The sequence below is a fragment of the Streptomyces sp. ME02-8801-2C genome, assembly GCF_033793965.1.
Lineage (GTDB): Bacteria > Actinomycetota > Actinomycetes > Streptomycetales > Streptomycetaceae > Streptomyces.
Window position 1 is genome coordinate 98,980 of sequence record NZ_JARAXP010000013.1, and the last position, 113,929, is coordinate 212,908.

The following is a 113,929-nucleotide window of genomic DNA, read 5'->3' on the forward strand; positions in this document are numbered from 1 at the left end:
GAGCCAGGTCGGGCAGGGCCCGAGGTGGGCCGGGGAAGCTGAACCGGACCGAGCCGGGCGGGGAGGCTGGGCCGGGCTGGGCTGGCCGGGCAGAGCTGGGTTGGGTCGAAACCGGGCGGTTCCGGGCTGGGAAGCTGAACCCGGCGGGGGGGTACCGAGCCGAACCTGGCCGAGCCAGGTAGGGCACGGCCCGAAGTGGGCCGAGGGAAGCTGAACCGGGCCGAGTCGGGCGGGGAGTGCTGGGCTGGGTCGGGCGTGGCTGGGCAGGGCAGAGCTGGGCTGGGTCGAAACCGGGTGGATCCGGGCTGGGCCGAGCCAGGTCGGGCAGGGCCCGAGGTGGGCCGGGGAAGCTGAACCGGACCGAGCCGGGCGGGGAGGCTGGGCCGGGCTGGGCTGGCCGGGCAGAGCTGGGCTGGGTCGAAACCGGGCGGATCCGGGCTGGGAAGCCGAACCCGGCGGGAGGTACCGAGCCGAGCCAGGCCGGGAAGGGCCGGGGAAGCCGAACCTGGCCGAGCCAGGCCGGGCAGGGCCCGAGGTGGGCCGGGGAAGCTGAACCGGGCGGAGTCGGGCTGGTAGTGCTGGGGTGGGTCGGGCCTGGCAGGGGCGGCCTGGGCCGAAATCGGGCGGAGCCGGGCTGGGAAGCAGAGGGGGCCCGAGTCGGGCGGGTTTGTTGAGCTGGGCCGAACCGGGCGTAGCCGGGCTGGGCCAGGCCAGGCTGGGTTGAGCCGGGCAAGGCCAGGGCCAGGGCCAGGGCCACGCAGGGTCGGGCAGGGCAGTGCCGGGCCGGGCCATGCAGGGCCCGGATCGGGTCAGGTCAGGCCCGGCGCGGTGGCGCCCCTTTCGCTCTCGATGTCTCAAATCCTCCCAAACCTTCCTAATCTGGATCAATGGGTGAGGAAAGCCGGCTCCGTGCCGTCGTGACGCTCGCGCAGGGTATGGCCGCCGCGCACAGCCCCCGCGAGTCCTGGCGTGCCGCCGCGCTCGGGGCCTGCCACGCGCTGTCCGGCAACTTCGCCGCGCTGTCGGTCTGGGAGCGGGAGCTGGGGCGGCTGCGGGTTCTCGTCAATGTGGGGGAGCGGGGGGCCGACGAGGAGGAGTTCCCGGAAGGGGAGGCCTATCCCGTGCACCAGTTCCCGGAGATCACCGAGTTCCTGCACGAGCGATGGGCGGGCGGCGGTGAGCCCAACGCCTGGGTCGAGACCGCCGAGGGGCCCGCGCGGGGGCCGTCGGCGGGGCGCGCCGGGTACTGCCAGCAGCGCGTCGCCGCCCTGCGCCGCCGGGGGCGCGGCTGCTGTGTCGTCGCCCCCGTCGTGCTGCACGGCAGGGCCTGGGGCGAGCTGTACGTCGCCAGGCCCGCCGGTGCCCCCGTCTTCGGCCGGGCCGACGCCGACTTCGCCACCGTCCTGGCCGCCGTCGTCGCCGCCGGGATCGCCCAGACCGAGCGACTGGAGGAGGCCCGGCGGCTCGCCTTCACCGACGCCCTCACCGGCCTCGCCAACCGCCGCGCCGTGGACGCCCACCTCGACGAGGCGATCGAACGGCACCGGCGGGACGGCGCGGTGGTCTGTCTGGTCGTCTGCGACCTGAACGGGCTCAAGCGGGTCAACGACACCCTTGGGCACGCGGTCGGTGACCGGCTCCTCGAACGGTTCGGGTCGGTGCTGTCGCTGTGCGGGGCCATGCTGCCCGGGGCTCTCGCGGCCCGCCTCGGAGGTGACGAGTTCTGTCTGCTGGTGGTCGGCGCGCCGGTCGACGACGTGGTGCTGGCGGCGACCGAACTGTGCTGCCGCGCCGCCGAGTTGGAGCTGGGGGAGGGGGTCGCCTGCGGGATCGCCTCGACGGCCGACCCGATCGGTCCGGTCCGGACGGCTCGCCGGTTGTTCCGCCTCGCCGACGCGGCGCAGTACCGGGCGAAGGCCGTGCACGCGGACCGGCCCGTGGTCGCGGGACGCGAGGGGCCCGACGATCCGGTGGTCCAGCTCGCCGACTCCGGGCCCGCAGGGGAAGGCGGCGTGGTCGAGCGACGCCGCTTCCGCGGGCGTCGGCCGTGAGGTGAAGGTGTAAGGGGTGTACCAGGCACCCGGTAGTGACATCTTCGAATTCACTGCGTACGCTCCTGAATATGGATATGCACACTGTGGTGGTGGGGACGTCCGGGACGACGGCGGCCGACGTGCTCGCCGTGGCGCGTGGCGGGGCCCGGATCGAGCTGTCCGGCGAGGCCGTCGCCGCCCTCGCGAAGGCGCGCGGGATCATCGACGCGCTGGCCGCCGAGCCCACGCCCGTCTACGGCGTGAGCACCGGGTTCGGCGCCCTGGCGACCCGGCACATCAGCCCCGACCTGCGCGCACAGCTCCAGCGCAACATCGTCCGCTCGCACGCCGCCGGCATGGGTCCGCGGGTCGAGCGGGAGGTCGTACGGGCGCTGATGTTCCTGCGGCTCAAGACCGTCTGCTCGGGACACACGGGTGTGCGGCCCGAGGTCGCGCAGACCATGGCCGACCTGCTCAACGCCGGGATCACCCCCGTCGTGCACGAGTACGGCTCCCTCGGCTGCTCCGGCGACCTCGCGCCCCTCTCCCACTGCGCCCTCACGCTCATGGGCGAGGGGGATGCCGAAGGGCTCGACGGTGTCGTACGGCCGGCCGGTGAACTCCTCGCCGAGCACGGCATCGCGCCCGTCGAACTGCGCGAGAAGGAGGGCCTCGCCCTCCTCAACGGCACCGACGGCATGCTCGGCATGCTGATCATGGCCCTCGCCGACCTCGACACCCTCTACAAGTCCGCCGACGTCACCGCCGCCCTCTCCCTGGAGGCACTCCTCGGCACCGACAAGGTGCTCGCGCCCGAACTGCACGCCATCCGGCCGCATCCGGGGCAGGGCGCCAGCGCGGCCAACATGCTTGCCGTGCTGGAGGGCTCGGAGCTGACCGGGCACCACCAGGACGGCGCGCCGCGCGTCCAGGACGCCTACTCCGTGCGCTGCGCCCCGCAGGTCGCCGGTGCCGGGCGGGACACCATGGCGCACGCGCGGCTCGTCGCCGAGCGGGAGCTGGCCTCGGCCGTGGACAACCCCGTCGTCCTCCCGGACGGGCGCGTCGAGTCCAACGGCAACTTCCACGGGGCTCCCGTGGCGTACGTCCTCGACTTCCTCGCCATCGCCGTCGCCGACCTGGGGTCGATCGCCGAGCGGCGCACGGACCGGCTCCTCGACAAGAACCGCTCGCACGGGCTGCCGCCGTTCCTCGCGGACGACGCCGGGGTGGACAGCGGGCTGATGATCGCCCAGTACACGCAGGCCGCCCTGGTCAGCGAGCTGAAGCGGCTCGCCGTACCCGCCTCGGCCGACTCCATCCCCTCCTCCGCGATGCAGGAGGACCACGTCTCGATGGGCTGGTCGGCGGCGCGCAAGCTCCGTACGGCCGTCGACAACCTCGCCCGGATCATCGCCGTCGAGCTGTACGCGGCCACGCGCGCCATCGAACTGCGGGAGGGTCTGACGCCCGCGCCCGCGTCACAGGCCGTCATCGACGCCGTACGGGCCGCGGGGGTCGAGGGACCCGGGCCGGACCGGTTCCTGGCGCCCGACCTCGCCGCGGCGGACGTGTTCGTGCGGAGCGGACGGGTGGTCTCGGCGGTCGAGCCGGTGACCGGGCCCTTGCGCTAGGGCTGCCGGGAGGTCAAGTTTTTCCAAAGAACTTGGCCTCCGTCGTCCCGTCAGAGACCCAGGCGCTCCCGGCGCAGCGAATACACCACGAAACCGGCGCCCAGGGCGAGGCAGAACGTGCCGCCCGCGACGTACGGAGTGGTGTCGAAACTGCCGGTGTCCGCGAGGCGGGTGCCGTCGTCGGCGGCCGTGTCCGAGGTCGTCGTGTACGCGGACGTGGCGGTGCTCGTGCCGCTCCCGCTGGTGTCCGTACTCGTGCTCGTCCGCACGCTCCCGCTGGGGCTTGTGTGCGTGTTCGTCATGGAAATCTGGCGCGTGTACTCCGACATCGTGGACATCGAGGTGTCCGCTCTGTGCTGCCGCTCCGCCGACTTCTCTGCCGTCGCGTTGGCGGACGGGACGAACCACAGGGCACCCAGCAGGGTGCCCGCGGCGGTGGCGGTCAACAACGATCGACGTGCGGCTGACACGGAATATCGATCCCCTTGTGGCGCTGGCGAATTGGCCGTGGCCCCGATGCTAATGAAAGGCGCGGGTCGTGGGAAAGTTGCGGGAGCTGTGAGCCGTACGCTCTCCGACCATGAGCACATCAGAGACATCACGTTTTGTACGACTTCGGGTGGAACTGGTCGTCGAGGTCGACGACGTGGACGCCCTGACGAAGGCCGCACTGCAGCGGATCGCCGGTGACAGCGAGATGCCGGCCGAGGAGCGGGTGCACGCCGAGGACGCTGTGACGGAGGACACCGCCGAGGCCCTCGCGTACCTCGTGGACCCGTTCGACCTGATCGGAGAGGTGCCGGGGACCGAACTGGCACAGGCCTCGTGGAGCAGCGAGGAGATCGACTACGACCCGGATTCGCCGGATTGGGATCTGGACGAGGATGATGTGGAAGGCGACGAGGTAATCGGGGGACGGCTCGACGGCTGAGACGGCCGGGGAGAAATTCCTTACCCCGGACGGCAACCGCCGACCGGGGTTTCGTCGTCTCAGGAGAAGCAGTGACCGGCATGGGCACCACGCGACCCGGTGAAGCTCGGGAGGGGCGGACAGCCTCCTGTGACCCGGGCGACGTGGTGTGCCCCACACATCAGGCCAATGTGGAACGGGATGAACCGGTCGTAGCGTTGAAGCTTGTTATGGGGTCTTCGTAGGTTTCCTCACGGGGACTCGCGCGGGTCCCGGCGGTTCGGGGACACGGCAACGATTTCGGCAACGATGGAGAAGCGTGTGATGACGGACAGTAGGCGGCGCAAGGGTCTGATGGCCGCGTCCGCCCTGCTCGGTGGCGTGCTGGTGCTCTCTGCGTGCAGCGGGAGCGACAGCGATGCCGCCTCCAAGGGCGACAGCGGCGGCACCGACACCTCGCAGGCCAAGGCCGACGAGGCGGCGGCCGAGGCGGCGTCCGAGGCCAAGATCAAGATCACGCCCGGGGACGGATCGAACAACGCCTCCATCAACAACGCGGCCCAGGTGGCGGTGACCAAGGGCACTCTCACGTCCGTACAGATGACGACGGCGGACGGTACCGCTGTCGCCGGTGAGATATCGGCCGACAAGACCAGCTGGAAGCCGAGCGCCCAGCTGGAGCGCGCCACCACCTACAAGGTGGCGGCGGAGGCGACGGACGCCAAGGGCCGCGCCGCCCACGAGAACGCCTCGTTCACCACGGTCTCCGCCGCGAACAGCTTCGTCGGCTACTTCACCCCCGAGGACGGCTCGACCGTCGGTGTGGGCATGCCCGTGTCGATCAACTTCGACAAGGCGATCACCGAGAAGGCAGCCGTGCAGAAGGCCGTCACGGTCTCCTCGACCGGTGGGCAGGAGATCGTCTGCCACTGGTTCAACGACACCCGCATGGACTGCCGGCCCGACGACTACTGGCAGGAGAACTCCACCGTCACGCTGAAGCTGGCGCTCGACGGCGTGGAGGGCGCGAGCGGTGTCTTCGGCGTGCAGCAGAAGACGGTCTCCTTCAAGATCGGCCGCAACCAGGTCTCCATCGTCGACGCCAAGACGAAGACGATGAAGGTCATGCAGGACGGCAAGGTCGTCAAGACCATCCCGATCTCGGCTGGTTCGCCCGAGAACAAGACGTACGAGGGCCGGATGGTGATCTCCGAGAAGTTCAAGGAGACCCGGATGAACGGCGCCACGGTCGGCTTCACGGACGACGACGGCAAGGGCGAGTACGACATCCCCGACGTGCCGCACGCCATGCGCCTGACCACCTCCGGCACCTTTGTGCACGGCAACTACTGGAGCTCCGACGGGACCTTCGGCAGCGCCAACGTCAGCCACGGCTGCGTCGGCCTGAACGACACCAAGGGCGCCAACGACCCGAAGTCCGAGGGTGCCTGGTTCTTCAACAACTCGATCATCGGTGACGTCGTCGACGTCCGGAACACCGGCGACAAGACCGTCGACCCGGCCAACGGCCTCAACGGCTGGAACATGAGCTGGGCGGACTGGAAGGCCGGTTCGAAGGTCTGACGCGGAGCGCTCCACGCGCTCTCCGTCGCACCCCGCCCCCGTTGCCCTGCGCCGATGCCGCCGTCCGACCCCCGGGTCCGGACGGCGGCATCGGTGTTCCCCAGGTTTCTGACGCGGTCGCAGCTCTTCTCCCGCAGCTCTTCTCATGCAGCTCTTATGCGGGACTTATCGCGTCATCACGCGGTGTACCTAGCTTGCGGCCATGTTCTTCACCTACCTGAGGCGCGAACTGCGCCGCCGCAGAAAAGCGGCACTCGTCGTCGCCTCCGGGCTCGCGCTGGGCATCGCCCTGGTCATCGTGGCCACCTCCGTGTCCGCGGGCATGTCGAAGGCGCAGGACAAGGTTCTCGAGTCGCTGTACGGCCTCGGCACCGACATGACCGTCACCAAGGCGGCCCCGGCCCAGGCCGGCACCGCTGACACCCAGCGCCGGCGCTTCCAGTTCAACGCGCGGCCCGACGGTGACGACTCGTCCGCCGAGCAGAGCAGCGACCGGGTGTTCGTCCAGGGCTTCGAGACCCTGGCCGCCTCCACGGTCGCCAAGGTCGACACGCAGAAGGGCGTTTCGGACGCCGTCGGCGGACTGAGCCTCCAAGTCATCAAGATCAGCGGCCAGTTCAGGCAGGGCGAGTTCCGCCAGGAGCAGGGCAGCGGCGGCAACGAGGGCGGCGGATTCCGCCGGGGCGGCGAAACGGGCGCTCCGCAGGGGAGAGTCGAGGGCGGCGGCGCCGATTTCGACGTCAACAACTACTCGGTGTACGGCACCGATGTCAGCAAGCCGGAACTCGGCCCGCTGACCTCCTCGAAGATCACCAGCGGCCGTACCTTCACGACCGCCGAGACCGACGCCAAGGTGGTGGTCGTCGACGCCTCCTACGCCAAGGAGAAGAAGCTCAAGGTCGGCAGCACGGTCACCATCAAGGACGTCAAGTACCAGGCCATCGGCATCGCGACCCCCGACAGCGGCGACGCGGCGGCCAACCTCTACATCCCGCTGAAGCAGGCCCAGACCCTCAGCGACTCCAAGGACAAGGTCACCACGATCTACGTCAAGGCGACCGACTCCCAGCAGATCGGCTCGGTCAAGTCGACCATCCAGAAGAACATCTCGGGTACGACGGTCACGACCTCCGCCGACCTCGCGGACACCGTCTCCGGGTCCCTGTCCACCGCCTCCGACCTGGCCTCCAGCGTCGGCAAGTGGCTGTCGATCGCGGTACTCGTCGCCGCCTTCCTGGTCGCGGGCCTGCTCACCTCCTCGGCCGTGTCCCGCCGGGTGCGCGAGTTCGGGACGCTGAAGGCGCTGGGCTGGAAGTCGGGCCGGGTCACCCGACAGGTCGTCGGCGAGGCCGTGGTCAACGGCCTGGTGGGCGGTGCCCTCGGTATCGCGCTGGGCCTCGCGGGCGCGTACGTCGTCACCGCGATCAGCCCCGATCTCCAGGCGGAGCTGGGCCGCTCGGGCGGCAACGCCGGCCCCGGCGGCGGGGGCTTCGGCGGCGGTGGCGGCGGCTTCGGCCGGCAGGCCGCGTCCAAGGCCCTGACGGTCGCGCTGACCGCGCCCGTAGCCCTCTCCACCATCGCTCTCGCGGTAGGCCTGGCAGTCACCGGCGGCCTGATAGCCGGCGCCTTCGGCGGCTGGCGAGCCTCCAGGTTGCGCCCGGCGGACGCGTTGAGGCGAGTCGAGTAAGCGGCCGGGTTCGCTGGACAACTGACGGCGGCTGGACCCACCCAAAGGGGCGCGGGGAACTGCGCGACCAGCCCCCACCGGCCCGCAGCCGACAACCACCAACGCAGGAGCACCGACATGTACGAACTGACAGACGTCACCAAGCGCTACACCCGAGGCAAAGAAACCATCGACGCCCTCGCCGGCATCAACCTCACCATCGCCGACGGCGACCGCCTGGTCATCCAGGGCCCCACCGGCGGCGGAAAATCCACCCTCCTGCAAATGCTCGGCGGACTCGATCGCCCCACCGAGGGCACTATCGACCTCGACGGAACGGATCTCGCCAAACTCTCCGAGAGCCGCCTCACCAAAGTCCGCAGCGAGAACATCGGCTTTGTCTTCCAGAGCTTCAATCTCATTCCGACCCTCTCGGCCCAGGAAAACGTCGAGACCGCTCTCGTACCGCTCGGTGTGAAGGGCAAGGATCGGCGCGAACGAGCCGCCGAGGCACTGAAGTCGGTCGGGCTCGGAGAGCGCCTCGGGCACCTCCCCGGGGAGATGTCGGGCGGCCAGCAGCAGCGCGTCGCCATCGCCCGTGCCCTGGTCAAGCAGCCCAAGGTGCTGCTCGCCGACGAGCCCACCGGTAACCTCGACGAGTCGATGCGCGACGAGATCATGGACGTACTCGAAACCATGTGGAAGGAGCTCGGGCTCACTTTCATCATGGTCACGCACGATTCCGCGATCGCGAAGAAGGCCCCTCGGGTGGCCACCATTCGCAAGGGGAAGATCACCGTGAAGGAGAACGCGGGCGCGTGAAGGAGAACTCGGGCGCGTGAAGCGAAACTCGGGCGCGTAAGGCGAAAGACGGGCGCGTGACGAGAACACGCTGCCCCGTAACGGGCGAATTGTCATCGTTCCGTCTATTGAGCGGCTGATCACCCCTCGGCATACTTCACCGTCGGGGGGTGTACGCGCATGCGTACGCATCTCCCCCAGCCGGGCGACGGGGAATTGCCCGGCACCACAGCCAGCGCTCCAGGGGGAGACTTGCGCGAACAAGTGAAGAGGGTATGCGCGGCAACCGTGGCCACGGCGGCCGCAGTTGCCCTCGCGGCGGGCATGACCGGCCCGGCGTCCGCGAAGACCGACGCGAAGGCGGACGTGAGGGCCGACGCGAAGGCGGAGCCGCAGCGACTGACCGGCGCCGCCCAGAAGCTCCAGCCGACGACGCACCGCATCACACTGATCACCGGTGACCGGGTATCCGTCGACGCCAAGGGCCGCGTCGTCGGCCTGGAGCGGGCGGCCGGCCGCGACAAGATACCCGTGCAGATCCGCAAGGTCGGCGGGCACACCCTCGTCGTCCCGGCCGACGCGGCCCGGCTGCTCTCCGGCGGGAAGCTCGACCAACGGCTGTTCGACATCACGGAGTTGAACAAGGAGACGACCCGCAGGTCCCAGCAGAAGGGGCCGAAGGTCATCGTCGGCTACCAGGGGGCGGCGACCGCCACCAAGGCCGACGTCCGCGACGCGGGCACCCTGCGCCGGACGCTGAAGTCCCTGAACGCGGACGCCGTGCAGGCACCCCGGAACGCCACTCGCGAACTCTGGGACGCGGTGACCAACGGCGACAGGGCCGCCGCCGGGATCGCGCACATCTGGCTCGACGGCACCCGCAGGGCGAGCCTCGACAAGTCCGTACCGCAGATCGGCGCGCCGAAGGCGTGGGCGGCCGGCTACGACGGCAAGGGCGTGAAGATCGCCGTCCTGGACACGGGTGTCGACGCCACCCACCCGGACCTCAGGAACCAGGTGATCGCCGCGAAGAACTTCTCCACGGCCACCACGACCGCCGACAAGGTCGGCCACGGCACACACGTCGCGTCCATCGCGGCGGGCACCGGGGCCAAGTCCGGCGGCAAGTACAAGGGTGTCGCACCCGGCGCCAGGATCATCAGCGGCAAGGTCCTGGACGACACCGGTGCCGGTGACGACTCGGGCATCCTCGCCGGCATGGAGTGGGCGGCCGAACAGGGCGCCCAGATCGTCAACCTGAGCCTCGGCGGCCAGGACACCCCCGAGGTGGACCCGCTGGAGGCGACGGTCAACAAACTGTCCGCCGAGAAGGGCATCCTCTTCGCCATCGCCGCGGGCAACTCCGGTCCCGAGACGGTCGGTTCACCGGGCAGCGCCGACGCGGCCCTCACCGTCGGCGCGGTCGACGACAAGGACCTGCTGGCCGACTTCTCCAGCACCGGACCGCGGGTCGGCGACGGCGCTGTCAAGCCGGACGTGACCGCGCCCGGCGTGGACATCACGGCCGCCTCCGCCAGGGGCAGCATCATCGAGCAGGAGGTCGGCGAGAAGCCGGCCGGGTACCTCACCATCTCGGGTACGTCGATGGCGACACCGCATGTGGCGGGCGCGGCGGCGATCCTCAAGCAGCAGCACCCGAAGTGGACGTACGCCGAGATCAAGGGCGCGCTCACCGGGTCGGCGAAGGGCGGCAAGTACACGCCGTTCCAGCAGGGTGCGGGCCGGATCCAGATCGACAGGGCCATCAAGCAGACCGTGATCGCCGACCCCGCGTCGGTGAGCTTCGGCACGCAGGCATGGCCGCACATCGACGACACCCCGGTCACCAAACCGCTGACGTACCGCAACCTCGGCAGGACCGACGTCACGCTGAAGCTGACGGCGACCGCGACCAACCCGAAGGGCCAGGCCGCTCCGGCCGGCTTCTTCAAGCTGTCCGCGACGACCGTGAGGGTCCCGGCGGGCGGCAGGGCCTCGGTCGGCTACACCGTCGACACCAGGCTGGGCGGCACCCTCGACGGCGCGTACTCCTCGTACGTGACGGCGACGGCCGGCGCGCAGAGCGTCCGTACGGCGGCGGCGGTCAACCGTGAGATCGAGTCGTACGACGTCACGGTCAAGCACATCGACAAGGCCGGGCAGCCGACGGGCGAGTACTACACGATCCTCGCCGGCTACAGCGGCCTGGCCACCGACCGCGGTTACCAGGTCCCGACGAACACCAGCGGCACCACGACCATGCGTCTGCCCAGGGGCACCTACCTGCTGGACGCGTGGATCGCGAAGGACTTCACCAAGCCCGACCTGGGCGGCGAGGGCCTCGACTGGCTGGTCCAGCCGAAGCTGACGGTCACCAGGAACACCTCGGTGACGATCGACGCGCGCACCGCCAAGGCGGCCGACATCACGGTGCCGGACGCCGGCGCCAAGCCGCGGAACGTGATGATCGACTACGTGTACGACGTCCCCGGCCTCGCCGTCCGCGTGGACTTCATGGACTCCTTCGCCAACTTGCGGATGGCCCACATCGGACCCGAGGTCACCGGCCTCTCGCAGACCTGGTTCGGCCAGTTCGGCAAGGGTGCGGGCGCGGAGTACGACGTGATCACCACCGCCAGGGTCAAGAAGATCCAGGGCAACAAGGTCCGCCACTTCAAGGCGAGCGAGCTCGCCACGGTGAAGCACCGTCTCGGTGCCGGATCGCCCGGCAGGACGGGTGTGCTCGGCGTGACCGCCTTCCTGCCCGAGAACTTCGCCTTCGGCACGCCCGTCGAGCAGGCACTGCCGGCCACCCGTACGACGTACCTGAGCACGGGTGAGAAGGTTGAGTGGCTCTTCGACTTCACCCAGTTCAAGGGCAGGAACGCGCAGGGCCTCCCGAACCCCGAGGCCTACTACACGGTCAACGACCTGCAGAAACTGAGCGCGGGCGGCAAGTACACGCGCACGTTCAACACCGCGGTGTTCGGCCCGCGGCTGCTGCCCGAGTACGGCCTCTTCCGTGAGGGCAACCACCTCTACGGACTGGTGCCGCTGTTCGCCGACGGGGCGGGCAACCCCGGCTCGTCCGACTTCACCGCGGTGACGACGACGCTCTACCGCAACGGCAGGAAGGTCGCCACGACCGACGACCCGCTCTTCGCCGAGAAGCCGTTCAGGGTCCCGGCGGGCGACGCCGCGTACAAGCTGACGACGTCGGTCAAACGCAGCGTCAAGGTCGCCCAGGCGTCCACCCGGATCGACGCGAGCTGGACGTTCCGCTCGAAGAAGACGGCCGACCTGGCCCAACTCCCGGCCTCCACGGCCCGCTTCAACGCGGCCGTCGGCCTGGACAACAAGGTCACGGCGGGCAAGAGGGTCACGTTCCCGGTAGTCGTCGAGGGCGCGGCCCGCGGCCGCAACCTGAAGAGGCTGACGGTGTACGCGTCGTACGACTACGGCCAGACCTGGAAGAAACTGACGGTACGGAACGGCAGGATCACCGTCGTGAACCCGAAGAAGGGGGAGGCGATCTCGTTCCACGCGAAGATCACCGACAGGAAGGGCAACAAGTCGACGGTCTCGATCTATAACGCGTACTACGGCAAGTAGGTCGCCGCAGGCGGGTGGACGGACGGCCCGGCGGGGGATACCCCCGGCGGGCCGTCCGTGTTTCGCTCCCAGGTCAGGTGCCGGTAGCGGCCTTCGTCGCGTCCCGGCCCCAGCTTGCCAGCAAGTGCAGTGCCTCCGCCGACGGGGAGCCCGGTTCCGCGTTGTAGATGATCAGGGACTGGTCACTGTCGTCCGGGAATCTGAGGGACTCGTAGTTCAGGGTCAGCTCGCCCACCAGGGGGTGCCGGAACCGTTTCACCCCGTAGCTCTTCTCCTTGACGTCGTGGGTCGCCCACAGCCGTCGGAAATCCTCGCTCTTCACCGACAGCTCACCCACCAGCGCGGCCAGATTCGGGTCCTCCGGGTAGCAGCCGGCGTCCATGCGCAGCACGCAGACGATGTCGATCGCCTTCTGCTCCCAGTCCAGGAACAGGTCGCGGTACTCCGGTCGCAGGAACACCAGCCGCGCCCAGTTCCGGTCCTGCGGCGGCAGGTCGGCCCAGTCCCCGAAGAGGGACGCGGCCATCGCGTTCCACGCCAGGATGTCCGTGCGCCGCCCGCCGATGTACGCCGGTACGCCGTCCAGCGTGTCGAGCAGTTGCCGCAGCGCCCCGCGTACCACCTGCGTCCGTGTCGACGGCTTCTTCTTGTGCTGCTTCGGCTTCGCGAGGTGGGTGAGATGGGCGTGCTCGGCGCCCGTCAGCCGCAGGGCGCGGGCGATGGCGTCGAGGATCTCCGCGGAGACGTTCTGCCCGTTGCCCTGTTCGAGCCGCGTGTAGTAGGCGACGGACACCCCGGCCAGCTGGGCCAGCTCCTCGCGGCGCAGCCCCGGTACCCGGCGGTGCCGGCCGTGGTCGGGCAGCCCCACGTCCTCCGGCTTGAGCCGGGCCCGGCGGGTGCGCAGGAACTCGCTGAGCTCGGCACGCCGGTCCAGGGCACCCCCGGGGTTCCGCCCGCGGCCGGAGGCGTCCGCCGGATACACCGATCCGGCTGTCTCGGCCGTCGCGGCTGATTCGGGATGTTCGTCCATACGGTCCAGTATTCCTGGTCGTACGCATACGAGCCTGACCCCGCCAGTGATAGGACCAGCGGGCGTACGCACAAGCGGGGACTGGGTGAAGACGGAAGTGTCCGGCAGACTGGTCGTCGCACCCGGTCAGAAGGCGGCCGGGCGTGAATCCCCCCAAGGAGAACTCCCGGCATGACCACCACCGTCGCCGCATACGCCGCACCCTCCGCCAAGGCTCCCCTCGAGCGCACCACCATCGAACGTCGCGAGGTCGGCGAGTTCGACGTCCTGATCGACATCAAGTTCGCCGGCATCTGCCACTCGGACATCCACCAGGCCCGTGAGGGCTGGGGCGAGGCCATGTTCCCGATGGTCCCCGGCCACGAGATCGCCGGTGTCGTCGAGGCCGTCGGCCCCGGGGTGACCAAGTTCGCGGTGGGCGACCACGTCGGCGTCGGCTGCATGGTCGACTCCTGCCGCGAGTGCGAGAACTGCGAGGCGGGCCTCGAGCAGTACTGCCTCAAGGGCAACGTCGGCACGTACAACGCCCTCGACAAGAACGGTGAGCCGACGTACGGCGGCTACTCCCAGAAGATCGTCGTGGCCGAGGCGTTCACCGTCCGCATCCCCGACGGCCTCGCCCTCGACGTGGCCGCGCCGCTGCTCTGCGCCGGCATCACCACGTACTCCCCGCTGAAGCACTGGAACGCCGGCCCCGGCAAGAAGGTCGCGATCCTCGGCATGGGCGGCCTCGGCCACATGGGCGTCAAGATCGCGGCCGCGCTCGGCGCCGAGGTCACGGTCCTCTCGCAGACCCTGAGCAAGAAGGAGGACGGCCTGAAGCTGGGCGCCTCCCACTACTACGCGACCAGCGACCAGGCCACCTTCAAGGAGCTGCGCGGCACCTTCGACCTCATCCTGTCCACGGTGTCCGCCCCGCTGAACCTGGACGCCTACCTGTCCCTCCTCAAGACGGACGGCGCGTTCGTGAACGTGGGCGCCCCCGAGGAGCCGGTCGCGCTGAACCTCTTCTCGGTGATCGCGGGCCGCAAGACGCTCGCCGGCTCCGGCATCGGCGGCATCCAGGAGACCCAGGAAATGCTGGACTTCTGCGCCGAGCACGGCCTGGGCTCCGAGATCGAGCTGATCAGCGCCTCGGAGATCAACGAGGCGTACGACCGGGTCGTGGCGAGCGACGTCCGCTACCGCTTCGTGATCGACACGGCGACGATCTGACTCTCCCGGTGAGAGCGACACGCGTGTGAGGTGTGAGGTGAGGGCCCTGGCGGGTGGTGAACGCCGGGGCCCTCGCCGCTCACCCGGTCCCGGCGCCGGTGTCGTCGCCGGTGTCGTCGAACGTCCACACCGCGTGGGCACCCGGGCCGACGGCCAGGGTCGAGTGGCCGATTCGCTCCTCGTGGTGGTACGGCACCGGCCGGTTGAGGGACATCTCGATACGCCGCAGGCCCGTGTGCTCGCCGGCTTCGCGCGTCACGACGTCGTAGCGGATCGTGGTGCCGCCGCCCCGCGCGACGATGCCGCCGTTCGCCACCGACCGTACGGCGAAGCCGCCGGCCCGCAGCAGCGGCACCGTGGCGGCGAGGTCGCGGGCGGTGACCGCGAAGCGGACCGAGGTGACGTCGCGCATCAGGTGCTCGCGGTAGAGGTCGGACAGGTAGCGTTCCCGGCCGACGTCACCGGGGAAGGCGGCAGGTTCGGTGTTGCCGCGCGGGTCGGCGAAGTACTCGGGCCGGTACTCCATCGACCAGGCGTCGTACGCGTCGTACTCGAGGGTCGTGAGGACCGCGTCGAACCACGGCACCGGGACGCCGTCGCCGAAGTCCCGCGTCTGGGGGAACAGGACCGGGTCGGTGACCCCTTCCGCCCGCAACCGTTCGATGACGGTGGCCTGGTCACCGGCGTGCTCGGTCGACAGGCCCGTTCCGGCGGAGCCGAGGAGGCCGTCCTGGCCGGGGACGTCGCCGACGCCGAACAGTTCGAAGTAGGTCTCGCGGCCGTACAGATACCGGCCGGTCCAGCTCTCGCCGCCGGAACCGGTCGTGGTGCGGACCTGGAAGTTGGCGAACTCCCTCAGATAGGCGGAGTCCTCGATGGCGTCGGCGGTCTCCCGGTCGAACACCCCGAAGGCGTGGTTGAAGTAGAGCAACTGCCGTTCTTGCGGCGGTGGTTGGTCGCTCTCGGCGGGCCCCGCGTTCGCGGCACCTCCCTGCACCGCCGCTGCGAGGGCCACAGCGATGACGATGATCATCCGTAACGTTCTTCGAAGCAGCATGTGAGCGATCGTAGGACGGAGGATTTGCGTCCGCTGTGGGTTTTCGGGACCCCCGCATGCCGGGTGACTCAGTGTTCGGCGTCGCCGATGACTACGAACGGGGCGCGATGTTCACTGCCGTCCGGCAGGTGCCAGCCGGCGGTGATCTGTCCCCGGGGCGCGGTCGGCTCGATGGGCGCGGCCTGCGGCTGCGGTGACGTGAGGACACGCGTCACCATCACCCGAAGGGCCAGTGCACTCGACGGATCCTCGCCCGCCACGGTCTTCACCACGACGTCGGTGCCGTCCACGCCATCGGTGACGGCGAGGGACGCGACCTCGGTGGAGACGCCGGCCCCCGTGAAACCACCGGTGACAGACGGGTCGGGAGTGTCGCTCACGCCCTGTGCCTGCGCCTCGGCGCGGTCCTGGACGAGGGCGAGCAACTGCCCTACGACGACCGGGTCATGGGTCCCGTCGTAGATCCAGCGCTTGCCGAGCACCCCGTGCTCAGCCGTACCGACGACTGCCTGTTCGGCTCCGCCGAGCGGCGCGTTCCGGTAGCTGAGGGGCACGAGGTAGGCGACCGGCCGCTCACCGGACGTGTCCGTGACCACCATCACCTCGATGCCCACCTCACCTTCCGGGTCATCGAGCCGAAAACCCCCGGCCTTGGCCAACTCCGGCTCGCCGGCCGCCCCGACGTACCAGGGGCGGGTGGGCAGCCAGGCTGTGAGCAGCTCCAGCTTGGTGGGGGTCAGGGTGGTGTGGTGGATGACGGCCATGCCTCCGGCAACCTCGTCCGCCGGCCGATCATTCCCCCGTACCCGTCTGTGCCCGTCTGTGCCCGTCACGCGGGCTTGGTGGCCTTGACGGCCAGGATGATCGGGGTCGGTGCGGTGCCTTCGGCGAACCGGGTGAGGTGCAGACCGGCGTCGAGGAACGCGTGCAGCAGCTCGGGAAGCGGGCGGTGCGTGGCGCCGACCTTGGCGCGCACGCCGTCATTCGTCCAGGACTCCTTCGTCCAGTACCCGCTGTCGAGGTAGCCGGGGCGGATGACCGCCGCTTCCGGGTCGCTGAAGTCGGCGAATCCGCCGCAGAAGCAGGGATGGACGCCGATGTGCACGAACGTGCCGCCTGGCCGCAGGACCCGCGCGGCCTCACGCAGCACCGCCGGATACCCGGGCATGTCCGTGTGGACCATCATCGCGATCACCGCTGGTACGGACCCGTCCCGCAGGGGCAGCCGCTCGGCGTCGGCCCGGGCGACCGGCAACCGGCCACGGGCGTGCCCCAGCATCCCCCCGGAGAGGTCGACGCCCATCGGCGTCCAGCCCAGTTCGCGAACCAGCGCCGCGTGGACGCCCGTACCGCAGCCGATCTCCAGGCAGGTGCCGCGGCCTTCACCGAGCAGGTCGCGCAGCAGGCCCCCCAGGTTCAGCGGGTCGCCGGCTCCGGCGGCTCTGGCGAGGAACTCCGTCTCGTACCAGTCCGCGATCTCGTCGTATGCCGCCGTCGGCGCCATGCGTTCCTCCGGTACATCGTGGTCGGTTTCGGGTCCAACGGCCTTGTCCGACCGGGTCGGTTGTGGCTTCGACGCCAAGGTCGGCGTCTCACGGGTGGTGGTCGTACGTCGGGAGACTGCCCGCGTTCGCCGCCGCTGCGCCTGATTCCGCCCGGGGCGGAAGTGGTTACTCGTCGGTCAGGATGACCTGCGGGTATGGGGGAGCGGGCGGCTGTCGAGGAACGGGTGGACGAGTGGATGTGCGGGAGGGGGATTGCTGGATAGAGTCGTCTCGTCACACCTGGTTGTGGGGACAGCCACGTGTCTTTCTGGCTGCCAACGTCCTGGGGAGGGCCCGCAGCACATGAGTCGTCGTTCTACTGGTTCCGTCGGCATCTGGGCTGAGATGCAACGGCAGCAGCAGCGCCAGTCGGAAGCCGCGGCCAGACGGCAGCGGCAGGAAGAACAACAGGCGCGGGCCTACCAGAGGCGAGCAGCCCAGAGTCACCGCGAGTACCGCCAGGCCGAGGCGCAGCGCCGTACGGAGGAACTGGACGTGCAGGTCGCGTCCTTGCAGGGTCTCCTCGCCGCCGGTTGCCGGGCGCCGGCCTTCAGCGCCTCGGCGCTCATGAGGCCCGAGGTGGTCCAGCCCTTCTCCGCCGGCTCGTTGGCCTACTCCGTGCCGATGCCGAGCCCGGACCAGTACCAGGCGCAGGGCGGCTGGACGGCGAGCCGTCGCGCGCAGGCCCAGGCCGAAGCGCGGGCCCGTTTCGAACGGGACTGGCAGGCAGCGCAGGCCGCGGAAGCCGAGCGCCTGCGTCAACTGGCCGCGTCACAGCGGGAGTACGACCAGTGGGCCGGTGCTCAGCTGGCGGAGATCCGTCGGCACAACGCGGGCATTCGCCAGGTGACCGAAGGGGTCCGACGCAAGGACCCCGACGCGGTGGTCGAGTACTTCTCCGCCGCGCTCTACGCGTCGGGCACATGGCCGGAGGACTTCCCCCGCCAGATATCGGCGGCCTACGACGCACCAGCCCGACATCTGGTCCTCGACTGGCAGTTGCCCGGTTTCTCGGTGGTCCCGGAAGCGAAGTCCGTGCGGTACGTGTCCTCCCTCGACCAGGACAAGGAGGCCCCCCGCCCGGCGGGCCAGCGCCGAGCCCTGTACCGCGAGGTCGTCGCGCAGTGCGTGCTGCTCGTCCTGCACGAGCTGTTCGCCGCCGATGAGCAGGGCGCGCTCGAATCCGTCTCCCTGAACGGGTTCGTCGACGAACACGACCCGACGACGGGCCAGCGCGGCCACATCTTCCTCGCGACGGCGATGGTTTCGGCGTCGTCGTTCCGTGAACTGCACCTGGCCCAGGTGGACGCGGTCAGTTGCCTGACCGACGGACTGAGAGGGCAGCTCTCGGTACGGCCGGACCAGCTCACCCCCGTACGGCCGAGCCGTCGGCCCCAGGACGTCGGGAACCGCGTCGTCGCGCACGGCGGCGACGGTGAACCGGACCTGTTCGCCATGGACCCGGTCGAGTTCGAGGATCTGGTCGCCGAACTCTTCCGGGCCATGGGGATGCAGGCGGTCACCACCCAGCGTTCGAACGACGGTGGCGTGGATGTCGACGCACACGATCCCACCCCCATTCGCGGCGGCAAGATCGTCGTCCAGGTCAAGCGCTACCGCAACACGGTGCCCCCCACCGCGGTACGCGACCTGTACGGCACGGTCCAGGACGCCGGCGCCAACAAGGGCGTCCTCGTGACGACGTCGGGGTTCGGCCCCGGCTCGCACACGTTCGCCAACGGCAAGCCCCTGGAGCTGATCGCGGGGGCGGAACTCGTCGACCTGCTGCACCGGCATGGGCTGCGCGGACGACTGGGCGACGGCGGTAACCGCCCTGCCCCGGCCGCACCACCGGCCGCTGGATCCGGCCCGCAGTTGCCCGCCGACTACAACATCCTGGGCATGTCATGGACCGGCAGCGTCGCCCTGGACGTGTGCGCCCTCGTCTGTTCCGGCAACCAGGTGCTCAGCGATGATCACTTCGTCTTCTTCAACAACCACCAGACACCCGACGGCGCCGTACGAGCCCTTCCCGCCGCCGCGCCGGACAAGGCCGCGATCTGCGTGGCCTTCGACGGGCTTCCGGAGTCCGCCGACCGGTTCGTGCTCGTGGCCGCCATCGACCCGGAGGTGAATCCGGACGCCGACCTGTCCGGCTTCACCGACGCGTCCATCCGGCTCCTCGACCCGGGCATGGCCGAACTCGGGCGCCTTGAGGTGTCCGACGGGCGCCCCGGCGAGACCGCCCTGGTGCTCGGTTCCTTCCGCCGCAGGTCCAACGGGGACTGGGACTTCGTCCTCGGCGGCAAGGGTTACCGGGGAGGCCTGGAGGAGCTCGTGCGGGACTTCGGCATCGTGGTGGAGTAGCAGCCTGCCCGGACGGTACGTCGCACGCCCCGAGTACGCGGTGGCGTGCCCGTCCGCGTGCCCCGCAGGCCCTCGTCGAGCTGAGAACCGTACGGGGATACTCGCTGCTCGTGGGACGTGACGATCTCCGCCGGGCAGCCACAGCGCCGGTCAAGGACCCCGCGGTCGTCGCGCTCAACTCCCTTGAGATACCCACGACTTGTTCACTTTCTCGTTGTCGTTCTTCACGGCACAGCACGGGGTCCACGCCCCTGGAGCGGTTACCGTGCCCGAAGAATCGAAGCGTTTCGGAAAACGTCTTGGAGACCAGCACGATGAAACTCGCCAAGCGGCTCGTCCTCACCACCACAGCTCTCGCCGCCGTAACGGCCGGCACGCTGCTGAGCGCGACGGTCGGCCAGGCCGCCGCCTCGCAGCCCGCCCGCCACACGGTCGACGCCCCCGCCGCGCTGAAGGTCCCCGACGGCAACAGACTGACCGGCGTCTTCTCCGCCGAAGGCGTCCAGACCTACACCTGCACCGACGGCGCCTGGAAGCTGCTGGAGCCAGCCGCCACCCTCTGGGCCAAGAACGACCACTCCCGCCGTACCCTCGCCCTCCACTCCCGCGGCCCGGTCTGGGTGTCGACGGTGGACGGCAGCGCGGTCAACGCCGCGGCCGTCGCCAACTCCCCCAAGACCGGCACGATCCCCGAGCTCCTCCTGAAGTCCACCGCCACACGCGGCACCGGCACCTTCGCCGACGTCTCCTACATCCAGCGCCTCAACACACGGGGTGGCGTGGCCCCTGCGACCGCTTGCACGGGCACCGACCAAGTGAGCGTTCCGTACGCCGCCACGTATGCGTTCTACAAGCCTGCCAAGTAGTCGACGAGTAGTCATAACTCGTCAACTTCTCTCGTGATGGGCCCCGGTGCCGTTGGGCATCGGGGCCCATCACGTGGGGAGACAGATGGGTCACAGGTCACAGACCTCCTGAGTCACCGCTCTCCTGGGCTTCGAGAAGCTCCTCCGCATGCTCCAGCGCCCAGCGGCCCAGTACCGCCATGGGGCCCTCCACCAGGCTCCGACCCAAGCCGGTCAGGGCGTACTCGACGCGCGGCGGTGCCTCGGCGTGGGCGTGGCGGTCGAGCAGTCCCGCGGTGAGCAGACGGCGCAGGGAGTCGGTGAGCACCTTGTCGCTGATACCGCCGATCGCCGTGCGCAGCTCGCGGCGTCTGCGCGGCCCCATGCGAAGAGCCGCCAGTACGACGGGATCCCACGTGTGGGCGAAGAGATCAGTGGCCGCGCGCAGACGGCAGTCGGCCACGAAATCGAGGCAGTGGGCGTCGTTGTCGAGGCGGTGGTTGTTGTTGTCGACGCGGTGGGTGTCGGCGTGGTCAGTCATCTTGTCGCCCATCATCCCGGGTCGGTCGCGCACCGATCGGTGCGTAACGCCTTGCCTACCGTCGTTGCTGTTCGACCCGTCAACGGCTTGAGAGGCAGCGACTATGCGCATCGGGATTCTGGGAACAGGCACACTCGCGGCGGCCCTGGGCGAGGGCTGGGTTCGGGCAGGGCACGAGGTGGTGATCGGCGGGCGCTCGCAGGTGAAGGCGGAGGCGCTTGCCGAGCGGCTGGGGTCCGGGGTGCTTGCCGCCCCGCCGCGTGAGGTGGTCGCCGGGCGCGACGCGGTGCTGCTGGCCGTGGCCTGGGACGGTGTCGAGGACATGCTGAAACTGGCGGGGGCGGCGGACGGCGTCCTCGGCGGAACGCCTCTGATCGATCCCACGAACGCCGTGACACACGGTGTCGGTACGTTGCTCACCGGACCGGGGGAGTCGATCGCCGAGCGGATCGCGGGACTCGCCCCAGGAGCCCGGGTCGTAAAGGCGTTCCATCTCTTCGCCGCCGACCAGTGGACCAGCCCGCCCGACGACGGCCGGCCCGGCGTGACGGTGGCGATGTGCGGCGACGACTCGGCGGCTCTGCACGTCGTCGGTGAACTGGTCCGGGACGTCGGCGGGATCCCGGCGACCCTGGGGGCGCTGGATCGGGTCCGCCAGTTGGAGGAGGTGGCCGGATTTGTCATCGGCCTGGTATTCGCGGGCTTCGACCCCAACTCCGCCGTCCCTCGGGTCCCCTCGCTGGACAGGCGCGCCGGCAACAGGGACAGCCCCGCTCGCCAGACCCGGTGCCCGGAATCGCCGGGAACCCTCGAGCGTTGAGGGGGGTGGGCCTGGGCCGCCGGTGATGTACGAGCCGGGCGGCCCGTGAGACCGAGCTGATGGAAAGTGGAGGAGCCTCGATGACTGCGCAGACGCAGAGGGCGGTGCTGGCTGGTGGATGCTTCTGGGGGATGGAGGAGCTCATCCGCCGGCAGCCGGGCGTGACGGCGACCCGGGTCGGTTACACCGGCGGGGACGTGCCGAACGCGACGTACCGGAACCACGGCACGCACGCGGAGGCCATCGAGATCCTTTTCGACCCCGCGAGCACCGACTACCGCGCGATCCTGGAGTTCTTCTTCCAGATACACGACCCGAGCACCAAGAACCGCCAGGGCAACGACATCGGCCTCAGCTACCGTTCCGCGATCTACTACGTCGACGACGAGCAGAAGCGGATCGCCGAGGACACGATCGCGGATGTGGACGCCTCCGGTCTGTGGCCGGGCAAGGTCGTCACCGAGGTGGAGCCGGTCGGCCCCTTCTGGGAGGCCGAGCCGGAGCACCAGGACTATCTGCAGCGTTACCCGAACGGCTACACCTGCCACTTCCCGCGCCCGGGATGGCGGCTGCCCACCCGCACGGAGGGCTGACCGAAGGGTTCTTCCGCCTCCGCCCCAGCCCCGCTCACGTCCCGTTCCCCGCCGACACGACCACCTGCGCCGACAGGTTCCGGATGCGGCAGTAGCGTGCCGTCATCCCCTTGCCGTGGTAGCGCCACGGAAGGGCGTTCACGTAGCCGTCGACCAGTCTGAACTGCTCGACGGCTACCTCGTCGCGGTCCTGGAGGGACAGGTAGTACGCCAGAAGGTGGCGTAGTTCCGGCAGGCGCGGGTGGGTCGGGTCGGCCGCGGCGGCGTCGGCGAGGCCCGCGTTCAGGCGGGCGATCATCTCGGGGGTGCGGTCGGTGGCGCTGTCGTCCGAGTCGTCGTGCTCGAAGTGGACGATCAGCGGGAGAACCGTCAGCAGGCCGCCCAGCGGGGCGGACGCCGCCGCCCGCTCGGCGAACTCCGTCGCGAGCCGCCGCGTGCCGCGCCAGTTCTTGCACCAGTACTGCAGCGCCGAGAAATGGGCCTCGTAGTGGTGCGGGTCGCGCGCGGTGAGCTGGGACCAGAGCCTGTCCATCTCGGAGTGCGGGTAGCCGAGCCCGAGTGCGGTCCAGATCTCCGTGACGTACGGGGTCGGGTCGTCGGGGCCGAGCGCCGCGGCTCTGGCTATCTCCTCGCGGGAGCGCTCCAGCAGTCGGTGGAAGCCCGCGAACTGCTCGCCCGTTGTGTTGCGGGCCACTTTGCCGCCCCGGATGTTCCAGGCGAGGATCACCGTGCTCCGGGCTCGGACCAGGGCGGCGTCGGGGGCCTCCGGACCGCCGGGCGCCTCTGCCTCCCAGGCGACCAGCCAGGCGTCGTCCTCGGCTGCGATGTCCGCCAGCAGATACGTGGCGAGGGACCGGCGTTCCCAGTCCCGGCCGATGCCGCGCAGCAGTCCGGCGGCCGCCTGCCAGGCGCCGTCGCCGTCGCGGCGCACCGCGTCGAGCACCGTCTCCCAACCGTCCGGCAGCGGTCCCGCCGACTTGGTGCTCTGGCGCTCGGCGGGCAGCAGCCCGAGCCGCTCCGCCGCCTCCGCGCCGCCCCCGGTATCGCCGGTTTCCTTCGACTGGGCGGCGAACTCCCTGACGAACACCCCGCCGAGCCACTGCACGACGATCAGCGTGGGCACGGCCAGGATGCCGAGGATCCACCGCAGTACGGTCATCGGGAGGTGTCCGTTTCTCGGGGCGAGCGGGGGGCCGGGGGCAGCAGGGCGCGCAGTGGGGCGGTGTCCGGGGCGTCGGCGAGCGCCCTGTCGACGGCGGCGCCGATCGCGGCGTCGAGGCCCGGGGCACCGTCCTGCGGTGTGCTGTCAGGGTCCGGCAGCAGGCGGGCCTTCGCGGGCTGCTCCCAGGAGAACGTCCAGCTCATCCGCGAACGGGAGCTGAACTCCGCCATCACCATGCTGTGCAGCGAGTTGTGCAGGGTCGGGCGTACGAACTCGCGGAACGCGCGCCCCTTCGCCGCGACCGCCTCGTCCGACAGCGGCAATCGGCGTGCCAGCTGCCACAGTTGGCCGTCGTCGATGAGGGCGAGGAGGGTCGGCAGGGTCGGATAGTGCTTCGTGTAGAGGACCATCGCGCGATGCAACGGGGTGTTGAGCGCGGCGAGGTTGGCCGCCATCGCGCCGTCGAGGAGTTCGTGCCAGTCGGCGGTGCGCCGTAACTGCCGTACCTCGTGCGGCAGGACGGCGTCCTCCAATACGGTGAGGGTGCCCTCCTCGTCGGTCAGGAGGGCGATGGCGGCGCCGTGCGCCTCGTCCGCCCGGTCGTCGCCGGGGAGCAGCTCGACACGGCGTACGCGGTCGGCGACGGGCGGGTGGGAGTCGTACGGCGAGATCGGTTCCGTGGGCAACTCGCTGCGCAGAGCCGCCAGTTCGAGCTGGCGGGCGCTCAGCATCCGGCCGAAGCCGCCGAACACCTCACCGCGCGGCGGCAGTAGCGCGGCTTCGGTGCCGAGGGTGGCGTAGCTGCGCACGTAGAACCCGAACGCGCCGTCCAGGACCGGGATTTCGCGCAGTGCCGACGCGGTGGCGTCGCGGCCGGCGATCCGGGCGGCCGAGGCGTCGGCGGCGTACTCCTGGCGGCGGGAGTCGGCGAGCGTGGCGCGGAGGTACAACTCGGCGTACGCGGTGTAGATCCGGGCCAGCACGCGGTACGTGATGCCCGCGCGCTCCGTGTCGATTTCCCGCTGTGCCTTGCCCCTGGCCTCGGCCTTGGCGTTCCTGCGCTCCTGGCGGGCCCGCTCCCGGGCTTCCGCGCCGCCCGCCCGCTCCTCGAAGTTCGCGATGGTGCGCTGGAGTTGGACGCGTCCACGCAGGGTGAGGGCGGCCAGACGGGTGTCGGAGCCGGCGTAGTGGCCGAGTTCGTGGGCGATGACCGCCCGCACCTGGGCCTCGGTCAGGCCCTGCATGAGGGGTACGCCGAGGTAGAGCCGGCGCGGCCCGGGGAGGAGGCCGAGCAGATGGGCGTCCTCGCCGACGGCGGCGTTGACATCTCCGGTGAGGACGATGCGGGACGGGGCGCGGGTGCCGACCCGGTCGGCCAACTCCCGTACGGTTCGCCAGAGTTCCGGTTCCTGCGCCTCGGTCACGGGCAGGCCCGCGGGCTCCTCGCCCTTGGGCGTGCGCAGCATGAACAGGCCGCGGACCAGGGGAATCGCCAGCACTACGGAGACAAGGGCCAGCTTTGCCGCCACGGCGGCCGGGGCGTGTGCGAAGAGCAGGTAGTCGGTGCCGGCGAGCACCGCCAGCAGGAGCACGCCGAGCAGATAGAAGCCGGCGAGCAGTACGAGAGCGCGCAGCGCGCGCAGGGTCGAGCCCATCGGGCCGGGATCCCTCCACGGGAACGGGAACGGGGACGGTAGGAAGGGGAGCGCGGCCGAGCGGTGGGGTCAGGACCGGCGGGTGGGGGAAAGCGGAGTATCGCGTACGGGCCCGGGGGCAGGCAAGGCATGATCATGCCAGTCGGTGATCATGGACCCGGAGCGGTCCGGGCACGCGTAGTCCGGAGCCGTGGGGCCAGGCGTCGTCCGGAGCCGTGGGGGCAGGCGCCGTCCGGCTCCCGGTCCCCGCCCGCTCCACGGCCGCCGTCCCGGCTCTCCCTGTACCTCCTGTACCTCTCCGCGGAGGGACCTGTCCTAGCGCAGGAGTGACGCAGGGCTCCCGCCGTTCGCCTCGTACCCCGCCACCGCCAGCGCCCGGTACACCGCGAACTCCGCCGCCGGGTCGGCGGTGAGGGTCCACGGGAGGGCGCCCACGTGGCCGTCGACGTGCACCAACTGGTTCATGGCCTCCGCCCAGCGCTCGGAGCGCACCAGGAAGAAGATCAGCAGATGGCGTACGTGAGCGAGCATCGGGTCGTCGGGCCGGGCCGCGTGGACCGCGAACAGCGCGCCGTGGATCGACTTCGTGACCACCTCGCTCTGGTAGAAGCCGCTGACCAGGTTCACCTCGGGGAGATGCTCGAAGACCGCGAACAGGGGCATCGCCGCCAGCAGCGAACCCTGCGGTGCTCTGGCCGCCGCCGCTTCCGCGAACGACATCGCCAGCGCGCGTGAGCCGTGCCACTTCTCGCACCAGTAGTGGAGGGCCGCGAGATGCGCCCCCATGTGTTCCGGGGCGCGGTCGAGGATCTTCAGCCAGAGCTGCTCGAACTCCGGCCGGGAGTACGCCAGTCCGCGCGCGACCGACAGCTCGACGATGTACGGGACGGGGTCACCGGGGGAGAGGAGCGCCGCGTCGCCGCACGCCGCCTTCGCCTCCTCCATGATGATCCGGAACTCGTCCGTGCCCGGCGTCGACGTCCGCCACGCCTGCTGGACCAGGAACTCCGCGTGCACCGCCGCGCCGCCCGCGTCCTTGGGCGCCTCGGTCCGCCACACCCGCAGCCACTGCCCGCCAGGCGACTCGCTCACCCCGCCGGGGCGCTGCTGCAGCTCCAGCGAGGCGGCGCCCGCGAAGGCCTGCACGCGCTGCCAGCGCCGCTCGCCGTCCTTCTCCGTGCCGGCGAGCAGCTGGGCCGCCGCTCTGTAGTCCTGGGTGCGCTGTACGACGTCGAGGACGTCCAGCAGGTCCTGGTCGGGGCCGGGCATCCGGATGTCCAGCGCCTCCTGCCGGACGAAGCCGTAGTTCGCCGGGTCCGCGGCGTCCGGGTCACCGGGGGCGACCTGCTGAATACCGGCACTCCTGCGCCGCATGAACGGCAGCACCACGAAGCCGATCATGACCAGTGCCATCAGGACCCAGAGAATCTCCATGCCTCAAGCGAACCAGACGCCTCTGACAATTGGCCAACCGGTCCGCAGAAAAGGCTCCGCGAGGCCTTCCCGAAGCCCCTGAACCCACCCCTCCACAGCCCGCGGACGGCAGCAACCGCGCGAGCGCACTACCCTCGGTCCACATGAGCGACAGGCACATCAGTCAGCACTTCGAGACTCTCGCGATCCACGCGGGCAACACCGCGGATCCCCTCACCGGCGCGGTCGTCCCGCCGATCTACCAGGTCTCGACCTACAAGCAGGACGGCGTCGGCGGGCTGCGCGGCGGTTACGAGTACAGCCGCAGCGCCAATCCGACCCGTACCGCCCTCGAAGAGAACCTCGCGGCCCTCGAAGGCGGTCGCCGCGGTCTCGCGTTCGCGTCCGGACTGGCGGCCGAGGACTGCCTGTTGCGTACGCTGCTCAGCCCCGGTGACCACGTGGTCATCCCCAACGACGCCTACGGCGGCACGTTCCGCCTCTTCGCGAAGGTCGTCGCCCGGTGGGGCGTGGAGTGGTCGGTCGCCGACACCAGCGACCCCGCCGCCGTACGCGCCGCCCTCACCCCGAAGACCAAGGTCGTGTGGGTGGAGACCCCCTCCAACCCCCTCCTCGGCATCACCGACATCGCCGCCGTCGCCCAGATCGCCCGCGAGGCCGGCGCCCGGCTCGTCGTCGACAACACCTTCGCCACGCCCTACCTCCAGCAGCCGCTGGCCCTCGGCGCGGACGTCGTCGTGCACTCCCTGACCAAGTACATGGGCGGCCACTCCGACGTCGTGGGCGGCGCGCTGGTCACCGCCGACCAGGAACTCGGCGAGGAACTGGCGTACCACCAGAACGCGATGGGCGCGGTCGCCGGGCCCTTCGACTCCTGGCTGGTGCTGCGCGGCGCGAAGACGCTCTCCGTACGGATGGACCGGCACAGCGAGAACGCCACCAGGATCGCCGACATGCTCACGCGGCACGCGCGCGTGACGCGCGTTCTCTACCCGGGGCTCCCGGAGCACTCCGGTCACGAAATCGCCGCCAAGCAGATGCGGGCGTTCGGCGGCATGATCTCGTTCCAGGTCCAGGGCGGCGAGGAGGCGGCCGTCGCGGTCTGCAACCGCGCCAAGGTGTTCACGCTCGGCGAGTCCCTCGGCGGCGTGGAGTCCCTGATCGAGCACCCGGGGCGCATGACGCACGCGTCCGTCGCCGGATCGGCCCTGGAGGTGCCGGGCGACCTCGTACGCCTCTCCGTGGGCATCGAGAACGTCGACGATCTCCTGGAGGACCTCCAGCAGGCCCTCGGCTAGAGGGGGTCCACGAGCGGCAGCCGGCCGAGAACCGGTCGTACGGGACCAGGTCGTCCGCGGCCCGGTCTCACCAGCCCGTCACGGGTGGAGTCACCTGCGAGGGCGGCTCCACCCAGGGCTGGACCGTCGTCGCCCACACCGTGAAGGCGACCACCGCGAAGAGCAGCAGCACCCACATCAGCCGCCGCGCCGCCCGCCTGCGCCGCAGCATGCGGCTGCCACGCCGTACGACCTCCGCGTACAGGTCCGGCGGGACCGGAGGGGGCGTGCCCTCCATGGCCTGCCGCGCGGCGGACTCCCGGTCGCGCCGGCTCATGACGGCACCACCTTCCGCCCGGCCACGGCCGGCGCCTTGTCGCGCGGCGGGTGCAGCAGCGTCGCCGTCGCCCGGTCGCAGATCGCGTGCACGCGTTCCGTGGGCAGGCCGAGCAGCGCCGCCGTCTGCTCCTCGCCGACCCCCTCGTACAGCCGCAGGACCAGGATCAGCCGCTGCTGGGGGGTGAGCACCGCCAGGGCGCTGCCGGGATGCGGGCGGGCCCTGCCGAGGCCGCCGTACTGGTGCCAGGCCTCGCGTGCGAAGCGGACGGCGAGGTACTGGCGGGCCCGGGCGTACGGGTCCTCGCCGCGCATCCGGTCCCAGCACGCGTACGTGTGCGCGAAGGCATGGGTGAGCAGACGCCGCGCGCGCGGATTGTCGTGCGGCGCCTCCGCCGTGAGCAGCGTGGCCGTGTGCAGCAGTCGGCCCGCCGCGCCCGCGACGAACGCCTCGAAGTCCCGGGCCGGGCCGGCACCTCGGGATGGCTGCCGTTCTCGCACCGTGCCTCCCGTCGTACGACAAGGACGCGGTCACAAAGGACCCGGTCTCATCTGAGGCCAGATGCCGCCGCCGGTCAAGAGCCAGGGAACAGCAGTCCGTCCGGCGGCGGGCACGCGCGCGTACGCGACGGTTTCGCCACCGACGTCAGGAGGCTGACTCCGCTTCCCCCACGGGGATGCCCTGGGCCGCCTGGCGGGCGGAGAGCGCGGTGTTGAAGCGCGTGAGGAGCGTGCAGAACACCTCGCGCTCCTCCGGGGCCCACTCCTGCGTCAGCTCGGCCATCAACTGACGCCTGGACGAACGGACTTCCTCGAGCCGCGACAGCCCGCGCGGGGACAGCTGCAGGACCACCGCGCGGCCGTCCTCGGGGTGCGAGGTGCGCTTGACGAGCCCTGTGTCGACGAGCGGAGCCACCTGCCGGGTGACCGTCGACGAGTCGATGCCCATGCTCGCGGCGAGCGCCTTGACGCCCATGGGGCCTTCCTTGTCGAGGCGGTTGAGCAGCAGATACGCCGCGCGGTCCATCGAGTTGCGCACCTGCCCGACTCCCCCGAGCCGGGTCTGTTCGGCACGGCGCGCGAAGACCGCGACCTCGTGCTGCAACGTGTCGAGGAGACCGGTGTCACCGACGGTCGTCATGTCCATCGACATTTCAGGTGTTGTGGGCATGGCCGGGGGCTCGCTTCATGAAAGGGGGTGCTGGGTTGGGGGACAGGGTACGCGGCCGGAAGGCGGGCCGTACCGGCGCTGCGAAAACCGGTCTCGGAGCTTGGTCACACCGCGAGTCCGCGCCTGTGAACTGCGAGACTTGGGACATGAGCTACAGCACGGCTGACTCCTTGCACTCCCTGCGGCCCGTCACTCTCGACGATGTGCGCGGTGCCCAGAAGATGCTTACGGGCGTGGCGCGGGTGACGGCCATGGAGGGCAGCCGGCATCTGTCCCAGCTGGTGGGGGCGCCGGTGCACCTCAAGTGCGAGAACCTCCAGCGGACCGGCTCCTTCAAGCTGCGCGGCGCGTACGTCCGGATCGCCGGGCTGCTGCCCGAGGAACGGGCCGCCGGGGTCGTCGCGGCCAGTGCGGGCAACCACGCGCAGGGGGTCGCGCTCGCGTCGTCGCTGCTCGGCGTACGGGCCACGGTGTTCATGCCGCAGGGCGCCCCGCTGCCGAAGATCAGCGCCACGCGCGAGTACGGCGCCGAGGTGAGGCTGCACGGTCAGGTCGTCGACGAGACGCTGGCCGCCGCCCAGGAGCACGCCGAGCGGACGGGCGCGGTGTTCATCCACCCCTTCGACCACGCCGACATCATCGCCGGGCAGGGCACGGTGGGCCTGGAGATCCTGGAGCAGTGCCCCGAGGTGCGCACGATCCTCGTGGGGATCGGCGGTGGCGGCCTGGCCGCCGGGATCGCGGTCGCCGTGAAGTCGGTGCGGCCCGACGTACGGATCGTGGGCGTGCAGGCGGCCGGCGCCGCCGCGTATCCACCCTCCCTGGCGGCCGGGCGGCCCGTGTCGGTCGCCAATCCGGCCACGATGGCCGACGGGATCAAGGTCGGGCGGCCCGGCGACGTGCCGTTCGGGATCATCGGCGATCTGGTGGACGAGGTCCGCACGGTCAGCGAGGACGAGCTGTCGGCCGCGTTGCTGCTCTGCCTGGAGCGCGCCAAGCTCGTCGTGGAACCGGCGGGGGCGAGCCCGGTCGCCGCGCTGCTGAGCGAGCCGCGAGCCTTCGAGGGGCCGGTCGTCGCGGTGCTGTCCGGCGGCAACGTCGACCCGGTGCTGCTGGAGCGCATCCTGCGCCACGGCATGGCCGCACAGGGCCGCTACCTGGCGGTTCGGCTGCGTCTGACGGACCGGCCGGGCGCCCTCGCGACGCTGCTCGGGGCGTTGTCAGTGGTCGACGCCAACGTCCTCGACGTGAGCCATGTCCGGACCGATCCACGGCTCGGGCTCACGGAGGCGGAGGTCGAACTGCACCTTGAGACGAAGGGACCGGCGCACTGCGCCGAGGTCGGCCTGGCGCTGCGCGAGGCCGGCTACACCGTCATCGAGTGAGTCCGTGACCGCCCGGCTCGTTCGACTCACTCGGAGGACTCACTCGGACGGGTGGCTCTGGAAAATTGCATTGAGAGACGCGATACATCGCGTTATGGTGTGTGTCACGCCGCTGTACCCGCCCGCTCGGGTGCTCGCCCATCCTCCTCTTGCCCACCGGGCAGGGCAACGGAGATAAATCCAGGCTTGTCGCGGCAGTCGTAGTCCCCAACGACGTGGAGAACTGATATGCCAGGCGCCATCTACGCCGAAGGTCTGGTGAAGACCTTCGGCGACGTAAAAGCTCTGGACGGCGTCGATCTGGACGTCCCGGAGGGCACGGTCCTCGGCCTGCTCGGGCCGAACGGAGCGGGCAAGACCACCACCGTCCGCTGTCTGACGACCCTGCTGCGGCCCGACAGCGGCTCGGCGGTCGTCGCGGGCATCGACGTCCTGAAACACCCCGACGCGGTCCGCCGCTCCATCGGCCTCTCCGGCCAGTTCGCCGCGGTCGACGAGTATCTGACCGGCCGCGAGAACCTTCAGATGGTCGGTCAGCTCTACCAGATGAAGGCGAAGGCGGCGAAGACCCGCGCGGCCGAACTGCTGGAGCAGTTCCACCTCGAGGACGCCGCCGACCGCCCCACGAAGACCTACTCCGGAGGCATGCGCCGCCGGCTCGACCTCGCGGCGGCCCTGGTCGTCTCACCGCCGGTGATGTTCATGGACGAGCCGACGACCGGCCTCGACCCACGCAACCGCCAGCAGCTGTGGGAGGACATCAAGCAGTTGGTCTCCGGAGGGACGACACTGCTGCTGACCACGCAGTATCTGGAGGAGGCCGACCATCTCGCGCACGACATCGCGGTGGTCGACCAGGGCCGTGTCATCGCCCGAGGCACCTCCGACCAGCTCAAGGCCCGCACCGGCGGCGAGCGCGTCGAGGTCGTCGTGCACGAGCGCGAGCACATAGCGACCGCCTCCGAGGTGCTCAGCGCCTTCGGCAAGGGCCAGGGTGAGGTCACCGTCGAGGACCACATGCGCAAGCTCACCGTCCCCGTCAGCGGCGGCGCGAAGCTCCTCGCCGAGGTCATCCGCGAACTGGACACCCGGGGCATCGAGATCGACGACATCGGCCTGCGCCGCCCGACCCTCGACGACGTCTTCCTCTCCCTGACCGGCCATGTCGCCGAGGTGAAGGACGAGGAGAACGGCGAGAAGAACGAAAAGGAGACGGCCAAGTGAGCGCCGTGAACGATTCGATGATCATCGCGCGCCGGAACCTGATCCGGATGCGCCGCATTCCCGAGATGATCATATTCGGGCTGTTCCAGCCCATCATGTTCGTGGTGCTGTTCACCTATGTGTTCGGCGGCTCGATCCAGGTCGGCTCGTCCGCCTCCCCGCAGGCGTACCGCGAGTTCCTGATGGCCGGCATCTTCGCGCAGACCGTCACCTTCGCAACCGCCGGTGCGGGCGCGGGCATCGCCGACGACATGCACAAGGGCCTCATCGACAGATTCCGGTCGCTGCCCATGACCCGGGGCGCGGTGCTCACCGGCCGCACGGTCGCCGACCTGGTGCAGACGGCGCTCACCCTCGTCGTCCTGGCGGTCGTCGCCCTGATCATCGGCTGGCGTACGCACGAGAACATCGGCAAGGTGCTCGCCGGATTCGCCCTGCTTCTGCTGCTCGGGTACGCGTTCTCCTGGATCGGCGCGCTCATCGGCCTGTCCGTGCGCACTCCCGAAGCGGCGACCTCGGGCGGCCTGATCTGGCTGTTTCCGCTGACGTTCATCTCGAACGCGTTCGTGGACGCGAACCAGATGCCGGACTTCCTGCGGCACATAGCCGAGTGGAACCCCTTCAGCGCCACCGTCCAGGCCGCGCGGGAGCTGTTCGGCAACCTTCCCCCGGGCTTCGAGGCGCCCGACGCCTGGCCCATGCAGCATCCGGTGTGGGCGTCGCTGATCTGGTCCGTCGTGATCATCGTCGTCTTCCGGACGCTCGCGGTCCGCAAGTACCGCCGGGTGGAAAGCTGACATGACGATGCCCCCGGCACCAGGAGGGCGCCGGGGGCTCGCGAGGGCAAAGAGCCGGATCGACAGGTCGGGCCGGATCCAGAGGTCAGGCCTGGTAGGGCACGGCCTTCAGGATCTTCACGGTGGCCAGCTTGCCGTTGGGCAGCTCGTACTGGGCGTCCGCGCCGACCTTCTTGTCGCTCACACCACGGCCCAGCGGGGACTGCGGCGAGTAGGTCTCGATGTCGGCGCTGGCGTACTCGCGCGAGGCGAGCAGGAAGGTCAGCGTGTCGTCCTCGTCGCCGTCGAAGGCGATGGTCACGACCATGCCGGGCGCGACCGCGCCGTTCGCCGCCGGAGCCTCGCCGACCTTCGCGTTCTCCAGGAGCTGGGTCAGCTGGCGCACACGGAGCTCCTGCTTGCCCTGCTCCTCCTTGGCGGCGTGGTACCCGCCGTTCTCGCGCAGGTCGCCCTCCTCACGCGCGGCGGCGATCTTGGCGGCGATCTCCGTGCGCGCAGGACCAGTAAGGTGCTCAAGCTCGTCCTTGAGCTTGTTGTACGCCTCCTGGGTCAGCCAGGTGACGTTCTCGCTGGTCTGGGTCACAGGTGCTCCTCGTAGGTACTGGGATACAAAGCATCGCCCTACCTAGAAGAATGTTCCTCCACGGATGGGCGAAACCACGAGCCTAACAATTCAGCGGCGGCAGGGGGAGGACATAAGCCATCAGAATTACGTCAACGCAGGTCAGCGATTGTGTGATGAGAGTGACCCTGTGGTTTGTCGGCGCTCTCAGTCGGTGTGACAGCCGAGCAGCTCGGCCGTGGTGCCCTGGGACGTCGTGCGCAGGGTGACGAGCCGGTCGATGCGGGTGGCGTCGCCGTCGAAGCGGAAGTCGGCGCGGCCGACCTCGGCGCCGTTCTCGGCCTGGGAACGGACCGTGCAGTAGCCGTTCGTGCCGGAGTCCTTGCGGACCTCCAGATGAACCTTGACCGAGTTCTCGTATGTCTCGAAGGTGATGATCTCGGCGCTGATCTTGTTGCCGACGACGTAGTGGTAGCCGAACCAGCCGAGCACGACGAGCACCACCGTGCCGAGAACGGCGGCGGCGATCTTGAGTTTGCGGTCGGCGCGCTCGTCCGTGGAGCGGCCGTACCGTCCCTCGGGTGGGCGCGTGGTCGCCGTACTCATGATCGTCCTCTCCGCGAGGGCCCTGGAAAGGCGGGCCCCGGAATTATTGGCCGCTCGGTTCGGTCACTATAGAAGCCGCTCATCGCACCCGCGCACACCGGGCGCCGACCTACGAGGATTGAGTCTTGACTGACCAGCTGCGACTGATGGCCGTGCACGCGCACCCCGACGACGAGTCGAGCAAGGGTGCGGCCACCATGGCGAAGTACGTGTCCGAGGGGGTGGACGTGCTCGTCGTGACCTGCACGGGCGGGGAGCGCGGATCCATCCTCAACCCGAAACTGCAGGGCGACAAGTACATCGAGGAGCACATCCACGAGGTACGCAAGAAGGAGATGGACGAGGCCCGCGAGATCCTCGGCATCAAGCAGGAGTGGCTCGGCTTCGTCGACTCGGGCCTGCCCGAGGGCGACCCGCTGCCCCCGCTGCCCGAGGGCTGCTTCGCCCTCGAGGACGTGGACAAGGCGGCCGGGGAACTGGTGAAGCAGATCCGCGCGTTCCGTCCGCAGGTGATCACCACGTACGACGAGAACGGCGGCTACCCGCACCCCGACCACATCATGACTCACAAGATCTCGATGGTCGCCTTCGACGGCGCGGCGGACACCGAGACCTACCCCGAGTCGGAGTTCGGCCCGGCCTACCAGCCGCAGAAGCTGTACTACAACCAGGGCTTCAACCGGCCCCGGACCGAGGCGCTGCACAACGCGCTGCTCGAGCGTGGCATGGAGTCGCCGTACGGGGACTGGCTGAAGCGGTGGTCGGAGTTCGAGCGCACCGAGCGCACCCTGACCACGCACGTCCCGTGCGCCGACTTCTTCGAGATCCGCGACAAGGCGCTGCTCGCGCACGCCACGCAGATCGACCCCGACGGGGGCTGGTTCCGGGTGCCGCTGGATCTTCAGCGGGAGGTCTGGCCGACGGAGGAGTACGAGCTGGCGAAGTCGCTCGTGGGCACTTCCCTCCCCGAGGACGACCTCTTCGCGGGCATCCGCGACAATGCCTGACATGAGCGCAAGCGCAAGCCTGGCAATGACGCACCTCGTCTCCTTCGCGGCGGAGGTCGACGAGGACAAGGTGACCCCCGGTGTCCTCGGCTTCATCGTGTTCGCGGTGATGGCTCTCGCGGTGTGGGGGCTGATGAAGTCCATGAACAAGCAGATGGGCAGGATCCAGTTCAAGGAGACCTCGGACTCCGAGGAGGCGCCCAGCGCGGCCACGGGCTCCGCCCAGAAGCAGTGAGGCCGCACCGGGTGCCCGGCACCCGGTGAGCGCACCTCTACAGATCTGCTGACCTACCGGCGGCCGGCCGCCGCCACCGGCACTCCCATGACCTCCCGGGCGTGCCGGTTCGGGACCGTGCCCAGCCGCCACGCCTGCCAGCCCGACTCCAGCGCCACCCCGCGCTCCAGAAGAAGCTGATAGGCGTCCACGTACTCGTCGAGCTTCTCGTCGCGGGACGGGTGGCGGCCACGGGAGAGCTGGGACAGCTCCTCCTGGGCCACTGCCGTGCCGATGTCGACGCCACCGGGGGCCGCGTAGGGCAGGAGAGTGCAGCGCAGGAAGCGCGCCCAGTCCTCGCCGCGCCGGTCGCCGTACGACGTGAACAGGCCGATCGCCTCGTCGCACAGGGCCAGCGCCTGCTGGGCTCGGGAGTTGCCCGCGTCGACCACCGCCAGCTCCAGGCACGTCCAGGCCTCGCCGTGGGCCACCCCGATGCGTTGGAAGTCGGCGCGGGCGTCCACCAGAAGCTGACGGGCGAACCCCGAGTTGCGCAGCGAACCCGTCTGCACGGCCCGCTGGTCGCGCGTGACGCGGGCCGAGTGATGCCGGGCACAGGCCAGGCCGTAGACGTCCCGGATACGGGAGAACATCGTGCGGGAACGTTCCAGCTCACGGACCGCGAGATCCAGGTTGCCCGTCTCCTCCAGGGACTGGCCCAGGTAGTAGACCGACCACGCCTCGCCGCGCGCGTCCTCGTTGTCCCGGTGGACCGCCGCCGCCCGGCGCAGCCCGTCCACCGCCGCCGACGCGTCCCCGGCGACCAGCCGGGCCCGCGCCAGCTGCGTCAGGGCCCAGGCCTCACCACGGGCGTCGCGCGTACGGCCGTACAGGTCGAGGGCCGTGCGCAGCTCGGACTCGGCGCGCGGTACGTCGCCCATCCTGAGGCCCAGCTGGCCGAGCTGGAAGTGGGCCCACGCCTCGCCGTGGATCGACTCGCCCTCGCGGTGCAGGACCAGCGAACGCTGCAGCAGGTCCCATGCCTCGGCGAGCCGCGAGCGGTCGCGCTCGACGGCGGCGAGGGCGTGCATCGTCCAGGCGCGGTCGGTCGCCAGTTCGGGGGCCTGCTGGAGATCCAGCGCCTCCTGGAGCTTCGCCGCCGCCTCGACCAGGTTGCCCTGGTGGTGCAGCGTGATGCCGAGCGAGCACAGCGCCCGGGCGGCGCCCGCGTCGTGGTTGGCCTCCATGTACAGCTCGACGACCGAGGTGAGCGTCGTACGGGCCTTGTCCAGCTCGCCCAGCTGACGGGCCGCGATACCCGTACGCCACTGCACCGACCGGACCAGCAGACCTTGGTCCACCGACTCCGCGAGCTCACTGATCTCGCCGAGCCGGTAGAGGTCGCCGCGCAGCAGGCAGTAGTCGCACAGGGCGCCCAGCAGGTTGAGCACGGCCGCTTGGTTGACGCCCTCCGCGTGCCGCAGCGTCGCCGTGATGAAGCTCGACTCGTCGTCCAGCCAGCGCAGCGCCTCGTCGAGGGAGGTGAAGCCGTGCGGGCTGAAACGGTCCGATCGGGTCGACATGTTGCCGTCGACCAGACGCAGCACGGAGTCGGCCAGCTCGCCATAGCTCACGATCAGCCGCTCCTGCGCGGCCGTGCGCTCCGCCGGTTCCTCCTCGTCGAGGAGACGGGCTTGCGCGAACGCCCGGACCAGATCGTGCAGGCGGTAACGACTGCCCCGGACATGGTCGACCAGGCCCGCGCGGGCGAGCGCGTCCAGCTGACGGGTCGCCTCCGTCCGGTCAGTGGCCAACAGAGCCGCGGCCGCCGCGGCGCCGAGCGAGGCCCGCCCGGCCAGCGCCAGCCTGCGCAGCAGCCGTCTGGCCGGGTCCGGCAGGTCCGTGTAGCGCAGCCACAGCACTCGCTCGACCGGCTCCACGGGACCGTACGCGCCCAGGTCCGTGGCCAGCCGACGCCGACTGCGCGGGCCGAGCGAGGAGCCCGCGATACGCAACGCCAGCGGCAGGCCGCCGCACAACTCCCGTATCCGGTCGTCGGATTGGGCATCGTACGGATCCGCCCCCGAACCCGGCCTCGATCCCGGCTCGGTCTGCGCGGACGCGTTCAGCAGCTCCTCCGCGCCCGCCGCGTCCAGGGCCTCCACGTGCAGCTGATGAACCCAGAACGGCAGGTCGGACGGAAGGGCGAGGGGCTCCCGGGCGGTGACGACGACCAGGCTGTCGGAGCGCTCCGGGACGAGCGTGCGGACCTGCTCGGGGTCCTTGGCGTCGTCCAGGACGATGGTCACCGGGACACTCGTCAGGTGCTGGTTGTACAGCTCGCTCAGCCTTCTGACCTGCTGGTCCGGTGACGAACGCTCACGGAAGAGCAACTGCTCGCGGGAAGCGCCGAGCCGGTTCAGCAGATGCAGCAGCGCGTCGCGGGTGGGCAGCGGCTCCTCCTCCGGGCTGTCGCCGCGCAGATCCACCACGCACGCCCCCCGGAACTGGTCCCGCAGATCGTGCGCCGCGTGGATCGCGAGCGCGCTGCGCCCACTGCCGGGCGCGCCGTGCAGGACGACCAGTGTCGGCCGGGTCTCCGTACTGGCGCGGGCCGCGTGCACCCACTGCCGGATACGGGCCAGCTCCTCCCGCCGGCCCGCGAACGGCTCGTCGGGATCAGGGAGCTGGGCGAACGACTGCTCCAGCAGGCTGCGGCTGCGGGCCGCCGCGCTCTTGTCGGTGCCGCGCAGTCTCGGCCCGGTCTTCTTCGGCCCGGTGGACGCGCTGAGCACCCGCTGCTGGTCGAGGAAGGGACGGATGCCGCGTACCTCCAGCGCCGTCAGCCACGTCAGCCGCAGCTGCTCGGGTCCGCCGGGCTGGCTCACGGCGCCGGCGCGATGATGGGCGGCCGGCAGATGGGCGGCGGTCACCTTGAGGACGGTCGCGGCGGCACCCACCACACCCACGGTGAGCGCCGCGCCCACGGCGGTGCCCGTGCCGGTGCCGAGCACCAGATCGGCGACACCCGCCGCGAGGGCGGCGACAGCCGCCACCAGCAGGGGAGTTCCGGCGCCCTCCCGGGCGTACCGCTGCCCGAAGGTGAGCTGCCCCGCCTTCGCCTCGTCGAGCGCCCGCGTGTACGCCGCGTACTCCTCGGCGGACGGCTGCGCCATCGCGTCCAGTGCGGAGCGTGCCCGCGTGAGGAGTGCGGTTCCGTCGGTGCGTCCGCCGGATCGTCGTACCTCTTCCTCGACGGCCCGGACCAACAGCCGCTCGGCTTCCGCGCGGTGGCTGTCCCGCATGGTGTGTCCCCCTTCGGCAGCGATCTGACGGCAAGTCGGCAGCAACGCCTTGTCCTCGGTGCTTCCTTGGTCAAGTGTCCTGCGGACGGCGCATCGAGGCGAGGGGGCGTGGGGCCCTGATCGCCGTGCCGGGCACGCCCGTTGACGCGACAGACGGGGCTGAAGCGGCAGATGCGGTTGATGCGGGAGGTTCGCCGCACAGCTATCGTGATCACAGACATCGAACGGGGAGAACAGGACATGAGCAGCGAGAACCCGCCACCGGGCTATCCGCCGCACCCGCAGTGGCACCCGGCGCCCCCCACACCGCCGCAGGCACCGCAGCCGCCGCGCTGGGCCTGGTGGGTCGTCGGCATCGTCATCCCGGTCGTGGGACTGCTCGTCACGGTGCTGGTGAGCCGGCCGAACTCGTCCGACGGCGGCACCGACGGGAACGCGGCACAGGCGCCGACCCCGACTCGGTCGTCCGCGCCGGCGGACGCCGCCGGCCAGGAGCAGCCGGCTCCGGCGCCCCCGAAGGGTGTCGGGGCGGAGAAGGCGCTGTTCGGGCCGGAGACACTCGATGCCGATATGACCAACGCGGGGTCGTACATCGATCTGGACGGGTCCGGACCGGTCGTGTCGGGCACCTCCATCAGGAGCGCGGACATCATCTTCGGGGCGTCCCTCGGTCTGTTCGTGCCGGGGTCCGCGTCCAACCTGGCTCCCCTGCCCGACTCCGGCGCCGCCCCGACGGCCGGTGAGTGTGTCGACGCCGTGCAGGAAGCAGGCAGTTACACGGCGGACGCGAAGCCAGGTAGCCGCTTCTGCCTGATGACCGGCAAGGGCCGCGTCGCCTACCTGAAGGTCGTCACCTCACCGAGCACCGGCATCGGAAAACTGAACGTCACCGTCTGGGAGACGCCTGCGGCCTGACGCGTCGGGTCCTGCGGCAGGATGGACCCCATGCCGAACCGACTGGCCCATGAGACGTCCCCCTATCTCCTCCAGCACGCCGACAATCCGGTCGACTGGTGGCCCTGGTCGGAGGAGGCCTTCGCGGAGGCGCGGCGGAGCGGTAAGCCCGTCCTGCTGAGCGTCGGGTACAGCAGCTGCCACTGGTGCCATGTGATGGCTCACGAGTCCTTCGAGGACCAGCCCACCGCCGACTACCTCAACGCGCACTTCGTCAGCGTCAAGGTCGACCGCGAAGAGCGCCCCGACATCGACGCCGTCTACATGGAGGCCGTCCAGGCGGCGACCGGGCAGGGCGGCTGGCCCATGACCGTGTTCCTCACCCCGGACGCCGAACCCTTCTACTTCGGCACCTACTTCCCGCCCGCCCCCCGCGCCGGCATGCCCTCGTTCCAGCAGGTGCTGGAGGGAGTCCGCGCCGCCTGGACCGACCGGCGGGACGAGGTCGCCGAGGTCGCGCAGAAGATCGTGCGGGACCTCGCCGGACGCGAGATCGAGTACGGCGCGCCCGAGGCGCCCGGCGAGGAGGAGCAGGCGCGGGCGCTGCTCGGGCTGACCCGGGAGTACGACGCCCAGCGCGGCGGATTCGGCGGCGCACCCAAGTTCCCGCCGTCCATGGTCCTGGAGTTCCTGTTGCGGCACGGTGCCCGTACGGGGGCCGAGGGGGCGCTGCAGATGGCCCAGGACACCTGTGAGCGCATGGCCAGGGGCGGGATCTACGACCAGCTCGGCGGCGGGTTCGCCCGGTACTCCGTCGACCGGGAGTGGGTCGTGCCCCACTTCGAGAAGATGCTGTACGACAACGCGCTGCTGTGCCGCGTGTACGCCCACCTCTGGCGTGCCACCGGCTCCGAGCTCGCCCGGCGCGTCGCCCTCGAGACTGCCGACTTCATGGTGCGTGAACTCCGCACGAACGAAGGGGGGTTCGCGTCCGCGCTGGACGCCGACAGTGACGACGGGACCGGCAAGCATGTCGAGGGCGCCTACTACGTCTGGACTCCGGCCCAGCTCGCCGAGGTGCTCGGTGCCGAGGACGCCGAGCTTGCCGCGCACTACTTCGGGGTGACGGCGGAGGGGACCTTCGAGGAGGGGGCCTCCGTCCTCCAGCTTCCGCAGCACGAGGGCGTTTTCGACGCCGAGAAGGTCGAGTCGATCAAGCGGCGGTTGCTCGATGCTCGCGGCGAACGTGCTGCTCCCGGGCGGGACGACAAGGTGGTCGCCGCCTGGAACGGGCTCGTCATCGCCGCGCTCGCCGAGACCGGCGCCTACTTCGAGCGGCCCGACCTCGTGGACGCCGCGCTCGCGGCCGCCGATCTCCTCGTACGGGTTCATCTGGACGACCGGGCCCAGCTCGCCCGTACCAGCAAGGACGGGCAGGTCGGGGCGAACGCGGGCGTACTGGAGGACTACGCCGATGTCGCCGAGGGGTTCCTCGCGCTTGCCTCCGTGACCGGGGAGGGGGTGTGGCTGGAGTTCGCCGGATTCCTGCTCGACCATGTGCTCGTGCGGTTCGTCGACGCGGAGTCGGGGGCGTTGTTCGACACCGCCAACGACGCCGAGCAGCTCATTCGGCGGCCTCAGGATCCGACCGACAACGCGGTGCCCTCCGGGTGGACGGCCGCTGCGGGGGCGTTGCTCGGGTACGCCGCCCAGACCGGGGCCGAGCCGCATCGGGCTGCCGCCGAGCGGGCGTTGGGGGTTGTGAAGGCGCTGGGGCCGCGGGTGCCGCGGTTCATCGGGTGGGGGTTGGCTGTCGCCGAGGCGTTGATTGACGGGCCGCGGGAGGTTGCGGTGGTGGGGGCGGTGGACGGGGATCCGGGGGCGGCTGTGCTGCATCGTGCGGCGCTGCTGGGGACGGCGCCCGGGGCTGTGGTCGCGGCGGGGGTTGTGGGCAGTGAGGAGTTGCCGTTGCTTGCCGGGCGGGTGCTTGTCGGGGGTGAGGCGGCTGCGTATGTGTGCCGGCATTTCACCTGTGATGCGCCGACTACTGATCCGGAGCGGTTGCGGGTTGTGTTGGGGGGTTGATTTCGCCCCCGCCGCCCCTACCCGTCCCATCCCGTCCTGGGGGCTGCGCCCCCAGACCCCCCTACGGCCCTGAACGGGCCTTGTCCTCAAACGCCGGACGGGCTGGAAATGCGGGCCGGCGCTGGAGAGGTGCCGGACGGGCTGGAAATCACAGGCCCGGCAGGCCCCGGTCGAAGACGTTCAGGGTGCGGTCCACCAGGTCTGGCAGGTTGTCTCTGTAGTTGTTCTGGGCCCAGTAGGTGTGGACCTCCGACAGGGCGCCTATCAGGGACATGGCGTAGACGCGGATTTCCAGGTCCGTGGGGTCGCGGTCGGTGCGGTCGGCTATGACCCGGCAGAGTTGGCGGCCCGTTTTGGACATGCTTTCGAGCATGCGGGAGCGGACCGCCGGGACCTCCAGCATCAGTCGGCTGCGCAGCCGTGTCACCTCGGGCTCCTCGTCGCTGCCGGCGCCGACCGCCCTCTTCAGGACGTACCGCAGGGAGTCGAGCCACGGTTCGTCCGCCGGGCGGGCCCGCAGGTCCTCCTCCAGTGAGGCGTCGTACTCGTCGGTGAGCACGATGTCCTCTTTGGTGGGGAAATAGCGGAAGACCGTGGACTGGGACACCTCGGCGCGCTCGGCGATCTGCTCGATCGTCGTGGCGTCGTAGCCATGCCGCTCGATCAGTTCGTACGTCGCGGTACGGATGGCCGTCCGGGTCCTGATCTTCTTCCGCTCGCGCAGGCCCGGCCGGGGACGGTCGGCGAGCGGTGAGGGGTGTGCGGCGGCCGTCATGGGGTCATTCTCCGGCAGAACGGCCGCCCACGGGCTATCCGTGCTGGTACGCCACCATCGAGATGCCGATGTAGTGCGTGACGAACGCCGCGAGGGTGAGGGAGTGGAAGACCTCGTGGAAGCCGAACCAGCGCGGTGACGGGTTGGGGCGCTTGAGCCCGTAGATCACGCCGCCCGCGCTGTAGAGGAGCCCGCCGACGATGACCAGCACCAGGACGGCGATGCCGCCGGCGCGCATGAAGTCCGGCAGGAAGAAAACGGCCGCCCAGCCCATCGCGATGTAGCAGGGCGTGTAGAGCCAGCGCGGGGCGCCGACCCAGAACACGCGGAAGGCGATGCCGGCCAGGGCGGCGCCCCAGATGCCCCACAGGAGCCACTGGCCCTTACTGGCGGGGAGCAGCAGCATCGTCAGCGGGGTGTAGGTGCCCGCGATGATCAGAAAGATGTTCGAATGGTCGAGTCTGCGCAGGACGCCGTCCATGCGCGGACTCCAGGTGCCGCGGTGATAGAGCGCGCTCACGCCGAACAGCAGGCACGCGGTGAGGGTGAAGATCCCGCAGGCGATGCGCGCGCGGCTCGAACTGGCGAGCGCGGTGAGCACCAGACCGGAGATGAGTACGGCCGGAAACATACCGAGATGCAGCCAGCCGCGCAGCTTGGGCTTGATCTCATCGGAATGTGGCAGCGAGAGCGCCACAGGACCGCGGCCGGCGGCCGGTGAGTCCAGGGGCGCGTCGGGGGCGGACGCAGTCATGACGGCCATCGTACCTACGTAACCGTAAGTTACGCGTCAGTTCGGGGGCGGGAGGGGTGCAGAAGTGGCCAGCCTCTCATATGGGTTGGGGCCCGGATGCGCCAGGTGAATACGCGGTGACCCAGAGGAAACGCCTGAGCGGGTGCCGCATGAGTGGCGATGGTCACGTCGCTCAGGTGTGAGGCCCTCTGGACAGATGGGCGCTACGGTCGGATGATCAAATGAGTGCGGTCGGCACCGGATGAGCGCCAAGATCAACACCGTGAAGCATCCGGGTCGCGGCCCCCAAGGGGCAGTCAACAAAAAAACCCTCATTCAAGGAGCAATCGTGGCGCGCGACATCGCGGCTCCCGTTCCCCCTGACACCTTCCTCTCAGGCACCGTCCCGACCAACCACAAGCAACTGGTCTCGTGGGTGAACGAGATCGCAGAACTGACGCAGCCGGACAACGTGGTCTGGTGTGACGGATCCGAGACCGAGTACGAGCGACTGTGCGAAGAGCTCGTCCACAAGGGCACCTTCAGGAAACTGGACCCGATCAAACGCCCCAACTCCTACTACGCGGCCTCCGACCCGACCGACGTCGCGCGCGTCGAGGACCGCACCTTCATCTGCTCCGAGAAGGAGGAGGACGCGGGACCCACGAACCACTGGAAGGATCCCGCCGAGATGCGGGAGATCTTCGCGGGGGAGAAGGGCGTCTTCCGCGGCTCCATGAAGGGCCGGACGATGTACGTCGTCCCGTTCTGCATGGGCCCGCTTGGCTCGCCGCTGTCCGCGATCGGCGTCGAGATCACCGACTCGGCGTACGTCGCCGTGTCCATGCGCACGATGACGCGCATGGGGCAGCCGGTCCTCGACGAGCTCGGCACCGACGGCTTCTTCGTGCGTGCTGTGCACACGCTCGGGGCGCCGCTGGCGGAGGGCGAGGCCGACGTGCCGTGGCCGTGCAGCTCCACGAAGTACATCTCGCACTTCCCCGAGAGTCGCGAGATCTGGTCCTACGGCTCCGGCTACGGCGGCAACGCGCTGCTCGGCAAGAAGTGCTACGCCCTGCGTATCGCCTCCGTGATGGCGCGGGACGAGGGCTGGCTCGCCGAGCACATGCTCATCCTGAAGCTGACCCCGCCGCAGGGCGAGTCCAAGTACGTCGCCGCGGCCTTCCCGTCGGCCTGCGGCAAGACGAACCTGGCGATGCTGGAGCCGACGGTCGGCGGCTGGACCGTCGAGACGATCGGCGACGACATCGCCTGGATGCGCTTCGGTGAGGACGGCCGGCTGTACGCCATCAACCCCGAGGCCGGTTTCTTCGGCGTCGCGCCCGGCACAGGTGAGCACACCAACGCCAACGCGATGAAGACGCTGTGGGGCAACTCCGTCTTCACCAACGTGGCGCTGACCGACGACGGCGACATCTGGTGGGAGGGCATGACGGAGGAGACTCCGGCCCACCTGACGGACTGGAAGGGCAACGACTGGACGCCGGATTCCGGAGTCCCGGCCGCCCACCCCAACGCCCGCTTCACCACCCCCGCCGCGCAGTGCCCGATCATCGCGCCCGAGTGGGAGGACCCGAGGGGCGTGCCGATCTCGGCGATCCTGTTCGGCGGGCGGCGCGCCACCGCCGTACCGCTGGTCACGGAGTCCTTCGACTGGAACCACGGTGTCTTCCTGGGCGCCAACGTGGCCTCCGAGAAGACGGCCGCCGCCGAGGGCAAGGTCGGCGAACTGCGCCGCGACCCGTTCGCCATGCTGCCGTTCTGCGGCTACAACATGGGCGACTACATGGCGCACTGGATCGACGTGGCGAAGGACAAGGACCAGTCCAAGCTGCCGAAGATCTACTACGTCAACTGGTTCCGCAAGAACGACGAGGGCAAGTTCGTGTGGCCCGGCTTCGGTGAGAACAGCCGGGTCCTGAAGTGGATCGTGGACCGGCTGGACGGCAAGGCCGAGGGCGTGGCCACGCCGATCGGTGTGCTCCCGGCCAAGGGCGCGCTCGACACCGACGGTCTCGAACTCTCCGAGTCCGACCTCGACTTCCTGCTCACGGTCGACAAGGACGTGTGGCGCGAGGAGGCGGCGCTGGTTCCCGACCACCTGAACACGTTCGGCGAGCACACCCCGAAGGAGCTGTGGGACGAGTACCGGGCGCTGGTGCAGCGTCTGGGCTGACACCTACGGCCGAAGAACTCCGCGGGCAGGTCAGACTCGCCCTGACCTGTGACGTCGTCAAAACTGGCCGCGTGACAGGATCACGAACCGGGCCGGGGCCCGCACCGTAGAACGGCGTACGGTGCGGGCCCCGGCCCAGTCTTCTATGCGTCGACCATACCCCCATACGTGCCGTAAGTCGGGCGAAAAGCCGTATTTATTGGTCATTCGCCTATAGTGCTGGCATGCGCGGAATTCTGTTGGCCGGAGGCACCGGCTCGCGACTATGGCCGTTGACCCGCTCGGTTTCGAAGCAACTGCTGCCCGTCTTCGACAAACCCATGGTCTATTACCCACTCTCCACACTCGTGATGGCCGGAATCCGAGAAATTCTGATCATCACCACCCCCGATGGCCAGCACCAGTTCCGCCGGTTGCTCGGCGACGGCAGTCAACTGGGCCTGCGGCTGGAATACATGACACAGGAGCGCCCGGAGGGCATTGCTCAAGCAGTCGTACTGGGGGCCGACTTCATCGACGGCGAGTCGGTGGCCCTGATTCTCGGCGACAACATCTTCCACGGGAGCGGCCTTGGCACGCGGCTGGCCTGCCAAGGCGATTTCGAGGGGGGCCGGGTATTCGCCTACCAGGTGGCCAATCCCTCGGCCTACGGCGTGGTGGAGTTCGACGAGTTGGGCCAGGCGCTGTCCATCGAGGAGAAACCGGCCCGGCCCAGGTCCCGGTACGCCGTGCCCGGTCTGTACTTCTACGACAACCAGGTCGTGGACATCGCCCGTGGCCTACGGCCCAGTGCCCGGGGCGAGTTGGAGATCACTGACCTCAACCGCGTCTATCTGGACGCCGGAGCCTTGCGCGTCACGCGGCTCGACCGCGGCACCGCGTGGCTGGACACCGGGACCTTTACCTCCCTGGTTCAGGCTTCGGAGTTCGTGCGGGTGATCGAGGAGCGCCAGGGCTTCAAGATCGGCTGCATCGAGGAGACGGCCTGGCGGGCCGGCCTGATCGACGACGACCGGCTCCGGGAACTGGCCCAGCTTCTGCTCAAAAGCGGATACGGCCATTATCTTCTGGGACTTCTGGAGGACTCCCGATACGTGGTCATGCCCCAGAGGGGCGGCGGTTCGCGTCGCGAAGGGCCGCTGCGAACCGGGCCGGGCATGGGGACTTCAGCCGCGGGACCTGAGTAGGAAATCCCTGTGCGGCGGAAGGGGGGAGGATCCTTGAGACCACTTGGCGTCGAAGGCGCCTCGGCGGACACGCCCAAGGTGTTCGGGGGGAGCCGGGGGCGATTCCCTCAGTAGTTCAAGGATCAAGGGTTCCAGAATTCCATCATCAGGGCTCGGACTTCAGCGGGCCAAGTGCTCTTGCTCCGTTCGTGGCAATCCTCGACCAATTCGCTACGTGTCCGGCCCAGCTGGCCAAGTCAGGTACATCACCTACGTGGGCGGCGCAGTCCTCGCCGTGATGGTCGACATCCGCATCGGCTCACCGAGGTTCGGGAAGTGGGAGGTGGTGCGGCTCGATGGCGCGACGCATGGCTGCGTCTATCTCTCGAAAGGGCTGGGTCCACGTCTCCGTGGCCCACGCTGGAGGGGATCGAGCGACAAACCTCCGCCTTCTTTCGCGGACTGCAGCGTCTACCGCAGAAGCCTGGTGAGCTTTCCATCCGTTACCCGGAAGGAAATCCGGAGATGCCGCCACCCGTATGGCGCCGTTTTTGAGCCCGGCCGGGTGCTCTTTCCTCCAGGATGCCGAATCGGCGCATAATCATTCAATCGCGGCGGGTAGAGAACAGGCCTGTCCGTGGCCGACGCCGTAAGGCGATTCAGTGCACTTGCGGTAGGTCACTCGAGTTTCGCGAGGAAGGTTCTCAGTGAGCCGTAGAACGATTCGCAGTTCACGCGTGAAGACCGTCGGGCTGGCTTCGGTAGGTGCGCTTGGCCTGGTGCTAAGTGTCGCCCCGAGCAGCATGGCCATCGCCGACGCGATCCACCGGTCCGGCGCCAACAGCAGCGTGGCCCTGCCCGGCCCGAACGGCGCCGATAGTGCCGACCACGACGGGGGTGAGGGAAGGGACAAGGAGGGAAGGGACAAGGAGGGAAAGGGTAAGCCCGGTAAGCCCGGTAAGCCGGGGCCGCAGGGGCCGCAGGGTGACACCGGTCCGCAGGGTGACACGGGTCCGCAGGGGTTCCAGGGTGACACGGGTCCGCAGGGTGACACGGGTCCGCAGGGGTTCCAGGGTGACACCGGTCCGCAGGGTGACACGGGTCCGCAGGGGTTCCAGGGTGACACCGGTCCACAGGGTGACACGGGTCCGCAGGGCTTCCAGGGTGACACGGGAGCGCAGGGGTTCCAGGGTGACACCGGTCCGCAGGGCTTCCAGGGTGACACCGGTCCGCAGGGTGACACGGGTCCGCAGGGCTTCCAGGGTGACACGGGAGCGCAGGGGTTCCAGGGTGACACGGGTCCGCAGGGGTTCCAGGGTGACACGGGTCCGCAGGGGTTCCAGGGCTTCCAGGGCGACACCGGCCCGCAGGGCTTCCAGGGGTTCCAGGGCGACACGGGTCCGCAGGGGTTCCAGGGTGACACCGGCCCGCAGGGCTTCCAGGGGTTCCAGGGCGACACGGGTCCGCAGGGGTTCCAGGGTGACACCGGCCCGCAGGGCTTCCAGGGGTTCCAGGGCGACACCGGCCCGCAGGGCTTCCAGGGCTTCCAGGGCGACACCGGCACGACGGCGCTTGACACGTACGTCGTGACCAACAGCGACACCATCACGTCAGTGACGCCGCAGACTACGGCTGTCGACTGCACAGGTGCCGACGTTGCCATCGGTGGCGGATTCAGTTCCACTGGCATCGCCGTGAACGTCACGGAGAGTGCGCCGGTCTTCCCCCTTCCCGACGGCCCGGCCGCTGGGTGGCAGGGCACCGTCACAGCCGCCATCGGTGACACGTTCTCCGTCTACGCGATCTGCCAGGACACGTAATTCCCGCATGAGCGGTGGTGCGGTATCGGCCGTCCGCTTCATCTGGGAAGGAGCGACGGTGCTCCGAGGCTTCGGCCTCGCGGGCACCGTCCGCATTCCGCAAGACCGTCCCGGTGGCGGACGCAGGGCAGGAAGAGCGCCGGAGAACCATGCGTATCCTCGTGACCGGCGGCGCCGGATTCATCGGTTCGGTATACGTCCGGCGACGGCTGGCCTCGGACCCCGCCGCGCGCCTCACCGTCCTCGACGCACTCATTTTTTCCCCGAGCCGACCGGGCGGATCCGCCCGGGACCGAAACCACTGAGCCGGAGCGTCTCACGCGCCAGGCCGTACCACGTGGTCCCGCCGACCGCCGTGCCGTGGTGAACGCCCGCCGGCGCCCGCCCCGCCAGAGCGGCACGGCCGAGAGCAACCAACTGCCGGGCGAGCGCACGGGACCATGTCGGCTGGCCGTGCTGGTCGGCCACCACGTCCAGGTTCTCCCGCCGGGCGGTGAGTTCGCGCGTCGTGGCCGCGAAGTTGCGGCAGTGCTCGCCGTAGAGCCAGGCGGTGCGCACGATGTAGCCGGTGTGCGGCAGTAGTTCGGCAACGGCTCGCTCGCCCGCCAGTTTGCTGGACGAAACGGTAGCCGGGGCGGTCCGCCACGGTCGCCAGGTTGGCCTCGGCTCCTGAGTAAAGTTCCCGCGTCCGGCCGCCCGTCCGGCGTGCGGTGGGCTCGGTCACGGCAACTGGTCCCGGGCCGGCCTCGTACCACTCCCGCAGTGGGACGACCAACTGACCTACGCCCTGGACACGCCCGCCTTCGCCATGCCGGCCGCCGCAGCGCGGACGAGCGGCGGACGGCGCCTCCCGCGTCAGTGCCTGAGCGCTCCGCTGGATACGCGGTGCGTTTGCCGCGGGCCCGGTCGGGACTTGTCGCTCCGCCACTCTCGGCTTCTCCCTCAGAGCATTGAGGGCCTGGGGGACCCCCGTCGCAGCGGAGCCGTAGACGGATACAGCTCCGCGCCCCTCACGATGCGCGGTCGACTTCACCGGGCCGGCTCAGACCAGCAGCGGCCCTCCGCACCGATCGGCACCGTCCTTCATCGCGATCAGGTTGGCGACCACGTAGGAGATGTTGTTCTTGGAGTGCCACTCCGTCGGGAAGTAGGTGATCAGCCGCGACTTCTGGAACCTGGCCTCGATCTCGGGTACGAAGGCGCGGTACTGGTCGTCCGTGTAGTACCAGAACGAGTTCTCGTTGTAGAAGGCGACGTGAGTCGGGTCCTGGTAGGCGCCCCGGCCGTCGGAGCTGGGCGTCATGGTGAGTAGCATGCCGCCGGGTGCCAGCAGCCGGTACAGCTCGTTGATCAGCGGCACCTTGGCGGGTACGTGCTCGAGGAAGTCCACCGCCCGCATCAGGCCGACGGAGTTGTCGGGCAGGTCCAGCTTCCCGGGCAGGGTCGCGACGATGTCGACGCCGTCTCCCGGGTACTGGTCCACGCCCAGGTAGCCCGGAGGCTTCCGGTGGGCCGCGCCGAGGTCCAGCGCGAGCAGCCCCCGCCGGTGGGTCCAGGCGAGCGCGTTGGCCTCGACGTACTTGTCGTACAGGGCGACCGTCTCGCGCTGGATGTGCGCGTTGACGTTCGGATCGCGCTGGGTGTTGGCGGGGTGCATCCGCTGCAGGTACAGGCACTGGTCGATGTGGTGGAAGTCGCCGACGTGGAACAGACGGCACATCAGATCCTGGTCGTCCAGGACCTTACGGGTGGCGTCGTACCCGCCGACCTTCTCGTAGGCCTTCCTGCGGAACGCCCGTACGTGGTTGGGCGCGTACCAGATGTAGGAGACGTTGTGGGGCGTCGGCTTCATGGACTTGGCCTGGAGCAGCTTGCGGCCGTCGACGCGCGCCTCCTCGTACTGCCAGCCGTGTTGCTCGTTGAAACGGGTGTTGTCCCGTTTTCCGTCCTCGGTGATCTGCGCGGTGTTGCTGTAGACGAAGACGACGTCGGGATGCGCGTCGAACGCCTTGCCGAGCTCCGCCAGGCACGCCTTCGCCAGGAGGTCGTCGTGGTCGAGTTCCACCAGGATCTCGCCACGGGCCAGTTCACAGGCCCTGCGCTTCGTCGCTCCGACGCCGTGGATGTCGTCCGCGATCTCCACCCGGACGCGCTCGTCGGGCTGTTCCGGCCGCCACCGGGCGCCGTTGTTGAGCAGGACGATCCACTCCCAGTCCGGGCAGGTCTGTGCCTTCAGTGTCGCCAGGCACTCATCCAGAAAACGGGGCCGATGGCTGGGAGTGAAGACGGAGAATCTGGGTGTTGCCGTCGAGGTCATTCGTTGTCACCTGCTTGGCTCGATTTCGGTGAGGGGTTTACTTCGTTGCGAAACGGCTCCGGTACGTGGGTATACAGCGAGGGATCGGCCGCGACGGCACGATGGAACGCCTCCTTGGCCTCCTCGTCGCGGCCCTTCTTCACAAGGAGCTGTCCGAGTTGCAGATGGGCCGTGGCCGCCTTCGGATCGGCTTCAATGGCGCGATTCAGGAGTCCCATGGCCCGATCGGGCTCGCTCGACTTCAGCAGAACAGCCTTGTTGAACAGCGCCGAGGGGTATTTCGGATCGATCTTCAGTGCCTCGTCGTATGCCGATCGCGCGTCAGTCGTCCTGCCGGCCTGCTGCGCGATGACTCCAAGGTTGTACCAGGCGATCTTGTTGTCAGGGTCCAGTTCCAGCACGCGACGGTAGGTACGGGTCGCCCCTTTTGGATCCTGGTACTGACTCTGCAGCCTGGCGGCCTGCAGGAGAGCGTTCGCCTCCACGGTCCTGCTGGCCTCTGACACGGCCTTGGATTCCGGTGCTGCGGTGTCGTGCGGCTGAATGGCCCAGATGGCCACCCCGGTGGCAACCGCCGCGGTTCCGGCGAGCCCTGCCCACAATGTCCTACGTTTCACTTGGTCACATCTCATGGAGTCGGTGACGAATGGGACGGGTTGGAGTCCAACCATCCTCATTTTCACCAAAGTTGCCAGGATGACTTTATGACGCCGCCCGATGTCAGGGACTTGGGGCAAACAGATCACTCGAATGTACGTATCAAAGGGAAGGGCAGCGGATCCGATGTATCGAATTTCGTGTTGTCATCGGGTTATTGGGTCAGCCACTCGGAAACTCACCTGCTGGTTCGGCCCATCAGCGGCGCGCCTGAGCGTTGGCCGAGTCCCTGTCCCGGAAACTGCTTTGCCGCGACCCCCACTGGATGCGCCCGGGAGAAGGTTCCATGACTGTCACTCTCTCGACCGTCGCCGACTCACCGCTGCTCGCGCTGGTGCAGCCTGTCCGACAGACCCATGTTGTCGATGTGGGCGCCAACCCGATCGACGGAGACCCGCCATACAAGGAGATGCTGCAAGCGGGTCTGTGCTGTGTGACGGGGTTCGAGCCTCAGCCCGACGCCCTGCATGAGCTGCAGCGACGTAAGGGCCCGCAGGAGACCTACCTGCCTGACGCCATCGGTGACGGCGGCACCCACACCCTCCGCATCGCCGCCAGCTCCGGGATGACCAGCCTCCTGAGGCCTGACACGAACAGGCTCAGGCTGTTCAACGGTTTCACCCGATGGGGCCAGATCCGCGAGGAGATTCCGGTCGAGACCCGACGGCTGGATGATGTCGAAGCGGTCGACGTGTTCGACCTGCTGAAAATTGACGTTCAGGGGGCCGAACTCATGGTGTTCCAGGGCGCCCGGCGACATCTGGCCGAGGCTGTGGCGGTCCATACGGAGGTCTCCTTCGTTCCGCTTTACGAGAACCAGCCTCTGTTCGGCGACGTGGACCAGGAACTGCGCGCGCAGGGCTTCATCCCACACGCCTTCGCGGCGATCAAGCGCTGGCCGATCGCACCGGTGGTCTTCGGAGGGGACTTCCGCACGGCCCGGCATCAACTCCTCGAAGCCGACGTCGTGTATGTGCGCGACTTCGGACACTCCGAGGCCATGACCGATGAGCAGCTCAAACAGCTGGCCCTGATCGCCCACCATGTCTACGGCTCGATCGACCTCGCCTACTACTGCCTCAGCACTCTGGCGACGCGGAATGCCGCCGCTTCGGACGCGCCGGCCCGCTACCTCGCGGCGCTGGGCTGAGCCCGACCCATGAGGATGACTGCCGGGTCGAGCCTCTTTGTGTGGTCGTAGGCGTCTGGATACCGTCACGTATCGGTCATTGGTCACCGTGGAAATGGAGGGGACCCGTGAAACCAACGGTCTGTCTGAACATGATCGTCAAGGACGAAGCCTCGGTGATCCGGCGTTGCCTCGAATCCGTACGGCCTTTGATCGACACCTGGGTCATCCTCGACACGGGCTCGACCGACGGCACCCAGGACGTCATCCGCGAAGCCTACGGTGATCTGCCCGGCCGGCTGTACGAACGTCCCTGGAAGGGATATGACGGGAGCCGCACCGAGGCGATCGAACTCGCCCGTTCAAGTGCGGACTACCTGTTCTTCATCGATGCCGATGACGCGATGGAGTTCGAGCCCGGATTTCGTATGCCGGAGCTGACCCTCGACGCCTACCGGGTCGCACTGCGCCACGGACCCGTGATCCACTGGCGCCCCGCCCTGGTCTCGACACGGCTGCCGTGGCGCTATGTCGGTGTTCTGCACGAGTACATCGACTGCGGCTCGCGACCCTCCGTCGGGGCTCTCGAGGGCGCGAGCATCCGCACGCTGGAGGGCGGGGGGCGCCTGACGAAGGAGGGCCAGAGGGAGAAGTACCTGCGCGACGCGGAGATCCTTCAGCAGGGCCTGATCAAGGAGCCCGACAACGCCCGATACGTCTTCTACCTCGCCCAGAGCTGGCGCGATGCCGGAGAGCTGGACAAGGGCCTTGAAGCCTATGACCGCCGGGCAGCGATGGGCGGCTGGGGCGAGGAGGTCTTCTGCGCCCGGCTCAGGGCCGCACGGATCGCTGAGCAACTTCGGCGGCCGGTGGCCGAGGTGATGGACCGCTACCTTCGTGCGCACGAGAGCCGCCCCTCGCGTGCCGAGGCGCTCGGCGACCTCGCGCGCCTGTGCCGCCTCGACGGCGGGCGCTGGCCGCTCGCCAACCTGTTCGCGCGACAGGCGGCTCGGACCCCGCGGCCGAGCGACGTTCTCTTCGTCGAACCCGACTGGTACGAGTGGCGTGCACTCGACGAACTGGCGGTGTCCGCTTACTGGGTCGGTGAGTACGAGGAAGCGAGGGACTGCTGCGAACGCCTGCTTGAAGGCGGCAAGTTGCCCCAACAGCATCGCGAGCGAGTGGTCCAGAACCTCGAGTTCGCGCGGTCCAGGCTTGGCGCCGAGGAAGTCGTGGGCGCCTGACCGTGTGAGTCCGGTCTGCTGTGAGCAGGGTTGGCTGTGAGCCCGGTCCGCTGCCGTCCCGGCTGTTGTAAGCCCGGTACCCGGTCCGTCGGAGCCGTGTGTGGCGCCCGGTCCGCGCGTCGCTGGGTGTACACGCGGACCGGGGCCGCTGGGGAAGCCCGGTGGGGGCTCAGTGGGACGCGAGTTCGCAGGGGTCCAGGGACTCCGCGTGGGCGTCCATGCGTTCGGCGGCGAGGATCGCGGACGCCGTGTCGGCGCGTGAGGCCGCCACCACCAGCGCCCGCCCGGCGAGTGCGTGCGCTCGCCGGTGCAGTGCGCCCAACTCACGTGCGCCACCGGCGACGGCCGAGGCGCGGACCGGGGTATGTCCGCCGCGCAGGCGCGCGACCTGCCCGGCGAGCCGTTCGGCCGCCACGTCCAGGTCGGCGGAGGGTGCCAGCTCGCGCAGCTCGTCGGTCGCGGTGAGGAGTGCGGCGAGGTGTCCGGCCAGCTGGATGTCCAGCTCCTCCTCGCGCGACCTGTGAGGGAAGTCCGAGCGGGTGCCGGCCATCGTGCTGCGGGTGCTGTGGACCGGCTTGGTGCGGATCGGCTCGTACATGGGGAGATGGCCTCCTGTGCGCTGACAGGAAACCATCCTAGCTTAGATTTCGTCTAAAGTTGATCCCGATCGCAGACTGTCGCTGTTGGCTACGGCTGGTGGTAGCCGTCCAGGAAGGTGCCGATCCGGGTCACCGCGTCGCGCAGATCCCCGACCGTCGGCAGCGTCACGACGCGGAAGTGGTCCTGTTCGGGCCAGTTGAAGCCCGTACCGTGCACGACCATGATCTTCTCGCGGCGGAGCAGGTCAAGGACCATTCGCCGGTCGTCCTTGATCTTGAAGACGTTCGGGTCGAGGCGCGGGAAGAGGTAGAGCGCCCCCTTGGGTCGTACGCACGTCACGCCCGGAATCTGCGTCAGCAGTTCATAGGCGACATCCATCTGCTCCTTGAGTCGTCCGCCCGGCAGCACCAGGTCGTTGATGGTCTGGCGCCCGCTGAGCGCGGCGACGACACCGTGCTGGCCCGGCATGTTGGCGCACAGGCGCATGTTCGCCAGAATCGTCAGACCCTCGATGTACGAGTCCGCGTGGGCGCGGGGGCCGGAGATCGCCATCCAGCCGACCCGGTAACCGGCGACACGGTACGCCTTCGACATGCCGTTGAAGGTGAGCGTGAGGAGGTCGGGGGCGATCTTCGCGGTCGAGGTGTGCGTGGTGCCGTCGTAGAGGATCTTGTCGTAGATCTCGTCCGAGCAGACGAGGAGGTTGTGGCGGCGGGCGATGTCCGTCAGCCCCCGGAGCATGGCGTCGTCGTACACCGCGCCCGTCGGGTTGTTCGGGTTGATGATGACGATCGCCTTGGTGCGGTCGGTGACCTTGCGCTCGATGTCCGCGAGGTCCGGCATCCAGTCGGCCTGCTCGTCGCAGCGGTAGTGGACCGCCGTACCGCCGGAGAGGGAGACCGCCGCCGTCCACAGGGGGTAGTCGGGGGCGGGTACGAGCACCTCGTCGCCGTCGTCGAGCAGGGCCTGCATCGCCATCACGATCAGCTCGGAGACGCCGTTGCCGACGAACACGTGCTCGACGTCCGTCTCGATGCCGAGGGTCTGGTTGTGCATGACGACCGCCCGGCGGGCCGCCAGCAGCCCCTTCGCGTCGCCGTACCCGTGGGCCGACGACACGTTGCGGAGGATGTCCTCCAGGATCTCGGGCGGAGCCTCGAAGCCGAAGGCCGCCGGGTTGCCGGTGTTCAGCTTGAGAATGCGGTGCCCTGCCGCCTCGAGCCGCATCGCCTCCTCGAGAACCGGGCCCCGGATCTCGTAACAGACGTTGGCTAGCTTGGTCGACTGGATCAGCTGCATGTCCGTGAGCTTACGGCCGGGTAACGCTTCCCGCGTCGTGTTTTCCACCACTTGAGACGGGGCAAAATAGGGCACTGGTCATGAACAGCGATCGGGTGTTGTCGCCATCGGGGGCGCGATGCAACAGCTCGAGGCCTTGCAGCCACAGCGAATCGGAAGAGTTTTCCAAACCACCGAACCTGTCGACTACCGCTGGGCGATGCGTCGGCTGCGCGGGATGCCGCAGTCGCGTCGGAACGCGGTCCGTCGGCTGATCCGCCTGTTGTACTGGCCGCTCACCGCCAAGGCCAAGATCCGGCTGCTCGGCCTGGCCGGCGCCGTCACGCTGCTGATACTGGCCGGGGTCGGCGGAGTGCTGGGGGCGCCGCCGGAGGCGGACAGACGGTGGGCCCTTAGCTACCTGTTCACCGACCACGCCGAACTGGGCGGCGTGAGCCTGTCTCTGCTCCAGGACCCGGCCGGCCTCGTCGTGCTGGTGGTCGTCTTCGTCACACCGGTCTTCTGCTGCCAGCAGGTGCAGGCCATCGGCGACTTCGTACAGATGAACGTGCGCAACGGAGGCGCGGAGAAGCTGTCCGACGGCCAGGTCTCCCAGCACAACCGGCTGGTCCGACGGACCAACAAGTGGTTGGCCGCACTCGGCCGCCGGGACCTCTCGGCGGCCATCGTGGTGGCCATGGCGACGGCCACCTTCTTCTTGTACGGCCTCGTCAACACCCATGGCCTGATGGAGACCTGGAACCCCACCGAGCTTCCCGACCAGCTCTGGCGCTCCTCGGTCTACGACGGCTGGTGGGCCAATCGGCACACCCACCCCGAACTCGCCGTGGCCCTGTGCGCGGCGGGCACGTACGCCTTCTACTTCCTGACCAAGCAACTGGTCATGGGCGTCGTTTTCACGATCTATCTGTACCGGTCCGAAGCGATCGGCTTCGGGGTGACCCCGAACATGAAGTTCGACAGCGACGGCTTCCGGGGACTGCGCCCCCTGCGCCAGTTCATGCTGTGGACCTACGGCTCCGCGGTGGCCCATCTGATCGGCTTGCTGGTCCTGTTCATGGTCTGGCTGTCGGCGGCGTCATGGATGGTGTTCGTGGTGCTGGTGGTGATGGTGGTGGACATGCTGGTGATCGTCTATCCGTCCTCGATCGGCTACCACTCCGCGTTGGTCGTGAAGCAGGATCACGTCAAAATGCTCTACCAGACCCTTCCTGAGGGCGCGCGCGAGTCGGCGATAACGCAGGTCTGGTCCGTTTCCGTGCTTCCGGTCACGACCCGTAAGGCCATGACCGGGATCACCCTCTATCTGCTGGTCCCGGCGGTACCCGCCCTGATTCCCGTACTGTTCCAGCGGTTCTGAACACACATGAGAACGCACGTCGACGCACGTCGACGCAGTTCGGCGCGGAGTGTCAGTGGCGTGTGGTTCGCTGCCTGGATGACTCAGGATGTGGAGAGCATCGCGTTTGATTCCGCCGAGGACTTCGAGGCATGGCTCGCCGAGAACCACGACACCCCGGCCGGTATCTGGCTCAAGCTGCGCAAGAAGAGCCCCGGTGTCGTGACCCTGGACTACGCCCAGGCGCTCGACGTGGCGCTCTGCTACGGCTGGATCGACGGCCAGAAGGCCCGGCTCGACGACCAGTGGTGGCTCCAGCGGTTCACTCCGCGCAGGCCGCGCAGCAGGTGGTCCAAGGTCAACCGGGACAAGGTGGCCGCCCTGATCGAACAGGGCCGGATGCGTCCACCGGGGCTGGCGGAGATCGACCGCGCCAAGGCGGACGGCCGCTGGGAGGCGGCGTACGACAGCCCGAAGACCGCCGTGGTGCCGGACGACCTGGCGGCGGCCCTGACCGCGACCCCGACCGCGGCGGCGTTCTTCGAGACCCTGGACCGACAGAACCGCTACTCGATCCTCCATCGCGTGCAGGAGGCGAAGAGGGCCGAGACCCGGGCGCGCCGGATCGAGAAGTACGTGGCGATGCTGGCGAAGGGGGAGACGTTGCACCCGTAGGGCGGGTGCGTTACTGATCGTGACACTCCTGGCAGCAGACCTGAGTGTCAGAGGCATCCGGCTGGATGAGCGCGTGACTGTCCATGACGTAGCCCGCCAGCTTCCCGGCCTCGCCGAACTGCGGAACCTGTGCCGCTCACTTGCGATGCTCGAAGCGATCCTGAGCCCGGACTGGGAAAGCCGGTATTACTCCTTCAATGCCGGTTGGACTGCCGGCGAGGAGATGGCCTCAATGCGCAACGGATCTGGAGACGAGTACTCCATCGTGTTTTCGGCAGTCGGAGGTTACGTCCGCGGTTTCGGTCATGAATCGGCGATGAGCCCATATGGCAACGACGGTGAGCCTTGGCCGGGAGTGATCGACGAAGTCCCGGAGGCTTTTCGGCCCTTCGTGGAGGAGCCGGCGTTCACCGATGAGGACGGGGTGCCCGTCGTGACGGCCTGCTTGTGGAGGGGGTGGGCCGACGATCAGTGGCGCCACGGGACGATCGACTTTCCCGTGGGCCGTGCCGATCCTGATGGGACGGCAGGACTCTTCAAGCTCCTGGTCGACCGTTCTCCGGAAGCGTTCCAGCGCTTCGCCGAGGACTACTACGAGGTCCCCGTGGACCTGAGAGCGGTGAGCAAGGTGTATGCCTTGCGACCGCTGGACCAGGAACTCGTATCGTCGCTGAACGCAGAGATCGGGCGTGGGCTCGTCATCGTCGAGGGGCTGTCCGACAAGTGGGGCGTGCGGCCCAGGGAGACCGGTAAGACGGTCTGGGCGCACCTGGCCATCAACCGTCGGGGAGCGGCGTCTTGAGCGCGCGGTTCGCACTGTCCGGCGAACGGGGCACACAGCTCACAGCCTTCGAGGCCGACTGCGTGGCGTACACCGTCAAAGGCCGTTCGCTGCAAAGACTCGGCCACTGCCGCTCCCACTCCGCCTGGCTCGCCATGGTTTGGCCGGTGCAGAGGGTCGGACACATCGCGGACCAACTCGACCAACCCGCCGCCGCCCCGGTGCGGGCTTGGATGTCCGACGGCTGGGAGCACGCGCGGGCCCTGCTGCGGCTCGGTCAGCAGGAGACGTACGCGTACACGATCTGCGACGGCGACGTGCGGTACGTACTGGCCGTCGCCCCGCCCCCGTTGTCCTCGTACACAGCGATGTTGACCAGGGGGAGCCATGCGTCGCAGCCTGATGAATCGCCCCGCGTCCGTCGTTCGGCAGGGCTGGTGGTGCGAGTTCGCCGCGTACCCCATGTCGGACGGCGGTAACGGCGGGGCGGGACTCCACGCGAATGCGGCCGATACTCCGGAACAGGCGCTGGTATGGATGCGCATCGCCGTGCGCGTGCTGCTCTCCGCGTTCGACCCTGAGGACGCGGAACGGGCGTTCCGGTGGCTCGACCATGGCCAGTGGGAAGCGGTCATGCGACTCAGGGCCGGCGAACCGTACGCGTTCGTCGCGTCCTGCGGAGACACACGCGTCGACTGGTCCGCCCGACCTGTGCTGTTCCTGCCCTTGGCTTGCCGCGTTCGCCCTTGTGGTGAATTTGCGTGAGGTGCCCCGGCCGGGAGCGGGCGTGCTGAGGGCGCCAAGTGGTCCTGGCTCTGGGTATGTTGACCTTTCTGATCGCAAGGAGGGGCGGCCGGAGGCATGAAGTTCTCGCTGCTGAACGACGAACCCGTGACCCAGCCGGAGGCCGATTTACTCGGCACTGGGAGGGCCGCGCGGGAACTGGCCAGGCTGCTGCACGACTCCCGGACGTCGACCCCTTTCACGCTCGCCGTCGACGCCGGGTGGGGGATGGGCAAGAGCAGCCTCATGCGGCTCGTCGAAGCCGAGCTGCTGCAGCGCGAGGACGTCGAGATCGTCTGGTACAACGCCTGGACGTCCACCGGCGCCGACGCGCTCGAAGGGCTCATCAAGTCGGTCCTGATGAAGTTCGACCGGCGCCTGCTGCGGCGGATGATCCACGGCGCCTCGGAACACGGGATCCTGCTGCGGGCCCTGCGGGCGACGCTGACCGTGGCGTCGGCGCCGTTCGGTATGGCCGGCCTCGTCGACCAGTTCTGGCGTGACCTGTCGGTCGACCCGAAGGCCCGCAACGACATGCGAGACGCACTGCGCGACCTCGCCACCAAGTGGGCCGACTCGGCGCAGCACGAGCCACGTCGCCTCCTCGTTGTCTTCGTCGACGATCTCGACCGCTGTTCGGAGGAGACGGTCCTCGCTGTCTGCGAGGCGGTGAAGGTCTATCTGGACGTGCCGGGGCTGGCCTTCGTCATCGGCTGTGACCGGGCCGCGCTCGGACCGTCCGGACTGCTTCGGGACCTCGGGCCGGCCGGGTCCGCTTTCATGGAGAAGGTCTTCCAGACGAGCTATCGCCTGCCGGTGGCGGGCGCCCCCGACCTGGAGACGTACGTCCGCCGCTGTGCCGAGCGCACCGGGCTGCGCGAACTGCTCGACGACGACCTCGTACGGCTCGTCGCCGACCGTTCGGCCCGCAACCCGCGCCGGATCAAGCGGCTCATCAACGGCTTCGGACTGGAGTGCGCGCTCAACCCGGTCTGGGCGCGCTTCAAGCCGGAGGCGGTGATCCGCACCCTGCTGCTCCAGCACCTGTACGCGGACTTCTACCGGCTGCTCGTCGCAGGTGATGGCACCTACGCGCACGCGGCCCGCGAGTTCCTGGAGTACCGGACGGCCCGGCGGGTGCTCAGCCAGTGGGCGCAGACGGCTCCGGAAGCCTGGCGGACCACAGTGGACTCCGTGACCGGGCACGGCCTGCCCGAACCGCCGCGGCAGGACACGGAGAGCTGGGAGGCCGTCCTCGCGCGGCTGGAGGAGGAACTGCCCACCGCGTTCCCGGCCCTCGCCCGCGACCAGAACTTCGTGCACCTCGTCGAGGAGTGGATGGCGCTGCCCCAAGTGGACGAGCTGGTGAAGCAGTTGCAGGAGGGCGGGGCGAGGCCGGTCACCGCGATCCGCGCCGGCGACGATCCGGATACCCGTGAGGCAGCCGTGAGCACGGCTGCCTACCGGGGGGTGCTCATCCTGTGGGTCGACGACCATCCGGAGAACAACAGGGCCTACCGCCGCCAGCTGGAGGCCCATGGCGCCAATGTCCTGGTGGCCGAGAACGGGCGGACCGCCGAGCGGATTCTCGGCACCCACCCTGTCGATCTGCTGATCTCCGACGTGGCGCGCGGCACAGACCGGGACGCCGGTTTCACGGACCTCGCGAGCTGGCGTGCGCTACGGCTCTTCGACGGGCCCGCGGTGTTCTTCTCCGGGCGGGTCACGCCCGCCCGCGAGCGGCGATCCGGTGAACTCGGGGCACGCATCGCGGACGGGGGCAACACGCTCTTCGAGTACATCGACGACGCCTGTACGGAAATCCGCCAACGCCAGTCCTGAGACAGGAAGGGCACGTGAGAACAGCCCACCATTTGCCGGGCGGGTCGCCGCGCATGTTTCCGGCGGTAACCGTCCCCAACTGTCTCCGTGAATCATTTCGTCCCTAGAATGCGCGCTCATGTCATGGCAGAACGGGACACAGGGTGCGGACATCGGGATGTACAGCGCGAAAGCCGCGAATGGTGCGGTTGGGGCTGTCGGCGAGTACGACGGTCAGGGTGCCCTCCCGGATTCGGCCGGTTCCCCGCAGCCGCCGAACGTGTACCACCCGCAGGTCGAGCCCGGCCCGGCGCCGACGTACGACGCCTACGCGGACCCGGCTGCCGCCCACGGCTGGCAGAACGCGTACGACGCGACGGCCGAACTGCCGGCGATGAGAGCCATCGGTGCGGAGGGGCAGGCTGCAGGTGTCGCCGCCGGAGTGTCGGCTGGTGGGCATCGCCGGAAGAAGAGTGCGTCGAGCAGACGCGGGGTGGTGGTCGGTGTTGTCGCCGGGGCGGTGGGTGTGGTGTCGGTGATGGCTCTGATCGTGGGCGTCAGTGGCTCGGACGCGCCCTCGGGTGGCGGCTCGGGGGGTGAGGGGAAGCGGTCGCGTCCGACGGCGGGGGCGTCAGTGACGCCCGTGAGGGAACCTGCCGTCATCAACTCCTCGGCCCCCGTCGGCGCCGGGGCCCGCGATGTGGCGTCCGCCTCTCCTGGGGCCGCGCAGAACTCGCCCGGCGGCTCGACGTATCCCACCCCCTCCCGTGCCGCCCCGACGGCCTCCGCCTCCCCCTCCGGCGCGACCTCGCCGACAGCCACCGTGAACGGCGACTCCGGCCCGGGCAACTCGGGGAACAAGTCGGGGCGGGGCAAGGGCGCCATCAAGGGACCTAAATAGGACAGGTTGAGCTGACCTGAATCCCGGTAGGCGCGTAGGGCCCTGTCCGCGCCGTCCTCGATCACCCGCAGATCCCTGAACACCCATCCGCAGTCACCCGCAGATCCCTGTACAGGATCCGCAGCCCGCCGTGCCATCTGCCGGCATGCCACGACGGGCCGTCGCCGTCGTCGCGCACCAGGCCGCAGAGCGGCTGTGGGCGATCGAGAAGCTGATCAAGGCCTCTTGAAGTCGGGTGCGGGGGTGTTGCCTTGCGAAGGGCGGCGCCCCGCGCCACGCCCCTCCGCACCGACGCCCGGTGCACACAATCGCGCCAACCCCCGGCCGGAATCGATTCCTTGCCCCGGTCGCCCCTCCCGGATCACAATGCGCATGACAAAAAACGAGCGACCGGAAAACCTCCGGTCGCTTCTTCGTACGAGGGGACCCCCACATGAACAAGCCTCTCCTTGCCGCGCTCGCAGCCCTGGTGATCACCGGGGCGGGAGCGGTACCCGCGGTCGCCGCGCAGGCCGACACGGCCGCGCCCGTCGCGAAGAGAGCCGTCGCCAAGGCGGCACCGGCAGTACAGGCCGCACCCGCCATCCAGGCCGTCAACTTCGCCGGTACCGTCTCGCTGTCCAACTGCTCCGGCTCGCTCGTCCGCTTCCCCAACTCCGAGGCCGACGACCCGGCGCTGGTCATGTCCAACGGGCATTGCCTGGAGACGGGCTTCCCGGCCGCCGGCCAGGTCATCGTCAACCAGGCGTCCACCCGTACCTTCGGGCTGCTCAACGCCTCGGCCACCCGCGTCGCCACCCTGCGCGCCAGCAAGATCGCGTACGCGACGATGACCGACACCGACGTGTCGATCTACCAGCTCACGACCACCTACGCGGCGATCAAGAGCTCGTACAACATCAACCCGCTCACCCTCAACGACACGCACCCGGTCGCCGGCACCCCGATCACCGTCGTCTCCGGCTACTGGAAGCGGACGTACGCCTGCAACGTGGACGGCTTCGCCTACCGTCTCAAGGAAGGCGCGTGGACCTGGAAGGACTCGGTCCGCTACACCTCCGCGTGCCAGACCATCGGCGGCACCTCGGGCTCGCCGGTGGTCGACAACGCCACGGGCAATGTCGTCGCCGTGAACAACACCGGCAACGAGGACGGGGGGCGTTGCACGGACAACAACCCCTGTGAGGTCGATGCGAACGGCACGGTGACTGTTCGCGAGGGCATCAACTATGCGCAGGAGACTTATCAGATCCCTGCCTGCTTCGGGGTCGACAACAAGTTGGATCTGAGCCGGAGTGGGTGCGTGTTGCCGAAGCCGTAGCGCTCCGTGGGGGGTGGGGCGGTTGTGGCGCGACCTGCTGCGCCGTCGTGGCTGATCGCGCAGTTCCCCGCGCCCCTCAGGGGCGCGGGGGCCGCCTGATCGATCTGCCCGCCAGGACGTCTGTTCTGCGGCCATCCTCGATCACGAAGCGGCCGTTGATCAGTACGTAGGGGATGCCTGTCGGTAGTGTGCGGGGATTTTCGTATGTCGAACCCGCTGCCACCGTCGTCGCGTCGAACAGGACCAGGTCGGCTCGGTAGCCCTCGCGGACCAGGCCCCGGTCGGGGAGGCGGAGACGTGCCGCCGGGCGGGACGTCAGATGTTCCACGCACTCCTCCAGGGAGAGGACCCCCAACTCCCTTACGTATCGCCCGAGATACCGCGGGAACGTGCCGTACGCGCGCGGATGCGGCTTCGTGCCCTGGAGGATGCCGTCCGAGCCGCCCGTGTGGACGCGGTGGCGCATGATCGCGCGGACGTTCTCCTCGTGACCGACGTGCTGGAGGATCGTCGTGCCCAGACGGTCGGCCAGGAGGAGATGGCGGGCCGTTGACCAGGGGGTTTCGCCGCGCGCCCGCGCCGACTCCCGCACCGTACGGCCCACGAGGTCGCCGAGCGCCGGGTCGGTCACCCCCGAGATCTCGACCGTGTCCCACTCGATCGGCACGCCGTGGCAGCCGTCCGCGCCGACGACCTCCAGATCGTGCCGGACACGTTCGGCGGTGTCGGCGTCCGCCAGACGTCGCAGGATCGCCTCCGGGCCGCCCTCGCTCGCCCAACTCGGCAGCAGCGCCACCAGAGTTGTGGAGCCCGGGGTGTAGGGATACGTGTCCAGGGTCAGGTCCGCCCCCGCCGCCAGCGCCTCGTCGAGGAGGGTCAGGAGTTCCGGCGCCCGGCCTTTGTTCTCACCGAAGTTCATGGTGGCGTGGGCCAGATGGAGGGGGCAGCCGGCCTCGCGGGTCAGCCGCACCATCTCGGCGTACGCCTCCAGCGCGCCCGCGCCGTACGAACGGTGGTGGGGGCAGTAGTAGCCGCCGTACCGCGCCACGACCCGGCACAGTTCCGTGAGTTCGGCATCCTTGGCGTACATGCCGGGCGTGTACGTGAGCCCCGACGACATGCCCACCGCGCCCTGCTCCATCCCCTCCGCGACCAACTGCCGCATCCGGTCCAGCTCCTGGGGTTTCGCCTCCCGGTCCTCCCAGCCGACGGCGAGCATCCGTACCGTGCCCTGCGGGATCAAGTAGGCCGCGTTGACGGCGATTCCCTCGCCGTCGAAGCCGTGGTCCAGGCGGTCCAGGTACTCGCCCACGGAACGCCAGTCGAAGTCGATGTCGTCGCCGTGACCGTTCCAGCCGGTGATCGCGCGGCGCACCTCGGCGAGCGTGCGGTCGTCGACCGGGGCGTACGACAGCCCGTCCTGGCCCAGGACTTCGAGGGTCACCCCCTGTGCTGCCTTCGCACTGTGATCGGGGTCGCGGAGCAGGGCCAGGTCGCTGTGGGCGTGCATGTCGATGAACCCGGGGGAGAGGGTCAGGCCCTCCGCGTCCAACTCCCGGCGTGCTTCCGGGCGTTGGCACCCCGCCGCTGCCGCCTCCTGGACGATCGCGACGATCCGGCCCCCGTCCACGACCACATCCGCGCGGTACGACGGACCGCCGGAGCCGTCCACGACATCCGCGTCCCGAATGACCAGCTCATCCACGCCGGGCCTCCTGTGCCTGGAAGAACGTACGGATGCCTAGAAGAACGTACGGATGTATTCGACGACCGTCCCGTCCGCCTCCGCGACCGGGATCAGCTGCCACTTGTCGAACGACGTGCACGGGTGGGACAGGCCCAGACCCAGCCAGTCGCCGACCTCCAGATCCGCGCCGGGGTCGGTGTGCAGCCAGGCGTGCTGGTCGGAGAGCCCGGTGACCGTGACACCGGTGGCCGGCCGCTCCCCGGCGCCCTTCCCGGCCCCCTCCCTCCGTACGACCTGGGCGACGGGCAGGTCCAGGTCGTACGCCGCGTCCCGCTTGCCCGCGTTCACGAAGGCCTGCTCGGGGGAGGGGCGGGAGACGACCTGCGTCCAGAGGCGGAAGGCGGGCTCCAGGGCGCCCTCCTCGGGGACCCGGTTGAACGGGGTGACCTCGCGATAGCGGCCGTCGTCGTGCGACACGTACGCCCCGGAGCGCTGCAACTTCAGTACGGGCAACGACAGTTCGGAGATCTCCACGAACACGTCGGCGACCGCGTCGAACCAGGCGCTGCCGCCCGCGCTCACGATGATCTCCTCCAGGGACGTGCCGTCGAACCGCCCCGCCTTGTCGAAGTCCGCCGCCAATGCCACCAGCCGCCGCAGCCACGCCCGCACCCGCTCCGGATCGGCCTGCGGCACCTCGCCCTCGTACCCCGCCACCCCGACCAGCCGCAGCGTCGGTACGGCGGCCACGGCATCCGCGACCACCGCGCACTCCGCCTCCGTGCGCACGCCGGTCCGGGCGCCCTCGCCGGCGCCGAGTTCGACGACCACGTCCAGCGGACGGGCCCCCGCCCCCACTCCCGTTCCCGCCAGAGCCGCGTCCATCAGTTCCACCCCGCGCACGGAGTCGACGTAACAGACGAACCGGAAGTCGGGGTCTGCGGCCAGCTCCGCCGCGATCCAGCGCAGGGCCGCAGGATCCACCAACTCGTTGGCCAGGAAGACCCGTTGGACACCGAAGGCGCGGGCGACGCGCACCTGGTGGGGGACCGCGAGGGTGATGCCCCAGGCGCCGTGGTGGAGCTGGCGGTGGAAGAGCTGGGGGGCCATGGACGTCTTGCCGTGCGGGGCGAAGGAGAGTCCGTGGCGGGCCGCGTACGTCTCCATCAGTTCCAGGTTGTGCGTGAGGCGCTCGGCGGACAGGGTCAGTACGGGGGTGGTGAAGCCGCCGGTGAAGAGGTTGCGGCGCTGGGCGGTCAGCTCGCCGACGGTCAGGCCGTCCGCGTCCGGCGGAAGGCCCTTGAAGCGGGCGTCGACGCGTTCGGCGGCCAGCCCGGCGAGGGCCCGGCCGGTGTCGCTGCTCTCGGTGCCCATGCAACCTCCTCGAAGTCACGCCACGTCGCATCGCGTCGCGCACATGTATTGCATCCCTTGCAACACTCATTGCGTATATCGCTCACTGCTGTCTAACATCTCGCCCAACGCGGGGTCAACGGAGCCGCCGTCTCCCCGCACCACCAGCCAGGAGCTACGACCATCGTGATGGACGCTGTGGACGCTATGGATGTCGTGGACGTCGTCGCGCTCGGCGAGTCCATGGTCACCTTCCTGCCCTCCCGTCCTGGCCGCCTCGCCGACGTGCCGTCCTTCGACCGGACCATCGGCGGCGCCGAGTCCAACGTGGCCTGCGCACTCGCCGCCGCCGGCCACTCCGCCCGCTGGATCAGCCGCGTCGGCGACGACGCCTTCGGCGACCACCTGCTCGAGGCGATCGGCGCGTACGGGGTCGACGTGACGTCCGTACGACGTGATCCGGCGCGCCCGACGGGCGTGTACTTCCGTACGGCGGGCGACCGGGCCACCGGCGCGCACGAGGTGGCGTACTACCGGGCGGGGTCGGCGGCCTCCGCGATGTCGGCCGAAAGCGTGGACCTGGCGGCGGCGCGCGCGGCGCGGGTGCTGCATCTGTCCGGGATCACCGCCGCCCTGTCCGGCGACTCTCTCGACCTGCTGTGGGAGCTGACCGAGCCCCGGCCGGGCCGGCCCCTAGTCTCGTTCGACGTCAACTTCCGTCCGGGGCTGTGGGCCGACAGCGAGGGCCCCCGCGTCCTGCTGGACCTGGCGCGGCGCGCCGACCTCGTCTTCGTGGGCGCCGACGAGGCGGAGGACGCGTGGGGGCTGCGGGGCGCGGGTGACATCGCGGCGGCGCTGCCCGAGCCGGAACTCGTGGTCGTCAAGCAGGGCGGGAGCGGAGCCGTCGCCTTCGACAGGGGTGTCCGTGACGCTACGGGCGTCACCGACTCCGTGCTCGTCCCGGCGCCCCGCGTCGACGTCGTCGCGGCGGTCGGCGCCGGGGACGCCTTCGCCGCCGGGTTCCTCGCCGCCACCCTGCGGGGCCTGCCCGTACGCGACCGCATCCGGCACGGTCACCTCATGGCCGCCGCCGTCCTCACCGTCCCCGGCGACCTCGCCGCCCCGCCCGCCCGTGACCACGCCGACCGGCTGGCCGCCCTCGACGAGCCCGCGTGGGAGACACTTCGACTCGGCCCCGGCTGGACGCAAGCCGAGCAGGCCCCGGAGGAGGTACGCACCCCATGAGCCAGACCGTCGACCGCGCGCTGAGCATCCTGCCGTTGCTCGCGGAGGGCCCCGCCGACCTCGGCCGGGTCGCCGACCGGCTCGGCGTCCACAAGTCCACCGCCCTGCGGCTGCTGCGCACCCTGCACGAGCACGGGCTGGTCTACCGCCAGTCCGACCAGCGCTACCGGCTCGGCGCCCGCCTCTTCGCGCTCGCCCAGGAAGCCGTCGAGAACCTCGACATCCGGGAGATCGCCCACCCCCACCTCGTGCGCCTCAACGAGAGCTGCGGCCACACCGTCCACCTCGCCGTGCACGAGGACGGCGAGGTGCTGTACATCGACAAGGTCGAGAGCCGCTACCCGGTGCGCATGTACTCGCGGATCGGCAAGCCCGTCGCCATCACCGTCGCCGCCGTCGCCAAGCTGCTGCTCGCCGACCTGACCGAGGCCGAGCGGCGCACCCTCGCCGACAAGTTCGACTACCCCATGTACACCTCCCGCTCCACCCCCAACGCCCCCGCTTTCCTGCGGGAGTTGGAGAAGGTCCGCGAGCAGGGCTGGGCCACCGACCTCGGCGGTCACGAGGAGTCCATCAACTGCGTCGCCGCCCCCGTGCGCGGCACCGACGGACGCGTGGTCGCCGCCATGTCCGTCTCCGCCCCCAACGTCGTCGTCACCGCCGACGAACTCCTCACCCTGCTGCCACTGGTGTGCCGTACGGCGGACGCCATCAGCGGCGAGTACTCCGGCAGGACTCCCACGCCCACGCCCACTTCCACGAAGGACAACGATTCATGGCAGGCATGAGCAAAGTAGCCCTCACCCCCAAGACCCACACCACCCCGCCCGCCAAGTTCTCCCACGGTGTGCGGAAGGGGAACATCCTCCAGGTCGCCGGGCAGGTGGGCTTCCTGCCCGCCGTCGAGGGGCAGCCCCCGACGCCGGCGGGCCCGACCCTGGCCGAACAGACCCTCCAGACCCTCGCCAACGTCAAGGCCATCCTGGAGGAGGGCGGCGCGACCTGGGACGACGTGATGATGATCCGCGTCTATCTGACGGACGTGGACCACTTCGCCGAGTTCAACGAAATCTACGACCAGTACTTTGCCGGGCTGAAAGAGGCGTCTCCCGCCCGGACCACGGTGTACGTCGGGTTGCCCAAGGGGCTCCTGATCGAGATCGACGCTCTGGGGGTGCTCGGCTGATTGTTCGTGGATCGAACCCGTGACCTTTCTCCGATGCTCCCGTTGATCTGATCAACGGGAACAGCGTGTGGGGAGGACGGGCATGGGCGAGACGGTGATGCGTCGACGAGGGCATCGTGCCCGTCTGGCTCTGTCGTCCGTGCAGGCAGACCGGCTCGACCAACAGGCATACGCCGCACGGGCTTTGTGGAACCTCCTGCATGAGTTGTTTACCGTTTGCGGAGACAGTCGACCACCTCTCGCTTACCTGGATGCCGAGATCCGTTGGGCGCGGGCCAATGTCGAGTGGCTCGCCGCGCTCCCGGCGCAGGCTGCCCAGGCGGTGCTGAAGACGTACCACCGGGCGTGGATGAACTGCTGGGAGGGCAGGGCTGAGGAACCCACCTTCAAGCCCCGTGCCCGTGGGGCGCTCGCGGTGGACGTTCCGCAGGGGCGGGATCTGCGAGTGGCGAGGGTGCACCGCCGATGGGGGATGGTGAACATCCCGAAGGTGGGGCGGGTGCGGTTTCGCTCGGCTGGCACATCGCATTCCGCACCGAGTGTCAGATGGGAGCGCCCGAGCCTCAGGACTGGGCCAGTTCGCATGTCGGAGTCGACCGGGGCATCGTCGTGCCGCTCGCGCTCTCCGACGGCAGCACGTACGAGCATGGATCGTGGCTCACCGAGGAGGAAGAGGCCCGGCTGCTGAGAACCGAGCGGCAAGCGGCGCACCGCAAGCAGTACCGCAAACGAGGCGAGCGCGTCTCAAAGAGATTGCGTGTCGCATACGACCAGATCAAGGGCCTGCTTCCTGATCTCTCCGGCCCCTGCTGTCCCATGACACAGCAATGTCCGCCATACTTCCGCCTGTGGAGCAGCGCATAGGTTCGAGCAGCAAGCCCCTGGAGACCGCCGCGGTAGACCCGGCGGCCATCCCCGGGCTCACTTCACCCGTGCCGGCCGAGCCGGAGGACCGGGTCCCGGAGCCGTCGAAGGAGTCCGCACCGGAGGAGGCCACCTCGGCGGCCGAAGCGGAGCCCAAGACGGAGGCGGCGTCCGAGTCGGCGTCGGACTCCGAGGTCGAGGCGGATTCCGACGCCGAGGTCCCGGACGGCCCCGTCTTCGAGGCGTCCGACCGCCGGGCGAGGATCATCGCCGACCACCGCGGCGTACAGCTCTTCCTGGACGACCAGGAGTGCGAGTTCCGCTGGGACGAGATCGGGGCCGTCGAGACGGAGACCTCACGCTTCGGCAAGCGGTTCACGGTGACGGTCCACACCCCGGACCGCCGTTGGTACCCGGTCGAGATCGAGGCGAAGGCGAAGTCCCAGTTCCAGGAGTGGGAAACGGACCTGGACAAGGTCCTGGACACCTACTTCGAAGACGCGGAAGCCCTTGAGGAGAGCGCCCCCTAGGGGCGCGGGGCTGTGTCTTCGCGCGGCTCCGCCGCGGTGGGCGCGACCAGCAGTGGACGGCCCGCGGTTTCCCGCGAGCCGTCCGCCGACGCTAGCCGCAGTACTGCGCCTGCTTCCCGATGGACCGGTACATACAGTCCGAGTTCTCCAGCAGCTGCAACACCGCGTCCCGGTTGCGGGCCGTCTCCCGGTCGATCACCTCGTCGGGCGGATAGAAGCCGCCACCCGAGCTGGACGTCGGGTACATCTCGAACGTGTACGCGAAGATCTTCTGACTCCCCCAGAGGTAGTCGTCGATCGAGCCGTCCGTGATGTACAGATCGCTGGACTGCTCCGGCGTGTAGCCGTTGCTCGCGGCCATCTTGCCGCCGACCGTGGCGAAGGCGTCCCGGTCGTCCTGCGTCATGCCCGTGGTGGTGTTGGCGGTGGTGTACCCGAAGGGCCACAGCACCAGTTCGCTGTACGTGTGGAAGTCGATGCCCGTCTTGATCTGCTGGACGCCGCCGACGACCCGGCTGCGGACGAAGTTGGCGACCACCTTGACCTCGGGAGCGGACTCGGCGGACGGACCGCGGTAGGTCTCCGACGAGGTCGAGCCGGAGGAACCGCCACAGCAGCCCCAGCGGTAGTTCCAGTTGCGGTTGAGGTCCGTACCGACGTTCGACGAACCGCTGTTGGGCTGGCGGTTCTTGCGCCACGAGCGGTACGAGCCGGTCGCGATGTCGTACTCGCCGCCGTCCGGGTTGAGGTCCGGGATGATCCAGATCTCACGGGAGTCGATCATCGACTTGACCCGTGAGTCGGTGGCATAGGTGGAGGTCAGGTTGCGCAGCAGGTAGAGCGCCATCTCGACGGTGAGGTGCTCGCGGGCGTGCTGGTGATGGGTGAAGAGCACCTCGGGCTCGGCCTCGTCGGTGCCGACGTTGTCGCTGAGCTTGATGGCGACGATGTTGCGGCCCGAGTAGGAGGTGCCGATGACGCGCTGGCTGGCGATGGAGGGGTTGGCCGCGACAAGGGAGTTGATCTCCGTCGTCATCTCCGCGTAGTTGTGATAGCGGGAGTCGGCCGTGGGGAAGTCGAGCAGCCGTACGTCGTCGGCGCTGCCGGCGCGGTTCGGGGCCGAGCCCAACAGGGTGATCTCGTAGCCGCGTTGGGCCAGTTTCCGGGCCTGGTCGGCGCGGCCGGAGACCACGACGGTCTCCTCGTCGGCCTCGTCCACGGTCACGCCCGACGCCATGATGTCGGTACGGACGTCGGACGTGGAGTTCGCGAAGTTGATCTCGTACTGGCGGATGTCGTCCGCCGAGGCCGCCGGACGCTTGGCGCTGGTCGCGGTGGCTGTGGCGTCAGGGGTCGCGGAGGTGACGCCGACGGCGAGGGCGAGGGACAGCAGGCCGACGGCAGCGGCGGAGCGTCTGCCACTGCGGGCACCTGAGCCTCGTATGCGAAGTCGCATGAAGTCTCCTGTTTCTCTCCGGGAGTTCCGGGATCTCCGGACGCTGGGGAGTGGAGCGGGGGTGGTTCTTCGGTGCGACGGACTGGTGCGGGTGTGCGGCTCATGGTGCGGCTCTGACATGGGCAGGTCAAGACCACATAAAGAGTGATGGCGTGAACCGGCCGACCGCGCGGGCCGGAAAGGGATCGTACGAACGCGGCGAGCGCAGAACGCGCAGAGTCCGCGCGGAGAGTACGCCTGCCCGCGCTTCCCGTCGTGAGCTTCGCGGCAAGACCACCCGTGCGAGTGACCTGCGTGTGTGACCTTCGGCAGCTGCTGGAAGGTACCGATCATGGGCGGATCCGCGCCACGAACGAATCGCCGGCCACCGGCTCAAGCGCCGGTCGAGACCACGAGCTTCGTCGACCGCCGTACCGAACAGACGGAAGTCCGCGCCCTCCTGGCCAGGGCTCGCCTCGTCACCCTGACCGGGCCGGGAGGCGTCGGCAAGTCACGCCTGGCCGCCCGAGCAGCGTCCCGCCTGACCCGCGCCTTCCCGGACGGCGTCCGTCTCGTGCAGCTGGCTCGCGATCTCGGCGACGTCGACGACCCGGATCTCGTCGTACCCCGGGCCCTCGCAACGGCGTTGGGCCTGTACGGCTACGACCACCCGACGCCCCCCGAGGACCCCGCCCACGGACGACCGGCGAACCGTGACCTCCTGGACGTCCTCGCCGACCACCTGAGCAGCCGACGCCTCCTCCTCATCCTCGACAACTGCGAACACCTGCACAGGTCCTGCGCCGAACTCGCCGCCGAACTCCTGCGCCGCACCACAGGCGTACGGATCCTCGCCACCAGCCGGCACCGCCTCGGCCTGACAGAGGAACACCTGCTGGACGTACGGCCGTTGCCGGTCCCGGACCCGGACGGCGACCTCTCCGCGCCCCACCGCCACCCGGCCCTCGCTCTCTTCGCCGACCGAGCGGCGGCAGCGGTCCCGGGCTTCGCACTCACCCCCGCCAACCGCGCCACCGCCGCCCACCTGTGCCGCCGCCTCGACGGCCTCCCCCTGGCGATCGAGCTGGCCGCGTCCCGTATGACCGATCCGGCCGACCTGAACGCCGACGAACTGCTCGCCGCCACCTACGACGACCACGAGACCCGGACCGACGCCGGCCCCCGCCACCGCACCCTGTGGGCGACGATCGACCGGAGCCACCAACTGTGCATGCCTGAGGAGCGGTTGGTGTGGGCGCGGGCGTCCGTCCTGGCCGGGGACTTCGACCTGGAGACGGCGGAGGCCGTGTGCGGGGAGGGCGTAGACGACGTCCTGGACGCCGTGACCGGGCTGGTCGGCAAGTCCGTACTGAGCCGGGAACCGGGCCCGGACGGCGGCGTACGGTACCGGCTGCTCGACACCTTCCGGCGGTACGGTCTCGACCGGCTGAAGCAGCGCCCCGGGGAGGAACGGGCCGCCCGGCGCAGGCACCGCGACTGGACGCAGACCCGGGCTGCGTCGTACGAGCAGGCCTGGTTCGGCCCCGGCCAACAGCACCTGGCCGCCCGCCTCCACGCCGACCGGGCCAACCTGCGCGCCGCACTGGACTTCAGCCTCGGGGCGGACGGCGGCGCCCCCGACGACGCCCTCGCCGGCCTCCGTCTCGCCGGCACCCTCTGGTTCCACTGGTACGCGTGCGGCGCACCCGGCGAAGGCGGGTACTGGCTCGACCGCGCCCTCGCGGCGAACGCCGGGCCGAGCCGCGAGCGGGCCAGGGCGCTGTGGGTCTCCGGGCTGCTCGGGCTGCTCACCGGATCGGCGGAGGACCGCGCCCGGGGCAGGCGGCGAGCCGAGGAGGCGAGGGCCCTCGCCAGGCGACTCGGGGATGCCGCCGAGGCGGCGCACGCGGAGTACGTCATCGGGCTCGGCCTGCTCCTCGGCGGCGAACCGGCCGCCGCCCTGCGGCACTTCGAGGAAAGCGTGGCGCGGGGGCCCGTACCCGGCGGCCATGCCGCTCTCGCCGGACTCGAACGCGTCCAACTCGCCTGCGCGCTCACCGCCTTGGGGGAGACGGACCGGGCGCTCGCCGTCTGCGAGAACACCCTGCGGGTGTGCGAGGAGTACGGCGAGGAGTGGGTCCGCTCGTGCGCTCTGCGGGCGCTCGCCCTCGCCCACACCGCCCGCGAGGACTGGCACCGCGCGGAACCACCCGCCCGAGAGGCCCTGCGCATCGGCCAAGCCCTGCATGACACCCTGGGCATCGCCCCCACTCTCGACCTCCTAGCCCTGATCGCGACCTTCCACAGCCACCAACACCAGCAGGGGCACCAGCAGGGGCAGGGGCACGAGTACGAGCAGCACGACCACAACCACGAGCACGATCCCGGTCAGGATCGCCACCCCGACCACCACCACGACCACGGCCACGAACGCGCCGCCGTGCTGCTCGGCGGCGCCGACAGCGTCCGGGCGACCCCCTTCGACGCCGTACGCCAGGACGCCGAGACGCGGGCCCGCGAAGGCCTCGGGCGGAGCAGGCGGGCGTACGAGCGGGCGTACCGTCGCGGGAACGCCTTCGACCTGGCAGCGATCGTCGAGTACGCGCTGGGGGAGGGCAGCTCGGCCGACCGGAGTCCCGAACCGCAGGCGTCGGGTCTCACCCGCCGCGAGACCGAGGTGGCCGCGCTCGTCGCCGAGGGCCTCGCCAACCAGCAGATCGCCGACCGGCTGGTGATCGCCCGCCGTACCGCCGAAGGCCATGTGGAACACATCCTCGGCAAACTCGGCTTCGCCAACCGCGCCCAGATCGCCGCCTGGGTGGCAACGCACCACTGACCGCACCGGCAACACCGGCAACACCGGCAACACCGGTTGCGCCAGTGCCACCAGTGCCACCAGTTGCACTCGCACCTCCGGCAACGCGCCGTGCGTACGGAAACAGGTATTTCTACCCACGCGCGGGGGCGCCCGAGGAGGCGATGCTGAAGGCATGCTGCAACTCTCCGGGGACCCCGGGGGACACGGCCAGGATCCCGTCTCCCGGTATGGCTCGTATCTCCAACCCCCGCTGGGGGCGGGCCATCTGAGCGTCGAGTACGACCCGCGCCCCAGCGCCGCCCGCGAAGCCCGGGCGGAGATACGCAAGCAGCTGGAGGAGTGGGGCCTGGCCGGCCGGGGGGACCTGACCGACCCTGCCGACGAGCTGCTCGACGTGGCGGAACTGCTCGTCAGCGAGCTGGTCACCAACGCGGTGCTGCACGCCGCGAGCCCCTTCAGGCTCACGGTCTGGGCCGCGCACGGCGTCCTGCGCTGCGAGGTCACCGACACCGGCCGCCGTACTCCTCAGGTGCGGTGCGCGGGCGTCGCGGAGAGCGGCCGGGGGATGTTCCTGGTGGACGCGCTCGCGAGGCGCTGGGGCTGTCACCAGGAGGGGTCGGGCAAGACCGTGTGGTTCGAGCTCGGCACATGCGGGTCCGACGGCTGTGGTCGGCGACAGCCGTAGCGGCCCTGGTTCCGGAGCCGGTTGCCCCGGCTGTCCAAATCCGGCTCCGGAACGCCCTCTTGTGCGCCTCCACCCCTTTGCGCTTTCTTTGCTTCCATGGCGGACACCACAGGAAACACCTCGGCAGCAGGGGGAACCGGCTCCTCGGGCGCCCCGGGTACCTCGGGCAACTCGAACGCCAACTCCACCCCGCGCAAATCCAGTTGGAAGTACATCGGGCCGGGAATCGTGGTCGCCGCGACCGGCGTCGGCGCCGGCGACCTGGTGGCCACGCTCATCGCGGGCAGCAACTTCGGCTACACCCTCCTGTGGGCCGCCGTACTCGGCTGCCTGGTGAAGATCTCCCTCGCCGAGGCGGCGGGCCGCTGGCACCTCTCCACCGGCCGTACCCTCTTCGACGGCTGGGCGAGCCTCGGCCGCTGGACGACGTACTTCTTCGTCGCGTACGTCGTGATCTGGGGGTTCGTCTACGGCGCGGCGGCGATGTCGTCGAGCGCGCTGCCGCTGCAGGCGCTGTTCCCGGACATCATGGACCTCAAGTGGTGGGCGATCCTGTGCGGGTTGTCGGGCCTGGTCTTCGTCTGGTTCAACAAGTACGAGGTCTTCGAGAAGGTCATGACCGTGCTGGTGGGCGTGATGTTCGTCGTCACGGTCTACCTGGCGATCCGGGTCACCCCGAACCTCGGGGACGCCTTCGCCGGTCTGCTGCCCGTCCTGCCCGACGAGAAGGACTCGATCCTCAACACGCTGGGCTTGATCGGCGGGGTGGGCGGCACCATCACCCTTGCCGCGTACGGCTACTGGGTCAACGCGAAGGGCTGGACCAACACGGGCTGGATGAAGGTGATGCGCCTCGACAACCGCGTGGCGTACGCGACGACGGGCATCTTCGTGGTGGCCATGCTGTTCGTGGGCGCGGAGTTGCTGCACAGCGCCAACGTGGCGATCGCGAGCGGCGACAAGGGCCTGATCCAGCTGAGCGACATCCTGGAGGACAAGTACGGCTCGGCGACCGCCAAGTTCTTCCTGATCGGGTTCTTCGCCACGTCCTACACGTCGTTGATCGGCGTCTGGCACGGGGTGAGCCTGATGTTCGCCGACTTCGTGGAACGCTTCCGCGGCGCACGGACGACGGGCGAGGAGGTCGCCTCCGGCACGCGCGAACGGTCGTGGCCGTTCCGCGCGTACCTGCTGTGGCTGACCTTCCCGCCCATCGTCCTGCTCTTCCAGGGCCAGCCCTTCCGCCTGATCATCCTGTACGGCGTGCTGGGCGCGGCCTTCCTCCCCTTCCTGGCCGGCACACTGCTGGTCCTGCTCAACTCCTCACGTACGCCTGCCGAGTGGCGCAACCGGATGCTGAGCAACGCCATGCTGGTGATCGCGGGTCTGCTGTTCCTGGTGCTGTGCGTGAAGCAGATCTGGGACCAGCCGTGGTCGGAGTTCTTCTGACCGGGTCCGCTGGTCTCAGTCCTGGTCGGGGACCGGCTGCAGCTGCTGCCACGTCGAGTTGGTGGCGATCACCTTGAGCTGGTCGAGGGTGAGGGCGGGGTTCGTACGGGTCGGGGCAGTGATCTGGCTGGCGGAGTTGAAGGCGCTCACGACCACCCGCAGACCGTCGGGCCAGATCGCGTCGGCGGTCCGCATGACGAGCCCCTTGCCCTTGCCGTCGCCGTCGCCCTGACGGACGGTGTACTTGACGCCGTCGGGCATCGTCACCGCGCCGGAGCCCTCACCGAACAGGTCGTCCTCGACGTCCTGCATGTTCGGCTGCACATTGATCTGGACGAAGCTCTTGCCCTTGCCGTCGTCGACGACGACGTACCCGTACTCGACGGCAGGCTTGCTCTTCCCGACCACCTTGAGCCCCTTCGGGAGCAGCCCGATGAGTGCCGTCGTGATGGCGTCGCTCTCGACCTGCTCGGGGGTGCTCGACGTCGGCGGCGTCTCGACCTTGTCGGCCGCGGGGATGGCGTTGACGGCCTTGAGCCACGCCGGCGCGGTGACCAGCTTCTTCAACTGGAGGCTGTTCAGCGGAGGTTCGGGGCGACTGATGGGCGCGTCCTTCTCGGCGGGCGCGTTCCACTCCATCACCGTCACATGTGCCCCCTCGGCGGTGACGAGGTCCGCCGTCCACAGCTTGGTGTCGACCCGGCGGTCCGGATACTCGTACCCCTTGAGGATCCTGAGCAACGCACCGCCGGGCAGCGGGCTCGTCACACACTCGTCGTACGGGACGAACGCCTTGTCCGGGCACTCGGTGGTCTGACGGGCCTCGCCGCTCCCCGGCGCGATCCGGCCGAGGCTGACGGAGAGCGCCGCGGCGCCCTTCCCGTCGTCGAACACGCCGTACGCGTACGGGCCCAGCTCCGAGTCGGTGCCGCGCGAGGACTGCTGGGTGAGCTTGCCCGCGGGGAGCAACCCCTTGAGGGTCTTGAGCAGTTGGGCGCCGGAGACGGGGGCCGGAGGGGCCGTGGTCTTGGCCGTGGGGCTGCTGGCCGGGGCCGCGTCGGCGTGACCGGGCCCGACGGTCGTCCCGCCGGCCCCGACGGCCCGCTGCCCGGTGCCGTCGCCTCCCCAGGGGGTGACCAGCGCGCCGCCCACGCCCACCAGGGCGATCGCGGCGGCGCCGCTCACCACAGCGGTCCGGCGTCGCATACGGAGCCTGCGTCCCCGGGTCTCGCCGCCGGCGACGAGGGCGGTGCGATCGGCGTCGAAGGAGTCGCCGGTGCTACGCAGGGCGGCGCCGAGCCGGTCCTCGAACTGTTCGTCTCGATCTTCGATGGGCATGGCGAACCACCACTTCTGCTGTGTAGGAAATTGGTACGGGCACAGGTACGGGTACGGGTCGGGTACCGGGGAGGGGCGGGCGGCCCTCTCTCAGCGGGCCGCGTACTCGCCGAGTTCCTCGCCGAGGAGGGTGCGCAGCCGGGCGAGGGCGCGGACGCAGCGGGTGCGTACGGCGGCCGAGCTGACGTTCATCGCGCCGGCCGTCTCCTCGATGGAACGGTCCTCCCAGTACCGCAGGACGACCACCGCCCGGTCCTTGGGGGCGAGTTGGGCCAGCGCCTCGACGAGGGTGAGCCGCATGGTCACGTCGGCTCCGGCGGACGGTACGGGCACGTCGGGGAGTACGGCGGTGGCCCGCTCGGTGCTGCTGCGGCGCCGCTGATGCGTGAGAAAGGTCCGGGTGAGCACGGTCTGCGCGTAGCCCGCCGGGTTGCTGGCCCGGGAGACGCGGCCCCAGTTGACGTACAGCCGCCCGAACGTCTCCTGCACCAGGTCCTCGGCGAGATACGTGTCCCCGGCGGTGAGCAGACACGCGGAGCGGTACAGATGCCCCGCACGCGCCGCCGCGAACTCCGCGTAGCCGTCGGCGCGGACCTTCCTCATACGTCCCCCTGGTGCGTGCGTCGCGCTCATGTCCCGGGCGCGTGGAGTGCCTTCACCTCATTGACGCGATGGAGCGGGGGAAATGTTTCAGCGCGGGGCGGACTTATTTCGGGCCGGGTGGGTGGGAGGGGCGCCCCTCCACCCCCCCACCCGACCCGACGGACGGGAGCCGGGGTGCTGCCGGACTCGACTCAGCGGTTGACGGCCTGGATCTCCTGGACGACGACGGCCTGCTCGGCCCCGAACTCACCGTCGGGCAGGGCCTGCGGGGCGTTGACTCCGGTCCCGGTCCAGTGGATCTTCCAGGTGATGGTGGCGCGCAGCGGGTAGCTCCCGTCGCCGGAGGAGCGCAGGTATTTCACCCCACAGGGCGGAGTCCGCCCGGCCTTCCCGGTGGCGTACGGCTCCCCGATACGCCCGTTGACGAACGTGCAGACGCCGGACGCGGGGTAGACCTGGGCGTCGGCGGTACCGGGCTCGATGCGCAGCGACTGGGGCTCGGCGACGGTCGTGGCCTGCATCCCGAGCACCGGCACGGACGCGGTGACGGACACCGGCTTGAACTGGGCGGAGTCGAGCCAGGCCCAGGTGGGGAGGTTGACTTTGGTGGGGCCGGCGGGGGCGAGGGTTACTTTGGTGGAGGGGACGCGGATCGCGGCGTAAGCCAGGTCGGCGAGCACCTTCACTGTGACGGCCTCGGGGATGTCGGCCGGCGGTGGCGCGCCGGTGTCGACCCAGAAGTAGTCCTTGGTGCAGTCGAGTGCGCCAGGATCCCCTTCGCGGCCTTCAGTGACGTAGGAACCCCAGAAGTAGCCCTTGTCGGCCTTGTCCTTGTTGAAGTCCTTGTACGGCTTGCCATTGACGAACCGGTTGCGCTGAGTGGAGTCCCACTCGGAGCCGGTGGACCCGGCTTCCCAGACCGGCTCCAACTTCTTCTGAAGCTCTTCAGAAGTAAACATCGGCGCGTAGTAGCAAGCAGGAGGGGTCCAGGTCGACGTCGAGGTGACAGGGCCGGTCGACGGGCCTGAGCCGTTGTTGTCGCGGTCGTAGACGACAGCACCAGCGGTGGCGGAGATCGTGCCGTTGCCGTCTGTGTTACCGGAAGGGCCAGGGGTGGCACCCTGCCCGTCTCCGGGCCCGTATGCCACAGCGGGGCTGGTCAATCCCGTAGCGCACACGACCGCAGCCGCACTGACCGCCACCAGTCTGCTCCACCGACTTATGCCGCGCATGTCTTGTCCCCCCGCTTCGAGACCAGATTGATCGTCTGCCACACGCCTTGCTTGCTCTTCTCCAGGAGTGTGTTGTAGAGCACGAACGGGCTCTCACCCGAAGGAGTCCGGTCGACCTTGTTGGTCTTCCGGTTCTTGTTGAACCCCTTGCTCTCATCGGCGCAGTAGACGACGGAGGCCTTTGTCTCGTTCGACAAGGTGACCTGCGGTGCGTAGTAGCGAGTCGTCCCGGTGAAGGACAAATTGGCGTCGACATACGCCTGCACCCACGCGACCGCGTCGCTCAGCGCTTTGTCCCGGTAGTAGAAAGAGAGGTTCGGTGTACCTGTGTCGCCACGCACGATGGCGTCGTTCGTCGCGTCGATCCGTCCGGCGGTGTCCGCAAGGACCGCGTCCTTGTCTGCGTCGCCCGTCTTCCAACTCTCGAACTTGTCCGTGACATCAGCCGGCAGTTCGACCTTCGGCCGATCGGCGGAGGCAGCCGAGGCCGACGCGGACGCCGTCGGCGATGCCGAGGTCTCGCTCCCCGTGTTGGCGCCGGCGATTTTGTCGTTGTCCTTCGATCCGCTGTCGTCGCCGCCACAGGCGGTCAGCAGCAGGGCCGCGGACGCGACGAGCGCGGTAGCAACGGGCAAAGAGCGGCGCTTCACAGTGGACTCCCCGTGAGACAGGTGTGCTAGCAAAATCTAGACGCTATCGGTGAGGCCGGTGGTTCCGCCAGGCAGCCAAGGTTGCACTGTGACAACGGCAAAGGAACCGATCGCGGAACGCGCTCGTTCGACCCATCCGACTTCGATGTCGGGCTGCGTCAGGGCTGGCACCTGTCGGCCCCACGAGTGGACGTGATCTTCACCAGCTCCCACACGCCGGCCTTGTTCTTCCGTACCTGAACGCCGTACACGACGTAACTGTCCTTGCTGGGCGGCGTCTTCTTGACCTCGCCGGTCTTGATGACCTTGCTGAAACCCTTGCTCTCATCGCCGCAGTAACTCAGTGAAGCGGTGCTCTGGCTGCTGACGGAGACCTGCCGGTCGAAATAACGTACGACTCCGGTAACAGTCCACCCGGCATCCACGAACGCCTGCGCCCATCGCTCGGCTGCCACGGCTCCTTCGCCCTCTGTGTAGAACTCGAGGGCGGGAAGACGTGGGTTCTGGGCAACGATGGCCGCGTCAAGCGCACGGATCAGCTCCGCGTTGTCCTTGAGGACGGCATCCTTGACGGGGTCGCCGGTTTCCGCAGGGGTGAAGGTGTGCGTGATGTCCGCCGGCAGCTCGATCTTCGGGCGGTCGTCGGAAGCTGCCGGAGCCGACGCGGAGACTGCCGGCGACGCGGACACCGCGCTCCTGGCACCCGCGCCGGCGACCTTGGCGTCGTCCTCAGATGTCGACTTGCCGTCGCTGCCACCACAGGCAGTGGTCAGCAGCAGCGCTGATGCAGCGACGAGAACGGGCGGAGCGTGGCGCTTCATCAGCGGTCCCCTTGAGACGTATCTGCCAAGCAAACCCATACCGTATCGGTGGGTTTCCCGGCCGCCCGCCGGACGGTCCCACCGCTGCCCACTTCTTCATCTCGTCTCGAACTGCCGAATCAAGTAAGTTCGCGTGTGCGTACGGCTGTTGTCGTTGGAGTGTGTGTGACGGGGGTTGCGGGATGGCGGGGTACCGGCCGACTGACTGGCATGTCCTGGACCTGGACAAGGACCCGACACCGGGGGACCCGCACCGCGTCCGCCAACTGGCCCGTACGCTGCACGACTTCGCTGACGATGTCGCTGACGCGTTGCGTCTGATCAAGGGGATGGCGTCGGAGAACGAGACGCTGGAGTGGGCGGGTAAGACCGCCGAGGTGTTCCAGGACGAGTTCTCGGACGTACCCAAGAACCTGAAGAAGTTGAAGCGGTCGTACGACCTGTGCGGTGACGCGCTGGTGGATTACTGGCCGAAGCTGGAGCGGGCGCAGGCCCTGGCGGACAGGGCGCTGGCGAAGGGGCGGGAGGCGCAGGCGGACCTGGCGTCGGCCAAGTCCCGTCTCTCTTCTGCCGATTCGTGGGTGACGCGGGCGGCCAAGGAGTCCGACAAGTACAAGGACGATCCCACGGGCAGTAAGGCGGCGGAGAAGCCGGACGAGGCGAAGGTACGGGCCGCTACCCGCGACGCGCAGCATGCCAAGTCGGCGCAGAGCAGCGCGCAGTCGGACGTGGACGGCGCGCAGTCGGCTCTGGACGCGGCGAAGAAGATGGCCGAGGACGCGCGCAGGATGCGTGAGGACGCGGCCGGTGAGGCGAAGCGGAAGATCGACGAGGCCTCCGACGCCGGTATTCAGAACCGGAGTTGGTGGGAGGAGGTCGGGGACTGGTTCGTCGACAACTGGGGCACCATCGTCGCCGTGTGCAAGGTCGTCGTCGCGGTCGTAGGTGTCGTGGCGATGATTATCGGGGGGCCGATCCTCGGCGCGATCGTGCTGATCGCTGCCCTCGTCGTGCTCGCGGACACGCTCTACAAGTATTCCAAGGGGCAGGCGTCCCTGTGGGATGTGGGATTCGCCGCGCTGGACTGCATACCGGGCATGAAGGGGCTGACGACCCTCGGCGGGCTCGCCAAGGGGTTGAAGGCGTTCGGCAAAACCGGTCTCAAGGGCATGGCCATGGGCGTCAAGGGGCTCGGTCCAGGTATGAAGAACCTGGGCCGCCAGATGAAAACCCTCTTCACCTGCGGCGACCCGATCGACATGGCCACGGGCCAGATGGTGATGTCGATTACCGACGTCACTCTGTCAGGGGTCCTGCCCCTGGTCATCGAGCGTAGTCACCGTACGGGGGTGCAATCGGGGCGTTGGTTCGGCGCAGAATGGACGTCCACCCTCGACCAGCGGATCGTCATCGACGACGACGGCCTCCGGCTCATTGGCGCAGACGGCACCATGCTGTACTACGCGCTTCCGGAGCCGGGCGAGCCGATGTCGCCGGTCTTCGGTCCCAACTGGCCTCTGCGCTGGGACGGCACTCCGGACGGAGAAGTCACCGTCCAACAGCCCCAGAGCGGTACGACGCTCCATTTCCGCCGAGCACCCGGAGGCCCCACTGCGGAACTCCCGCTGGTCGGCCTCCGGGATCGCAACCACAACGCGATCGACATTCGATACACGGAGGACGGCTCTCCGTGCGAGGTCGTGCACCACGGCGGCTACCGGCTCGGAGTCACCGCCTCATCCGGCCGCGTGACATCGCTGACGCTTCTCAGCGCTCCGGACCGACCCTGCCTCATGACATACGCATACGACCCACAGGGCCGTTTGGTCGGTGCCACGGACTCGTCCGCGGTTCCCCAGAGCTACAGCTACGCCGACCAGCAGCGGCTCACCGGCTGGAGAAGCAGAAACGGCGACTGGTACCGCTACACCTACGACGAAGTCGGCCGCTGCATCCGTACGGGCGGCGACAGCGGTGTGCTCGCGTACACCTATGCCTATGACGACGAGACACGCACCACCGTTGCGACAGATTCCCTCGGACAGCGGATCACCTACACCTTCGACGGGGACCTCCGCCCTGTCGCCGAGACCGATCCGCTAGGACACACCACGACCCGAGACTGGGACGATCACGGTCGGCTGGTGTCCCTGACCGACCCTCTGGGCCGTACCACCCGCTTCCGCCACGACGACATCGGCAACACCACGGAAGTAGTCCGTCCGGACGGCTGTGTCGTGACCAAGAGGTACAACGAGTTCGGGCAGGTCACGAAGGTGACCCAGCCTGACGGCAACACCTGGGAGTCGGTTTACGACGAGCGCGGCAACCGTGTGGCGGTCGTTGATGCGCTCGGGGCTATGACGGCCTTCACGTTCGACGAGCACGGCGGTCTCACCGGCATCACCGACGCACTGGGCCACCTGCAGCAGACGTCGACCAACAACGGCGCAGGGCTCGTGGTCGCCACGGTCGACGCCCTGGGGGCACGGAACTCACTCGTCCGCGACGCGTTCGGCCGGATCGTCGAACTCACCGACTCCTTCGGTGCCGTAACCCGTGTCGGATGGACCACTGAGGGTCGGATCGCGTGGCGCCACCTGCCGAACGGGACCACGGAAGACTGGTCCTACGACGCCGAGGGCAACCCACTGGACTACACGTCGTCGAACGGCCGCCACACCCGTTTCGAGAACACCCACTTCGATCTCTGCACGCTGCGGGAGAGCGAGGACGGGACGCTGGAACGCTTCCGGTACGACACCGAACTGAGGCTGCGGAGCGTCATCAACGCGGTTGGCCAGGAGTGGAGTTACACCTATGACGGGATAGGCCGGGTGACATCCGAAACGGACTTCAACGGCCGGACCTTGACCTACCGTTACGACGCTGCCGGGCAGTTGGTCGAGCGGACCAACGGGGCGGGGCAGATCACCGAGTTCCGGTACGACGCCATCGGCAACGTCATCGCCATGGAGGCGGACGGCACGACCACCACGTATGAGTACGACGTCCTCGGCAGACTCGTAAAGGCGCACGGCACGGAAGTCGAACTCTGCACGGAGTACGACGCCATGGGCCGAGTACTCGCGGAAGCGTGGAACGGACGGGAGGTGCGCTCGGAGTACGACGTCATCGGACGGCGCCTCGCGCGTCGTACACCGAGCGGCGCGATCACCCGATGGAGCTACGACGCCGAGAGGCGCTCCGTCGTGCAGAGATCCGGACTGCACGACGTCATGTTCCAGTACGACGTCGCCGGCCGCGAGACCGAACGGATGTTCGGGGACGGTGTGCGTCTGAATCATGAATGGGACGCGGATCGGCTGCGCACCACACAGCGGCTCACAACGGAGTCGGACGATGTCCGTCGCCGCACGTTCCAGCACCGTCCCGACGGGATGCTCTCCTCGGTCACGGACTCACGTCTCGGTGAGCGGACCTTCTTGTTCGACGCGGCCGGAAGGGTGACGGCCGTGAGAGGCGGCAGTGACGGCCGGGACGAGATCTACCGGTTCGACGACCTCGGCAACCTCACCGAATTCAGCACATCAGCACCGGTGAACGATGAGGAGACCGGCCCCGGCGAGCGTACGTACTCCGGCACTCTGATCGAGCGGGCGGGCCGAACCCTCTACCGCCACGACGGACAGGGCCGCGTAGTGAAGCGGACCACAAAACTGCTGTCCGGCGGCAGGCGCGTCTGGCGCTACGCCTGGAACGCCGAGGACCAGCTCACCGACGTCCTGGCCCCTGACGGCCGCCGATGGCACTACGTCTACGACCCGGTGGGCCGACGTGTCGCCAAGCAGTTGCTGGGGGGCGACGGGACCACCGTGGCCGAGCAGGTCTCCTTCTTCTGGGACGGCGACAACCTCGCCGAGCAGACGGACGGAACACTCAGCCTGTCGTGGGACTGGCGAGACGGGCCGGTCCCGGTCGGCCAGCGGGTACGCGCCACCGGCCCTATTGGGCCGGACACGTCACAGAATGAGGTCGACGAACGCTTCTACGCCATCGTCACCGACCTCATCGGGACGCCGACGGAACTCGTCGACACCGACGGGGCCGTCGTCTGGGCTCGGTCGTCCACGCTCTGGGGCGTTCCCACGGAACGGGCCGACGCACCGCGGGTCGACTGCCCACTGCGCTTCCCGGGCCAGTACTTCGACGACGAAACCGGGCTGCACTACAATCTTCACCGCTATTACGAGCCCGGTACGGCACGTTATCTGAGTCCCGATCCGTTGGGCCGGACGCCAGCGCCCAACCACTACGCTTACGTGAAGAATCCGCTGCAGTGGAAGGACCCGCTGGGTCTGAAAGCGCCCTGCCTGGTAGACCTCTACCATGGGACGACCGGAACCGGCGCCGACAACATTCTCGCTCACGGGATCGACCCACAGTTCAAGCCCCGGAAGATGGACTTCGGTTCGTACGGTTTCTATGTCACCAACAGCCCGCAGCAGGCTGTCGACTGGGCGAAGAGGCTGGGGACCAAATACAACGATGTTCCTGCGGTTCTGCACTTCCGGGTACCCAAGAGCGAGCTGGACAATCTGAACAGCCGGATCTTCGACGGTCCGAGTGATGAACTCGCCGACTTCATCCGGCATCATCGAAGCGGTGGGGACATGCACGGATATGACATGGTCGAGGGCCCCATGCTGAGAAACGTCCCAGCGTTCCTCAAGGGTAAACCCGGTGTATTTGATGGGCATCAAATCGCGATCTTCACCGATCGTGCGGCCCAGTTGTTTGACAATTCATTCGTACGGAGAGTGGGGCCATCATGAGGACTGATGAGTTTCTCATCGAACTCGACGCGGAGATGCTCGACTATTTTCGCGAGATCGCCGAGGAGATGGTCAGTCGGTTCGGAATCTCCCGAGCCGAAGCCGTGGCCAGGATCAACGCGACGTACGAGGGTGCTCGGATCGAGCCGTACCCCGACCTCATGTGCCACGAGATGCCTGAGTACTGGGCCTACGGTCTGTACTTCGAGTCACGGGACGGCCAATTGCCGTACGGCGCGCCTGGTGAGGATCTCTCCGAGTGGGAAGTGAGGCCGGCTCCTCCCGCGGACTCGCGTGTTTGGACGATCAGAACGTGAGCCGCAGCAGCTCCCGGTGACCTACGAACACCGGGACCGCGTGGTGCAGCACTGCAACCGGGAAGGCAGTACTCATGCAGCTGAGCACGTGATCACGGAGGACTCATGGACATTCGCGCCGAAGTGACGGGCTTCCGTGGGGCGGAGCCGCTTCCCGGCCTGCCCGACAGCTGGCGCTGGTCGCCGGTGCCCGGCATCGACTTCGCGGGGGCGCTGTCCGCCGACGGGAAACGGCTGCTCCAGCTGAGCGGCCGTAACTCCTACGACCAGGACCTCGCTGTCAGCACCCTCCGCTTCGCCCGGGACCACGAGGACGCGCTCTTCGCCCGTAATCCCTTTCTGGGCTCACTCGGCGGCTTCGAGCCGCCCGCAGGTCATCGCTTCGACGCGGTCGTGGGCATCGCGCCCGAGGTCCACCGCTTCTACCGCGTGGAGAATCCGGACCTGACCCCGCACGTCCGGCTGACATTCCCGGCGTACGCCTGCGAGTTCTCCGGCGATGAAACCCTCGACGAGGCCATCACCAGGTACCGCATGCTGCGCCTGAACCATCTCGACCGCGAACCTCTCCCCTTCCTGAAGATGCGGTACGCCAACACGCGGACCCGGGGCAGGAGCACGAACCAGGGACGGGGCCTCGCTGAGCCGACGCGGCTCGTGGAGGAGCTGCGACTGTTGGACGGCGGAACCGGGAGCTTCGTCGAGTTCGAGAACCGGCACGGTGATGTGTGGCGTGCCGAATGGCATGGCGCGTGGTTCGTCGCCGAGTGGAACACCCAGAACGGCATGCCGAGGGAGATCGGGCTCGACGGACTCGTCGAGTTCGCCATCGCGAGGCTGACCGTCTGAGTATGGCCAGGACGTTCAAATATCGCCTCAGCGGCCCCTTCGGCGGCCTGGCTGCAGACTTGACAGGGGAATCTCGCTCCCTTGGGACGAGCGAAAAGCCCCTCCTGCAGATATATCGCAACGTTTGGTTGAACCCCCCGGCCGGGATCAACTGGCGTGATTCTGCATGGCTTTCATTCGGGCTCTCGGTTCACGCCTTGGAATTGTCCGCCACCCACCCGAACGGCCTGATCGTCGAGGTCACGACGCTCACCTTCCCGCTCGCTCACTTCCGGTCGGAGTTGGCGGCATTGGCGATGGACGGCTGGATCCGGGAGGAATTTGATCTCCCCGATCGCGGCTTGTACGCTGCTTCCCGCGTGGGAGCAGGGGGCTACACGTTTCACTGGGGTGAGCATTCTGATCCCTTCTCGGACGAGGAATAGATACTCCATTCGCTCGTCGCGTTCTGTGCGTCTGGCGTTCGGCCGGCTATGACGCGCGCCTGTCTCGCTTCGGACGCTCAACCCCCGTCTCCTCCCGTCGAGGGCGCAGGCGCAGGAGTAGACGCAGGCGCAGGAGTAGCGGCCGCCTGTCTGGCAGCCCGCCAGGTTCTCAGCTCCCCTCTCAAAATGAACCCCCGCAGGACCGCGATGCCGAGAAACAGGACGCCGAAGCCGAATCGGGCCCATCCTCCGGCCTGGATGGTCCAGTAGAAGCAGGCGCCGCAGAAGAAGAGGCAGATGGCAATGGCCAGGGGCTCGCGGATGTACCACGGCAGGACGCGGAGTATCAGACCGATCATCGGGGCAGTGGATCAGGCGCGAGCCCCGCACGCTGTGACGGAGGCCACAATTCCGGTGATGAGGTTTACACGCGCAGTTGTCGAAGGTGTGAAGAATTCTGGCAGACCTGACTGTGAACGGTGTGCCGACTCCGGTCGACAGCTCTCGTCAACTACCCTCCCCGGCACCCGACTTGTGGCATATTCGCCTCACTCTGCGTCGATCGGGCTCCACCTTCCGTTAGTTGATCTAGAAGATCCGGTGTTGAGCGGGCCATGCCGTGGATAAGGTGCTGATGCAAGAGGACGTCACAGGGGCGATCTGAGGCGGTGGCCGACCACCCCGCCGCAGTGAACGGGGTGGTGTGCAGCGTGCCGACCGCGATAGCCGTCACCAGCGCGGACCTGGTGCTCCCACCGCATGACCGGCAGACCCCGCCCGCCGCCGTCCCGTCACTCGACAGCCTCGACGGTGCCCTCATGGGGATGCACACGCTCGTCGAGCAGCACGGGTACGTCATCGCTCTCTACCCGGCGTCCACGGACCCGGCCGTCATCCGGCGGCTGCACACCGTGCGTTCCGTCCTCGAGAGCGACCGCATCGCGCTGCTCCCCGTCGAGCTGCCACCCCTCGGACTCGCCCTGCTCTCCCACCAGTTGAGGCAGCTCTCCATGTGCGACTTCAGCCCGGGGGTACTCGCGTCCTCCGCCCGGCTGCTCGCCCACTACATCTACGCAGGCGCCCACCTCGGCTCCGTCGCCAAGCTCGACCGGGTCCCCGTCTCCCTCAAGTCGCACGCCAAGTCCTGGGTGCCGGGCGCGCAGTTCGCCGTACTGGCCAACCCGCGAGCCCAGCTCGTACGGGTGGGCCAGGAGGAGCTGGCCGGGCCCGAGTTCGGGACGCGGCTGATTGTCGCGCAGGGGCAGGCGCCCTCCGACTGGGTCAACACGACTCTCGCACCCGCTTGGCGTGTGCAGGGAGTCGCCCCCGTTGCGCTGCCCGCGGAGTCCCCGCGCTGGTGGGGGACCGGGAAGATCGTGGAGTTCGCGGCCGGGCTGCACGACGTCTCCGTGCTCTATCAACTGGTCTCCTCCGTACGCCGGGAGCAGTGCCACTGGTGCGGCCTCGAACTCATCGGCGACCGCTGCGGATTCTGCGCCGCCCCACTCACCGCGCGTTCGGAGCTTCCGGTGGCCCTCGGGCGGGCAGGAACCCCGGCAGGAGCACCGGGAACATCAGTACGAGCACTGCCCCGAGGCGCGACGTAAGACATGTGCGACATGTGAGAGAGCTTCAAGATCTACGAGCTGTACGAGACCTAAAGGCGTTACGAAACCTGAAGACAGTACGAGACGTATCCGTCCCCATTCCCCCATTGAGGTTGTCCGAGTCATGAACTCACGCCAGCGCCGCGGCGTCATCCTGCTGGTCCTCTCGGCCCTGTGCGCCATCGGCGCCTTCGCCGGAGTGCTCTCGGTGATCCGCGACGTGAACTCCAAGGTCGGCCCGGAGGTGACGGCGTACCGCCTCAAGAGCGACATCGCGCCCTACAAGGAGCTCACGGCCGACCAGTTCGAGAAGATCTCCATGCCGAAGCGGTGGTTGTCCCAGACCGCCGTCACCCGCGTCTCCCAGATCCGCGGGAAGGTCGCGGTGACCCGGCTGGAAAAGGGCTCCCTGCTGCAGACCGACATGATCGTCGACCGGCCCGAACTGGCCCCCGGTGAGCAGGAGATCGCGATCATGATCGACGCGTCGACCGGCGTGGCCGGAAAGATCAACCCGGGATCGCTCGTCAACATCTACGCCACCTTCGAGTCGAAGGACAGCGAGAAGAAGGTCGACGAGGCAAAGCTGCTCGTCACGAACGCGCGCGTCATCGACGTAGGCAAACTCACCGCCCTCGAACCGGGACAGTCGAGCAACGAACGCCAGCGGACGGCGACGGAGGCCGTCCCGATCACCTTCGCGCTCAAGACGCCGGACGCCCAACGCGTCGCGTACGCCGAGTCGTTCGCCGAGCACGTCCGCCTGTCCCTGGTCGCGGGCGGCGAACTGACGGCCGTCCCCGACGCCGCCGACCGTACGTACACCCTCGACAAGGACAAGTAGGAGGCCGGCCATGACGTCCGTACGTACGAAGCCGCAGCCGCAGGCGTGCCTGTCGAGGCCGTGCCCGGCGAGGGTGTGCCGCCGATGACCATCCGCATTCTCCCCGCCACCCCCGACATCGAGTCGGCCCGCGCCCTGAGCACCCTCCTCAGCCGCCTCCCCGACGCCGAACCCGCCCAGCCCGTCGCCGACTCGACCGCGCTGCTCGACACCCTGGCCCGACTGGCCGCCGACTCCCTCGACGAGCTGCCCGAAGTCGTCCTCGTACACGAGCGGATCGGGCCCGTCCCGGCCCTCGACCTCGTACGCGACCTCGTGCTGCGCTTCCCGGCCGTCGGGGTCGTCCTCATCACCGCCGACCCCAGCACCGGCGTCCTCACCGCCGCCATGGACTCCGGCGCCCGCGGCATCGTGCAACTCCCCCTCACCTACGAGGCCTTGGCCGAGCGAGTACAGGCGGCGGCGGCCTGGTCGTCGGGCATGCGGCGCCATCTGGGCAGCAGCGCACCGGAGTTGTACTCAGGACCCGGCGGTACGGTCGTCACCGTGACCGGCGCCAAGGGCGGCGTCGGCGCCACCGTCACAGCCGTCCAACTCGCCCTCGCCGCAAGGGCGTCGGGCCACAGCGTCGCCCTGCTCGACCTGGACCTCCAGTCGGGGGACGTGGCCTCCTACCTGGACGTCCAGTTCCGCAGGTCGATCGCCGACCTGGCCGCCATCACGGACATCAACCAACGCGTCCTCCAGGACGCCGTCTTCACCCACGACACCGGCATCGGCCTGCTCCTCGCCCCCGCCGAGGGCGAACGCGGCGAGGAGGTCACCGACCGGGTCACCCGCCAGGTCGTCGCCGCCCTGCGCTCCCGCAACGACGTGGTGATCGTCGACTGCGGCGCCCGCATGGACTCGGCCACGGCCGCCGCCGTAGAGATGGCCGACCACGCCCTGCTCCTCGTCACCCCGGACGTCGTCTCCGTACGCGCCGCCAAACGCATGGTCCGCCTCTGGGACCGCCTCCAGATCCGCAAGGCCGAGGAGACGTTGACGGTCGTCAACAGACAGTCCAAGGGTACGGAGATCCAGCCCGCCCTCGTCGAGAAGGTCACCGGAACCAAGGTCGCCCGCGCCTCGATTCCCGCCGCGTTCAAGGAACTTCAGGGCGTGGTGGACGCCGGCCGACTCCAGGACCTGGACGCCCGGTCGACGGTCAAGCAGGCATTGTGGTCACTGGCCGGGGAGTTGGGGCTGGTCGTCGTGCCAGAGGGTGGCGGCGGCAGGCGACGCAAGTCGTCGTCCTCGGACCGGGGGGCGCTGAGCCTGCGGCTGCGGGGGGACAAGGGCGGCGACCGAGGAGCCGTGACCCTCGAATTCGCGGGCATGTTCCCGCTGTTGCTCGTCGTGATGAGCATCCTGTGGCAGTGCGTGCTGTACGGCTACACGTACTCGCTGGCCGGAAACGCGGCGGACGAGGCAGCTCGCGCGGCCACAGCGGCGTACGCCCTCGACGCCGGCGGCTACGAGGGGGCCTGCGAGAGCGCGGGCGGCGAGCACCTCCCCGGAGCCTGGAACGGCGCCGAGATCAACTGCGCTACCGAGGGCGAAGTCATGAAAGCCACCGTCAGGGCCCAAGTACCGCTGTTTTTCCCGGGGTTCGATGTCAACTGGACGGTGAACGGCGTGGCGGGGGCCGCGCTGGAGGAGGACGAGCACTGATGAGGATGAGGGTGAGGAGCCTTCGGGACCGGTCGCGCGACCGTCTCGACGACCGCGGTACCTCCATCCTGGAGTTCGCCGGGTTTCTCCCGATCCTCCTCGTCATCGGCCTGGCCTGCATCCAGCTAGGCCTGATCGGCTACGGCATCAACCAGGCCGGTACGGGAGCCCGCGCGGCGGCCCGGACCGCCTCCCTCGGTGGCGACGGGGTGGGGGCCGGAGTCGCCTCCGTCAGCGACTGGCTCGACCCCCAGGTGGACGCTCCGCAGGGCGCGGGGGACACGACCACCGCGACCGTGACCGTGACCGTTCCCGCGATCATCCCGATCTTCGACTCCTGGCCCGTGACCCGCCGAGCCACCATGCCCAACAACGACGACGGCTGACCTGAGACCACCGAACTGAGACCACTGACCCACCGAGCAACACATGTTGACTGGAGAGGAGTTGAGACCGAGACCATGAGCCTGCGATCCCGCATAGCCTCCGCCGACGACAACGGCAACGGAACCGCGCGCGAGGACGGCCACCTCGTCGCCGTCTACCGTGCCAAGCTCCTCGACGAGATCGACCTCGCGGAGATGTCCAGCCTCGCGGCGGCCGAACGCCGAGTCCGCCTGGAACGCGTCCTCGGGCACATCATCAGCCGCGAGGGTCCGGTCCTCTCCTCCGCCGAACGGTCCCAGCTCATCCGGCGGGTGGTCGACGAAGCCCTCGGCCTGGGCGTCCTCGAACCGCTCCTCGCCGACGCGTCGATCACCGAGATCATGGTCAACGGGCCGGACTCGATCTTCGTGGAACGAGCGGGTCGCGTCGAACAGCTCCCCATGCGCTTCGCGTCGAGCGAGCAGCTGATGCAGACCATCGAGCGGATCGTCTCGACGGTCAACAGGCGTGTGGACGAGTCGAATCCGATGGTCGACGCCCGTCTGCCCACCGGTGAACGTGTCAACGTCATCATCCCGCCGCTCTCCCTCACCGGCCCGACGCTCACGATCCGCCGCTTCCCCCGCGCCTACACACTCCCGGAGCTGATCGGCCTCGGCTCCCTCGACGAGCAGATGCTGATGCTCCTCGCGGCCTTCGTCCGGGCCCGTTTCAACGTCATCGTCAGCGGCGGTACGGGCACCGGCAAGACCACGCTCCTCAACGCCCTGTCCGGCCTGGTCCCCGCCCACGAACGCATCATCACCATCGAGGACTCGGCCGAACTCCAGCTCCAGCAGGAGCACGTGATCCGCCTCGAGTCCCGGCCGCCGAACGTGGAGGGCAAGGGCCAGATCACCATCCGCGACCTGGTCCGCAACAGCCTGCGCATGCGCCCCGACCGCATCATCGTCGGTGAGGTCCGAGGCGGTGAGACCCTCGACATGCTCCAGGCGATGTCCACGGGCCACGACGGCTCCCTGGCCACCGTCCACGCCAACTCGGCGGAGGACGCGCTGATGCGGCTGCAGACCTTGGGCTCGATGTCCGAAGTGATGATCCCCTTCGAGGCGTTGAAGGATCAGATCAACTCGGCGGTCGACGTGGTCGTCCAGTTGGCCCGCCATGCCGACGGCTCCCGCCGCGTCGCGGAGATCGCCCTGCTCATCTCCCACGGCCGCGAACAGTTCCGCATCGTGACCGTCTCCCGCTACGTCTCCCGCCCGACCGGCCCCGACCGGGTCGCCCAGGGCTACTTCCAGCACCTGCCGCTGCCCCGCCCGGTCGCCGAGAAGCTGTACCTGGCGAACGAGTCGCTGCCGCCGGCGTTCGGAGTGGCCGAGGTCCTGGACGTACTGGACTCGAGGCAGGCGATCGGATGAACACGCGAACGACCAGGACCACGCCAGGGATCCGTACGACGCCAGGGATCCGTACGACGCCAGGGATCCGTACGACGACAAGGATCGGTACGACGACAAGGATCCATACGACCACGCGGAGCGAGAAGCCATGAACAACTCGGTCCCGCTCGCGCTGGGCGCCACCGTGCTGTGCTGCACCCTCGCGGTCGCGGGCGTGCACACGTACGCCACCGGCCGCGCCCAGCGCCAGGCGCTCGAGGACCGCCTCTCCGGCGGCGGGGCGCTGCACATGGTGTCCGGCCGCGTACGCCGGTTCGCCACCGTCGACCGCCGACTGCGCCGTACCAGTCTCGGCCGCACGATTCATCTCCGCCTCTCGGCGACCGGACTGGACCTGACGGCGGGCGAGTTCTTCACGTACGTCACCGGTGTCGGCGTCGCGCTGTGGCTGCTGGCAGCCGCCGTACTGGCCCCGTTCTTCGGGCCGATCGCCGCGCTGGTGACGATCTGGGGCGCGGCGATCTTCCTCAACTGGCAACGCCAGAAACGCATCGAGGCGTTCATCAACCAACTCCCGGACGTGGCCCGCCTGCTGGCCAACGCGACGGCGGCCGGTCTGGCCCTGCGTACGTCACTGGCGATGGCGGCGGAGGAGCTGGAGGCGCCAGCGGGCGAGGAACTGGCGCGCGTGGCCGATCAGTTGAGCCTCGGCCGGACGGTCGACGACGCGCTCGGCGAACTGGCGGAGCGCCTCCCGTCCCGCGAACTGGTCGTACTCGTCACCACGTTGGTCCTGTCCAACAAGGCGGGCGGCTCGGTGGTCAACTCGCTCCGCAACCTCACCCAGACCCTCGAGGACAGGAAGGAGACGCGCCGCGAGGTCCGCACGATGCTGTCGGAGGTCAACGCGACGGCCTTCACGGTCCCTTGCCTGGGCCTCGGCTCCCTCCTGCTCATCAACTCGTCGAACGACGGCGCACTGGAGAAGGTGACCGGCTCGGCCCTGGGCCAGGGCCTGATCCTCCTCTCCCTGGGCCTGTACACAGTCGGCTTCTTCGTCATCCGCCGCCTCGGCAAGATCGAAGTCTGAGGGGAGTGAGTGATCGGATGCTGCCACTGCTGCTGGCCCTGTTGATGGCGCTCGCCGTCGCGGGCGCCCTCCTGGGCATCCGCATGATCCGGGCCGACGCCAAGCTTCCCCCGGACCTGCTCCTGGCCCTCGAGGTGGGCGGCAGCCGGGTCTCGAAGGCCGGCTCGGCGGTGGACCGCATGGGCCTGCGTTTCGCCCCCCTGGTCCTGCGCCTGATGGGCCCCACCAGGGTCGACGCGAAACGCCTGCGCATCGACATGGCGGGCAACCCCGGCGGCCTCACCATCACCCGCTACGCGGCCCGCCGCGCGGTCTACGTCACCTTCGGTGTCCTGATGGGCCTGATCTTCCTCTCGAACGGCCAACTGCTTCTCGCGGTCGTCACGTTCGCGTTCGGAGTGACGGCGGCGGACGTGGCGATCTGGCAGGCGGTACGGGAACGCAAGGACGTCATCGACCGAACGCTCCCCGACTTCCTGGACGTACTCGCGGTCGTGGTCTCGGCGGGCCTCGGCTTCCGCCAGGCCCTGGACCGGGTGGCGGACAAGTACGAGGGCCCGTGGGCGGACGAACTCCGCATCACACTCCGCCAGATGGACATGGGCGTCAGCCGCCGCCAGGCCTTCGACGAACTCCGCAAACGCAACTCCAGTGAGCAGGTGGCCCAGTTCGTCTCGGCGCTCCAGCAAGGGGAGGAGCTCGGTTCCCCGATCGCCGAGACCCTGATCCAGATCGCCGCAGACATGCGCCGAACGGACGCCCAGGAATCCCGCCGCCGGGCCGCGAAGACGATTCCGAAGGCGACGCTCGTCACCCTGGTGTTCATGCTCCCCGCCACGATGATCCTCATCGCGACGGGAATGTTCCTCGGCTCGGGTACGAATTTCGGCTCGATTCTGCAACCTTGAAAGCGACGGGGGTGATGAGAGCCATGAAGGCGACGCGCAGCGAGGGCCCAGGCCAAGGTCAAGGCCGGGACCGAGGCCGGGTCCGAGGTTACGACCCGACCGCCGGCTATCTGGCCGACGACGCACCGGCCCCCGCCACCCTCCGTCTCCAGCTGAACGCCCTGCAGGCCCTGTGCCGCCAGACATTCGCGGTACGCATGACGATGATCGCCCTCGGCACCCCCTTCGCCATGACCAACACGGGGGAAGGCCCCCCGCTCTACACGGTCCTCGCGGCGGCGGTCCTGGGCATCACCGCCTCGTACGCCATGTACCGGGACTGGGACCGCCTGGCGCCCCGCCTCCTCGCCCACCCCGCCCTGATGGCAGCCGACCTGGTGCTCGCGGCGATACTCCTGCTCACCGCGTCCCCCGCCTCCCCTCTCGCGTACGCCACGGCATGCACCCCCCTCCTCGCCGGACTCCTGTACGGCTGGCGGGGCTCAGGCGTCTTCACGGGCCTGCAACTGGTCGTACTCCTCACGGTCTACCGAGCCTGGGAGCAGCGCCCGGGCACCGGCACGAGCACCCTCCTCATAGCGGGCTTCTGCGTCGGCGCCGGCATCATCGGTGTCACCTTGCGCAACCTGATGTTCCGCTTCGGCACGGCGAGCGAGGCACTGGCGGAGGCGAACTCCCGGCTGGCGGTCGCGGAGGCGGTCGAGTCCGAACGGGCGCGCCTGGCAAGGGAGATGCACGACTCGGTCACCAAGACCCTGTACGGCCTGTCGCTGGCGGCGGAGGCCCTCGCGTCAGCGGCGGACGGCGGAACGAACCCCAACCCCGATTCCGTACGGCGCCACGCGACTCTGGTCGCCTCGGCGGCCCGCCGAGCGGCGGCGGAGTCCCGCGACCTCCTCACCGACCTGCGCCACCACACGGACCTGACGGCACCGGACATAGACCTGGTCGCCGAACTGGCCCAGAAGGCAGCGGAGTTCGAGCAAGCGACAGGAATCCGTACGACTCTGAAGGCGCCCACCGAACGGATCGACGCCCTCCCGCACCGGACGGCACACCACCTCCTGGCGATCGTGTCGGAGGCCCTGGAGAACACGCGCAGGCATGCGGACGCGGCGAGGGTGACGCTGGAGGCGGCGCCGTCCGGAGACGGACTGACACTCCGTATCACGGACGACGGAGTAGGCATCCCCGCGCCACTGAACCTCGAAGAGGCAACCAGATCAGGCCATTTCGGTGTGCTGGGCATGGTGGAACGGGCGAGGTCGCTGGGTGCGGTGATGCACCTGGGCCGGCGGGAGGGAGGGGGCACGGAGATCCGCGTCGAAGTGAACTCTCCCGGCCTGCCTTCCGGACTGACTCCCGGACTCGACTACGTGCCCCGGCCCCGGAAGGAGGTCGTATCGCATGCCCGGAGATGAACGGCCCAAGCCGCTACGGGTGTTGGTGGCGGACGACAACCCCGTCGTACGGGCGGGCCTGACGGCGCTGCTGGGCGGCCACCCGGACATCGACGTGGTGGCGGAGGCGTCGAACGGCGCCGAGGCGGTGTCGGCGGCGGTGCGCGTACGGCCAGACGTGGTGTTGCTCGACGTACGCATGCCCGGCACGGACGGCCTAACGGCCCTTCCCCAACTGGCCTCGCTGGCCCCGGTGATGATGCTGACGTACAGCAGCGAGCCGGAGGTTGTGCGGCAGGCGCTGCGCAGTGGCGCCTCGGGTTACCTGATCCACGGAGGTTTCACGGCGGAGGAACTGGCGGAGGCGGTACGGGCGGTGGGCAGGGGGGCGAGAGTGACGGCACGCGCGTCGAAGGCACCGCACACCTCCGCCGTACTGAGCCCGGGCGTAGCGGATTCGCTCGGCGTTTCCTACGAACCGAACGAAATCTCTTCGCATGTGCAACCATTTATGTCACCCTTGCGGCAGACTCGAGAGGCTCGTCCCGGCCGCGTGACGACACTTGCCACCCGCGACCACGGCCGACCGGACTTCGGCCTGAGTTCAAGGGAGGTGGAGGTCATGGATCTCATCGCGGCCGGGGTGAACAATCAGCAGATCGCCGCCACCTGTTTCATCAGCGAGAAGACAGTCAAGAACCACATCAACCGCATCTTCGCAAAGCTGCAGAGTACGACCCGGAGCGAAGCGATCGCCCGGTGGCTGGGTACGGCTCGGGAGGGGTGGCTGTGATGAGGCGTACCGGGGAGGGAAGTTGGGTCCCCGGACCCACGCGGAGTAGACAGCCTTTCACGTACGGTGGCCCGGTCGGTATTGACGTTCGGCGGAAGGGCAGGCGCAGTGGACCGGTTCAACAGGTGGACGTGGACTGTCGTTTCCCGGATGCGGGGCAGTCAGAGGGACAGGGGAGCCGGGTTCGTGGAGTACGCGGGCCTGATGATCATCATCGCCGGGATCTTCGCGCTGATCAATGGTCTCAATCTGGGCGGCCTGATCTCCACGGCGATTCGCACCGCGGTCACCAGCGTCACCGGCGGCTGACCGCCGCACGCGTCCTGAGCGACCGTGGGCAGACCCTGCCGATCTACATCTGGCTGACGGGGATCCTGCTCTTCGCCGCCGTCGCGTTCTTCGTGTTCGCGCAAGCAGCGTCCGTCCGCAATGGAGCCCAGTCCGCGGCGGACGCTGCGGCGTTGGCGGCCGCACAGGACGCCCGGGACGAAATGGTGGACGGCTTGGTGGCCGCCATCGAGGCGGACGACGACTGGCTCGACTGGCTGGACGGCGACGAGCCAGTGGGTGATGGCGCCCAGGCCGCCGCGCAGGCCCTGGCAGCCGACAACGACTCGAGCCTCGACGGCGAGGCAGTGCAGGTCGTACAGGACGGATATCCCGGATTCCGGGTCAACATCCAGACCAACTACACCGTCGGCAACTCGATCATTCCAGGTACCGAAAGCATGAGGGGCAAGGCCCACGCGACCGCTGTCGTCCAGCCGCGCTGCGAGAACGTTCCCCCCGTCGATCCCCTGGATCCCTTCGAGTTGGACTGTGACGGCGAAACCGTGACCATCGACCCCGGTCATTTCAATCCAGACGACTTTCCCGACGCGTCTGTGCTGTTCTCTGTGCATCTGGTCGAGTGAGAGGAAGTCGTACCGATGAAGTTTCGGCGCACCATGAAGAGCCGTAGGGCAGTGACCGCGGTGGCGATCGCGACCGGGGTGCTCCTCACGGTGGCGGGCTGCGGGGGAGGAGACGGTGACAAGACGGACGAGAAGGCGTCTTCATCGACACCCAGCCAAACCCAGAGCGGCGGAGACGAGAAAACGGAGTCCCCGGCACCCGCTGCCGAACCCGCGCTGGCCGAAGTGAAGAACGGCGACATCACGCTCACGGTCACCTCGGCCGTCCGCGATCAGGGTGGCTTCGTGACGGTGAACGGCACGGTCACCAACAACGGCGGGAAGTTCTGGGTCCCGGCGGACTGGCTCGGTGACGAACGTGAGCTGATCAAGAACGGCTCCTCTCTCGCCGGAGCGTCGCTGGTCGACAGCAAGGCCAGGAAGAAGTACCTCGTCCTTCGGGACACCTCTGGGCGCTGCCTGTGCACGAAGTTCGAGGGAGGAGGCGTGGACACGGGACAGACGGCCGACTGGTACGCCCAGTTCCCCGCTCCTCCGGAGGGTTCCAACCAGGTGAACTTCCAAGTCGGCACGATGCCCCCGGCGTCGATCGAGATCTCCGAGGGCGAGTGACCATGGCCGTCACCAGCCGCTCCACCTCAACCGTTCTCACGGCCCTGGCGGTACTGGCCACCCTTTCCCTGACGGGCACACCCGCAGCCGCGGACGACGACAACCCCAGCGCACTCCTGGGCACGATCACCACCTCACCACCCCCAGAAGTGGACCCGAACAGCCCCGGCCTGAAACTGGCCGCCGGCGCCACGCTCGCCCCGTCCAAGGTGCTCGACATCATGTCCGTCGTGGAGGACATGGGCGGCGAGGAACGCCGGGTGGACACGAGCGAGAGCGTGACCTTCGCACTCCAGGCGGAGGTCCTGTTCCCCAAGAACAGCTCGAAGCTGAACCCGGAGGCCCGCTCCCGTATCCAGGCGATCGCCGACGAGATAAAGGCCCAGAAGGCAACGAACGTCAGGGTCTTCGGCTTCACCGACAACCTCGGCTCGTACGCCCACGGCCTGACCCTCTCCAAGAACCGCGCGGAGGTGGTCCACGACGAACTGGCCGCCGGCCTGGGCCCGGACGTCACCTTCCAGGTACGCGGCTACAGCGAGGACTACCCGATCGCCGACAACGCCTCGGAACAGGGGCGACGCAAGAACCGGCGGGTGGAGGTGACGTTCCAGAAGGGGGAGTGAGGTTTCGGCGGTGCAGGAGGGCTACACCCGCGCTCCGCGTCACCGACGCGTGACGGCGGCGAGCCTGACTGCTAACCAGAGCTACGGTGCCGCTTCTCAGATCTCCTCGACCTGTACCTTTTCGCCGCACAGCCGCTTCATGTCGTCGACATCTGACGTGAGAATGATGCGCGGCCCTGGGTGCCCGAGGGCGGTCGCAGCTACCACCGCGTCGATCGCGTACTTGTGCCCGTGAAGCCTGGTTTCCTTGAGTAGTTCGATAGCTCGCCAACTGATGGGCTCCGTGACGGGGAGTACCTGGAGGCGGGATACAAGCCACTGGAAGCGGTCCATCCGAACCCGATCGTGCCATGCCTCGATGAGCGTCAGATTGCTGACGGCGATCAGCATGTCCTCGGCCTGACATGCAGCGATGAACGCGGTCGCCTGGGAATTCGCGCTGAGTGTCTTGGACAAGCCCTCACTGTCGAGAAGCAGCACGCCGCTGCTCAGCTTGCCTCGCGCCCGTGCCATTTCCCGAGTTGCCCTTCCTCCTCGTCCGTACCCTGTTCCCGTGCTGCCAGTGCTTTGGCAGCACGGATCGACTGCTCGGCGCGCTCCCGCATCTCGCGAGGAACTGGACCGGCCTCGGCCTCGTTCGCCTGCAAGAGTTCCTCGATGAGATCGCGCTGTATCTGACGTTCGACGGCGGCGCTGACGTACGCGGAGAAACCACGCGAGCCGACGCGGGCCTTGACCGCGGCGACGCGGTCCGCAGGCATGGAAACGCTCACCTTCTGGGCGGGTGCCTGGCCTTCTTCGTACTGCTCGGAGTTGCTCATGCCGCAAGGATAGCGGCATAGTGGCAAATTAAGTAGCAAAACGTTTTGGCGCGGTTCACAGAGCGAGCTCGACTTCGAACAGCACCGAGGCTTCGCCCAGCCCTGCGCGGTCATCGTCCGCGTAGGGCGGCGGATAGTGCCGCTTGACCGCCCCTCATCTGGCACAGGACGCGACCCGGCGCCCGGCAACAGAGTGAGTCGTTGGCAGCCGAGCGCGTGCCGCGCCGGAGTGGCTCTGTTACCTGCGTGAGCGTGACGCCATGGCGATGTGGATCCGCACGTACGACGAGGCCCAAGACCTGTGGCAGTACTTCGAGGGGGATGAGCAGGGCCAGGTCCTCCGCCAGGTGGACGTGCGAGGCGATGACGGCACCCCGGTGACGGCCGCCTCTCTGGAGGAGGGCCTGCGGCTTCAGGAACGCACGGACATTGCCACCATGAGCCGGTACGAGCGGCGGTATGGGCGCGTCGCCGAGGGCAGGATCATGGGAGACCCGGAGGGAGTGCCGCGTGCCGACGCGATCTCGGCCGAGGAGTTCGAGGAGGCATGGCTGGATGGCCGGCGAACCCTGGGCACCGCCACACCGCCCCCGGACGCACAGAGTTGAGGGCCCGCTCTACCCCCATGGCCGCACGGCCTGAATGATCAGATTTTGTGCGGCCGTTGGTTCGTACGGGTCGGCTCCTCCGCAATGCGCCACGGAGGAGCCTGCCCTGAACTGGAACCCGAAGCTGACGTTATCGCGCCGGTACCCGGTGGTGGCAGGTGCAGGTGCACACGAGGTAGCGGACTCCGGGCACGCCGGTGTCGCGGGGTTCGGAGTCCTGGCAGTCGGGGTGTTGGCCCAGGACGCAGCGGGGGGAGCGGAAAGGAGTTTCCGGCGTCCACGGCGGTTCTTGGGTGTGGGGCAACGCCTGTCCCCGTCCGCGCCCGGAGTCCGGACCGGCGACGAGGGGAATGACGTTCCAGCGTGCGCCCTTGGCGTCCTGGTGGTCGTCCTTGTGTCCCTTGGGCAGGGAGCACGCGCCGGTCTTGCTGAGGATCGGTGCCCGGTAGAACAGGGATGCGCGGGTTGTCCCGCAGGTGGCGACAGGGTTCGTGGTCATTTGTCATCTCCTGCGTAAGCCCGGCGATAGGCGCCCCACAACCCGCGTCCGGCCTCACATCCGTTGTGTGCTGTGCTGACGCGCTTGCAGTCGGCGCACTTGCGGGCGTGTTCGAACCACGGGCGGTAGGCGCGCAGCATGGGCAACTCGGCCTGCCTTACGGCCGTACCGACCCGGGTACCCTTCGCGTCGGTCATCGCGCCATCACTCCGTTCCACCCGGCGTGGATGTCCCGGGTGTCGATGCCGAAGTCGGCAGCCGTCATTGCGGCAACGGAATCTGCGAGGCCGGGCAGGTAGGGCCGTGACAGCCGGGACGCGGCACCGTCCAGGGGAGCCCGGTCGGTGCTGTACGGAGACCGGCGCACAGCAGGCACCCATTCCGAGAAGTGAGCAAAGCCCTGTGCGTTTTCGCTGGTTACAAAGTTCCGGGTCGGTGCGGGAACCGCTTTCCGCCGCCTGCTGGAAGCGCCCAGCACAACAGGGTGAGTACCACCCTGATCAGTACGGCCGCGCTACGCTCGCGCATGTCGTCAACTCCTGTCGTTGGTGGCCACGCCCCCGGACGTTCGCACCGTCGCGGGGGTCTTGCCGTACCGGGACATTACGCCAACTTGTAAGGTGTTGTCAGGTGACTACAGCTAACGAAATGCAACGTCGCAGGTCAAATAAGGTCGAGATATGACTGTCGACTTTGAGGGGCCTGAGCCGCTGTACGAGCAGATCGCCGTCATACTCGGCGCGCGCATCGCTGACGGCACGTACGCTCCCCGCCGTCGGGTTCCGTCCGAGGCGGCCATCTGTGAGGAGTTCAACGTTTCGCGACCGACGGCGCGGGCGGCTCTCCAGCTCCTGATCCAGCGCGGACTCATCATCACGGTGCGGGGGAAGGGGGCGTTCGTCATCGAACACCCTCCAAGAGAGGCCTGAATGGGCAGCGGATACCACACCAGTTGGAAGGTCCCACCCAGGCTTCGCCTGGATCCTGCGTACCGCGCCGCAGGCCGCCGGATGGATTTCGCGCAGGCGGTCTACGACCGTCGTTCGACTCTGGGTTGGAGCGCGGCTGAGCTGGCGCAGCGGGCCGGGATGCCTGAAGAGAGTGTCGAGTCCATCGAGCAAAGCGGAGTCGATCCGACTCTTGAGTTGATCGAGATGCTGGCCCGGGCGCTCGAATCCAGCTTCAGGATCGACCCTCGCGGCACCCCTGGGTTCCGCTTCGAGGAACTGCGCGAGGCGGAACCCAGGGGTGCCGCGCACGAGGAGCGTGAGGAGGGTACGCGCGACTTCCGGCAGGCATGGTGAAGCACATCCGGTGGAGGTCGCTCAGGAGCGGCGCGTAAGAGAGGACGAGGGACCCTCGGAAATTGTCGCCGAACGTGAGCAAATCCGGTTGGCGCACGCCCCTGGGCAGTTGGTGTCCGATCGGCGTACATCCCTTCGCCGACCTGAGTTCGCGCTGGCTGAATGCCTCGCCATGACCGCTGAGGGCGGTGGAGGTGCTGGAACTCGGCGGCATCCTGCCGGTCGTCGCTGACCTTCTGGTCCCTGTCGCAAGCATGAAATTGCCTGCCTGCCGCGAACTGTGGTGAACGAGACGCTGTGTTATGTAACGGTTACGTGTCAAGTAAGGCCCCCTGCTGGGCGATTTGACACTTACGTCCCTATGGCGGGCGAGTTTCAACCTGGTGTCAGCGTGTGTCGAATGGATAGCGTTGGGTTCACTCATGAGAACCCTCGCCCCACCGGGAGTCGACCGTGAACCGCCGCCCCGCGCTGATCGCAGCGCTCGCACTGACCGCCTCTGCGGCCCTGACGCTGTCCGCGTGCGGTGGTGACGACAGTTCCAGCGGCAATGACAAGATCGCGGGAGCCGAGACGGGGAGAGAGCCTTCGGCGTCGCCGAGTGTGTCGACCTCAACGACCGATGACCGACCGAAGATCACACTGCCGTCGGACGTCACGTACAAGTTCGAGTGGACGAAGACCGGAGACGCGGACAAGGACGCTGTGCTCAACGATGCCGAGCAGCGCATCAAGGCCGTGGACTTGGCCATCGCCGAGCAGGACTCGCTTCACGCGGCCTATCGCTTTTACTCTGAGGGCACGGCAGCGGCAGGAAGCCAGTCGTATATCCAGGATTTCGTCGACCACAAGGCTCGTACGACCGGCCTGACTCGCTATTACAACGAAAGCGTGACGGTCAAGGGTGATGGTACCGCTGCCCTCCTGTACTGCGAGGACCAGAGCAAGGCGTACAACAAGTTCTTGAAAACCGGCAAGACGGACGTCACGCCGGTGACGAAGGACAGCTACGTCATCTACGCCAGCACGCTGCGCAAGAACAAGACCGGCGTATGGGTGACCGAGACTCTGGACTCGCAGAGGGGGAGCGCAAAGTGCCAGCCTTGATTCAGCGAAACCGTCTGCTACTCGTCTCCGGACTGGCGGTCTTGGCCCTGGGGATTGCCACCCCGGCTCATGCTGAGAAGGGATTCGGCGGCACTGACGGCCAGACGACTCAGAAAGCCAACTCCACCGGCGACGGCACGCTCTCCGCCACCGCCGGAGGCGTCGACTACTACCCGCCGAGCAGTAGCAGACCAGATTCCACGGGCGCGCTGAAGCCGATGACCTCCTGGACGCCGCCCGCCTGTTGGTACGCCCCGACCTATTCGCCCGAGGAGTTGCAGAAGGTCAAGGAGCCGGTCTGGGCTGCCGAGTCCACGGGGTACGAGTGGGATGCCGAGCAGCGCAAGGAGTTCCTCAACGAGGACGATCACTCCAAGGACTTCAACAAGGACAAGACCGGCAAGGGCTACTGGTGGGGGCCCTACGTCAACAAGTCCTACCCGCCCGGCTGGGATTCCTGCAAGAGGGACTACTTCTGGGTCGACACCGGCGCCGCACCACCCCCCGACATCGAGAACGTCATCACCCCGGAGATCCTCGCCGGACTCGCCTACAACGAGATCCGCGTACCCTCCACCAAAGTAACCCTCGCCCCCGCCGGCCCCACCAAAGTCAACCTCCCCACCTGGGCCTGGCTCGACTCCGCTCAGTTCAAGCCCGTCTCCGTCACCGCCTCCGTGCCGGTGCTCAATATGTATGCGACTGCGACAGCGAAACCGATCTCCCTCAGGATCGAGCCGGGCACCGCAGACGCGGTGACCTACCCGGCATCCGGCGATTGCCCGATCAGTAACGGCCGGATCGGCTCGCCTTACGCCGAGGGCAAGGCCAAAGAGACTCCGCCCTGCGGTGTGAAGTACTTGCGCTCCTCTGGCGACGGCACATACCCGCTCCAGGCGACGGTCACCTGGAAGATCACCTGGACCGGTTCCGGCGGCGCCGGCGATGACCTTCCCGACGGCAGCTTTGGCTCGACTCAGGACGTCGTCGTACAGGAGATCCAGGCTGTAAACCGTTGACGTCATCGGTGAGTTGAGATCTTGGGGTGTTGTGTCTTTGGCGTGGTCATCCAGGCAGTTCGGCAGATGACGTGGTTACAGTCGGTTGGTCGTGGCAGCTGGAAACGGGGAGAGGGAACGGGAGCATGGCGGAGCGGCTGGCGGTCGACGGTGATGAACTCGCGCGGTTCATGAGGATGTTGAACAGGTCCACAGATTCGCTCAAGGGCGTCCGCAAAGCGCTGTCGGACGCGACGATCACCGGACTCGGCACGGACGATCTGGACTCCGCGTGCCAGGAGTTCCAGGAGGACTGGAAGTACGGCACCGACGAGATCGGCAAGCAGACCGACGACCTTGCCGACATCATCGGGAAGAGCAAGGACAGCTACCGCGAGGTCGACAAGGCGCTTGAGGAAGCTCTGAAGAAGGCTCGGGACGGCAACGGCGGGGGCAGGAAGTGAGCGTTGCCCCAGGTGTTGAGCCATCGCCGTTCCCAGATTCCCAAGCACGTAGAAACGGTGACCTTCCGCAGGGGCTGAAGTCCTACCCGCCCGTCCCGAATGCTGACTACGAGCATCTGGGGTTCAACCCTGTTCCGGGCGACGCGGAGACAGTCCGGGGGCTGTACAAGAAACTCGCCAGCTGCGCGAAGGTCCTTGAAGAGACCCATGAGCTGGTCACCAAGCTGATGGACGGCAGCTACTGGGAAGGTGACGCGGCCGTCGCCTTCCGAGAGCAGCTCGACGGCGGCCCGCTGCCACTCAACTTGAAGAACGCGGCGCACTCCATCCGTAAAGCGGCCAAGCAATTGGACCGCTGGGAAGACGAACTCGACGACTTCCAGCGTCGTGCCAAGCGTCTCGAAGCAGACGCGAAGGTAGCCCAGGAGACGTTGGACCGGGCGAAGGGTCGTGCGACCGAGGCCGGCGACGATCCGGGCCTGGACGACAAGAAGGGCGCCGGTCACGATGAGGCGAAGAAGGCGCTGAGCCGCGCAAACTCGGACGTGGAAGAGGCTGAGGCTGAACTGGAGAAGATCCGGGGCAGGGCGCGGACGCTGGCGGAGGAGCACGAGGAGAAGGCGAAGTACCGGGCATCGAAGATTCGGGACGCTACGAAGAAACTCGCGCCGCATGAGCCGGGGTGGTTTGACAAGGCGCTCGATTTTCTCACGGATAACCTGCCGGATATCCTGAGTTTCGTGGCGGGCGTCGTCGGATTGGTGGCGATCATCTTCGCTGGCCCGCTGGGAATCGCGATGGTGGCGGCGTTGATGCTCGCCGCGTCTGCTCTGAGTGCAACTGCGTTGAGCGTTCGCCTCTATTCGAACCCTGAAGTTTGGGAGTCCTTGAAGGACGGCTTCACCAAGGGAGAGTTCGACTCCGACTTCTGGAGCAACGCGGTCACGGTGGGGGCTGACGCAGTGGGTATGCTCCCGGGGCTAGGGGCAGCAGTTGCCGGGGTCAAAGGTACGGTGAACGCAGTTCGGGTTGGTGGCGAAGCGGTCTCGCTGGGCCAGAAGATGGCTATGTTCGGTACCAGGACGATGGACAGCTTGGAGGGTATCGCCCGGTTGGACAACCCGCTTGTTGCGCGGGCGGTGAGAGGCCTCAGCAATCCTGAAATGGCGGCCAAGGCGGTGGCAGTGACGTCCAGTGCGGTCGGCGTCGGTACTGGTGGCTTCGGTCTGTACAACAAGTTGGTGGACGCGAACGATAGCGGCGTCAAGGACGGGACCGTTGCAGGTATCGACGGCACGCGCCTCATCCTCGATAACGGCGGCATCCTCGACCTTGCCCGCCATGTCTTCTCGTGATTGGAGAAATACGGTCCATGAATCCCACTGACTACTCGGTTGCCTGGGATTTTCCAGCCACTCGTCGTGCCTGGACGATGCACATGGTGATGAATGTTATTGGCTTCATCGGCTGGATTGCGGCCTGGATCGGCCTGCTGTATGTGCTCATTGTGTTCTTGTCGCCGGGTTTCGTCTTCCTTTTCGTGCTACCTTTCGCATACTGCTTCTATCGAGCTGCGACTCAGCTGCGCTATTTTCCTCCTGCGATTCGCATGCGGCGAATTCTTCATGCGTATCCGTGGCAGGTACTGCACGATGTTTCGCATGGGTTGAGTAATCATCCGAATGTCTCGGATAGGCATCACGGTTGGTTCGAGTTTCCCAACCCTGCTTACCCTGATCAAACACTTCCCCTTGTTTTCTCTCAGCAAATCCGTACGGAATGGTGGCACCGACGGATGGCCCCTCGTGCAAGGTCGCAACTGAAGGCGCAGATCGGTGTTATTTGGTTCGCTGGCGATCCGCGTTTCATCGGGCTCATCGCCGCGTCCACACGCGATGAAGGTGTGCCTTGCCGCATGCATGTTCTTGAACAGCGGACAGGGCTGCAGGATGGTCAGAGCCTTACGGACTGGGGTGTCACTCCGGAGGATATCGAGCGCGGTCGACGCGTAGGTATTTACCCAGCCCATTCTTGACACACGTTCGGAATAAACTTTGAAGACTCCCGCATTTGTCCTGCACGACTCAGTCAATGACCCCCAAGCGGAGCTCTGGTTTGCTCAACCCGCTGGCTTCACCGATCTCCCCTTCAAAGTGTTTCTTTCCGAGCCCGGATCCCCAGCCGCCGACAACCTGCGTGCGGCAGTTGCTCCGTTTCTCGACTCGGCGCCGAATGAACTGGTGCGCCAGCAGTTCATTGCCAACGTCGCGTCAGGGCAGCAGTTGCTCGGAGCACTCCACGAGGTTGGTACGGTGCACTGTTCCATCGGTCTGCACCGCGATGATGTGGATGACGCGGGTGCGAACATCGGCCAGCCGTTGCTCTCCTTCTTCACGATCTCCTGGCGTGACACTGCCGTCTCTCCGCGCGGCGTCACGGCCGCCCGCGCGGTGACGTCCGCCGTCGGGCACACACGCATCGAATTTCTCGAGCTCCCTTGTGGGCCTGCGACGCTCAGCGAGAGCACGCTGAGTCCGCCAGCCGAAAGTGGCCTTTCACAGCAGCCCCTCCTCCAGGTCCACGCGCACCTGCCTCATCCTGACTGCAAGCGCATGGCTGTTCTGACGGTCAGCACGACAGCGGTGGCCCGCAGAGCGGAGTACCGCGGGATTCTCCAGCAAATTGCCGAGACAGTCAGCTTCGAGAATCCGCTGGACTTCGTGACGAGTGAGGATCGTTGACACAGAACAAGGAATCCATGGATGGAGTAGCGGCAGGGCGCTTTCAAAGCGCTGCAGCTCATGAATTTATGCAGGTCACGGCCGTGCGACGGTGTATCGGTGACCCGTCACGTACGCGAGCGCAACGGCCACGCGCCGCGTCCTGAATGCGGTCTGCCCGGGCGGGCTCGCCGACCTGCTCGGCACCGATCCGGCCGGGGCCAGCACCCCTCGCGGTGGACGGCAAGAGCGCCCGGGGCGCGCGCACCGTCACCGGACCGGCCGCGCACCTGCTGGCCGCTATGGCGTTTGAGCCGCAGCAGCAAAATCGGAGAAAATGGGCGAAAGGTGCACGGTCAAGGAACGGGAACTCCCGTGGCCACGCCCCATCCTCCGCTGCCCTGGGCTTTACAAACCGCCGTCCAGCATCCGCCCACTCGTCAGGCAATGAGGCGTCGGCTCGAAGGCCTTGCGGGCCCCGAGATGCCGCCAACGCGAAACCGCGCGTGGCAACAGGGCCCGATGAATGGCCGGATGAGTACCGTGAACGCGCCAGTACTGCCCAGACGTAGGTGAGGTGTGTGTGCCGTGCGGAAAGTCGTCCTGATGATGTCCATCTCCCTCGACGGGTACTTCGAGGGACCCAACCGTGAGATCGACTGGCATCTCGTCGACGAAGAGCTTCACCGGTACTTCAATCAGAAGGCCAAGGCCATGGGTGCCTTTCTTGAAGGGCGTGTCACCTATCAGCTCATGGCCGACTTCTGGCCCACCTACGATGCCGGCGCCGAAGCCGACAGTACGGACCCCATGGTCGAGTTCGCCGGGATCTGGCGGGACATGCCGAAGTACGTGTTCTCCCGGACCTTGGAGCATGCCGACTGGAACACGACCATCGTGAGGGAGGTCGTCCCGGAGGAGATTCGGGCGCTCAAGGCGCAGGCCGACGGGGACATGGCGGTCGGCGGTGCCGAGCTCGCCGCCGAGTTTCTGCGGCACGACCTCGTGGACGAGTTTCATCTCTGCGTCCACCCCGTGCTGATCGGACGAGGCCGGCCGCTCTTCACCGAGGCCGACCACCTCACCCGGCTCCAGCTCGTCGAGACACGTACCTTCGGCAACGGCGTCGTACTCCTGCGGTACGAGCGAGTCGGCGGCGGTCGGTAGCGGTATCGGCGCGGGTCGTTGTCAGTGGTCCCTGCCAGACTCCCCGCATGACGACCGACAGCGTGACCGACGGCAGGGCCGGCAACGACGTACAACTCCGTGACGTCGTCGAAGCCGATCTGGAGTTCCTCCTCGCCTACGAGCATGATTCGGAAGCTGTACGGCGGTCGCGGTTCACGCCCCGACCGAGGGACGCCTTCATGGCGCACTGGAAGACGAAGATCCTCGGCGACAGCACCGTTTTCGTGCAGACCGTCACCGTGCGCGGTGAGCCCGCCGGCAGCATCGTCGCGTGGTGGGAAGGCGAACAGGGGGTCGGCGGCTATCGCTTCATCGGGTACTGGCTCGGGCGGCCGTACTGGGGAAGGGGCATCGGGAGTGTCGCCCTCGGGCTGTTCCTGTCGCGTGAGACCCATCGGCCCCTCTACGCCGATCCGTTCGCCGGGAACGTCGCCTCCGTCCGCCTTCTCGAGAAGCACGGCTTCCGTTGTACGGGTACCGTCCGTCACGGCGACGACGAACACCTCATGCTCGTCCTGGACGCGGGCCTGTCATAACGGTCATGAGGGTTACGACGGGTCGTACTCGCCCGTCGCTCCGTCGATCAACTCCCGCACGATGTCCATGTGCCCCGCGTGCCGTGCCGTCTCCGCCGTCATGCGGACCAGGACCCAGCGCAGCGAGCACTCGTCGTCCCGCCATGTCGGCTTGCCCAGGGTGTCCAGGGGGAGTTCCGTCAGTACGCGGTCGGCGGCGGCGCGGGCGCGGGCGTAGAAGTCGGTGATCTGGGCGATGGTCTCGTCCGGGCCCGCGGTCATGTCCTCGCCGAGGTACGGGTCGAACCAGAAAGGCTCCGGCTCGCGGCCGAACGTCTCCACGAACCAGCCGTACTCCACCGACGCCAGGTGCTTCACCAGCCCCAGCAGGCTTGTGCCTGACGGTGTCATCGATCTGTGGGCCTGCTCCTCGTCCAGGCCCTCCAGTTTCCACAGCACCGCGTCCCGTTCCTGGTCGAGCTTCGCGCGCAGTGTCGTCGTCTCGTCGTCGGCGTACAACATGTCCCGCACCACCTCCGCTTTCCCTATCCGCTGTCCGTCTCCGCTTTACGGCCCGGCTGTCACCGTGGCGAAAATTAGCAGCGGGTACTGACAGCCGCCTGCGAATATCACCCCCATGTCCTTGCCCGATCCCGTACCCGAAACCGGGCCCACGTCCGCGTCCGCGCCCACCTTCGAGCAACTCCTCGCCGAAGGGGCCGCCGTTCCCACCGACGGCTGGGACTTCTCCTGGTTCGACGGTCGGGCCACCGAGGCTCGGCCCTCCTGGGGGTATGCCCGGGCCATGGGGGAGCGGCTGGCCGGTGTGTCCGCAGCGCTCGATGTGCACACCGGGGGCGGTGAGGTCCTCAACACCGCCCCGAAGCTGCCGCCGCTCACCGTCGCCACCGAGGGCTGGCCGCCGAACGTCGCCAGGGCCACCGCCCTGCTGCATCCGCGCGGCGCGGTCGTCGTCGCCGTACCGGACGACGCGCCGCTGCCCTTCGCAGCCGACGCCTTCGACCTGGTCGTCAGCCGGCACCCCGTAGTCCCGCACTGGACCGAGATCGCCCGTGTCCTGCGGCCAGGCGGTACGTACTTCGCCCAGCATGTCGGGCCGGCCAGCGCGTACGAACTGGTCGAGCACTTTCTTGGACCACAGCCCGACCAGCAGCGCAGCGCTCGCCACCCCGACCGTGAGCGTGCCGGTGCGGAAGCCGCCGGGCTGGAGATTGTCGACCTGCGCGCCGAGCGGCTGCGCATGGAGTTCTACGACATCGCCGCTGTCGTGCACTTCCTGCGCAAGGTGATCTGGATGGTGCCCGGGTTCACCGTGGAGGCCTATCGCCCCCAACTCCGGTCCCTGCACGAGCTGATCGAGGCCGAGGGTTCGTTCGTGGCGCACAGCAGCCGCCATCTGTTCGAGGCTCGCAAGCCCTCCGTCTGACAGGCCTCGGGGACAATCAGGGATATTCGCGTCATTTCATGGCTTAATGCAGGCAAACATCCGGATATCGCTCAGGCCCATCTCAACGCGTCCGAATATTGGCGAAATCTCGGCACTCTCGCTCGATGCGCGAGAGATGTGTGCGTATGCCCGAAAAGGCTTCACGAGGTTTCCACATCGTTATCGCGAGGGTTCGTGAGCATGGGTCGCCGTCGCGTAAATTTGAGTAAAGGGCAATTCGCGTGAGCAAAGTGCGCGGGTGGTACCGCGCGGAGGAGGGGCCTGCGCGGTGCCAGGCCCACCCTCTCCGGGGCTCGTCGGAGTTCGCCCCGCTCCTGCTCAGCGGCCCTCCGGCGGTGCGTCGTCGGTGTGGATCGAAAGCCGCACTCCCCGTCGAACCCCCCACCTCTCCAGGGCTCCGGCCTCCGCCTCCAGGATCGACCGCACCCAGGGGCGGGGTAGTCCAACTCGGCCCGGGCGCATGGTTCTTACCGCCCGGACCCGCGTGTTTGCGTCCAGGTAGGCGACGTCGATCGCGAACCGCATCCCGAACGTGTGTATGGAACTCGCGGGCTTCAGGAGCAGTGCGCCCTCGATGCCGTCCCGGCCCAGCAGGCCGCGCCGGCGCGCTCGGCCCGACTCGGCGAGCTCCAGCAGTACCGGTTCCGGGGTCTGGGGCGTGGTGAACGAGGCCATGACTGCGAAGTTAGCGACGGCGTCAAGCGGGCGTTCGCGACGGGGTCGCCCCTGGGAGGGACGCCGCGTTCGGGGTGCCGCCCGCGGGTGTCCGGCACTCGAATGGCGCTGTAGCGCCCGGGGGTGTGCATCGTGAGGTGAAACGTGCTGGATGCCTCCGGATTCCCTCGGATCCCCCGAATTTTCCTGGGAATCAGCTGTTTTCCGGCCATGATCCGGCCATGAAAACCCCGTTCCGAGGCCATCCACGCGTTGTCGGGTGACTTCGGAGAGTAGTTGTTCCGCGCTGATGCACACAGCATCACTCACGAAGGGTTATGGTGGAAACCCCCCCTCGGGCCGGTCCGTCTCCCCCCCACGGACCGGCCCGTTTTTTGTGCCCGGACGAGCCAGCCGGATACCGCCGCTCTCCAACCCTCCCGCTCCGGGCCTCTCTCATCTCGGCCGCCTCCCGCTCCGACCCTCTCGCGCGGCCCTCTCCCGCTTCCGACCCGCCTCCGCACCCTCACCCCCGATCCACCTCCCCAACCCCCCTCCCCGGGCACGCGCTCCCGTTGCCCACGCCCGAATTCCCCAGGCCCGACACGCACGCCCCCATTCGCTCAGGCCCGCCCCCCCCCGGCACGCCGACCCCGCACGCCCGACCCCGTACGCCCGACCCCGTACGCCCGACCCCGTACGACCGGCCCCCGCACGACCGACCCTCGTACGCCCCTATTCGCTCGGGCTGATTCCCGCACGCCCGAATCCCCCGCCCAGTTCCCCGGCCTCGAGGCTCCCCAGTCCCGACTCCCCCCGCCCAGTTCCCCGGCCCCGAACACCCCCAGTCCCAAATCCCCCGCGCCCAGTTCCCCGGCCCCCTTCCCGCGCCCCCATCCCCCGCCCCCGAACCCCACTCCCCTTCCCCCAGGCGCAAGACCCCCCGCCGCGCAGCGGTACGCTTCCCCCTCCGGGGATCGCCACCCCCGAGGACCGCCACGGGCAGGGACCGCGGGCCAGGGATTGCGCTCGGCCGCGCCTGTCCGATCCGTACGGAGGGGCTGACAAACACGTGAAGCTGCGCGACAACCTGCGCCGGCTGCTGGTCAGGGTCTACACACGCAGGGTCGAGGGTCATCTCGACCACGACCAGGTGCCCAAGCACATCGGCGTCATCGTGGACGGCAACCGGCGCTGGGCGAAGGCGGCGGGCTCCACCACCGCCCAGGGGCACAAGGCCGGCGCGGACAAGATCGAGGAGTTCCTCGGCTGGTGCTCCGAGACGGACGTCGAGGTCGTCACCCTCTGGCTGCTCTCCACGGACAACCTCACCCGCTCGCAGGAAGAGCTGGCCCCGCTTCTCGGAATCATCGAGAACGTCGTGACCTCCCTCGCCGCCGACGGCCGTTGGCGCGTCCACCACGTCGGCAACCTCGATCTGCTCCCGGGTCGGATGCAGACCCAGATCAAGGAGGCCGAGGAGTCCACCGCGCATGTGACAGGCGGAATACTGGTCAACGTCGCCATCGCGTACGGGGGTCGGCAGGAGATCGCCGACGCCGTGCGGTCGATGATGCTGGACGCCCACGACAAGGGCACCTCGCTGGAGGAACTCGCCGAGAGCGTCGACATCGACATGATCGGCAAGCACCTCTACACCAGCGACCAGCCCGACCCCGACCTCGTCATCCGTACCAGCGGCGAGCAGCGGCTGTCCGGGTTCATGCTCTGGCAGACGGCCCACTCGGAGTACTACTTCTGTGAGGTCTTCTGGCCGGCCTTCCGCAAGGTCGACTTCCTGCGCGCCCTGCGCGACTACGCGGCTCGCCACCGGCGGTACGGCGGCTGAGCGGCCCGCTCCGCAGGCTGTTCACCGGCCTTGCCCCTGAGGTCGAGGGTGCGGAAGTAACAAGGAGTTCACCAGCGCGCCGCCATGCGGCGTGGCATGGTCGCGCATGTTCGAGGGCATAAGCCAAGCAGGTCGACACCCGAACCACGGGTGTCGTATCTCAGCGGACGGCACGGGGCCGTCCGCCCGGGAGGCCCTTTGCACCAGCCCGACCGTGTGGTCACAGCACG

The 113,929-nt window shown here is 68.5% G+C and carries 106 protein-coding genes; 71 read left to right on the forward strand and 35 right to left on the reverse strand.

Translation table 11 applies throughout. The features are described from left to right. The first annotated feature begins 887 nt into the window (after positions 1-887). A complete protein-coding gene (locus PV396_RS33785; protein WP_319211176.1) occupies positions 888-2,051 on the forward strand; it encodes a GGDEF domain-containing protein in 1,164 nt (387 codons plus the stop codon). Between the two features lie 77 nt (positions 2,052-2,128). Continuing rightward, positions 2,129-3,667: a histidine ammonia-lyase gene (gene hutH / locus PV396_RS33790; RefSeq protein ID WP_319211388.1), complete on the forward strand. Its 1,539-nt coding sequence runs from the start codon at positions 2,129-2,131 to the stop codon at positions 3,665-3,667. Positions 3,668-3,717: 50 nt separating this feature from the next. Here the strand turns inward: hutH and PV396_RS33795 are convergent, their stop codons facing one another. Continuing rightward, complete coding sequence (locus PV396_RS33795; protein WP_319211177.1) at positions 3,718-4,137, reverse strand: cell wall protein; 420 nt, start codon at positions 4,135-4,137, stop codon at positions 3,718-3,720. A 110-nt stretch (positions 4,138-4,247) separates the two neighbouring features. Here PV396_RS33795 and PV396_RS33800 point away from each other — a divergent pair, with 110 nt between their 5' ends. The 5 genes from PV396_RS33800 to PV396_RS33820 all read left to right on the forward strand — a co-directional run bounded on the left by PV396_RS33800 (position 4,248) and on the right by PV396_RS33820 (position 12,240). Continuing rightward, positions 4,248-4,598 carry a hypothetical protein gene (locus PV396_RS33800; RefSeq protein ID WP_319211178.1) on the forward strand — a complete coding sequence of 117 codons (351 nt, stop codon included), beginning with the start codon at positions 4,248-4,250 and terminating at the stop codon, positions 4,596-4,598. A 288-nt stretch (positions 4,599-4,886) separates the two neighbouring features. After that, the gene (locus tag PV396_RS33805) at positions 4,887-6,161 is read left to right on the forward strand and encodes a L,D-transpeptidase (RefSeq protein ID WP_319211179.1); all 1,275 of its coding nucleotides are present in this window, start codon (positions 4,887-4,889) and stop codon (positions 6,159-6,161) included. Between the two features lie 202 nt (positions 6,162-6,363). After that, positions 6,364-7,848 carry an ABC transporter permease gene (locus PV396_RS33810; protein ID WP_319211181.1) on the forward strand — a complete coding sequence of 495 codons (1,485 nt, stop codon included), beginning with the start codon at positions 6,364-6,366 and terminating at the stop codon, positions 7,846-7,848. A 117-nt stretch (positions 7,849-7,965) separates the two neighbouring features. Then, positions 7,966-8,649 carry an ABC transporter ATP-binding protein gene (locus tag PV396_RS33815; protein ID WP_319211183.1) on the forward strand — a complete coding sequence of 228 codons (684 nt, stop codon included), beginning with the start codon at positions 7,966-7,968 and terminating at the stop codon, positions 8,647-8,649. Positions 8,650-8,892: 243 nt separating this feature from the next. After that, positions 8,893-12,240, forward strand: coding sequence for a S8 family peptidase (locus PV396_RS33820; protein ID WP_319211185.1), 3,348 nt, complete (start codon positions 8,893-8,895; stop codon positions 12,238-12,240). Positions 12,241-12,313: 73 nt separating this feature from the next. Here the strand turns inward: PV396_RS33820 and PV396_RS33825 are convergent, their stop codons facing one another. Then, the gene (locus PV396_RS33825) at positions 12,314-13,270 is read right to left on the reverse strand and encodes a helix-turn-helix transcriptional regulator (protein ID WP_319211187.1); all 957 of its coding nucleotides are present in this window, start codon (positions 13,268-13,270) and stop codon (positions 12,314-12,316) included. Between the two features lie 171 nt (positions 13,271-13,441). Here PV396_RS33825 and PV396_RS33830 point away from each other — a divergent pair, with 171 nt between their 5' ends. Beyond that, the gene (locus PV396_RS33830) at positions 13,442-14,485 is read left to right on the forward strand and encodes an NAD(P)-dependent alcohol dehydrogenase (RefSeq protein ID WP_319211189.1); all 1,044 of its coding nucleotides are present in this window, start codon (positions 13,442-13,444) and stop codon (positions 14,483-14,485) included. 79 nt (positions 14,486-14,564) lie between these two features. Here PV396_RS33830 and PV396_RS33835 read toward each other — a convergent pair whose 3' ends face one another. The 3 genes from PV396_RS33835 to PV396_RS33845 form a co-directional block, all read right to left on the reverse strand. Next, positions 14,565-15,518 (reverse strand): DUF5829 family protein, encoded by a 954-nt coding sequence (locus PV396_RS33835; RefSeq protein ID WP_319211389.1) that lies wholly within the window; start codon positions 15,516-15,518, stop codon positions 14,565-14,567. A gap of 92 nt (positions 15,519-15,610) precedes the next feature. Next, positions 15,611-16,306: a maltokinase N-terminal cap-like domain-containing protein gene (locus PV396_RS33840; RefSeq protein ID WP_319211191.1), complete on the reverse strand. Its 696-nt coding sequence runs from the start codon at positions 16,304-16,306 to the stop codon at positions 15,611-15,613. A 65-nt stretch (positions 16,307-16,371) separates the two neighbouring features. Next, positions 16,372-17,046, reverse strand: coding sequence for a class I SAM-dependent methyltransferase (locus PV396_RS33845; RefSeq protein WP_319211193.1), 675 nt, complete (start codon positions 17,044-17,046; stop codon positions 16,372-16,374). Between the two features lie 343 nt (positions 17,047-17,389). On the opposite strand from PV396_RS33845, the gene PV396_RS33850 reads away from it, so the two are divergent. Both PV396_RS33850 and PV396_RS33855 read left to right on the forward strand, forming a co-directional pair. Beyond that, positions 17,390-19,453, forward strand: a complete 2,064-nt coding sequence (locus PV396_RS33850) for a restriction endonuclease (RefSeq protein WP_319211195.1) — start codon at positions 17,390-17,392, stop codon at positions 19,451-19,453. A 314-nt stretch (positions 19,454-19,767) separates the two neighbouring features. After that, positions 19,768-20,319: a DUF3455 domain-containing protein gene (locus tag PV396_RS33855; RefSeq protein WP_319211391.1), complete on the forward strand. Its 552-nt coding sequence runs from the start codon at positions 19,768-19,770 to the stop codon at positions 20,317-20,319. Positions 20,320-20,416: 97 nt separating this feature from the next. On the opposite strand, the gene PV396_RS33860 is transcribed toward PV396_RS33855, so the two are convergent. After that, on the reverse strand, positions 20,417-20,872 hold the full coding sequence (locus PV396_RS33860) for a helix-turn-helix domain-containing protein (RefSeq protein ID WP_319211197.1): 456 nt from the start codon (positions 20,870-20,872) through the stop codon (positions 20,417-20,419). A 70-nt stretch (positions 20,873-20,942) separates the two neighbouring features. On the opposite strand from PV396_RS33860, the gene PV396_RS33865 reads away from it, so the two are divergent. Beyond that, complete coding sequence (locus PV396_RS33865) at positions 20,943-21,659, forward strand: NADPH-dependent F420 reductase (protein WP_319211199.1); 717 nt, start codon at positions 20,943-20,945, stop codon at positions 21,657-21,659. An 80-nt stretch (positions 21,660-21,739) separates the two neighbouring features. Continuing rightward, entirely contained in the window at positions 21,740-22,252 is a 513-nt protein-coding gene (gene msrA / locus PV396_RS33870; protein WP_319211201.1) for a peptide-methionine (S)-S-oxide reductase MsrA, read from the forward strand. A 34-nt stretch (positions 22,253-22,286) separates the two neighbouring features. On the opposite strand, the gene PV396_RS33875 is transcribed toward msrA, so the two are convergent. The 3 genes from PV396_RS33875 to PV396_RS33885 all read right to left on the reverse strand — a co-directional run bounded on the left by PV396_RS33875 (position 22,287) and on the right by PV396_RS33885 (position 26,503). Further along, positions 22,287-23,411 carry a hypothetical protein gene (locus PV396_RS33875; protein WP_319211203.1) on the reverse strand — a complete coding sequence of 375 codons (1,125 nt, stop codon included), beginning with the start codon at positions 23,409-23,411 and terminating at the stop codon, positions 22,287-22,289. Further along, entirely contained in the window at positions 23,408-25,069 is a 1,662-nt protein-coding gene (locus PV396_RS33880) for a M48 family metallopeptidase (protein WP_319211204.1), read from the reverse strand. The genes PV396_RS33875 and PV396_RS33880 overlap by 4 nt, the downstream gene beginning before the upstream one ends. Before the next feature lie 315 nt (positions 25,070-25,384). Continuing rightward, entirely contained in the window at positions 25,385-26,503 is a 1,119-nt protein-coding gene (locus PV396_RS33885; protein ID WP_319211206.1) for a hypothetical protein, read from the reverse strand. A gap of 143 nt (positions 26,504-26,646) precedes the next feature. On the opposite strand from PV396_RS33885, the gene PV396_RS33890 reads away from it, so the two are divergent. Further along, positions 26,647-27,801, forward strand: a complete 1,155-nt coding sequence (locus PV396_RS33890; RefSeq protein ID WP_319211208.1) for a cystathionine gamma-synthase — start codon at positions 26,647-26,649, stop codon at positions 27,799-27,801. Positions 27,802-27,868: 67 nt separating this feature from the next. Here the strand turns inward: PV396_RS33890 and PV396_RS33895 are convergent, their stop codons facing one another. The 3 genes from PV396_RS33895 to PV396_RS33905 form a co-directional block, all read right to left on the reverse strand. After that, complete coding sequence (locus PV396_RS33895; protein ID WP_319211210.1) at positions 27,869-28,117, reverse strand: hypothetical protein; 249 nt, start codon at positions 28,115-28,117, stop codon at positions 27,869-27,871. Beyond that, a complete protein-coding gene (locus tag PV396_RS33900; protein WP_319211212.1) occupies positions 28,114-28,617 on the reverse strand; it encodes a sigma factor-like helix-turn-helix DNA-binding protein in 504 nt (167 codons plus the stop codon). Before PV396_RS33900 ends, PV396_RS33895 begins: the two co-directional genes overlap by 4 nt. A gap of 145 nt (positions 28,618-28,762) precedes the next feature. Beyond that, positions 28,763-29,269: a MarR family winged helix-turn-helix transcriptional regulator gene (locus PV396_RS33905; protein ID WP_319211214.1), complete on the reverse strand. Its 507-nt coding sequence runs from the start codon at positions 29,267-29,269 to the stop codon at positions 28,763-28,765. Positions 29,270-29,433: 164 nt separating this feature from the next. Here PV396_RS33905 and ilvA point away from each other — a divergent pair, with 164 nt between their 5' ends. The 3 genes from ilvA (at position 29,434) to PV396_RS33920 (ending at position 32,693) form a co-directional block, all read left to right on the forward strand. Then, on the forward strand, positions 29,434-30,672 hold the full coding sequence (gene ilvA / locus PV396_RS33910; RefSeq protein WP_319211216.1) for a threonine ammonia-lyase: 1,239 nt from the start codon (positions 29,434-29,436) through the stop codon (positions 30,670-30,672). Positions 30,673-30,900: 228 nt separating this feature from the next. Beyond that, on the forward strand, positions 30,901-31,896 hold the full coding sequence (locus PV396_RS33915) for an ATP-binding cassette domain-containing protein (RefSeq protein ID WP_319211218.1): 996 nt from the start codon (positions 30,901-30,903) through the stop codon (positions 31,894-31,896). Between the two features lie 17 nt (positions 31,897-31,913). Then, positions 31,914-32,693, forward strand: a complete 780-nt coding sequence (locus PV396_RS33920) for an ABC transporter permease (RefSeq protein ID WP_319211393.1) — start codon at positions 31,914-31,916, stop codon at positions 32,691-32,693. Between the two features lie 85 nt (positions 32,694-32,778). Here the strand turns inward: PV396_RS33920 and greA are convergent, their stop codons facing one another. After that, complete coding sequence (greA, locus tag PV396_RS33925; protein WP_319211220.1) at positions 32,779-33,276, reverse strand: transcription elongation factor GreA; 498 nt, start codon at positions 33,274-33,276, stop codon at positions 32,779-32,781. Between the two features lie 186 nt (positions 33,277-33,462). Further along, positions 33,463-33,861, reverse strand: coding sequence for a DUF4307 domain-containing protein (locus tag PV396_RS33930; protein ID WP_319211222.1), 399 nt, complete (start codon positions 33,859-33,861; stop codon positions 33,463-33,465). A gap of 146 nt (positions 33,862-34,007) precedes the next feature. Between PV396_RS33930 and mca the strand changes: the two genes are divergently transcribed. Together mca and PV396_RS33940 are read left to right on the forward strand one after the other, a co-directional pair. Beyond that, positions 34,008-34,868 carry a mycothiol conjugate amidase Mca gene (mca, locus tag PV396_RS33935; protein WP_319211395.1) on the forward strand — a complete coding sequence of 287 codons (861 nt, stop codon included), beginning with the start codon at positions 34,008-34,010 and terminating at the stop codon, positions 34,866-34,868. Then, complete coding sequence (locus PV396_RS33940; protein WP_319211224.1) at positions 34,861-35,103, forward strand: hypothetical protein; 243 nt, start codon at positions 34,861-34,863, stop codon at positions 35,101-35,103. Before mca ends, PV396_RS33940 begins: the two co-directional genes overlap by 8 nt. Positions 35,104-35,156: 53 nt before the next feature. Here the strand turns inward: PV396_RS33940 and PV396_RS33945 are convergent, their stop codons facing one another. Then, positions 35,157-38,387 (reverse strand): tetratricopeptide repeat protein, encoded by a 3,231-nt coding sequence (locus PV396_RS33945; protein WP_319211226.1) that lies wholly within the window; start codon positions 38,385-38,387, stop codon positions 35,157-35,159. A gap of 240 nt (positions 38,388-38,627) precedes the next feature. On the opposite strand from PV396_RS33945, the gene PV396_RS33950 reads away from it, so the two are divergent. Together PV396_RS33950 and PV396_RS33955 are read left to right on the forward strand one after the other, a co-directional pair. Beyond that, positions 38,628-39,302: a hypothetical protein gene (locus PV396_RS33950; protein ID WP_319211228.1), complete on the forward strand. Its 675-nt coding sequence runs from the start codon at positions 38,628-38,630 to the stop codon at positions 39,300-39,302. A 30-nt stretch (positions 39,303-39,332) separates the two neighbouring features. Then, the gene (locus PV396_RS33955; protein ID WP_319211230.1) at positions 39,333-41,366 is read left to right on the forward strand and encodes a thioredoxin domain-containing protein; all 2,034 of its coding nucleotides are present in this window, start codon (positions 39,333-39,335) and stop codon (positions 41,364-41,366) included. A 148-nt stretch (positions 41,367-41,514) separates the two neighbouring features. Here PV396_RS33955 and PV396_RS33960 read toward each other — a convergent pair whose 3' ends face one another. Together PV396_RS33960 and trhA are read right to left on the reverse strand one after the other, a co-directional pair. Continuing rightward, complete coding sequence (locus tag PV396_RS33960; RefSeq protein WP_319211232.1) at positions 41,515-42,141, reverse strand: TetR/AcrR family transcriptional regulator; 627 nt, start codon at positions 42,139-42,141, stop codon at positions 41,515-41,517. Between the two features lie 34 nt (positions 42,142-42,175). Then, on the reverse strand, positions 42,176-42,895 hold the full coding sequence (trhA, locus tag PV396_RS33965; protein ID WP_319211233.1) for a PAQR family membrane homeostasis protein TrhA: 720 nt from the start codon (positions 42,893-42,895) through the stop codon (positions 42,176-42,178). 328 nt (positions 42,896-43,223) lie between these two features. Between trhA and PV396_RS33970 the strand changes: the two genes are divergently transcribed. The 4 genes from PV396_RS33970 (at position 43,224) to PV396_RS33980 (ending at position 48,057) form a co-directional block, all read left to right on the forward strand. Next, positions 43,224-45,071, forward strand: coding sequence for a phosphoenolpyruvate carboxykinase (GTP) (locus tag PV396_RS33970; protein ID WP_319211235.1), 1,848 nt, complete (start codon positions 43,224-43,226; stop codon positions 45,069-45,071). A 224-nt stretch (positions 45,072-45,295) separates the two neighbouring features. Continuing rightward, a complete protein-coding gene (rfbA, locus tag PV396_RS33975; protein WP_319211237.1) occupies positions 45,296-46,258 on the forward strand; it encodes a glucose-1-phosphate thymidylyltransferase RfbA in 963 nt (320 codons plus the stop codon). A 43-nt stretch (positions 46,259-46,301) separates the two neighbouring features. Further along, entirely contained in the window at positions 46,302-46,838 is a 537-nt protein-coding gene (locus PV396_RS45235) for a dTDP-4-dehydrorhamnose 3,5-epimerase family protein (RefSeq protein ID WP_416071524.1), read from the forward strand. A gap of 178 nt (positions 46,839-47,016) precedes the next feature. Continuing rightward, the gene (locus PV396_RS33980) at positions 47,017-48,057 is read left to right on the forward strand and encodes a hypothetical protein (RefSeq protein ID WP_319211238.1); all 1,041 of its coding nucleotides are present in this window, start codon (positions 47,017-47,019) and stop codon (positions 48,055-48,057) included. Positions 48,058-48,309: 252 nt separating this feature from the next. Here PV396_RS33980 and PV396_RS33990 read toward each other — a convergent pair whose 3' ends face one another. From PV396_RS33990 to PV396_RS34000, 3 genes are all read right to left on the reverse strand, one after another. Beyond that, entirely contained in the window at positions 48,310-48,666 is a 357-nt protein-coding gene (locus tag PV396_RS33990) for a sugar nucleotide-binding protein (RefSeq protein WP_416071527.1), read from the reverse strand. 433 nt (positions 48,667-49,099) lie between these two features. Then, positions 49,100-50,374: a glycosyltransferase gene (locus PV396_RS33995; RefSeq protein ID WP_319211240.1), complete on the reverse strand. Its 1,275-nt coding sequence runs from the start codon at positions 50,372-50,374 to the stop codon at positions 49,100-49,102. Next, positions 50,371-50,991, reverse strand: coding sequence for a tetratricopeptide repeat protein (locus PV396_RS34000; protein WP_319211242.1), 621 nt, complete (start codon positions 50,989-50,991; stop codon positions 50,371-50,373). The genes PV396_RS33995 and PV396_RS34000 overlap by 4 nt, the downstream gene beginning before the upstream one ends. A gap of 326 nt (positions 50,992-51,317) precedes the next feature. Between PV396_RS34000 and PV396_RS34005 the strand changes: the two genes are divergently transcribed. Beyond that, positions 51,318-52,181 carry an FkbM family methyltransferase gene (locus PV396_RS34005; RefSeq protein ID WP_319211244.1) on the forward strand — a complete coding sequence of 288 codons (864 nt, stop codon included), beginning with the start codon at positions 51,318-51,320 and terminating at the stop codon, positions 52,179-52,181. Positions 52,182-52,288: 107 nt separating this feature from the next. Then, positions 52,289-53,404: a glycosyltransferase gene (locus PV396_RS34010; RefSeq protein ID WP_319211246.1), complete on the forward strand. Its 1,116-nt coding sequence runs from the start codon at positions 52,289-52,291 to the stop codon at positions 53,402-53,404. A gap of 169 nt (positions 53,405-53,573) precedes the next feature. On the opposite strand, the gene PV396_RS34015 is transcribed toward PV396_RS34010, so the two are convergent. After that, positions 53,574-54,002 (reverse strand): hypothetical protein, encoded by a 429-nt coding sequence (locus PV396_RS34015; protein ID WP_319211248.1) that lies wholly within the window; start codon positions 54,000-54,002, stop codon positions 53,574-53,576. 89 nt (positions 54,003-54,091) lie between these two features. Continuing rightward, positions 54,092-55,303, reverse strand: coding sequence for a pyridoxal phosphate-dependent aminotransferase (locus tag PV396_RS34020; RefSeq protein WP_319211250.1), 1,212 nt, complete (start codon positions 55,301-55,303; stop codon positions 54,092-54,094). Positions 55,304-55,520: 217 nt separating this feature from the next. Here PV396_RS34020 and PV396_RS34025 point away from each other — a divergent pair, with 217 nt between their 5' ends. The 7 genes from PV396_RS34025 (at position 55,521) to PV396_RS34055 (ending at position 62,924) form a co-directional block, all read left to right on the forward strand. Continuing rightward, complete coding sequence (locus PV396_RS34025) at positions 55,521-56,663, forward strand: hypothetical protein (RefSeq protein WP_319211252.1); 1,143 nt, start codon at positions 55,521-55,523, stop codon at positions 56,661-56,663. Positions 56,664-56,741: 78 nt separating this feature from the next. Then, entirely contained in the window at positions 56,742-57,317 is a 576-nt protein-coding gene (locus PV396_RS34030; RefSeq protein ID WP_319211253.1) for a YdeI/OmpD-associated family protein, read from the forward strand. Positions 57,318-57,336: 19 nt separating this feature from the next. Next, complete coding sequence (locus tag PV396_RS34035) at positions 57,337-58,119, forward strand: ATP-binding protein (protein WP_319211254.1); 783 nt, start codon at positions 57,337-57,339, stop codon at positions 58,117-58,119. Positions 58,120-58,485: 366 nt separating this feature from the next. Further along, positions 58,486-58,863, forward strand: a complete 378-nt coding sequence (locus tag PV396_RS34040) for a hypothetical protein (protein WP_319211255.1) — start codon at positions 58,486-58,488, stop codon at positions 58,861-58,863. Positions 58,864-58,959: 96 nt separating this feature from the next. Beyond that, entirely contained in the window at positions 58,960-60,723 is a 1,764-nt protein-coding gene (locus tag PV396_RS34045) for a P-loop NTPase fold protein (protein WP_319211257.1), read from the forward strand. Positions 60,724-60,841: 118 nt separating this feature from the next. Then, positions 60,842-61,603 carry a hypothetical protein gene (locus PV396_RS34050; protein ID WP_319211258.1) on the forward strand — a complete coding sequence of 254 codons (762 nt, stop codon included), beginning with the start codon at positions 60,842-60,844 and terminating at the stop codon, positions 61,601-61,603. A 433-nt stretch (positions 61,604-62,036) separates the two neighbouring features. Next, on the forward strand, positions 62,037-62,924 hold the full coding sequence (locus PV396_RS34055) for a serine protease (RefSeq protein ID WP_319211260.1): 888 nt from the start codon (positions 62,037-62,039) through the stop codon (positions 62,922-62,924). A gap of 76 nt (positions 62,925-63,000) precedes the next feature. On the opposite strand, the gene PV396_RS34060 is transcribed toward PV396_RS34055, so the two are convergent. Both PV396_RS34060 and PV396_RS34065 read right to left on the reverse strand, forming a co-directional pair. After that, positions 63,001-64,629 (reverse strand): D-aminoacylase, encoded by a 1,629-nt coding sequence (locus PV396_RS34060; protein WP_319211262.1) that lies wholly within the window; start codon positions 64,627-64,629, stop codon positions 63,001-63,003. 36 nt (positions 64,630-64,665) lie between these two features. Continuing rightward, a complete protein-coding gene (locus PV396_RS34065; RefSeq protein WP_319211264.1) occupies positions 64,666-65,985 on the reverse strand; it encodes an amino acid deaminase in 1,320 nt (439 codons plus the stop codon). Positions 65,986-66,153: 168 nt separating this feature from the next. Between PV396_RS34065 and PV396_RS34070 the strand changes: the two genes are divergently transcribed. From PV396_RS34070 to PV396_RS34090, 5 genes are all read left to right on the forward strand, one after another. Beyond that, positions 66,154-67,209 carry a sugar kinase gene (locus PV396_RS34070; RefSeq protein ID WP_319211266.1) on the forward strand — a complete coding sequence of 352 codons (1,056 nt, stop codon included), beginning with the start codon at positions 66,154-66,156 and terminating at the stop codon, positions 67,207-67,209. After that, on the forward strand, positions 67,206-67,997 hold the full coding sequence (locus PV396_RS34075) for an IclR family transcriptional regulator (protein ID WP_319211268.1): 792 nt from the start codon (positions 67,206-67,208) through the stop codon (positions 67,995-67,997). The genes PV396_RS34070 and PV396_RS34075 overlap by 4 nt, the downstream gene beginning before the upstream one ends. Beyond that, positions 67,994-68,395: a RidA family protein gene (locus PV396_RS34080; protein ID WP_319211270.1), complete on the forward strand. Its 402-nt coding sequence runs from the start codon at positions 67,994-67,996 to the stop codon at positions 68,393-68,395. Before PV396_RS34075 ends, PV396_RS34080 begins: the two co-directional genes overlap by 4 nt. Positions 68,396-68,860: 465 nt before the next feature. Next, positions 68,861-69,259, forward strand: a complete 399-nt coding sequence (locus PV396_RS34085; protein WP_319211272.1) for a hypothetical protein — start codon at positions 68,861-68,863, stop codon at positions 69,257-69,259. Beyond that, positions 69,244-69,789: a hypothetical protein gene (locus PV396_RS34090; RefSeq protein WP_319211273.1), complete on the forward strand. Its 546-nt coding sequence runs from the start codon at positions 69,244-69,246 to the stop codon at positions 69,787-69,789. Before PV396_RS34085 ends, PV396_RS34090 begins: the two co-directional genes overlap by 16 nt. A gap of 91 nt (positions 69,790-69,880) precedes the next feature. Here PV396_RS34090 and PV396_RS34095 read toward each other — a convergent pair whose 3' ends face one another. Next, positions 69,881-71,245, reverse strand: a complete 1,365-nt coding sequence (locus PV396_RS34095) for a M14 family metallopeptidase (protein ID WP_319211275.1) — start codon at positions 71,243-71,245, stop codon at positions 69,881-69,883. Between the two features lie 331 nt (positions 71,246-71,576). Here PV396_RS34095 and PV396_RS34100 point away from each other — a divergent pair, with 331 nt between their 5' ends. From PV396_RS34100 to PV396_RS34110, 3 genes are all read left to right on the forward strand, one after another. Beyond that, positions 71,577-74,060 (forward strand): ATP-binding protein, encoded by a 2,484-nt coding sequence (locus tag PV396_RS34100; RefSeq protein ID WP_319211277.1) that lies wholly within the window; start codon positions 71,577-71,579, stop codon positions 74,058-74,060. Between the two features lie 154 nt (positions 74,061-74,214). Continuing rightward, positions 74,215-74,727: an ATP-binding protein gene (locus PV396_RS34105; protein WP_319211279.1), complete on the forward strand. Its 513-nt coding sequence runs from the start codon at positions 74,215-74,217 to the stop codon at positions 74,725-74,727. A gap of 96 nt (positions 74,728-74,823) precedes the next feature. Beyond that, complete coding sequence (locus tag PV396_RS34110) at positions 74,824-76,176, forward strand: Nramp family divalent metal transporter (RefSeq protein ID WP_319211280.1); 1,353 nt, start codon at positions 74,824-74,826, stop codon at positions 76,174-76,176. 15 nt (positions 76,177-76,191) lie between these two features. On the opposite strand, the gene PV396_RS34115 is transcribed toward PV396_RS34110, so the two are convergent. From PV396_RS34115 to PV396_RS34135, 5 genes are all read right to left on the reverse strand, one after another. Continuing rightward, positions 76,192-77,514, reverse strand: coding sequence for a hypothetical protein (locus tag PV396_RS34115; RefSeq protein ID WP_319211282.1), 1,323 nt, complete (start codon positions 77,512-77,514; stop codon positions 76,192-76,194). A 90-nt stretch (positions 77,515-77,604) separates the two neighbouring features. Beyond that, a complete protein-coding gene (locus tag PV396_RS34120) occupies positions 77,605-78,117 on the reverse strand; it encodes a SigE family RNA polymerase sigma factor (protein ID WP_319211283.1) in 513 nt (170 codons plus the stop codon). Positions 78,118-78,308: 191 nt separating this feature from the next. After that, on the reverse strand, positions 78,309-79,349 hold the full coding sequence (locus PV396_RS34125) for a hypothetical protein (protein WP_319211285.1): 1,041 nt from the start codon (positions 79,347-79,349) through the stop codon (positions 78,309-78,311). Further along, positions 79,337-79,999 (reverse strand): hypothetical protein, encoded by a 663-nt coding sequence (locus PV396_RS34130; protein ID WP_319211287.1) that lies wholly within the window; start codon positions 79,997-79,999, stop codon positions 79,337-79,339. Before PV396_RS34130 ends, PV396_RS34125 begins: the two co-directional genes overlap by 13 nt. 158 nt (positions 80,000-80,157) lie before the next feature. Continuing rightward, the gene (locus PV396_RS34135; protein WP_319211289.1) at positions 80,158-80,820 is read right to left on the reverse strand and encodes a hypothetical protein; all 663 of its coding nucleotides are present in this window, start codon (positions 80,818-80,820) and stop codon (positions 80,158-80,160) included. A 182-nt stretch (positions 80,821-81,002) separates the two neighbouring features. On the opposite strand from PV396_RS34135, the gene PV396_RS34140 reads away from it, so the two are divergent. The 17 genes from PV396_RS34140 (at position 81,003) to PV396_RS34220 (ending at position 99,504) form a co-directional block, all read left to right on the forward strand. Further along, positions 81,003-85,616 (forward strand): RHS repeat-associated core domain-containing protein, encoded by a 4,614-nt coding sequence (locus tag PV396_RS34140; RefSeq protein ID WP_319211291.1) that lies wholly within the window; start codon positions 81,003-81,005, stop codon positions 85,614-85,616. Then, the gene (locus PV396_RS34145; RefSeq protein WP_319211293.1) at positions 85,613-85,933 is read left to right on the forward strand and encodes a hypothetical protein; all 321 of its coding nucleotides are present in this window, start codon (positions 85,613-85,615) and stop codon (positions 85,931-85,933) included. The genes PV396_RS34140 and PV396_RS34145 overlap by 4 nt, the downstream gene beginning before the upstream one ends. 105 nt (positions 85,934-86,038) lie before the next feature. Next, on the forward strand, positions 86,039-86,782 hold the full coding sequence (locus tag PV396_RS34150) for a hypothetical protein (protein ID WP_319211295.1): 744 nt from the start codon (positions 86,039-86,041) through the stop codon (positions 86,780-86,782). Positions 86,783-86,784: 2 nt separating this feature from the next. After that, positions 86,785-87,207 (forward strand): hypothetical protein, encoded by a 423-nt coding sequence (locus PV396_RS34155; protein ID WP_319211296.1) that lies wholly within the window; start codon positions 86,785-86,787, stop codon positions 87,205-87,207. 710 nt (positions 87,208-87,917) lie between these two features. Beyond that, entirely contained in the window at positions 87,918-88,814 is an 897-nt protein-coding gene (locus tag PV396_RS34160; RefSeq protein ID WP_319211297.1) for a hypothetical protein, read from the forward strand. A gap of 124 nt (positions 88,815-88,938) precedes the next feature. Next, complete coding sequence (cpaB, locus tag PV396_RS34165; protein ID WP_319211299.1) at positions 88,939-89,658, forward strand: Flp pilus assembly protein CpaB; 720 nt, start codon at positions 88,939-88,941, stop codon at positions 89,656-89,658. 84 nt (positions 89,659-89,742) lie between these two features. Then, positions 89,743-91,371: an AAA family ATPase gene (locus PV396_RS34170; RefSeq protein ID WP_319211301.1), complete on the forward strand. Its 1,629-nt coding sequence runs from the start codon at positions 89,743-89,745 to the stop codon at positions 91,369-91,371. Continuing rightward, complete coding sequence (locus PV396_RS34175) at positions 91,371-91,757, forward strand: TadE/TadG family type IV pilus assembly protein (RefSeq protein WP_416071525.1); 387 nt, start codon at positions 91,371-91,373, stop codon at positions 91,755-91,757. Before PV396_RS34170 ends, PV396_RS34175 begins: the two co-directional genes overlap by 1 nt. A 75-nt stretch (positions 91,758-91,832) precedes the next feature. After that, complete coding sequence (locus tag PV396_RS34180) at positions 91,833-93,179, forward strand: CpaF family protein (RefSeq protein WP_319211303.1); 1,347 nt, start codon at positions 91,833-91,835, stop codon at positions 93,177-93,179. Positions 93,180-93,309: 130 nt separating this feature from the next. Continuing rightward, positions 93,310-94,251: a type II secretion system F family protein gene (locus tag PV396_RS34185; RefSeq protein WP_319211305.1), complete on the forward strand. Its 942-nt coding sequence runs from the start codon at positions 93,310-93,312 to the stop codon at positions 94,249-94,251. Positions 94,252-94,268: 17 nt separating this feature from the next. Further along, entirely contained in the window at positions 94,269-95,159 is an 891-nt protein-coding gene (locus tag PV396_RS34190; RefSeq protein WP_319211399.1) for a DUF5936 domain-containing protein, read from the forward strand. A 23-nt stretch (positions 95,160-95,182) separates the two neighbouring features. Then, positions 95,183-96,580 (forward strand): sensor histidine kinase, encoded by a 1,398-nt coding sequence (locus PV396_RS34195; protein ID WP_319211307.1) that lies wholly within the window; start codon positions 95,183-95,185, stop codon positions 96,578-96,580. Beyond that, positions 96,567-97,352: a response regulator transcription factor gene (locus tag PV396_RS34200; RefSeq protein WP_319211309.1), complete on the forward strand. Its 786-nt coding sequence runs from the start codon at positions 96,567-96,569 to the stop codon at positions 97,350-97,352. The genes PV396_RS34195 and PV396_RS34200 overlap by 14 nt, the downstream gene beginning before the upstream one ends. A gap of 108 nt (positions 97,353-97,460) precedes the next feature. Next, complete coding sequence (locus PV396_RS45240) at positions 97,461-97,661, forward strand: hypothetical protein (protein ID WP_416071526.1); 201 nt, start codon at positions 97,461-97,463, stop codon at positions 97,659-97,661. Positions 97,662-97,696: 35 nt separating this feature from the next. Then, entirely contained in the window at positions 97,697-98,266 is a 570-nt protein-coding gene (locus tag PV396_RS34210) for a pilus assembly protein TadG-related protein (protein ID WP_319211401.1), read from the forward strand. Positions 98,267-98,281: 15 nt separating this feature from the next. Next, on the forward strand, positions 98,282-98,878 hold the full coding sequence (locus PV396_RS34215; protein WP_319211311.1) for a hypothetical protein: 597 nt from the start codon (positions 98,282-98,284) through the stop codon (positions 98,876-98,878). A gap of 2 nt (positions 98,879-98,880) precedes the next feature. Then, positions 98,881-99,504 (forward strand): OmpA family protein, encoded by a 624-nt coding sequence (locus tag PV396_RS34220; RefSeq protein ID WP_319211313.1) that lies wholly within the window; start codon positions 98,881-98,883, stop codon positions 99,502-99,504. Between the two features lie 96 nt (positions 99,505-99,600). Here PV396_RS34220 and PV396_RS34225 read toward each other — a convergent pair whose 3' ends face one another. Both PV396_RS34225 and PV396_RS34230 read right to left on the reverse strand, forming a co-directional pair. Further along, positions 99,601-99,984 carry a type II toxin-antitoxin system VapC family toxin gene (locus PV396_RS34225; protein ID WP_319211315.1) on the reverse strand — a complete coding sequence of 128 codons (384 nt, stop codon included), beginning with the start codon at positions 99,982-99,984 and terminating at the stop codon, positions 99,601-99,603. Between the two features lie 8 nt (positions 99,985-99,992). Further along, positions 99,993-100,325 (reverse strand): hypothetical protein, encoded by a 333-nt coding sequence (locus tag PV396_RS34230; RefSeq protein ID WP_319211317.1) that lies wholly within the window; start codon positions 100,323-100,325, stop codon positions 99,993-99,995. Between the two features lie 260 nt (positions 100,326-100,585). Between PV396_RS34230 and PV396_RS34235 the strand changes: the two genes are divergently transcribed. Beyond that, complete coding sequence (locus PV396_RS34235) at positions 100,586-100,933, forward strand: hypothetical protein (protein WP_319211318.1); 348 nt, start codon at positions 100,586-100,588, stop codon at positions 100,931-100,933. 130 nt (positions 100,934-101,063) lie between these two features. Here the strand turns inward: PV396_RS34235 and PV396_RS34240 are convergent, their stop codons facing one another. Then, positions 101,064-101,432 carry a hypothetical protein gene (locus PV396_RS34240; protein WP_319211319.1) on the reverse strand — a complete coding sequence of 123 codons (369 nt, stop codon included), beginning with the start codon at positions 101,430-101,432 and terminating at the stop codon, positions 101,064-101,066. Between the two features lie 680 nt (positions 101,433-102,112). On the opposite strand from PV396_RS34240, the gene PV396_RS34245 reads away from it, so the two are divergent. The 10 genes from PV396_RS34245 (at position 102,113) to PV396_RS34290 (ending at position 109,749) form a co-directional block, all read left to right on the forward strand. Further along, entirely contained in the window at positions 102,113-102,361 is a 249-nt protein-coding gene (locus PV396_RS34245; RefSeq protein ID WP_319211320.1) for a GntR family transcriptional regulator, read from the forward strand. Positions 102,362-102,442: 81 nt separating this feature from the next. Further along, complete coding sequence (locus tag PV396_RS34250) at positions 102,443-102,736, forward strand: helix-turn-helix transcriptional regulator (RefSeq protein ID WP_319211321.1); 294 nt, start codon at positions 102,443-102,445, stop codon at positions 102,734-102,736. A 453-nt stretch (positions 102,737-103,189) separates the two neighbouring features. Beyond that, a complete protein-coding gene (locus tag PV396_RS34255; protein WP_319211323.1) occupies positions 103,190-103,843 on the forward strand; it encodes a hypothetical protein in 654 nt (217 codons plus the stop codon). Beyond that, the gene (locus PV396_RS34260) at positions 103,831-104,862 is read left to right on the forward strand and encodes a hypothetical protein (protein ID WP_319211325.1); all 1,032 of its coding nucleotides are present in this window, start codon (positions 103,831-103,833) and stop codon (positions 104,860-104,862) included. Before PV396_RS34255 ends, PV396_RS34260 begins: the two co-directional genes overlap by 13 nt. Before the next feature lie 125 nt (positions 104,863-104,987). Next, entirely contained in the window at positions 104,988-105,305 is a 318-nt protein-coding gene (locus PV396_RS34265) for a hypothetical protein (RefSeq protein ID WP_319211327.1), read from the forward strand. Then, positions 105,302-106,660, forward strand: coding sequence for a putative T7SS-secreted protein (locus PV396_RS34270; protein WP_319211329.1), 1,359 nt, complete (start codon positions 105,302-105,304; stop codon positions 106,658-106,660). Before PV396_RS34265 ends, PV396_RS34270 begins: the two co-directional genes overlap by 4 nt. A gap of 17 nt (positions 106,661-106,677) precedes the next feature. Further along, the gene (locus tag PV396_RS34275) at positions 106,678-107,340 is read left to right on the forward strand and encodes a hypothetical protein (RefSeq protein ID WP_319211331.1); all 663 of its coding nucleotides are present in this window, start codon (positions 106,678-106,680) and stop codon (positions 107,338-107,340) included. Between the two features lie 19 nt (positions 107,341-107,359). Continuing rightward, positions 107,360-108,046, forward strand: coding sequence for a hypothetical protein (locus PV396_RS34280; RefSeq protein ID WP_319211332.1), 687 nt, complete (start codon positions 107,360-107,362; stop codon positions 108,044-108,046). Positions 108,047-108,613: 567 nt separating this feature from the next. Continuing rightward, positions 108,614-109,192, forward strand: coding sequence for a dihydrofolate reductase family protein (locus tag PV396_RS34285; RefSeq protein ID WP_319211334.1), 579 nt, complete (start codon positions 108,614-108,616; stop codon positions 109,190-109,192). Between the two features lie 47 nt (positions 109,193-109,239). Beyond that, positions 109,240-109,749, forward strand: a complete 510-nt coding sequence (locus PV396_RS34290; RefSeq protein WP_319211335.1) for a GNAT family protein — start codon at positions 109,240-109,242, stop codon at positions 109,747-109,749. A 12-nt stretch (positions 109,750-109,761) separates the two neighbouring features. Here the strand turns inward: PV396_RS34290 and PV396_RS34295 are convergent, their stop codons facing one another. After that, entirely contained in the window at positions 109,762-110,250 is a 489-nt protein-coding gene (locus PV396_RS34295) for a DinB family protein (RefSeq protein ID WP_319211337.1), read from the reverse strand. Positions 110,251-110,365: 115 nt separating this feature from the next. Between PV396_RS34295 and PV396_RS34300 the strand changes: the two genes are divergently transcribed. Further along, on the forward strand, positions 110,366-111,175 hold the full coding sequence (locus PV396_RS34300; RefSeq protein WP_319211338.1) for a class I SAM-dependent methyltransferase: 810 nt from the start codon (positions 110,366-110,368) through the stop codon (positions 111,173-111,175). A gap of 339 nt (positions 111,176-111,514) precedes the next feature. On the opposite strand, the gene PV396_RS34305 is transcribed toward PV396_RS34300, so the two are convergent. Further along, positions 111,515-111,871 carry a DUF192 domain-containing protein gene (locus PV396_RS34305; RefSeq protein WP_319211340.1) on the reverse strand — a complete coding sequence of 119 codons (357 nt, stop codon included), beginning with the start codon at positions 111,869-111,871 and terminating at the stop codon, positions 111,515-111,517. 1,051 nt (positions 111,872-112,922) lie between these two features. On the opposite strand from PV396_RS34305, the gene PV396_RS34310 reads away from it, so the two are divergent. After that, on the forward strand, positions 112,923-113,699 hold the full coding sequence (locus PV396_RS34310; RefSeq protein ID WP_319211341.1) for an isoprenyl transferase: 777 nt from the start codon (positions 112,923-112,925) through the stop codon (positions 113,697-113,699). Positions 113,700-113,929 lie beyond the last annotated feature (230 nt).

What these genes read in the sequence shown, in the direction of transcription:
- PV396_RS33785 (WP_319211176.1), top strand. Translation starts at nt 888, where the DNA reads ATGGGTGAGGAAAGCCGGCTCCGTGCCGTCGTGACGCTCGCGCAGGGT.
- hutH (WP_319211388.1), top strand. Translation starts at nt 2,129, where the DNA reads ATGCACACTGTGGTGGTGGGGACGTCCGGGACGACGGCGGCCGACGTG.
- PV396_RS33800 (WP_319211178.1), top strand. Translation starts at nt 4,248, where the DNA reads ATGAGCACATCAGAGACATCACGTTTTGTACGACTTCGGGTGGAACTG.
- PV396_RS33805 (WP_319211179.1), top strand. Translation starts at nt 4,887, where the DNA reads ATGGAGAAGCGTGTGATGACGGACAGTAGGCGGCGCAAGGGTCTGATG.
- PV396_RS33810 (WP_319211181.1), top strand. Translation starts at nt 6,364, where the DNA reads ATGTTCTTCACCTACCTGAGGCGCGAACTGCGCCGCCGCAGAAAAGCG.
- PV396_RS33815 (WP_319211183.1), top strand. Translation starts at nt 7,966, where the DNA reads ATGTACGAACTGACAGACGTCACCAAGCGCTACACCCGAGGCAAAGAA.
- PV396_RS33825 (WP_319211187.1), bottom strand. Translation starts at nt 13,270, where the DNA reads ATGGACGAACATCCCGAATCAGCCGCGACGGCCGAGACAGCCGGATCG.
- PV396_RS33830 (WP_319211189.1), top strand. Translation starts at nt 13,442, where the DNA reads ATGACCACCACCGTCGCCGCATACGCCGCACCCTCCGCCAAGGCTCCC.
- PV396_RS33835 (WP_319211389.1), bottom strand. Translation starts at nt 15,518, where the DNA reads ATGATCATCGTCATCGCTGTGGCCCTCGCAGCGGCGGTGCAGGGAGGT.
- PV396_RS33840 (WP_319211191.1), bottom strand. Translation starts at nt 16,306, where the DNA reads ATGGCCGTCATCCACCACACCACCCTGACCCCCACCAAGCTGGAGCTG.
- PV396_RS33845 (WP_319211193.1), bottom strand. Translation starts at nt 17,046, where the DNA reads ATGGCGCCGACGGCGGCATACGACGAGATCGCGGACTGGTACGAGACG.
- PV396_RS33850 (WP_319211195.1), top strand. Translation starts at nt 17,390, where the DNA reads ATGAGTCGTCGTTCTACTGGTTCCGTCGGCATCTGGGCTGAGATGCAA.
- PV396_RS33855 (WP_319211391.1), top strand. Translation starts at nt 19,768, where the DNA reads ATGAAACTCGCCAAGCGGCTCGTCCTCACCACCACAGCTCTCGCCGCC.
- PV396_RS33865 (WP_319211199.1), top strand. Translation starts at nt 20,943, where the DNA reads ATGCGCATCGGGATTCTGGGAACAGGCACACTCGCGGCGGCCCTGGGC.
- msrA (WP_319211201.1), top strand. Translation starts at nt 21,740, where the DNA reads ATGACTGCGCAGACGCAGAGGGCGGTGCTGGCTGGTGGATGCTTCTGG.
- PV396_RS33875 (WP_319211203.1), bottom strand. Translation starts at nt 23,411, where the DNA reads ATGACCGTACTGCGGTGGATCCTCGGCATCCTGGCCGTGCCCACGCTG.
- PV396_RS33880 (WP_319211204.1), bottom strand. Translation starts at nt 25,069, where the DNA reads ATGGGCTCGACCCTGCGCGCGCTGCGCGCTCTCGTACTGCTCGCCGGC.
- PV396_RS33885 (WP_319211206.1), bottom strand. Translation starts at nt 26,503, where the DNA reads ATGGAGATTCTCTGGGTCCTGATGGCACTGGTCATGATCGGCTTCGTG.
- PV396_RS33890 (WP_319211208.1), top strand. Translation starts at nt 26,647, where the DNA reads ATGAGCGACAGGCACATCAGTCAGCACTTCGAGACTCTCGCGATCCAC.
- PV396_RS33895 (WP_319211210.1), bottom strand. Translation starts at nt 28,117, where the DNA reads ATGAGCCGGCGCGACCGGGAGTCCGCCGCGCGGCAGGCCATGGAGGGC.
- PV396_RS33905 (WP_319211214.1), bottom strand. Translation starts at nt 29,269, where the DNA reads ATGTCGATGGACATGACGACCGTCGGTGACACCGGTCTCCTCGACACG.
- ilvA (WP_319211216.1), top strand. Translation starts at nt 29,434, where the DNA reads ATGAGCTACAGCACGGCTGACTCCTTGCACTCCCTGCGGCCCGTCACT.
- PV396_RS33915 (WP_319211218.1), top strand. Translation starts at nt 30,901, where the DNA reads ATGCCAGGCGCCATCTACGCCGAAGGTCTGGTGAAGACCTTCGGCGAC.
- PV396_RS33920 (WP_319211393.1), top strand. Translation starts at nt 31,914, where the DNA reads ATGATCATCGCGCGCCGGAACCTGATCCGGATGCGCCGCATTCCCGAG.
- PV396_RS33930 (WP_319211222.1), bottom strand. Translation starts at nt 33,861, where the DNA reads ATGAGTACGGCGACCACGCGCCCACCCGAGGGACGGTACGGCCGCTCC.
- mca (WP_319211395.1), top strand. Translation starts at nt 34,008, where the DNA reads ATGGCCGTGCACGCGCACCCCGACGACGAGTCGAGCAAGGGTGCGGCC.
- PV396_RS33940 (WP_319211224.1), top strand. Translation starts at nt 34,861, where the DNA reads ATGCCTGACATGAGCGCAAGCGCAAGCCTGGCAATGACGCACCTCGTC.
- PV396_RS33945 (WP_319211226.1), bottom strand. Translation starts at nt 38,387, where the DNA reads ATGCGGGACAGCCACCGCGCGGAAGCCGAGCGGCTGTTGGTCCGGGCC.
- PV396_RS33950 (WP_319211228.1), top strand. Translation starts at nt 38,628, where the DNA reads ATGAGCAGCGAGAACCCGCCACCGGGCTATCCGCCGCACCCGCAGTGG.
- PV396_RS33955 (WP_319211230.1), top strand. Translation starts at nt 39,333, where the DNA reads ATGCCGAACCGACTGGCCCATGAGACGTCCCCCTATCTCCTCCAGCAC.
- PV396_RS33960 (WP_319211232.1), bottom strand. Translation starts at nt 42,141, where the DNA reads ATGACGGCCGCCGCACACCCCTCACCGCTCGCCGACCGTCCCCGGCCG.
- trhA (WP_319211233.1), bottom strand. Translation starts at nt 42,895, where the DNA reads ATGACTGCGTCCGCCCCCGACGCGCCCCTGGACTCACCGGCCGCCGGC.
- rfbA (WP_319211237.1), top strand. Translation starts at nt 45,296, where the DNA reads ATGCGCGGAATTCTGTTGGCCGGAGGCACCGGCTCGCGACTATGGCCG.
- PV396_RS33995 (WP_319211240.1), bottom strand. Translation starts at nt 50,374, where the DNA reads ATGACCTCGACGGCAACACCCAGATTCTCCGTCTTCACTCCCAGCCAT.
- PV396_RS34005 (WP_319211244.1), top strand. Translation starts at nt 51,318, where the DNA reads ATGACTGTCACTCTCTCGACCGTCGCCGACTCACCGCTGCTCGCGCTG.
- PV396_RS34015 (WP_319211248.1), bottom strand. Translation starts at nt 54,002, where the DNA reads ATGTACGAGCCGATCCGCACCAAGCCGGTCCACAGCACCCGCAGCACG.
- PV396_RS34020 (WP_319211250.1), bottom strand. Translation starts at nt 55,303, where the DNA reads ATGCAGCTGATCCAGTCGACCAAGCTAGCCAACGTCTGTTACGAGATC.
- PV396_RS34025 (WP_319211252.1), top strand. Translation starts at nt 55,521, where the DNA reads ATGCCGCAGTCGCGTCGGAACGCGGTCCGTCGGCTGATCCGCCTGTTG.
- PV396_RS34030 (WP_319211253.1), top strand. Translation starts at nt 56,742, where the DNA reads ATGACTCAGGATGTGGAGAGCATCGCGTTTGATTCCGCCGAGGACTTC.
- PV396_RS34040 (WP_319211255.1), top strand. Translation starts at nt 58,486, where the DNA reads ATGCGTCGCAGCCTGATGAATCGCCCCGCGTCCGTCGTTCGGCAGGGC.
- PV396_RS34045 (WP_319211257.1), top strand. Translation starts at nt 58,960, where the DNA reads ATGAAGTTCTCGCTGCTGAACGACGAACCCGTGACCCAGCCGGAGGCC.
- PV396_RS34050 (WP_319211258.1), top strand. Translation starts at nt 60,842, where the DNA reads ATGTCATGGCAGAACGGGACACAGGGTGCGGACATCGGGATGTACAGC.
- PV396_RS34055 (WP_319211260.1), top strand. Translation starts at nt 62,037, where the DNA reads ATGAACAAGCCTCTCCTTGCCGCGCTCGCAGCCCTGGTGATCACCGGG.
- PV396_RS34065 (WP_319211264.1), bottom strand. Translation starts at nt 65,985, where the DNA reads ATGGGCACCGAGAGCAGCGACACCGGCCGGGCCCTCGCCGGGCTGGCC.
- PV396_RS34070 (WP_319211266.1), top strand. Translation starts at nt 66,154, where the DNA reads ATGGACGCTGTGGACGCTATGGATGTCGTGGACGTCGTCGCGCTCGGC.
- PV396_RS34075 (WP_319211268.1), top strand. Translation starts at nt 67,206, where the DNA reads ATGAGCCAGACCGTCGACCGCGCGCTGAGCATCCTGCCGTTGCTCGCG.
- PV396_RS34080 (WP_319211270.1), top strand. Translation starts at nt 67,994, where the DNA reads ATGAGCAAAGTAGCCCTCACCCCCAAGACCCACACCACCCCGCCCGCC.
- PV396_RS34085 (WP_319211272.1), top strand. Translation starts at nt 68,861, where the DNA reads ATGGGGGATGGTGAACATCCCGAAGGTGGGGCGGGTGCGGTTTCGCTC.
- PV396_RS34095 (WP_319211275.1), bottom strand. Translation starts at nt 71,245, where the DNA reads ATGCGACTTCGCATACGAGGCTCAGGTGCCCGCAGTGGCAGACGCTCC.
- PV396_RS34100 (WP_319211277.1), top strand. Translation starts at nt 71,577, where the DNA reads ATGGGCGGATCCGCGCCACGAACGAATCGCCGGCCACCGGCTCAAGCG.
- PV396_RS34105 (WP_319211279.1), top strand. Translation starts at nt 74,215, where the DNA reads ATGCTGCAACTCTCCGGGGACCCCGGGGGACACGGCCAGGATCCCGTC.
- PV396_RS34110 (WP_319211280.1), top strand. Translation starts at nt 74,824, where the DNA reads ATGGCGGACACCACAGGAAACACCTCGGCAGCAGGGGGAACCGGCTCC.
- PV396_RS34115 (WP_319211282.1), bottom strand. Translation starts at nt 77,514, where the DNA reads ATGCCCATCGAAGATCGAGACGAACAGTTCGAGGACCGGCTCGGCGCC.
- PV396_RS34120 (WP_319211283.1), bottom strand. Translation starts at nt 78,117, where the DNA reads ATGAGGAAGGTCCGCGCCGACGGCTACGCGGAGTTCGCGGCGGCGCGT.
- PV396_RS34125 (WP_319211285.1), bottom strand. Translation starts at nt 79,349, where the DNA reads ATGCGCGGCATAAGTCGGTGGAGCAGACTGGTGGCGGTCAGTGCGGCT.
- PV396_RS34135 (WP_319211289.1), bottom strand. Translation starts at nt 80,820, where the DNA reads ATGAAGCGCCACGCTCCGCCCGTTCTCGTCGCTGCATCAGCGCTGCTG.
- PV396_RS34140 (WP_319211291.1), top strand. Translation starts at nt 81,003, where the DNA reads ATGGCGGGGTACCGGCCGACTGACTGGCATGTCCTGGACCTGGACAAG.
- PV396_RS34145 (WP_319211293.1), top strand. Translation starts at nt 85,613, where the DNA reads ATGAGGACTGATGAGTTTCTCATCGAACTCGACGCGGAGATGCTCGAC.
- PV396_RS34150 (WP_319211295.1), top strand. Translation starts at nt 86,039, where the DNA reads ATGGACATTCGCGCCGAAGTGACGGGCTTCCGTGGGGCGGAGCCGCTT.
- PV396_RS34155 (WP_319211296.1), top strand. Translation starts at nt 86,785, where the DNA reads ATGGCCAGGACGTTCAAATATCGCCTCAGCGGCCCCTTCGGCGGCCTG.
- cpaB (WP_319211299.1), top strand. Translation starts at nt 88,939, where the DNA reads ATGAACTCACGCCAGCGCCGCGGCGTCATCCTGCTGGTCCTCTCGGCC.
- PV396_RS34170 (WP_319211301.1), top strand. Translation starts at nt 89,743, where the DNA reads ATGACCATCCGCATTCTCCCCGCCACCCCCGACATCGAGTCGGCCCGC.
- PV396_RS34175 (WP_416071525.1), top strand. Translation starts at nt 91,371, where the DNA reads ATGAGGATGAGGGTGAGGAGCCTTCGGGACCGGTCGCGCGACCGTCTC.
- PV396_RS34180 (WP_319211303.1), top strand. Translation starts at nt 91,833, where the DNA reads ATGAGCCTGCGATCCCGCATAGCCTCCGCCGACGACAACGGCAACGGA.
- PV396_RS34185 (WP_319211305.1), top strand. Translation starts at nt 93,310, where the DNA reads ATGAACAACTCGGTCCCGCTCGCGCTGGGCGCCACCGTGCTGTGCTGC.
- PV396_RS34190 (WP_319211399.1), top strand. Translation starts at nt 94,269, where the DNA reads ATGCTGCCACTGCTGCTGGCCCTGTTGATGGCGCTCGCCGTCGCGGGC.
- PV396_RS34195 (WP_319211307.1), top strand. Translation starts at nt 95,183, where the DNA reads ATGAAGGCGACGCGCAGCGAGGGCCCAGGCCAAGGTCAAGGCCGGGAC.
- PV396_RS34200 (WP_319211309.1), top strand. Translation starts at nt 96,567, where the DNA reads ATGCCCGGAGATGAACGGCCCAAGCCGCTACGGGTGTTGGTGGCGGAC.
- PV396_RS34215 (WP_319211311.1), top strand. Translation starts at nt 98,282, where the DNA reads ATGAAGTTTCGGCGCACCATGAAGAGCCGTAGGGCAGTGACCGCGGTG.
- PV396_RS34220 (WP_319211313.1), top strand. Translation starts at nt 98,881, where the DNA reads ATGGCCGTCACCAGCCGCTCCACCTCAACCGTTCTCACGGCCCTGGCG.
- PV396_RS34230 (WP_319211317.1), bottom strand. Translation starts at nt 100,325, where the DNA reads ATGAGCAACTCCGAGCAGTACGAAGAAGGCCAGGCACCCGCCCAGAAG.
- PV396_RS34235 (WP_319211318.1), top strand. Translation starts at nt 100,586, where the DNA reads ATGGCGATGTGGATCCGCACGTACGACGAGGCCCAAGACCTGTGGCAG.
- PV396_RS34240 (WP_319211319.1), bottom strand. Translation starts at nt 101,432, where the DNA reads ATGACCACGAACCCTGTCGCCACCTGCGGGACAACCCGCGCATCCCTG.
- PV396_RS34245 (WP_319211320.1), top strand. Translation starts at nt 102,113, where the DNA reads ATGACTGTCGACTTTGAGGGGCCTGAGCCGCTGTACGAGCAGATCGCC.
- PV396_RS34250 (WP_319211321.1), top strand. Translation starts at nt 102,443, where the DNA reads ATGGATTTCGCGCAGGCGGTCTACGACCGTCGTTCGACTCTGGGTTGG.
- PV396_RS34265 (WP_319211327.1), top strand. Translation starts at nt 104,988, where the DNA reads ATGGCGGAGCGGCTGGCGGTCGACGGTGATGAACTCGCGCGGTTCATG.
- PV396_RS34275 (WP_319211331.1), top strand. Translation starts at nt 106,678, where the DNA reads ATGAATCCCACTGACTACTCGGTTGCCTGGGATTTTCCAGCCACTCGT.
- PV396_RS34290 (WP_319211335.1), top strand. Translation starts at nt 109,240, where the DNA reads ATGACGACCGACAGCGTGACCGACGGCAGGGCCGGCAACGACGTACAA.
- PV396_RS34295 (WP_319211337.1), bottom strand. Translation starts at nt 110,250, where the DNA reads ATGTTGTACGCCGACGACGAGACGACGACACTGCGCGCGAAGCTCGAC.
- PV396_RS34300 (WP_319211338.1), top strand. Translation starts at nt 110,366, where the DNA reads ATGTCCTTGCCCGATCCCGTACCCGAAACCGGGCCCACGTCCGCGTCC.
- PV396_RS34305 (WP_319211340.1), bottom strand. Translation starts at nt 111,871, where the DNA reads ATGGCCTCGTTCACCACGCCCCAGACCCCGGAACCGGTACTGCTGGAG.